Below are 115,343 nucleotides of genomic sequence, written 5' to 3'. Positions count from 1 at the left end.
TAGAGTTCCAGGCGGTCAGAAACGCCGTTGCGCTGGGCATTGTCGCGGCTGGCCTGAATGGCCTGCGGATCGATATCAATACCAATGGCTTTTGCCGCCCCCAGCTTGAGTGCCGCGATGGCGAGGATGCCGGAACCGCAACCAAAGTCGATCACCGTCTTACCCGCGAGATCCAGGCCGTCGAGCCATTGCAGGCAGAGCGAGGTTGTCGGGTGTGTCCCGGTGCCGAACGCCAGGCCCGGATCGAGCATGACGTTAACCGCGTTCTCATCAGGAACCTCGCGCCAGCTCGGGCAAATCCACAGGCGTTCGCCGAAACGCATTGGGTGGAAGTTATCCATCCACTCGCGCTCCCAGTCTTTATCTTCTAACTGCTCGATTTTGTGATGGAACCCTGCGCCTAACAGCGGCTGATTTTCCAGTATCGCCACCACCTCTTTCATATTGGTTTCGGCGTCAAACAGGCCGATGATGTCGGTATCGCCCCACAGGCGCGTTTCCCCCGGCAGCGGCTCGAACACCGGCGTATCGTGGGTATCCTGAAAGGTGACGGACACCGCACCGCTTTCCATCAGCGCGTCGCCGAGCTCCTCCGCATGCGTACCGGTGGTGTTAATTTTCAGTTGGATCCATGGCATAGCGTCACTCTTTATTTATTAGCGGATGAAACAACAGCGGCTTCGGCTACCGGGCGACCAAACAGGTTGCCCAACAGGAAAGCCAGCAAACTTATCAATAACGATGGAACGATGGGGTGGAACCCCAGGTAGTGCACGTTGAACGTGGCGAGTACGGCATACAGCACGCCACCGCAAATCATTGCGCTCAACGCGCCCGCGGCGTTAGCTTTCTCCCAGTACAGCCCCAGCACCAGCGGCCACAGGAAAACGGCTTCCAGCCCACCAAACGCCAGCAGATTCAGCCAGATGATCATTTCAGGCGGACGCCATGCCGCCAGCAGCAGCAGTACGCTGAGTATCAGCGTGATCGCCGAGGACATACGCTTCAGTCCCTTTTCATTATGGATCTGATCGGGGCGAAGGTTGAGCCAAAGATCTTTAACGATCGTGGCGGATGACTGCAACAGTTGGGCGTTGATGGTCGACATAATCGCCGCCATCGGGGCGGCTAAAAAGATGCCTGCCGCGACCGGCGGCAGTACGGTCACCATCAGGGTAGGAATAACCAGATCCGGGACTTTCAGATCGGGCAACACAGCGCGGCCCAGGGCTCCGGCAAGATGCATACCGAACATCAGGATCGCCACCACAATGGTGCCAATAATCATGCCCCGATGGACGGCTTTACTGTCTTTATAGGAAATGCAGCGTACTGCGGTATGGGGCAGGCCGATCACCCCGAAGCAGACCAGTACCCAGAATGAGGTCATAAAGGCAGGAGAAAGGATGTCGCCCGCGCCTTCCGGCGCGATCAGTTTCGGGTCGATTTGCTGGAGCTTTTCCACCGCGCTCGGCAGCCCGCCAGCGGCATGCACCACGCCAACCAGCAGCAGGATGGTGCCAATCAGCATCACCATGCCCTGCATGGTGTCGTTCAGCACACTGGCGCGAAAGCCGCCAAATGCCGTATACAGTGCGATACTGACGCCGAAAATCAGCAGCCCGGTTTCGTAGGGAATGCCTGCGGCCGTTTCAAGCAGCCGTGCGCCACCGATAAACTGTACCGTCATCGCGCCGACAAACGCCACCAGCAGGCTCAGGCTCGCCAGCCACACCAGTAAGCGGCTCTGATAGCGGGCATACAGCATGTCGTTCAGCGTAACGGCGTTGTAGCGGCGCGCCAGGATAGCGAATTTTTTGCCTAAAATACCCAGCGACAGCCAAATCGCCGGCAATTGAATCATCGCCAGCAATACCCAGCCCAGCCCGTATTTATAGGCTGCGCCAGGCCCACCGATAAATGAACTGGCGCTAATATACGTGGCGGTGAGGGTCATCGCCAGCACGAAGCCGCCCATGGAACGGCTGCCGAGAAAATATTCGTTTAAAAAGCTGCCGGTAGCACGACGGCGAATCGCATAAATCGACAGTGCCATAACGACCAGCAAATACGCCACCAGCGGCAGGATCACTTCATGCTGCATTGTCGTCCTCCAGCGAAATATCCCGGTAAATCACTTTCACCATCAGCCAACACAACACGATAAAAATGAGCGGCACCAGCAGGCAGGCCATTTCAAACCAGTGAGGAAGCCCGGTGAATCCGAGGGTGGAATCAGGTAAGTAAGCAGCCACTAACCAGGCGGCGAGATAGAGAAGGGTCAGCCACAGCGCCCAGCGGGCTTCTCTGTGTGCCTGAACAAAGCGTTTGTCCATTGTCATCCCAGGTTAATCAGAAAAGCCGGGATTGTAACCTATGGGACGCAGGCGGGCATAAAAAAAGGCCGGAAGACCGGCCTTTTTTACTGATGAGCGATTACTTCTCGGCGAGGCCGAGTTTTTTCTCCAGATAGTGGATGTTAGTACCACCTTGCTGGAAGTGTTCATCGTTCATAATGCGCGTCTGCAGATCAACGTTGGTTTTGATGCCGTCGATGATCAGTTCCTGCAGAGCGTTCTTCATGCGGGCAATCGCCACATCACGGGTTTCGCCGTAGCAGATCAGTTTGCCAATCATCGAGTCATAGTATGGCGGTACGGTGTAACCGGCATAGATATGAGATTCCCAACGCACACCAAAACCGCCTGGCGCGTGGAAACGGGTGATTTTACCCGGGCTCGGCAGGAAAGTGTTCGGATCTTCGGCGTTAATACGGCATTCCACCGCATGGCCTTTCACCACCACTTCTTCTTGCTTGATTGACAGCGGCTGGCCGGCAGCAATACGCAACTGCTCTTTAATCAGGTCAACGCCGGTGATCATTTCGGTAACCGGGTGTTCAACCTGAATACGGGTGTTCATTTCAATGAAGTAGAACTCGCCGTTTTCGAACAGGAACTCAAAAGTACCCGCGCCGCGATAGCCGATATCCACACAGGCTTTCGCGCAACGCTCGCCGATGAAGCGGCGCAGTTCCGGGGTGATGCCCGGTGCTGGCGCTTCTTCAACCACTTTCTGGTGACGACGCTGCATGGAGCAGTCGCGTTCCGCCAGATAGATGGCGTTGCCCTGGCCATCCGCTAACACCTGAATTTCGATGTGGCGCGGATTTTCCAGGTATTTCTCCATGTAAACCATGTCGTTGTTGAAAGCGGCTTTCGCTTCCGCTTTGGTCATGGAGATAGACTGCGCCAGCTCGGCATCGCTACGCACTACGCGCATACCGCGACCGCCGCCGCCGCCGGAGGCTTTGATGATCACCGGGTAGCCGATGCGTTTCGCATGGGCGCGGTTCGCGTCCATATCTTCGCCCAGCGGGCCGTCAGAGCCCGGCACCGTCGGCACGCCTGCTTTCTTCATGGCGGTGATCGCGGACACTTTATCGCCCATCAGGCGGATGGTGTCGGCTTTCGGGCCGATGAAGATAAAGCCTGAGCGTTCTACCTGCTCGGCAAAGTTGGCGTTCTCAGAGAGGAAACCGTACCCCGGGTGAATCGCCACCGCGCCCGTGATTTCAGCGGCGCTGATGATAGCCGGGATATTCAGATAGCTTTTTACGGACGGAGCCGGACCGATACAGACCGTCTCATCCGCCAACAATACGTGTTTTAAATCGCGGTCCGCGCTTGAGTGCACAGCGACGGTCTTGATGCCCAGTTCTTTACAGGCACGAAGAATACGCAATGCGATCTCGCCGCGGTTGGCGATAACAATTTTATCCAGCATGTTCGCCTCGTTACTCGATGACGACCAGCGGCTCGTCAAATTCTACCGGTTGACCGTTTTCGACCAGGATAGCTTTCACTACGCCTGATTTGTCGGCTTCGATCTGGTTCATCATTTTCATTGCTTCAACGATGCACAGCGTGTCGCCAACATTCACTTTCTGGCCCACTTCCACAAACGCTTTCGCATCCGGGCTCGGGGTACGGTAGAAGGTACCAACCATTGGGGAACGTACGATGTGACCACTGATTTCAGCGACGGCTGGCGCTTCCATTGCCGGCGCGGCTGCTGGTGCGATAGCGTTAGACAGCGCAGGTTGCGGCTGTTGCATCATCGGTGCGGCATACGCTTGCTGCATCATTGGGAAACCGGTATTCGCCGGGGCGCGGCTGATACGTACCGACTCTTCGCCCTCAGAAATTTCCAGTTCAGCAATGCCTGATTCTTCAACCAGCTCGATCAGTTTTTTAATCTTACGAATATCCATGAGTGGGTTCCGTACTCTTGTTTAGTTTGAGTGTGACAGGCGTTTTACCGCCGTCTGTAGTGCATAGGAATAGCCGTCAGCGCCGAATCCGCAGATGACGCCGGCAGCGATATCCGAGAGATATGAGTGATGCCGGAAAGGCTCACGGGCATGGACGTTGCTCAGGTGGATCTCGATAAACGGAATGCTCACCGCCAACAGCGCATCACGAATGGCAACACTGGTGTGGGTGAACGCAGCCGGATTTATCAGAATGTAATCCACCTTGTCCTTTGCCTGATGAATGCGGTCAATCAACACATACTCCGCATTGGATTGCAGGTGATCCAAGGTGACGTTCAACGAGGCTGCCTGGGCTTTCAAATCGGTAACAATTTCTGCCAGCGTTTGGCTGCCGTACTTCTCAGGCTCACGCGTGCCGAGCATGTTCAGATTTGGGCCGTTTAAAAGCAGTATGTTGAATCTATCCGTCATCGTGCCAGTATCTCCTGCCAATTTCGGTGATATTACAAAATATACCTGGATTGCCTGATTGTCATCACTTGGCGGTCCGAAAACAGCCAGCTGAAAAACCAAAGTCGCACATTATAACGATTTCGTAGCAATTGGCAGCTAAATACTGGTCTTATCAGGGAAGATTATCAACCGATATCTGCGAGACCGCAGCGGAAGTGGGTAGAATTGAGCACAACTGCACAGAACCTCGCCTTATCGCCGCCATTGGCGGAACTTCTTGTAACGAAGCGCTAAAAGCACTGCCGCCAGAGCCGCATAGATGAGAGGCTGCGGGGAAAGCGTCTTCACCGACCACATATAATGAATCGGCGCGAGGATCGCCACCAGATACACGAAGTTATGCAGTTTTTGCCAGTTACGCCCCAGTTTACGCTGCATCGCTTGCGGCGACGTCAGGGCGAGCGCCAACAGGATCAGCCAGCTTATAATGCCCAATGTGAGATAAGGACGGCTCACCAGTTCCTTACCCAACAGCGCCACATTATTAATGCCCAGTTCCAGCAAGGCATAGCTGGTGAGATGCAGGCTCGCCCAGGCGAAGCACCACAAACCCAACAGCCGCCGGGTGCGGATCAGCAAGGGCTGTTTAGCGTAACGCGCCAGCGGGGAGACCAACAAGGTGGCGAGCAGTAATTTCAGAGCCATCCTACCCGTGAAGTGTTGAATATCCTTTGCCGGATCGGCGCTGAAATACCCCTGATTCGCCGCCCAGAACAGCCATACCAGCGGCAAAAACGCCGCCAGATGAAGAATGACTTTCAGCCAGACAATCTGCTTTACATTCAGACGCACTCAAAAATTCTCCCGTAAATCGAGGCCGCGATACAGCGAGGCCACTTGCTCTGCGTAACCGTTAAAAAGCAGCGTAGGCTGGCGTTTCACATCCAGAATCCCACCCGAGCCAATAAAGCGTTCACTGGCCTGCGACCAGCGTGGATGATCCACATGAGGATTAACGTTGGCGTAGAAACCGTACTCATTCGAGGCGGCAAGGTTCCAGGTGGTGGGCGGTCGTTGCTCGGTCAACGTGATGCTGACGATCGATTTAATCCCCTTAAAACCATATTTCCAGGGCACGGTTAACCTGACCGGCGCACCGTTTTGCGGCGGCAGCGCTTTCCCGTAAACTCCGACGGTCAGCATAGTCAGCGGATGCATCGCCTCATCAATGCGCAATCCTTCCACATACGGGTAGTCCAGCCCACCGCCGATAAAACGATCCTTCTGGCCCGGCATAATCTCTGGCGCGTACAGGGTTTTGAACGCGACATAACGCGCCCGGCTGGTGGGTTCAACCTGCGCCAGCAGTTTGGCCAGCGGGAATCCAATCCACGGCACCACCATGGACCAGGCCTCCACGCAGCGCATCCGGTAAATACGCTCTTCCAGCGGGAAGCGATGATGTAAATCGTCATACTCCAGGGTCAGCGGTTTGGCGACTTCACCATTGATTTTTAATTGCCAGGGATTAACAGGCAAACTACCGGCATTGGCGGCCGGATCGGCTTTATCGAGGCCAAATTCATAGAAGTTGTTATAGCCGGTGACTTTATCTTCCGGGGTGAGCGCCAGCGTGCTTTGCCACTGCTGCGGCTTGCTGAATTCCAGCGGTTTTCCGGCGGGGGCGGGTGGGCGATCGTTACCCTTAAACCACGACAGTATATCCGCCTGCGCGGCACCGGGCAGGGATAACGCGGCGGCGCCAAGACCCAACGCCTGAAGAACCTGGCGGCGCTTCATCATAAATACCGATTCGGGAGTAATATCGGCTTCGGTCAGCCGGGTGGGCTTTTTCATGGCATGCTCCTTGACGTAGTCATTAAGCATGACGAAAAAATGGGGTTACGGCGAATTTGTCACAAAAAATTGAACAGAGGGGCGCGTAGCCCCTCACGAACTTAACGGATTTTAACGAGGGTACGGCCCTGAATGGCATTATTCATAATGTCGTTAGCCAGACGCGGCGCTTCCGCCAGCGGGATTTCGCTGGTGGCTTGTTCATAGAATGAAGCAGGCAAATCGCGAACCAGACGCTGCCAGGCTTCGGCGCGGCGTTCGGCAGGCGTCATCACGGAATCGACCCCCTGGAGGCGGACATTGCGCAGGATAAACGGCATCACGGTGGTCGGTAACCCGAAACCACCCGCCAGACCGCACGCCGCGACGCAGCCGCCGTAGTTCATCTGCGCCAGCACTTTGGCCAGCACTTTATCGCCAACGGTATCGACCGCGCCTGCCCACACCTGTTTTTCCAGCGGACGGGTTTCGGCAAACTCGTCGCGGCCCAGAATGCGGTTTGCGCCCAGTTTACGCAGATAGTCATGGGTGCTTTCCCGACCGGACACGGCGGCAACCTGGTAACCCAACTTATGCAGCAACGCGACCGCCGTACTGCCTACGCCGCCGCTGGCCCCGGTCACTACCACTTCACCGCTTTGCGGCGTGATACCGGCCTCTTCCAGCGCCATCACGCACAGCATCGCGGTGAAACCGGCCGTACCGATAATCATCGCTTTACGGCCATCCAGCCCTTCGGGCATTGCCACCAGCCAGTCGCCGTTGACCCGGGCCATCTGCGACAGGCCGCCCCAATGGTTTTCACCCACGCCCCAGCCGGTCAACAGCACGGCCTGGCCTGCATGAAAGCGCGGGTCTTCGCTGTGGCGCACCCGGCCTGCGAAATCGATGCCCGGCACCATGGGGAAGTTACGAATAATTTTACCTTTTCCGGTAATGGCGAGCGCATCTTTATAATTGAGGCTGGACCAGTCAATATCGACGGTGACGTTTCCTTCGGGGAGCTGGTTTTCATCAATTGTTTTTACAGCGGAAATCGTTTTTCCATCTTGCTGATCGAGAATCAAAGCTTGCATGTCTACTACTCCTTACCGGGTCGTTAGCATTGGAAAATAATTGTTGAAGACTATACTCGCTTATTGAAACGCAATGCCGATTTAACGCAATAAATCCTGTTAAACCTGACGTCGTTTGCTACTATGCGCGGCTCTGGCTAATTAGTTAGCACTCACTTTACTGTCGCGAGGACAACCCTCAAAGGTTGCTGGTATCACCCCACTACGGAGTTAACTCAAGGATGCGATTAACGACGAAATTCTCTGCCTTTGTTACCTTGCTGACCAGCCTGGCGATTCTGGTCACGCTCTTCGGCTGCGCCGCCAGTTTCTATAACTCTGTTCATTATAAGCTGGAGAAACGCATCTCCGCCGTGGTGACGGTGATTGACCATGAGCTACTTATCAATACGCCGGAAGCACTGGCTCCTCGCCTGACGGGCATGATGGCGCCCGTTGATATCTCGCAGATCGAATTTATTAAAGATGGGCATACGCTGGTTGAGGTGAAAGCGCCGCATACCTACCGCCAACTGGGCGGCGCAGAGCGGTGGCGCAGCGAATCCTTTAACCTACTCAAAAACCCTGGCATGACGGTGCGCGTCACCTGGAGCGATCCGGTAGTCAACTACTTCCGCTCTGTGTTCACGACCGCGCCGCTGAGCATCGCGATTATCTTTATGGTCGTCATGATATTTCTGGGCGGACGCTGGATTAAGCGCCAGCTTTCCGGTCTGGAGCTGCTGGAAACGCGGGCCAGCCGGATCCTCAACGGCGAGCGCGGCAACCGGGTGCGCGGCTCGATGCATGAGTGGCCGACACGCGCCAGCAGCGCGATGGATATTTTGCTGCTGGATATTCAGCATGCCAGCGAACAGCGCAACCGTATGGATACGTTGATCCGCGCTTTTGCGGCGCAGGATTCGAAAACCGGCCTGAGCAACCGGCTGTTTTTCGATAACCAGCTCGCGACGCTGCTGGAAGATCAGGAGAGTGCGGGCGCGCATGGCGTGGTGATGATGATGCGCCTGCCGGATTTCGATACCCTGCGCGAAACCTGGGGCAAGTCGGCGGTGGAAGAGTACCTCTTCAATCTGATTAATATGTTTTCTACCTTTATTATGCGCTACCCCGGCGCGCTGCTGGCTCGCTACTTTCGCAGCGATTTTGCCGTGCTGCTGCCTCATCGCACACTCAAAGAAGCGGAAGGCATTGCCAGCCAGTTGCTGAACGCCGTGGATGCTCTGCCGCCCACGCGGATGCTGGACAGCGCCGACATGCTGCATATCGGCATTTGCGCGTTTCGGGGCGGCCAGACCATCGAAAGCGTCATTGAAAGCGCCCAGGTCGCGACGCGCAACGCCGTATTACAGGGCGGAAACGGCTGGTCGGTGTATGACGAATCGTTGCCGGAGAAAGGGCGCGGCAACGTACGCTGGCGCACGCTGATCGAAAACGCCCTGCAGCGCGGCGGCCCGCGGTTCTATCAAAAACCCGCCGTGACGCGCGAGGGCTGGGTGCATCACCGGGAACTAATGTGCCGTATTTTCGATGGCAAAGAAGAGGTGCTGGCGGCGGAATTTATGCCGATGGTGATCCAGTTTGGCCTTGCCGAGCAGTACGATCGACAGATTATTACCCGCGTCATCCCTTTTTTACGCTTCTGGCCGGAAGAAACCCTGGCGGTTCCCGTGTCTGTGGAGTCGCTGATCCGGCCGCCATTCCAGCGCTGGCTGCGCGATACGCTGATGCAGTGTGAAAAATCGCAAAGAAAACGCATTCTTTTTGAACTTGCAGAGGCGGATGTTTGTCAACACATCAACCGTTTACAACCGGTTGTACGATTAATCCAGGCGCTGGGTGCGCGTATCGGCGTGGTGCAGGCCGGATTAACCGTGGTCAGCACCGCGTACATTAACGATCTCAATGTCGAGGTGGTGAAGCTCCATCCGGGGCTGGTGCGCAATATTGAAAAGCGTACAGAAAATCAACTGTTTGTGAAGAGTCTGGTAGAGGCTTGCAGCGGTACGCAAGCCCAGTTATTTGCGGCGGGCATTCGGAGCCGAAGTGAATGGCAGACCCTGGTGGAATACGGCGTGACGGGCGGTCAGGGCGATTTCTTCTCGGCCTCGCAACCCCTGGATACCAGCGTGAAAAAATATTCTCAAAGATTCTCGGTTTGACCTGCCGTTTAGCCAGATTTCACGTAGAATAACGCGCGCTGCATCTTAAGGGGGCGAGTGCGCCTGCCGGCCAGATTCACGCAGCAAATATACAGCCAGTTTATAACCTCTTTGAGTTATGAATACCCCGTCGTGATCGATGCGTTTAGCCGGATGATGAGGGGCGAGCCATACGCTTCCCAAAGAGGAAAGAAACGGCACTTTTTTCACCGTCGCAGAACATTTTTTGCGCCTTGTCGCTGCGTCGTGTGGTTGGTAAAGTAAGCGGATTTTGTTTTCCGCCCCAGCTTTCAGGATTATCCCTTAGTATGTTGAAAAAATTTCGTGGCATGTTTTCCAATGACCTGTCCATTGACCTGGGTACCGCGAATACCCTCATTTATGTAAAAGGACAAGGCATCGTACTGAATGAGCCTTCCGTTGTGGCCATTCGTCAGGACCGCGCAGGCTCGCCGAAAAGCGTTGCCGCCGTCGGTCATGATGCGAAACAAATGCTGGGCCGTACGCCTGGCAACATCGCGGCGATTCGCCCGATGAAAGACGGCGTTATCGCCGACTTCTTTGTCACGGAAAAAATGCTGCAACACTTTATTAAACAAGTGCACAGCAACAGTTTTATGCGTCCTAGCCCGCGTGTGCTGGTGTGTGTGCCGGTTGGCGCGACCCAGGTAGAACGCCGCGCTATCCGCGAATCCGCGCAGGGCGCGGGTGCACGTGAAGTGTTCCTGATTGAAGAACCCATGGCGGCCGCCATCGGTGCCGGGTTGCCGGTTTCCGAAGCCACCGGTTCTATGGTGGTGGATATCGGTGGCGGTACCACCGAAGTCGCGGTTATTTCCCTGAACGGCGTGGTGTATTCCTCCTCCGTACGTATCGGCGGCGACCGCTTTGACGAAGCCATCATCAACTATGTGCGTCGTAACTATGGCTCGCTGATCGGCGAAGCCACCGCAGAGCGTATCAAGCATGAAATCGGTTCCGCCTATCCGGGTGATGAAGTGCGTGAAATCGAAGTGCGCGGTCGTAACCTGGCAGAAGGCGTGCCGCGCGGCTTTACGCTCAACTCCAACGAAATTCTCGAAGCGCTGCAAGAGCCGTTGACCGGCATCGTGAGCGCCGTGATGGTTGCGCTTGAACAGTGCCCGCCGGAGCTGGCGTCTGATATCTCCGAGCGCGGAATGGTGCTCACCGGCGGTGGCGCACTGCTGCGTAACCTTGACCGTCTACTGATGGAAGAAACAGGCATTCCGGTAGTGGTCGCGGAAGATCCATTGACCTGCGTAGCCCGCGGCGGCGGCAAGGCACTGGAAATGATCGATATGCACGGCGGCGACTTGTTCAGCGAAGAGTAATCAGCCGCAGGTAAGGGCAGCCGCAAGGTCTGCCCTTTTCTTGCAGCCGAGGAATACGCATAGCCTATGAAGCCAATTTTTAGCCGTGGCCCGTCGCTACAGTTTCGCCTGATCCTGGCGGTTCTGGTGGCGCTTGGTGTCATTATCGCCGACAGCCGCCTCGGTACGTTCAGCCAGATTCGAACGTACATGGATACCGCCGTCAGTCCCTTCTACTTTGTTTCAAACGGTCCACGTCAATTACTGGACAACGTGTCTCAAACTCTGGCGTCACGCGATCAACTTGAGTTAGAAAACCGGGCGTTGCGCCAGGAATTATTGTTAAAGAACAGCGAAATTTTGTTGCTGGGCCAGTATCGCCAGGAAAACGCCCGTTTGCGCGAACTGCTGGGCTCTCCGCTGCGTCAGGACGAGCAGAAAATGGTGACCCAGGTGATTTCCACCGTTAACGATCCCTATAGCGATCAGGTGGTTATCGACAAAGGCAGCGTCAATGGCGTGTATGAAGGCCAACCGGTGATCAGCGACAAAGGCGTCGTGGGCCAGGTGGTCGCGGTGGCGAAACTTACCAGCCGCGTACTGCTGATTTGTGATGCGACCCATGCGCTGCCGATCCAGGTGTTGCGTAACGATATCCGCGTGATTGCCGCAGGCAATGGTTGCACCGACGATTTACAGCTTGAACATCTCCCGGCGAACACCGACATTCGCGTCGGCGATGTACTGGTTACCTCCGGCCTGGGCGGCCGTTTCCCGGAGGGTTATCCGGTTGCGGTGGTTTCTTCGGTGAAACTGGATACCCAGCGGGCCTATACCGTGATTCAGGCGCGTCCGACTGCGGGTCTCCAGCGTTTACGCTATTTACTGCTGCTGTGGGGGGCCGACCGCAACGGCGCCAATCCGATGACGCCGGAAGAGGTACATCGCGTGGCGAATGAGCGTCTGATGCAGATGATGCCGCAAGTGCTGCCGTCGCCGGATGCGATGGGGCCGCCTGCGCCGGTGCCTGCGCCAGCTACCGGGATCACCCAGCCCGCGCCTGCTGCGCCTGGCGCTGCGGGAGGGCAATAGTGGCGAGTTATCGAAGTCAGGGACGTTGGGTTATTTGGCTCTCTTTCCTTATCGCCTTGTTATTGCAAATAATGCCCTGGCCGGATGACATCCTCGCTTTCCGGCCTGACTGGGTATTATTGATCCTGCTTTACTGGATCCTGGCGCTGCCGCACCGCGTAAATGTCGGTACAGGATTCGTGATGGGTGCCATACTGGATCTCATTAGTGGCTCTACGTTGGGCGTTCGCGCCCTGTCGCTGTGCATCATTGCCTATCTGGTGGCGCTTAAATATCAGCTCTTCAGGAATCTGGCGCTCTGGCAACAGGCACTGGTGGTGATCTTACTTTCACTGGCGTCGGATATTATTGTTTTCTGGGCTGAATTTTTAGTGATCAACGTCTCTTTCAAGCCGGAAGTGTTCTGGAGTAGTGTAGTGAACGGCATACTCTGGCCATGGCTTTTCCTGTTGATGCGTAAAATTCGCCAGCAGTTTGCAGTGCAATAAGAGGGAATATGTCAGCGATTTATCTCGCCTCAGGCTCGCCGCGTCGGCAGGAACTGTTAACCCAGTTGGGCGTTGAGTTTGAACGCATCGTCACAAACGTGGAAGAACGCCGCCAGCCGCAGGAAAGCGCGCAGCATTACGTGGTACGTCTGGCGCGCGATAAAGCCCAGGCGGGCGTGGCGCAGGCACCGCGCGATTTGCCGGTGCTGGGCGCGGATACGATTGTGATCCTCAATGGCGATGTGCTGGAAAAACCGCACTCGCCGGACGAAGCCTGCGCGATGCTGCACCGGCTCTCTGGCCAGACGCATCAGGTGATGACGGCGGTGGCCATCGCCGATCGCCAACATATCATGGATTGCCTGGTCGTCACGGAAGTGACATTCAGAGTCCTGTCGCAACAGGATATCGCCGGTTATGTCGCCAGCGGTGAACCTATGGATAAAGCAGGTGCATACGGTATTCAGGGGCTGGGTGGCTGTTTCGTCAGGAAGATTAATGGCAGCTATCACGCCGTAGTCGGCTTACCGCTGGTGGAAACGTATGAGTTGCTGAGTAACTTTAACTCACTGCGTGAAGGATAGAAGAGAACATGACGGCTGAACTGTTAGTAAACGTGACCCCTTCAGAAACCCGGGTGGCGTATATCGATGGCGGGATCCTTCAGGAAATTCACATCGAACGGGAAGCGCGCCGCGGGCTCGTAGGGAATATCTACAAAGGTCGCGTCAGCCGGGTTCTGCCGGGTATGCAGGCGGCATTTGTCGATATTGGTCTGGAGAAGGCCGCGTTTCTGCACGCGTCGGACATCATGCCGCACACCGAATGCGTAGCGGGTGAAGAGCAGAAAAACTTCACCGTCCGCGATATTTCCGAACTGGTCCGCCAGGGCCAGGACTTAATGGTGCAGGTAGTGAAAGATCCGCTCGGCACCAAAGGCGCTCGCCTGACCACCGACATCACCTTGCCGTCCCGCTATCTGGTGTTTATGCCAGGTGCGTCGCACGTGGGCGTCTCCCAGCGTATCGAAAGTGAATCCGAGCGCGACCGCTTGAAAAAGGTGGTGGCGGAGTATTGTGATGAGCAGGGCGGTTTTATTATTCGCACTGCGGCGGAAGGCGTTTGTACCGAGGATTTGGCTTCTGACGCGGCGTACCTGAAACGCGTCTGGACCAAGGTGATGGAGCGTAAAAAGCGCCACCAGACACGCTATCAGCTATACGGAGAACTGGCGCTGGCCCAGCGCGTGCTGCGCGATTTCGCCGACACCTCGCTGGATAAAATCCGCGTCGATTCCCGTCTGACTTATGACATGCTGCTGGAGTTTACGGCGGAATACATCCCTGAGATGACCAGCAAGCTGGAGCACTACACGGGCCGCCAGCCGATTTTCGATCTCTATGATGTCGAGAATGAAATCCAGCGCGCGCTGGAGCGCAAAGTCGAGCTGAAGTCCGGTGGCTATCTGATCATCGATCAGACCGAAGCCATGACCACTGTGGATATCAATACCGGCGCTTTTGTCGGGCATCGTAATCTCGACGATACTATCTTTAATACCAACATCGAAGCGACGCAGGCGATTGCCCGTCAGCTGCGGTTGCGTAATCTGGGTGGCATTATCATTATTGATTTTATCGATATGAATAATGAAGACCACCGCCGCCGGGTGTTGCACTCGCTGGAGCAGGCGCTGAGCAAAGACCGGGTGAAAACCAGCATCAACGGGTTCTCTCAACTGGGGCTGGTGGAGATGACTCGCAAGCGTACCCGTGAAAGCGTCGAGCATGTACTGTGTAACGAATGCCCGACCTGCCATGGTCGCGGCACGGTAAAAACCGTTGAAACTGTGTGCTACGAAATCATGCGCGAAATTGTGCGCGTGCATCATGCGTATGAGTCCGATCGCTTCCTGGTGTACGCTGCGCCGGCAGTGGCGGAAGCGCTAAAAAGCGAAGAGTCCCATGCGCTGGCCGAGGTGGAGATTTTTGTGGGCAAGCAGGTCAAAGTGCAAATTGAACCGCTCTATAACCAAGAGCAATTTGACGTCGTTATGATGTAACCCGGTGCAGGTAACCTACGCTCCGCGGTGGCGGATGACAAGGAGAGGAATGTGAGGCGACTGCCGGGCATACTGTTACTCACAGGCGCAACGCTGGTCGTGATTGTCGCCCTGCTGGTGAGCGGGTTGCGTCTGGCTCTGCCGCATCTTAATAACTGGCGTCCCGCGCTGCTTGCGAAAATCAGCGCCGCCACCGGCGCGCCGGTTGACGCCAGCTATCTTCAGGCCTCCTGGCAAAATTTTGGTCCGACCCTGGAAGTCCGCGATATTAAAGCGGGCCTGAAAGAGGACGGCGAACTCACGGTGAAGCGCGTCACCCTGGCGCTGGACGTGTGGCAGAGCCTGCTGCATGCGCGCTGGCAGTTTCGCGATCTGACGTTTTATCAGCTGAATATCCGCACCAATACCCCTTTTACCCAGAGTGAAAGCGGTGAGCCGATCCCGGCCAACAAAATCAGCGATCTGTTTCTGCGCCAGTTCGATCAGTTTGATCTGCGCGACAGCAATATCAGCTTTATCACCCTGTCCGGCCAACGCGCCGAACTGGCTATCCCCAAACTGACCTGGCTTAACGGCCGCGATCGCCACCGCGCGGAGGGCTTAATCAGCCTTTCCAGCCTGACCGGCCAGCACGGCACCATGCAGTTGCGTATGGATCTGCGCGATGATGACGGGCTGCTGAGCACCGGCACCATCTGGCTACAGGCTGATGATGTGGACGTGAAACCCTGGCTGGGCCGGTGGATGACCGATAACGTCTTGCTCTCCAGCGCGCAGTTCAGCCTTGCCGCCTGGATGAACATTCGCAAAGGCGTTATTGCCGACGGCGACGTCTGGCTGAAGCGCGGCGGCGCATCCTGGCAAGGCGACAGCCAGCCACATCATTTGCAGGTGGATAATCTGACCGCGCATCTGCGCAAAGAGGGCGCGGGCTGGCAGCTGGATATTCCGCGCACCAATATTTCCATTGACGATACGCCCTGGCCCGCCGGCGCGTTAACCCTGGCGTGGCTGCCGGCCCAGGACGTTGGCGGCGTGGACCGCCAATCCAGCGACGAGCTGCGCATCCGGGCAAATAATCTTGAACTCCAGGGACTGAATGGCCTGATCCCGATAACGACCAAACTCTCTCCTTCTTTTGGCGACGTGTGGAAGACGTTGCGTCCCAAAGGGCATATCAATACCCTGGCGCTGGATATCCCGTTGCAGGCGACCGAGAAAACGCGTTTTCAGGGCAAGTGGGATAACCTCTCCTGGAACCAGTGGAAACTGATGCCTGGCGCGGAGAATTTCTCCGGTACCCTTTCCGGCAGCGTGGAAAATGGCCGCGTCACCGCCAGCATGAAACAGGCGAAGATGCCCTATGAAGGAGTGTTCCGCGCGCCGCTGGAGATTGCCGATGGCAAAGCAACGCTGGAATGGCACAAAGACGCTGAAGGGCTGACGCTGGACGGCAAAGATATTGATGTCAAAGCGACGGCGGTTCATGCGCGGGGCGACTTCCGCTACCAGCAACCGGTCGGCGACGAGCCATGGCTGGCGATCCTCGCGGGCATAAGCACTGACGACGCATCTCAGGCGTGGCGCTACTTCCCGGAAAACCTGATGGGCAAACATCTGGTGGATTACCTGAGCGGCGCGATTCAGGGCGGACAGGCTGACAACGCCACGCTGGTGTACGGCGGTAATCCCAGGCTGTTCCCGTACTATAAAAACGAAGGCCAGTTTGAAGTGCTGGTGCCGGTACGTAACGCCACCTACGCGTTCCAGCCCGACTGGCCGGCGTTAAAAGGCATTGATGTCGAACTCGACTTTATCAATGACGGTCTGTGGATGAAGTCTCCTGAGGCCATGCTGGGTGGCGTGAAAGGGCGCAACATTACCGTCAATATCCCCGATTACGCCAAAGAAAAGCTGCTGATCGACGCGGACATTTCCGGGCCTGGCAAGGCGGTAGGGCCCTATTTTAACCAGACCCCGTTGGATGATTCACTGGGCGCCGCGCTGGATGAGCTCCAGCTTGATGGCGATGTGAATGCTCGCTTACATCTTGATATCCCCTTTACTGGCGAGCAGGTAACGGCGAAAGGCGATGTGGTGCTGGACAACAACACGCTGTTTATCAAACCTCTCGACAGCACGGTCCACAACCTGAGCGGAAAATTCAGTTTCGTGAACGGCGATCTGCAAAGTGAACCGATGCGCGCCACCTGGTTTAATCAGCCGCTGAATCTGGATTTCAACACCAAACAGGGCGATAAGGCCTATCAGGTCGGTATCAATCTGGATGCCAACTGGCAGCCGACGCGTACCGGGCTGTTACCGAAACCGATCAACGACGCGCTGGCGGGCCGCCTGCCCTGGCAGGGCAAAGTCGGCATTACGCTACCGTATAAAGGCAGCGCGCAGTATGACGTGGCGGTGAAAAGCGATTTAAAGGAAGTGAGCAGTCGCTTACCTTCTCCTGTTAATAAAAACGCCGGCGAGCCGTTACCGCTGGCGGTTAACGTCAAAGGCGATTTGCGTGGGTTCACCCTCACGGGCAATGCAGGCGAGGGGCATCGATTTAACAGCCGCTGGCTACTGGGCAATAAACTTGCCCTCGATCGCGGCATTTGGGTGTCGGACAGCAAAACCCTTCCGCCATTGCCGGACCAGGCCGGTGTTGAACTCAACCTCCCGGCGCTGGATGGCGCAGAGTGGCTGGGGCTGTTTCAGAAAGGGGCGGCGGATGACGTTAGCAACGCCACGCAATTCCCGGATAATGTCACGTTACGCACCCCGGCGCTGACGCTGGGCGGGCAGCAGTGGAATAACGTCAGCATCATTTCCCGCAGCGGGTTCCGGGGTAATGACGTTTCGATACAGGGCCGGGAAATCAACGGCTCGCTGGCGATGAACAAAACCGGTCCGTGGCTGGCCGACATTAAATATCTCTATTTCAATCCGGTCTGGAGCGCGGTCACCGACGCCAAAGCGCCCGCCAGCCCGATCCCTGACCAGCGTATCAATTTCAGCGGCTGGCCTGATGTGCAGTTGCGCTGCGCGGAGTGCTGGCTATGGGGCCAGAAATATGGCCGCATCGACGGCGACGTCGCGATTGCAGGCGACACGCTGACATTAACGAATGGCCTGGTCGACACGGGTTTCGCGAAACTCACCGCCCAGGGCGAATGGGTAAACCGCGCCAGCGAGCCGCGCACCTCGTTAAAAGGCACCCTGAAAGGCAAAAAGATCGACGCCGCGACCAATTTCTTTGGCGTCTCCACGCCGATTCAGGGCTCTTCTTTCGATCTGGATTACGATCTCCACTGGCGGGATATGCCCTGGAAACCGGATGAAGCGTCGCTCAACGGCATCCTGCATACTCGTCTGGGCAGAGGGCAAATCGAGGAGCTGGGCACCGGCCACGCCGGGCAACTGCTGCGCCTGATGAGTTTCGACGCCCTGCTGCGTAAGCTGCGTTTTGATTTTAGCGATACATTTGGCGATGGCTTCTATTTCGATTCCATTCGCGGTACCGCCTGGATTAAAGATGGCGTATTACATACCGACGATACGCTGGTGGACGGCCTGGAAGCGGACATCGCGATGAAAGGTTCGGTTGACCTGGCGCGCCGTCGGCTGGACATGGAGGCGATCGTCGCCCCGGAAATTTCCGCCACCGTGGGCGTAGCCACTGCTTTTGTGGTCAATCCGATTGTTGGCGCGGCGGTGTTTGCGGCCAGCAAAGTGCTTGGCCCGTTGTGGAGTAAAATCTCCGTCCTGCGTTACCGAATCTCCGGCCCGATTGATAAGCCGCAGATTAATGAAGTGCTGCGTGAGCCGCGCGCTGAGAAAGCGCAATGATTTGACGGCATCAATGAATTGCCGCAAGCTCGATATTATGAATCCCCAGAAGAGTAGCGTACCGATGAGTCTGAACCTGGTAACTGAGCAGTTATTGTCTGCGAATGGCCTGAACCATCAAGATCTGTTTTCCATCCTCGGTCAACTGGCCGAACGCCGGGTGGATTACGGGGATCTGTATTTCCAGTCGAGCTATCACGAATCCTGGGTGCTGGAAGACCGCATCATCAAAGATGGTTCTTACAATATTGACCAGGGCGTAGGCGTGCGCGCCGTGAGCGGCGAAAAAACCGGTTTTGCCTACGCGGACCAGGTCAGCCTGCTGGCGCTGGAGCAAAGCGCCCATGCGGCGCGCAGCATCGTGCGCGAGCAGGGCGATGGCCGGGTGCGAACCCTGGGCGCGGTAGAGCATAAAGCGCTGTACACCTCGCTGGATCCGCTGCAAAGCATGACCCGCGAAGAGAAGCTCGACATCCTCAAACGCGTCGATGGCGTAGCCCGTGCGGCAGATGCCCGCGTGCAGGAAGTGAACGCCAGCCTGACCGGCGTCTATGAACTGATTTTAGTGGCCGCTACCGACGGCACCCTGGCGGCGGATGTGCGCCCGCTGGTGCGTCTGTCGGTCAGCGTACAGGTTGAAGAGGACGGCAAGCGCGAGCGCGGTTCCGCCGGCGGCGGTGGCCGTTTCGGCTACGAGTGGTTCCTTGAGGCGTCTGACGGCGAAGTGCGCGCCGATGCCTGGGCAAAAGAAGCGGTGCGCATGGCGCTGGTGAATCTTTCTGCGGTTGCCGCTCCGGCGGGCGCGCTGCCGGTGGTGTTAGGCGCAGGCTGGCCGGGCGTCCTGCTGCATGAAGCGGTGGGTCACGGTCTGGAAGGCGACTTTAACCGTCGCGGCACCTCGGTATTCAGCGGCCAGATGGGCCAACTGGTGGCGTCGGAACTCTGCACCGTGGTGGACGACGGCACCATGGCCTCGCGCCGTGGTTCGGTGGCGATTGACGACGAAGGCGTGCCGGGCCAGTACAACGTGCTGATCGAAAATGGCATTCTCAAAGGCTACATGCAGGATAAACTCAACGCGCGCCTGATGGGCGTTGCGCCGACCGGCAACGGTCGCCGGGAATCCTATGCGCATCTGCCGATGCCGCGTATGACCAACACTTATATGCTGGCGGGGAAATCCACACCGCAGGAAATTATTGAGTCAGTGGAATACGGGATTTATGCGCCAAACTTTGGCGGCGGCCAGGTGGATATCACCTCCGGCAAGTTCGTGTTCTCCACCTCTGAAGCGTACCTGATCGAGAAAGGTAAAGTGACCACGCCGGTGAAAGGCGCGACCCTGATCGGCTCCGGTATCGAAGCCATGCAGCAGATTTCCATGGTCGGCAACGATTTGAAACTGGATAACGGTGTCGGCGTGTGCGGTAAAGAGGGCCAGAGCCTGCCGGTTGGCGTCGGCCAGCCAACCCTGAAACTCGACAGCCTGACCGTGGGCGGTACCGCGTAATTTCTTCTGCCACCCCTCTCATCACAGAGAGGGGTTGATTACCGCATCTCTTTACTCCCGAAACGTCTCTCCTGATACAGCGTCGCCACTCCGGCGAAATACTCCGTCAGATAGTTAATGCACACCTGCACCTTCAGCGGCAGTTTATCCCGTTCGGTATACAGCGCGTAAACCGGGCGCGGATCGGACTGGTAGCGCGGGAACAGGATCTCCAGTTCGCCCCGGTTGATCTCGTCGATCACCCACATCAGCGGCACATAAGCGATCCCGGCGCCTTCAATCAGCCAGCGCGACAGCGTCATCGGATCGTTGGTGACAAAACGCCCCTGCGGGATCAGCCGTGTGGAGATCCCCTCTGGCGCGATCAGCTCAAACTCATTGTCGGGGCGCACGCTATATTCAAGCCATGAATGATTGCCCAGATCCGAAGGCTTCTCCGGCGTGCCGTAGCGGGCGAGGTAAGATTTGGCGGCACACACCACCATCGGCATCGCGCCAAGCCGTTTGGAAAACAGGCTCGAGTCCTGAAGCGCACCGACGCGGATCACCACATCCAGACCGTCGGCAATCAGATCCGGCGCGGGGATGCCGGTTACCAGATTGACGGTCAGGCCCGGGTATTCGCGTAACATTTGCGCCGTCATTCCCGCCAGGACATTTTGTGCCATAGTTGAAGAACACCCAATGCGCAGGGTGCCAATCGGCGTGTTGTTGAAGGCGTAGAGCTGCTCATGCACCGATTGCACTTCATGGAGCATTTTACGGCAGCCCTGGTAATAGATTTTTCCCGCCTCGGTCAGCCCAATGCTGCGCGTACTGCGGTTTAACAGTTTGACCTGCAACTCATCCTCCAGCTTCGACACGGTCTGGCTGATAGACGAGACGCTCATATCCAACTGTTTAGCGGCGCGGGTAAAAGAGCCTTGTTCAACAACCCGCGCAAAAATCGACATTCGTTTCAGGCGTTCCATTATTCACTCTGAGTGAAAAGTGATTTAGATCACATATGATAGATGACATATTATAAATTACGTTAATATATTATTAACGGGGTAACTAAATCGTACTTATCCGTCGTTGTTCCTGACCGGGTAGTCATGGTTACTCATCACCTATTCGCCCGCTCGTTTATCAAGGTTCGTATGAGTTTATTTCCAGTTATCGTGGTTTTCGGTCTCTCTTTCCCGCCGATATTCTTCGAGCTGCTTTTGTCACTGGCGATTTTCTGGCTGGTGCGCCGTTTGCTGACTCCGACAGGGATCTATGACTTTGTCTGGCATCCGGCATTGTTTAATACCGCGCTGTATTGCTGTCTTTTTTATCTGATATCGCGCTTATTTGTCTGAGGTTGATGTGAAAGGATTAACAAGAAAAATATCCCGAACCGCCATCACGCTGGCACTGGTGATCTTCGCTTTTATCGCCATTTTTAAGGTGTGGGTTTACTACACCGAATCACCATGGACGCGCGACGCGCGTTTTAGCGCCGATGTGGTCGCCATCGCGCCTGACGTCGCCGGGATCATTATGCAGGTGAAGGTGCAGGATAACCAACTGGTCAAAAAAGATCAGGTGCTGTTTACCATTGATCAACCGCGCTATCAAAAAGCGCTCGAAGAAGCCGAGGCGGACGTTGCCTATTATGATGCGCTGGCGAGTGAAAAACGGCGTGAGGCCGGACGACGTAACCGGCTTGGCATTCAGGCGATGTCGCGCGAAGAAATCGAACAGTCCAACAATGAATTACAAACCGTTTTGCATCAATTAGCCAAAGCCCTGGCCACGCGCGATCTGGCGAAAATCGATTTAGATCGCACCGTCATCCGCGCACCCGCTGATGGCTGGATAACCAATCTGAATGTCTATGCGGGCGAATTTATTACCCGCGGCTCGACTGCCGTAGCGCTCGTTAAACAGCACTCATTCTATGTGCTGGCTTATATGGAAGAGACCAAGCTTGAGGGCGTGCGGCCAGGTTTTCGCGCGGAAATCACGCCGCTTGGCAGCCATCGCGTTCTGCACGGCACCGTTGACAGCGTGGCGGCAGGTGTCACCAATGCCAGCAGCAGCAACGACGGCAAAGGCATGGCGTCGATAGATTCCAATCTGGAATGGGTTCGCCTGGCCCAGCGTGTGCCGGTGAGAATTAAGCTTGATGAACAGACCGGCAATCTTTATCCGGCGGGCACGACCGCAACGGTGGTGATAACCGGCGAGAAAGATGTCAACAGACCAAATAATTCGTTTATCAGCCAGTTGATGCATCGCTTACGCGAATTTGGATAAGGCCATGGGTATTTTCTCGATTGCGCCGCAGCATATCCGCTTTGCGCTAAAGCTGGCGGCAGCGATTGTGTTGTCGCTGTTCGTCGGGTTTCACTTTCAACTGGAAACACCGCGCTGGGCGGCGCTGACCGCCGCGCTGGTCGCCGCAGGCCCGGCATTTGCCGCCGGCGGCGAACCCTGGTCGGGCGCGATCCGTTATCGTGGCATGTTGCGTATCGTGGGGACGTTCATTGGCTGCGCGGCGGCGCTGGTAATTATTATTTCACTGATACGCGCGCCCGTTGTGATGCTGCTCGTGTGTTGTATCTGGGCGGGTTTTTGCACCTGGATCTCGTCGCTGGTCAAAGTTGAAAACTCCTATGCCTGGGGGCTGGCAGGGTACACCACACTGATCATCATGGTGACGGTGCATACCGATCCGGTACTGACGCCGCAATTTGCGCTGGAAAGGTGTAGTGAAATCGTGGTCGGCATTTGCTGTGCCATCGCCGCGGATCTGCTGTTTTCACCCCGTTCGGTTAAATATGATATCGATCGAGAATTAGACAGTCTGCTGGTCGCCCATTATCAATTAATGCAGCTGTGTATCGCCCATGGCGACAGTACGGAAGTGGATAAAGCCTGGGGCGCGTTAGTGCGCCGCACCACGGCTCTGGAGGGAATGCGCAGCAACCTGCATATTGAATCCTCCCGCTGGGGCCGGGCCAACCGTCGGCTGAAAGCCATTAATACCTTATCGCTGACATTAATTACTCAGGCCTGCGAATCCTGGCTGATACAGAATTCGCGCCCGGATGCCATCCCCTCTGAATATCATGAATTTTTTAGTGAGCCGGTAGAAACCGCGGCGGACGTGCATAAACGTTTGAAATTTATGCGGCGGATGCTGGTCTGGAGCGGCGAGCGGGATACGCCCGTCACGATCTATAGCTGGATGGGCGCGGCGACTCGTTTTATGCTGCTTAAACGCGGCGTTGTCAGTAATACCAAAATCAGCGCTATCGAAGAAGAGATTCTGGAAAGCGAAGTGGTGGTGAATGCGACATCCGCAGAACGCCATCACGCCATGATTAATTTCTGGCGCACCACAGTATCGTGTTTGCTGGGAACGTTGTTTTGGCTCTGGACCGGCTGGACGTCTGGCACCGGCGCGATCATTATGATTGGCGTCGTCACTGCGCTTGCTATGCGCTTACCCAATCCGCGTATGGTCGCGATAGATTTTCTGCTCGGGGCGCTGGCCGCATTGCCGCTGGGCGCGCTTTATTTCCTGGTTATTCTGCCGTCGACCCAGCAAAGTATGTTACTGCTGTGCATTAGCCTGGCATTACTGGGTTTCTTCGTCGGCATTGAAGTGCAAAAACGGCGGCTGGGTTCCATGGGCGCGCTGGCCAGCACCATCAATATCATCGTGCTGGATAATCCGATGAAATTTGAATTTAACCAGTTTCTGGATAGCGCCCTGGGCCAGATTGTCGGCTGTATTCTGGCGATGGCGGTCATCTTATTGATCCGCGATAACTCCCAGGTGCAAACCGGGCGGACCTTGCTTAACCGGTTTATGCTGGCGGCGGTGTCATCCATGACCACTAACAAAGCGCGGCGCAAAGAGAACCATCTCCCGGCGCTGTATCAGCAACTGTTTTTGCTGCTCAGCAAATTCCCTGGCGATGTTGCCAAGTTTCGTATGGCGCTGAACCTTATCATCGCCCACCAGCGACTGCGCGATGCGCCGATCCCGGTGAATGACGATCTGTCGGCGTTTCACCGCCAGCTACGCCGCACCGCTGACCGGGTGGTATCGGCCTCCAGCGACGATAAGCGCTACCAGACGTTCCTGCAACTGCTGGATGAACTCGATATCTACCAGCAAAAATTGCAGGTCTGGGAAGCGCCGTTGTCGGTCACCGAGTCGGTGAAGCGCTTGACCGCGATGCTGCGTAAATATCAGCATGCCCTGACTGATAATTGATGGCTGCCGCACGGCCTGAAAAACCGACGCCCGGGCGTCGGTTTTTTTGTAGCTATACTTAGCCGAGGTTGCAAAAAAGCACCATCCATCAGGAGGAAACGATGACAACACAAGCACTCCAGGACAGTGAACTCTTTAAGACGGGCTATCTGGTTAATGGCGAATGGCATCAGGCCGACGAGACCTTTGACGTGCTGAATCCGGCGACGGGTGAAGTCATTGCCAAAGTGGCAAAAGCGGGTAAGAAAGAGACTCAGGCCGCTATCGCGGCAGCCAGCAAGGCGTTCCCGGCCTGGCGGGAAAAGACGGCGAAAGAGCGCTCCACCTTACTGTACCGCTGGTTTGAACTGATTAATGAAAACAAAAGCTGGCTGGCGCGGTTAATGACCCTCGAACAGGGTAAGCCGCTGAAAGAGGCGGAAGGCGAAGTGGACTATGCGGCCAGTTTTATCCAGTGGTTCGCCGAAGAAGCGAAACGTGCTAACGGCGAGATTATCCCGCCAGCCAAGCCCGGCTCGCGCATCCTGGCGACCCGCGAACCGGTGGGCGTCGTGGCGGCCATCACGCCGTGGAACTTTCCGATGGCGATGCTGACCCGCAAGCTCGGTCCGGCGCTGGCAGCAGGCTGTACCGGCGTGATTAAACCCGCCAATAACACCCCGCTGTGCGCGTTCGCGCTGCTGGCGCTGGCGAAAAAGGCGGGTATACCGGATGGCGTGCTTAATGCCGTCGCCGGTAAGACGCCAGAAATCAGCGACGCGATTATGGAAAGCCACGAGGTGCGCAAAATTTCGTTCACCGGTTCCACGGCGGTGGGCAAAACTCTGGTGCGCAACGCGGCGGAAACCATGAAAAAGGTCTCTATGGAGCTGGGCGGCAACGCGCCGTATATCGTATTTGACGACGCGGATATCGATGCGGCAGTGAAAGGCGCGATCGCCAATAAATTCCGTAATGCCGGACAGGTGTGCGTCAGCGTCAACCGCTTCTTTATTCAGGACGGGGTTTATGACCGTTTCGTGAATCAACTGGCCGAGGCGGTGAATAAGCTGAAAGTCGGCAATGGCCTGGAAGAGGGCGTGATTGTCGGACCGCTGATTGAGAAAGCGGGCGTGGATAAAGTGCGCGAGCACGTGGAAGATGCCATCGCCAAAGGCGCGAAAGTGCTGGCGGGCGGTAAAGCCCACGAGCTCGGCGGCAATTTCTGGCAGCCGACGGTGCTGATTGACGCCACGGACGACATGAAACTCGCCCAGGAAGAGACCTTTGGGCCGCTGGCCGCCTGTTTCCGCTTCAGCAGCGAAGAAGAGGTCATTGCGCGCGCCAACAATACGCCATACGGGCTGGCCGCCTATTTTTACACCCAGAATCTCCAGCGGGCCTTCCGCGTCTCTTCGCAGCTGGAAAGCGGGATGATCGGCGTCAACGACTGTGCGGTCTCTACCGAGCTGGGGCCGTTCGGCGGGGTAAAAGAGTCGGGGCTGGGGCGTGAAGGATCGGTGCTGGGGCTGGAAGAGTATCTGGAAGTGAAAACCCTGCATATCGGCGGACTGTAACCGGTGAACACACTGATGGGTGAAGAACAATGCAAATCTATACTTTTGACTTTGATGAAATCACCGATCAGGCGGATTTTTATCGCGACTTTACCCGAATGTTTGGGCTGACAAAGCAGCAGGTGAATAATCTCGATGGGTTGTGGGAGGTGGTGACGGAGGGGTATTTGCCGTTGCCGCTGGAGATCGAGTTCGTTCACTTATCGGAAGAGAACCGGCGGCGGTTTGGGGCGCTGATTTTGCTGTTTGATGAAGCGGAAGAGGAGTTGGAAGGCCAACTCCGCTTCAATATTCGCCATTCTTCATGACCGAAAAAAGCCCCAGGCGAACTGGGGCAAGTCGTCGGACACGACGACGAGGTCTTACTTATACAGTTCTGCCGTGGCGTGCCAGGTATCACCGGTACGCGCTTCGATGACGCGGTAAGCCGACGCGCCTTGCTTATCGGCTTTTTCAGCCAGCGCTTCACGCATATCCATCGGCGAGCTGCCGTGCTGGGTTACGGAGATGGTGCCCAGAGATTGCAGGTTTTGAGCATCCTGCGCGTTGACTTGATGTACAGCGGCGTTAGCGCCAAAAGTCATCAGGGAAGCCAGAGTAACTGCTGCAAGGGTAAATGTAGTTTTCATCATCTTTTCCTCAATTTAACGCCTGTGGTCGGCAGGTGAACGCACTGTACGGACCACAGGTTATTTCATTTATGCAGGTGAACAGGGTTTGCGCTTATTTGTACAGCTCGGCAGTGGCGTGCCATTCGTCGCCGGTGTGCGCTTCAATCACGCGGTAGGCGGATGCGCCTTTTTCCTGTGCTTTCTGATCGATCATTTCACGCATGTCCATCGGTGAGCTGGTCACGGAAGAAACCGTTACGGTGCCCAGTGACTGACGACCCTGCGCTTGCTGCGCGTCGATAGACGTTGCGGCAAAAGCGCCAAAGGAGAGCATGGAGAGCAGGCTTAATGTGGCTACGGTTGATTTGATTTTCATGATCGTTACCTCGTCGTATTTTTTATCTTTATCTTTGGGGTCTCATTTCGTGACCCTCATCACAAAATCAAGTATACACTAATAACTCTAAAAATTAATACCACGCTAATTATTTACAATGAAACTTTGTTTCCAGAAACGGATTTTTTATACTCTGAGGTTATAAAAAATTAACTTTTAGTGCGTTTAAGAAATGCAAAATCAATAAAATCATATGGATAGATGATTTTGATGATTTGTGCTTTTTTGACGGGATGTAATCACAATGTAAATTTAGAGGGGAAAGGGGGAGCACTGTCGGGTAATGAGAAGAGAAATATTCATTTTTACCGCCGCAGGCGCGGCGGTAAAAGGAAAGGCTTAAAGCTCTTGTTCGAACAGCACCAGAATCGCTTCGTAGAGTTCTTTAACCGAAAAATCCTTCGCAGGAGTAGTAAAGATGGTGTCATCCCCGGCGATAGTGCCCAGAATACCTTCCGCTTTACCTAACGAGTCGAGCAGACGCGCAATCAGCTGCGCAGCGCCCGGGCTGGTATGAATAACGACCACTGCATTGTTGTAATCGATATCCAGCACCAGGTTTTTAAGCGGGCTGGAGGTCGTCGGGACGCCCAGTTCTGCTGGCAGGCAGTACACCATCTCCATTTTGGCATTGCGGGTACGTACTGCGCCAAATTTGGTCAGCATGCGGGAAACTTTGGACTGGTTAATGTTCTCGTAACCTTCATCCTGCAACGCCTGGACAATCTCCCCCTGAGAACTGAATTTCTCTTCCTTTAATAACGCTTTGAAAGCTTTAACTAATTCTTCTTGTTTTGCCGAGCCGCGCATAGGTCACCTACAATCTGGCGAAAGAAACAACATTATTATGCATTTATCTGAATTTTTATGCAAATGCCAGGCCAAAAAAGTGGCTGAAATAATGTTATGAAAGCGGCGGATTTTATCAAATTTTGTTATTGGAGAACATGCCTGTGTCACGACTCGAAAATAAGCCATTAAGTAAATCAAATGTTATGAAATTGATGTTGTTTTGATGATTGAAGAGGGTGTAATGTAACCGCCTGTTGATATGTTGCTTCGGTAGCGATCCGGCTATTTTCCTGACGTGCGTGAAGGCTGTGCCAATTAGAGCCGGTATGACTTCTCAATCTTAAGGTGAAAAGATTGTAATGACTTCCGCCCTGGATCATCATGGTCGCCATCCAAGGAGTAACGGCACTTTAATTGCAAATCATAATAAGGAGTTTAGGATGAAAGTTGCAGTCCTCGGCGCGGCCGGTGGTATTGGCCAGGCGCTTGCCCTTCTACTCAAGACCCAACTGCCTTCAGGTTCAGAACTCTCCCTCTACGACATCGCACCGGTTACCCCGGGCGTCGCGGTTGATTTAAGCCACATCCCTACCGCTGTGAAGATCAAAGGCTTCTCCGGCGAAGACGCGACTCCGGCGCTGGAAGGCGCGGACGTGGTGCTGATTTCCGCAGGCGTGGCGCGTAAACCGGGTATGGATCGCTCTGACCTGTTTAACGTCAACGCAGGTATCGTTAAAAACCTGGTGCAGCAGATTGCCACCACCTGCCCGAAAGCGTGCATCGGCATCATCACCAACCCGGTTAACACCACCGTCGCCATCGCTGCGGAAGTGCTGAAAAAAGCCGGCGTTTACGATAAGAACAAACTGTTCGGCGTGACCACGCTGGATATCATCCGCTCCAACACCTTTGTAGCGGAACTGAAAGGCAAACAGCCAACCGACATCGACGTTCCGGTTATTGGCGGCCACTCTGGCGTGACCATTCTGCCGCTGCTGTCGCAGATCCCGGGCGTGAGCTTCTCCGAGCAGGAAGTGGCTGATCTGACCAAACGTATTCAGAACGCCGGTACCGAAGTGGTTGAAGCCAAAGCGGGTGGCGGATCGGCAACATTGTCGATGGGCCAGGCGGCGGCACGTTTCGGTCTGTCGCTGGTTCGCGCTCTGCAGGGTGAAAAAGGCGTGGTGGAATGCGCTTATGTTGAAGGCGACGGCGAGCACGCGCGCTTCTTCTCTCAGCCGCTGCTGCTGGGCAAAAACGGTATCGAAGAGCGCCAGAGCATCGGCACCCTGAGCGCGTTTGAACAGCAAGCGCTGGAAGGTATGCTGGATACCCTGAAAAAAGACATCACCCTGGGCGAAGAGTTCGTTAACAAATAATCGTTGCGGGTGCAGAACGCAAAACCGGAACTTTCGTTCCGGTTTTTTTTCGCCTGTCAGTTGGTTGCCGGATATTCCTGAACGGTGACCTGGAGCGTGAGTTTTTTATCATCACGCATTACCACGACCGGGATCACCGAGCCTGGGCGAATTTCTGCCACCTGGTCCATGGTTTCCAGCGCCGAAATGGCGGGTTTGTTGTTGACCGAGACGATCACGTCGTTGACCTGGATACCGGCATGGGCCGCCGGGCCATCCGGCGTCACTTCGTTGACGATAATTCCCTGGATCTGATCGATGCCAGCCGCCGGGGCGTGCATCGGCGCGATTTCCCGCCCGCCAATGCCGATATAGCCGCGGATCACCCGGCCATCGCGGATCAGCTTATCCATAATTTTGGTCGCCAGTTGGGTAGGAATAGCGAAGCCGATCCCTTCTGGCGTTTCGCCGTCGTTGCTTTTATCAAACGACAGGGTATTGATGCCCATTAACTCGCCCAGCGAGTTCACCAGCGCGCCGCCGGAGTTGCCGTGGTTAATCGAGGCATCGGTTTGCAGGAAGCTTTGCCGGCCGGATGGGTTCAGGCCGATACGCCCGGTGGCGCTGATAATCCCCTGGGTAATGGTCTGCCCGAGGTTATAGGGGTTGCCGATCGCCATCACCACATCGCCGATATGCGGAGTGCGTTTACCATTAATGGGAATAATCGGCAGCGTGGTGGCGTTGATTTTTAATACCGCCAGGTCGGTCAGGCTGTCGGAGCCGACCAGCAGCGCTTCAAATACCCGTCCATCCTGTAACGCGACGATGATCTGGTCGGCATCGTTAATCACGTGTTTATTGGTGAGGATATAGCCGCGCTGATCCATGATCACGCCAGAACCCAGGGTGCGGATTTCAAGCTGATTACGCCCACCGTTGCTGACGCCACGGTTATAGACGTTCACCACCGCAGGCGCGGCGCGGCGCACCGCCGAATTATAGCTCAGCGGCGTGTCATCTGCGCTGTTATACGCAGGCGTCGATTCGGCGTCGTTTTTGCGTAATGACGGCATCAGCGCCAGCAAAAGCGCAGCGACAATGAGTCCAAGAAAGACGGGCCGTAAAAGCTTCAGAAACATGGGTAAAGGTTAGTTAACAGGAAGACTGGGGCAGCATACCATGAGATCAGCGGACATCACACGCGCCGGTGTGATGTCCGTGAGCAAACCCTTAACGTAACAGCAGATAGATGCTGTCGTTGCCACGCACGATATGCAGCGCGATAACCGACGGTTTGGATTCCATCAGTTTACGCATCTCGGCAATGGTGCTGACGCGATCGCTGTTGACGCCAATAATCACATCATCTTTATGCAATCCGGCCTGCGCCGCCGCGCTGCCTTTCTCGACATTTTCGATGGTGACGCCTTTAGTGCCGTCTTTCAGTTGACCGTCGCTCAGCGTCGCGCCCTGTAGCGCCGGGATAATCATATCCGCGCTGGCGGATGACGAAGTGCTTTTATCCAGCGTCACTTCCACATCAAGCGGCTTGCCTTCGCGCAGCAATCCGAGTTTAACTTTGGTGCCCGGCGCGGTGGTGGCGATGCGCGAGCGCAGCTCAGCAAAGCTGTTCAGGGTTTTACCGTTGAGGCTGACGATCACGTCGCCGGATTTAATCCCGGCCTTCGCCGAGCCAGAGTTCGGCAACACTTCGCTGACGAAGGCGCCGCGCTGGACATTGAGATTAAAGGCTTTTGCCAGATCCGCGCTCATCTCGGTGCCTTTAATGCCTAACAGGCCGCGTTTGATTTCGCCGGACTGAATCAACTGGGTCGCCAGGGTTTGCGCCATATTGCTTGGAATGGCGAAGCCGATGCCGACGCTGCCGCCGCCCGGCGCGAGGATCGCGGTGTTAATGCCGATTAGCTCGCCGTTAAGATTCAGCAGCGCGCCGCCGGAATTGCCGCGGTTAATCGAGGCATCGGTCTGAATGAAGTTTTCCAGACCTTCCAGATTGAGCCCGCTACGGCCCAGCGCGGAAATAATGCCCGAAGTGGCGGTTTGCCCCAGGCCAAACGGGTTGCCGACCGCCACGGCGAAATCGCCGACGCGCAGGGCATCGGAATCCGCGACTTTAATCTGCGTCAGGTTGGTGGCGTTCTGAAGTTGCAGCAGCGCGATATCGCTCTGGTCGTCGCCGCCGATCAGTTTGGCGTCGAATTCGCGGCCATCATTAAGCTGAACGCTAATTTTTTGCGCCTGATTAATGACGTGATTGTTGGTCAGCACATAGCCTTTGGCCGCGTCGATGATGACGCCGGAGCCCAGGCCTTCAAACGGCTGCGCAGGCTGATCGGGCAGATCCTCGCCGAAGAATTTCTTCAACTCTTCCGGGACTTTCTGGCTTTGGGTGGCGGTGCCTTCAACCTGCACGCTGACCACCGCCGGCAGCACTTTTTCCAGCATCGGCGCAAGACTTGGGATCGCCGCCTGGCCCGGCACCTGGGACGGAATAGCCGCCGCTACCTGACTCGGTGTCGAGAGAGATAACCCGACACTTAACGCTAACGCACTCAACAACAGGGTTTGTTTTTTCATGAATGCTCGCTCTCGCAACCTGGAATAAGAAATGTCACCCAAAACGTGTCGATGTTATTGAATTCCCGAACGGGTAACAATGGAGACATTGTTTCGATAGATATCCTTTACTATACGTCAGGCACAAAAAAACAGGGCGCGAATATCGCGCCCTGTAGAAAAAATGCTGCGTAGCGATTAACCGCGTTTCGCGCCATTGCGCAGTAGGCCGGATGCGCCGTCGGAATAATCGCGCGGCATCTGCACCGGAGCCTGATCGTTACCGGCTTCGGACTCTGCCAGACGGTTGCGGAACGGGTTGGACTCCGCCGACATTTCCGGCAGCAGGCTGCTGGAGCTTTTCGCCATATGCTGATAAAGCTGGCGATAGTCGTGGGCCATATTATCCAGCAGTTCGGCGCTGCGGGCGAAATGGCTCACCAGTTCTTCACGGTACTCTTCCAGTTCCGCCTTGTTTTTTTCCAGCTCATACTGGAGGGCCTGTTGTTGACGTAATTTACGATTACCAAAGCGCATTGCGACGGCACCGATGATGATACCGACCACTAACCCAATTAGCGCGTATTCCCAGGTCATGAACATCTCCCGTTGTATTGTGTTTCCGTAGGGTAAGCATAGCGAGGCCTGCCTCACCTTCGCCCAATAATGCCACTATAACCGCTAACGGTGCAGAAGTGGAATCCTGGAGGCGCATCGCGTAGTGTAGTACGGCCTTTTTTTCGCCAGCCGTGATCGACGGCAAACCGATTTTCAAGGAATAACAACAACATCATGCAAAACCTTTCCCCCACATCGCGTTATCTTCAGGCACTTAAGGATAAATCCCATCAACCTGACGATGTCCAGCGCGAGGCGGTCAGCCGCCTCGACGCCATCTGGCAGGAGCTGACGGTGAAGCGCGCTGAACCGCCGCAGGAACAGGGGCTTAAAGCCGCGTTCAGCAAACTGCTGGGTAAACGGCCGAGCGCGCCGCCAGCGCCGGTACGCGGCTTATATATGTGGGGCGGCGTCGGGCGCGGCAAAACCTGGCTGATGGACATGTTTTACCAAAGCCTGCCGGGTGAGCGAAAGCAGCGTCTCCACTTCCACCGCTTTATGCTGCACGTGCATGAGGAACTGGGGCAGTTGCAGGGGCAAACCGACCCGCTGGAAATCATCGCCGATCGGTTTAAAGCCAAAACCGATGTGCTGTGTTTTGACGAGTTTTTTGTTTCCGACATCACCGATGCCATGTTGCTGGGCGGCTTAATGAAAGCGCTGTTCAGCAGGGGCATCACCCTGGTGGCGACCTCTAACATTCCGCCGGATGAGCTGTATCGCAACGGTTTGCAGCGCGCCCGCTTTTTACCGGCGATAGAGGCCATCAAACAGCATTGCGATGTGATGAACGTTGACGCGGGTATTGATTACCGCCTGCGCACCCTGACTCAGGCGCACCTGTGGCTGACGCCGCTTAACGACGAGACGCGCCAGCAGATGGATACCCTGTGGCGGGCACTGGCGGGCGGCACGCGGGCAAATGCCCCAACGCTGGAAATCAATCATCGTCCGTTAGCGACCCTGGGTGTCGAAAACCAAACCCTGGCGGTGAGTTTTGAGACGCTCTGCGTCGAGGCGCGCAGCCAGCACGATTACATCGAGCTGTCCCGCCAGTTCCATACCGTGATGCTGCATGATGTCGCGGTGATGACGCCGCTGATGGAAAGCGAAGCCCGGCGGTTTATCGCGCTGGTTGATGAATTTTACGAACGCCACGTTAAGCTGGTGGTTTCCGCCGCCGCGCCGATGTTTGAAATCTATCGCGGTGAGCGGCTGAAATTTGAGTTCCAGCGCTGCCTGTCGCGGCTTCAGGAAATGCAGAGCGAGGAGTACCTCAAACGCGAGCATATGCCGTAACCATGCCGGGCGCGCGGGGCGGAAATCCTGCTTTTGTTCACAAAAAGTGGTCGATCTTTGAGGGCGACTTCTCTATAATCCTGCGACCCCACGTTACAAGAAGGTTTTTTTCCCAAAACTTTCTCTGTGCTGGCATAGGCTATTCGAAGGGGTAGGTTTGCCGGACTCTGTCGTGTGAACCTCAACTGACTAAACGTTTGGGTGTTCACCAACGTGTAACTTATTTATTTGGGTAAGCTTTTAATGAAAACTTTTACAGCTAAACCAGAAACCGTAAAACGCGACTGGTATGTTGTTGACGCGACCGGTAAAACTCTGGGCCGTCTGGCTACTGAACTGGCTCGTCGCCTGCGCGGTAAGCATAAAGCGGAATACACTCCGCACGTTGATACCGGTGACTACATCATCGTTCTGAATGCAGAAAAAGTTGCTGTAACCGGCAACAAGCGTTCTGACAAAATGTACTACCACCACACCGGCCACATCGGTGGTATCAAAGAAGCGACCTTTGAAGAGATGATTGCCCGCCGTCCTGAGCGTGTGATTGAAATCGCGGTTAAAGGCATGCTGCCAAAAGGCCCGCTGGGTCGTGCTATGTACCGTAAACTGAAAGTTTACGCGGGTAACGAGCACAACCACGCGGCACAGCAACCGCAAGTTCTGGACATCTAATCGGGATTATAGGCAATGGCTGAAAATCAATACTACGGCACTGGTCGCCGCAAAAGTTCCGCTGCTCGTGTTTTCATCAAACCGGGTAACGGTAAAATCGTTATCAACCAACGTTCTCTGGAACAGTACTTTGGCCGTGAAACTGCCCGCATGGTAGTTCGCCAGCCGCTGGAACTGGTCGACATGGTTGAGAAACTGGATCTGTACATCACTGTTAAAGGTGGTGGTATCTCTGGTCAGGCTGGTGCGATCCGTCACGGTATCACCCGCGCTCTGATGGAGTACGATGAGTCTCTGCGTTCTGAACTGCGTAAAGCTGGCTTCGTTACTCGTGACGCTCGTCAGGTTGAACGTAAGAAAGTCGGTCTGCGTAAAGCACGTCGTCGTCCGCAGTACTCCAAACGTTAATTCTTTTCTGCTCTGCAGAATCGAATGGCGAAAAAACCCGGTCCTGTACCGGGTTTTTTTATGGATATACACCTGGAATAAGCCTAAATCACTGGTGTGACATTACTTTTAAGGCAAATCCCGCATCCCCTCACCACAAAGCCCTCAAAATCTGGTAAACTATCATCCAATTTTCTGCCCAAATGCTGGTAACTGTTCACATTTTGGTCTGAGCACGGGCTGCGGTGTCAGTTCGGCAGGGAAGGGTAACCCATAAAGGCTGGCCGCCGTTGCGGCTGGTAGCAGTATTTTTCTGAATATACCTGGAGGTTTTCATGGCTGTCGCTGCCAACAAACGTTCGGTAATGACGCTGTTTTCTGGTCCTACTGATATCTATAGCCATCAGGTTCGTATCGTCCTGGCAGAGAAAGGTGTCAGTTTTGAAATCGAGCATGTGGACGCCGATAACGTTCCGCAGGATCTGATCGACCTCAACCCGAATCAAAGCGTTCCGACCCTGGTAGACCGTGAACTGACGTTGTGGGAATCCCGCATCATCATGGAATACCTTGATGAGCGTTTCCCTCATCCTCCGCTGATGCCGGTTTACCCGGTGGCGCGCGGTGAAAGCCGTCTCTATATGCACCGTATCGAAAAAGACTGGTACAGCCTGATGGAGGTGGTGGTCAACGGTTCCGCACAGGAAGCTGACAACGCGCGTAAACAGCTGCGTGAAGAGCTGCTGGCGATTGCCCCGGTATTTGGTCAAAAACCTTATTTCCTGAGCGATGAATTCAGCCTGGTGGACTGCTACCTGGCGCCGCTGCTGTGGCGTTTACCGCAGTTGGGCATCGAACTGGCGGGCGCAGGCTCTAAAGAGCTGAAGGGCTACATGACCCGCGTATTTGAGCGCGACTCCTTCCTCGCTTCCCTGACGGAAGCCGAGCGCGAAATGCGTCTGCAAACCCGGGGCTAAACCGAATGGATATGTCGCAACTTTCTCCACGTCGTCCGTATCTGCTGCGAGCCTTCTATGAATGGCTGCTGGATAACCAGCTTACGCCGCACCTGGTCGTGGATGTGACGTTGCCGGGCGTTAACGTGCCGATGGAATATGCGCGTGACGGTCAAATCGTGCTAAACATCGCGCCGCGCGCGGTGGGCAATCTGGAGCTGGCCAACGACGAAGTGCGTTTCAACGCGCGTTTCGGCGGCGTGCCGCGCCAGGTGTATGTCCCGCTGGCGGCGGTGCTGGCGATTTATGCCCGTGAAAACGGCGCAGGCACCATGTTTGAGCCGGAATCCGCTTATGATGAAGAAGCGTCCAGCTTAAACGATGACGATTCAGGCATGGCGGAAAATGAAACCGTGATGTCGGTTATCGACGGCGACAAACCCGATCATGAAGACGATTCGCCGGATGACGATCCGCCGCCGCGCGGTGGCCGTCCGTCGCTCCGCGTCGTGAAATAAAAAAAAGCCAGGGCGAAAACCCTGGCTTTTTTATCTCTGAGAAACACGCCGCGTTTACGGCTGCTCTTCAGCCAGTTCGCGCAGGTACTGGAAAATCAGGCGCGCAGATTTCGGCGGCTTGTTGCCCTCTTTTTCTTTCTTCGCGTTGCGGATCAGCGATCGCAACTGCTGGCGATCGGCCTGCGGCCACAGTTTCAGCACTTCCGGCACCGCGTCATCACCTTCTTCGATCAGACGATCGCGCAGCATCTCCAGCTTATGGAACAACGCTACCTGCTGGTTATGGCGGTTTTTGAGCTTATCAAGCGCCTGACGAATAGGTTCGACATCGCGGTTACGCAACATTTTACCGATAAGCTGAAGCTGGCGGCGGCGACCCTCTTTTTTGATTTTCTGCGCCAGCTCAATGGCGGCACGCAGTTCCTCATCCAACGGGATTTTATCCAGCGCGTTTTTACCCAGCTCAACCATCTCAAGGCCGAGGCGCTTTAACTCTTCGGCGTCGCGTTTAATCTCGCTTTTACTGACCCAGATAATTTCATCATCGTCATCTTCGTTTTCATTATCGGGCACGTCGTCGAGCCAGTCTTCGGGCTGCTTTGTCATTTCAGGCTCCTTAAAAAAAGAGGCTAATACTATCAGTAATGGCGCGCACTGCGAAATGGTTCTCTGTTAGACTCACTTAAGACGTTTCGAATTATCACCTTACATTATGGCACTCGCGATGAAAGTAATCACACAAGTTGAAGCGCAGCGCAAAACGCTGGAACAGGCTGTCTCTCAGGCGCTGGAGCTCGCTGCCGGTAAAGCCGACGGTGCGGAAGTGGCGGTCAGTAAAACCACCGGCATCAGCGTCAGTACCCGCTACGGTGAAGTGGAAAACGTAGAATTTAACAGCGATGGCGCGCTGGGCATTACGGTTTATCACCAGAACCGCAAGGGCAGCGCCTCGTCCACCGATTTAAGCCCCGACGCCATTGCCCGCACCGTGCAGGCGGCGCTGGATATTGCCCGCTATACCTCGCCGGACCCGTGCGCGGGCGTAGCCGATAAAGAACTGCTGGCGTTTGACGCCCCGGATCTGGATCTGTTCCATCCGGCGGAAGTCGACGCCGATCGCGCCATCGAACTGGCGGCGCGCGCCGAAGAAGTGGCGCTTAAAGCCGATAAACGTATCACCAATACCGAAGGCGGCAGCTTTAACAGCCACTACGGCATCAAGGTATTCGGCAACAGCCACGGCATGCTGCAAAGCTACTGTTCAACGCGCCACTCGCTCTCCAGTTGCGTGATTGCCGAGCAGGACGGCGATATGGAGCGCGATTACGCCTATACCATTGGCCGCGCCATTGAAGATTTGCGTTCCCCGGAGTGGGTGGGCGAAGAGTGCGCCCAGCGCGTGTTATCACGCCTGGCGCCGCGTAAGCTCTCCACCATGAAGGCGCCGGTGATTTTCGCCCGCGAAGTGGCCACCGGCCTGTTTGGTCACCTGGTTGGCGCGATTGCGGGCGGCGCGGTGTACCGCAAATCCACCTTCCTGCTGGATTCGCTGGGTAAACAAATTCTGCCGGACTGGCTGACCATTGAAGAGCATCCGCATCTGCTGAAAGGGCTGGCCTCTACGCCGTTTGACAGCGAAGGGGTCCGCACTGAACGTCGCGATATCATTAAAGACGGCGTGCTCCAGCAGTGGCTGCTGACCAATTACTCCGCGCGCAAACTGGGCTTAACCAGCACCGGCCATGCGGGCGGCATCCACAACTGGCGCATCAACGGTCGCGGCTTAGGCTTTGACGATCTGCTAAAAGAGATGGGCACCGGGCTGGTGGTCACGGAACTGATGGGCCAGGGCGTCAGCGGTATTACCGGGGATTATTCCCGCGGTGCCGCCGGTTTCTGGGTGGAAAATGGCGTGATCCAGTACCCGGTGAGTGAAATCACCATCGCCGGGAACCTAAAAGACATGTGGCGCAACATCGTCACTATTGGCGACGATATCGAAACGCGCAGCAATATTCAGTGTGGTTCGGTGTTACTGCCGGAGATGAAAATCGCCGGGCAGTAATATCAAAATGGGCGCGAGGCATCGCGCCTTTTTTATAACTAAAAAAAGGTAACCTCATGCGTAAGCAACTGATTGCAATGTTAGCCGTGTCGTCCGTGTTATTCAGTGGCGCCAGTCTGGCGAGGGATCTTGAAGATGATATGGATATCCTCAACGACAATCTCAAAATCGTTCAAAAAACCGAGGATGCCGGTGAGATGAAAACCGCGCTGACCGCAATGCGCGCCGCCGCGCTGGACGCGCAAAAAGGCACGCCGCCGAAGCTGGAAGACAAAGCGCCGGACAGCCCGGAAATGAAGGATTTCCGTCATGGCTTACAGACGCTGGTCGGGCAAATCGACGGCGCGCTGAAGCTGGCGAATGAAGGGAAAATCAAACAAGCGCAGGCGGCAGCCGAAGAGTTTAAAACCACCCGCAACACCTACCATAAGAAGTACCGTTAATCGCTTTCCCGCTGGCGGGAGACGTTTGGCTCCCGCTTTCCCTGCGCGTTACGCCATAAGTAAATCCAATCCCTGTCACATTTCTCGCTTTCCAGTCCCAGCCTGATTGTTGGTTTCCGGGACGGTTTTTCTGATTTTCCCGCGATACCTGTCACACATTTCCAGCGATAAATCGGCGATCGCGCCTTTTCTGTGGAACAGATCACTATCGCCCTCCGCCTTTCCACTTCGAAGTGGAAAACAACTCGCTACAAACTCATAACCCTGGCCGTTACTTTTACCCCAGAGCCATTAACGGGGTAACGCGAGTGAATAACGGAGCAGTAATCAACGACGGGGGAGCGCAGGCGGCGCAGATCGGCGATCTGGCCGAGCGCATGCTGGCGCAGGTATATGCCTTACTCCGCCATCACCACATCATTCCTAATGCGGTCCAGGAACAGATGCTGACGTCGCACGTTCGCGCCATGGCGCACCGGTCGGTGACCGGCGAGCCGTTGCCGGAAGTGGATGTCAGTTTGTTTGACGAAATTTCTGCCGAATCTATGGCGCTTGCCCGTGAGGTAGTCGCCGCGTTTGGCAACCTTCCCGATGAAGAGGCCTGGCTGCTTTCAGTGCATTTCGAAGTCGCGAAAGACAACCTTTAAGGAGCAAAAAATGGAACAGATTACCGTCGTGATTGGCGATCGTTTGGGTAAAGGCCAGAAAGTGGCGGCCGGGGTAGAAAAAGCCGGTGGACGCGCAGTGGTCGTGCCGGGCGTGGCCGCGGACATGAAACTCGGCGATGTGATGAAAGCGGAAAACGCCACCTTTGGCATTTCGTTTTGCGGCAGCGGCGGCGCGGGTGCCATCACCGCGCAGACCAAATACGGCTACAAAGCCAAATACGGTATGCGCTCGGTGGATGAAGGCGTTACCGCCATCAATGAAGGCTGCAACGTGCTGGGGTTCGGCTTTATGGATAAAGAAGAGCTGGGCGAGCGTCTGGTACAGGCGTGGCAGAAGAAACACGGCGTCTGAGTATGAAAGAGCAATTCACCACCACGGTGAGAGTCTCCGGCAAAGGCGATGCCAAAGCGCGCGCCTTTGCTGACGCCCTGAACCACGTTCAGGGTGCGGTGATGAAAGCCTCGCCGCATATCTTACTGCGTATTGAGCCACAGGATGTGCAGGTTGTTCAAGCGCGTGAAACGGTGCGTAAAGAAGCCTTTTTGTTCTTCTTTTTGCGCCGGGAACGACGCACATACAGCGTGGAGCTGGATGTGACCGTCAACGTGACAGCCATCAATCTGGACAAGGTGGATTTCGTCGCGCAACGCTGATTCTGACTAAAAAGGGCAGACTAATGTTCCTGATAATATTAATAAAATCGCTCATTATCGGCGGCCTGGTTGGCGTCGGCGTGGGCGCTGGGGCTGCACGCATGTTTCATGCGCCTACCACACAGGGTATGGGCGCGTTTCGTACTTTAGGGGAACTCAACTCCTGTGAAGGGGACCCGGCTTCTCACTTCTCTTTCGGTCTGGGCTTCTTCTTCAACGCCTGGGCATCGTCGGTAGCGGCGGGCTCATTCACTCAGGATGTCGATCACCGCATTATCCCAAACTGGGGGGCGGCGGCGCTGATGGTTAAAAACCGCAACGTCGGCGAAACCCTGCACGATCCGAAGAAAATGGCCATCGCCTGCGGCGTTATCGGCATGATCGTGGTGACGTTCCTCAACCTCACCGCCTCTTCTGTGCCGGAAGCGTTGCAGGTTACCGCCGTGAAGGTGCTGGTGCCTGCGGCCAACCTGCTGGTCAATACCGTGATGCCGGTGATCTTCTGGCTGGCGGCCATCGACGCCGGTAAGAAATCCGGTTTCTGGGCCACTGTGTTCGGCGGCGCGGCGCAGCTGATCATGGGTAACGCCGTTCCGGGCCTGGTGTTAGGCATCCTGATCGGTAAAGGCGTTGAAGAGAGCGGCTGGAACCACGTCACCCGAGTGATGATGGTCGCCATCGTGCTGCTGTTCGTGCTGAGCGGCTTCTTCCGTGGCTTCGACATGAAGATGATCGAATCCTTCCATCTGACCGTGCCGAACTGGCTCGAACTGATCCACAACTCGCTGAGCGGCAAATAACGGAGGCCACAATGGAACAGAATAAAGGTTTTTGGTTTGCCGACTGGTCGTTCCCGATCTTCGTTGGCCTGCTCTCCTCCGGCGTGTTTGCCGGGACGCACATGTACTACCTGTACGGCATCGGCGCGTTTAACGAAGTGGCGTTCGTGGCGATGCTGAAAGCGGGTATCGATACCGGTTCGTATGGCGCGGTAGCGGCGTTTGGCGCGAGCTTCCTGTTTGCCCGCATTATCGAAGGCTCCCTGGTGGGGATCCTGGATATCGGTGGCGCGATCCAGACCGGCGTGGGCCTCGGCGTACCGGCACTGCTGCTGGGCGCGGGCATTGTCTTCCCGGTGGAGAACTTTATCGCCTCGCTGGCAACCGGTCTGGCGATTGGCCTGGTGATTGGTTACGTCATCATTCTGGCGCGTAAGTTCACTATCAACCAGAGCGATTCCACCTACGGAGCAGACGTGATGATGGGAGCCGGTAACGCCTCGGGCCGCTTCCTTGGGCCGCTGATCATCCTCAGCGCCATGACCGCGTCGATCCCTATCGGCATCGGTTCGCTGGTTGGCGCGCTGCTGTTTTACATCTGGCAGAAGCCGATCACCGGCGGGGCGATCCTCGGCGCGATGATTCTGGGTTCGATCTTCCCGATTGCCATCAGTTAAAACGTTAGCGGGCGTGTCAGCGCCCGCTTTTACAGGAGAGAGACATGTTTGATTTACTCCTGCGCCGTGCGCGTCTGGTCGACGATACGGTCTGTGATATCGCCGTCAAGGACGGCAAAATCGCCGCCCTCGGTGAGATAAACGGTCCGGCGGCGAAAACCGTTGATCTGCAGGGGGAGTGTTACGTCAGCGCCGGCTGGATTGACTCGCACGTTCACTGTTACCCGAAATCGCCGATTTATCACGACCAGCCGGACAGCATCGGCATCGCCACCGGCGTCACCACCGTGATTGATGCCGGTAGCACCGGGGCGGATGATATCGACGATTTTTATACTCTGACTCGCGAGGCCGCCACCGAGGTTTACGCCCTGCTGAATATCTCCCGCGTCGGCCTGATCGCCCAGAACGAGCTGGCGAACATGGCAAACATTGATGGCGAGGCGGTGAAGCAGGCGGTTAAACGCCACCCCGATTTTATCGTTGGCCTGAAAGCGCGCATGAGCAGCAGCGTGGTGGGCGAAAACGGCATTACGCCGCTGGAATGCGCCAAAGCGATGCAGCAGGAAAACGGCGATTTGCCATTGATGGTACACATCGGCAACAACCCGCCGGATCTGGATGAAATCACCGAGCGCCTGACGGCGGGCGACATCATTACCCACTGCTACAACGGCAAACCGAACCGTATTTTGACGCCGGGGGGTGAGCTGCGCGCGTCGGTCACCCGGGCAATCCAGCGCGGGGTGCGCCTTGACGTCGGCCATGGCACCGCCAGCCTGAGCTTTGCGGTGGCGAAGCGCGCCATCAGCCTGGGCATTCTGCCGCACACCATCAGCTCGGATATCTACTGCCGCAACCGCATCAACGGGCCGGTGTATTCACTGGCTAACGTGATGTCGAAATTTCTCGCCATCGGCATGTCGCTGCCGCAGGTCATCGACTGCGTGACCGCCAACGCCGCTGACGGCCTGAACCTGAAAACCAAAGGGCGGCTCCAGCCGGGTCTGGATGCCGACTTCACCCTCTTTACACTCAAGCGCCAGCCGACGCTGCTGGTGGATGCAGAAAACGACAGCTTACAGGCTGAGAAACTGCTGGTGCCGCTTGCCGCCGTGCGTGCGGGTAAGGGCTATATGACCGAACAAGGGAGCGCGGAACATGCCTTCGATTTTTGAGAAGTACCAGTTAAAACAGGTAATTAATACGTCAGGCCGTATGACCGCGCTGGGCGTGTCTACGCCGCGCCCGGAAGTGGTGGATGTGGCGATGGCGGGCATGAACCAGTACTTCGAAATGAAAGATCTGGTGAACAAGACCGGCGAGTACATCGCAAAACTGCTGGATGTGGAAGGCGCGACCGTGGTCTCCTGCGCCTCGGCGGGGATCGCACAGTCGGTGGCGGCAGTGCTGGTTCAAGACAGCGACTGGTTGCTGGAAAACCTGCACGTCACGCCCATCGAGAATAACGAAATCGTGCTGCCGAAGGGCCATAACGTCAACTTCGGCGCGCCGGTCGGCACCATGGTGGCGCTGGGTGGCGGCAAACTGGTGGAAGCGGGCTATGCCAACGAATGCTCCGCCGCGCAACTGGCCGCGGCGATCACGCCACGCACCGCCGCCATTCTTTACATCAAATCCCACCACTGCGTGCAAAAAAGCATGCTCAGCGTGGAGCAGGCGGTGGTCGTGGCCCGCAAACATAACCTGCCGCTGATCGTCGACGCGGCGGCGGAAGAAGATCTGCAATGCTACTACCGCGCGGGCGCGGACCTGGTGATCTACAGCGGCGCAAAAGCCATCGAAGGGCCGACCAGCGGGCTGGTGATCGGCAAAACCCAGTACGTTGAGTGGGTGAAGCGCCAGACGGCGGGCATTGGCCGGGCGATGAAAGTCGGCAAAGAGGGCATTCTTGGCCTGACCTGCGCCATCGAGCTTTATCTGCATGCGCAGAAAGAGAGTGGGGCGGAGATGGTGGAAAAAATGACGCCGTTTATCGACGCGCTGAATACGCTTAACGGCGTGAGCGCCCGCGTGGTGTGGGACAGCGCCGGACGCGATATCGCCCGTACCGAAATCAAGTTTGATGAAGCCGTGACCGGCGTCGCTACCGGCGAGCTGGTGGAAGCCCTGAAGCAGGGCGAGTACGCCATTTACTTCCGCGGCTACAAAGCGAACGAAGGGATTATCGAAGCCGACGTGCGCAGCGTGGACCGCGCGCAACTGGAGATTGTGGCCCGCCGTATCGCCGAAGTGATTAATCAGGAGAAAACCGCATGAAACTGACCCCGAACTTTTACCGCGATCGCGTCTGCCTGAACGTGCTGGCGGGCTCAAAGGACAATGCCCGCGAAATCTATGAAGCGGCGCAAGGACATGTGCTGGTAGGCGTACTCTCCAAAAACTACCCGGACGTCGCCAGCGCGGTAGCGGATATGCGGGAATACGCGGCGCTTATCGACAATGCGCTGTCGGTTGGTCTCGGCGCGGGCGATCCGAACCAGTCGGCGATGGTCAGCGAAATCTCCCGCCAGGTGCAGCCGCAGCACGTCAACCAGGTGTTTACCGGCGTCGCCACCAGCCGCGCGCTGCTGGGGCAAAACGACACGGTAGTCAACGGCCTGGTATCGCCAACCGGTACGCCGGGCAAAGTGAAAATCTCCACCGGCCCGCTCAGCAGTAAAGCGGCGGACGGCATTGTGCCTGTCGATACCGCTATCGCCTTGTTGAAAGACATGGGCGGCAGCTCGATTAAATATTTCCCGATGGGCGGCCTGGCCTGCCGCGACGAGTACCAGGCGGTGGCGGAAGCCTGCGCCCGTAACGACTTCTGGCTGGAGCCTACCGGCGGCATCGATTTAGAAAACTTCGGCGAGATTTTGCAGATTGCTCTGGATGCAGGCGTCTCAAGAATCATTCCTCACATCTATAGTTCGATTATTGATAAGGTGAGCGGAAACACCCGCCCGGACGATGTGCGCCAGTTGTTGGCCATTACCCGGGCGTGCGTAGGCTAAGAGCGAGGAGAGTGACGTGCGATTCCCCAACCAACGTTTAGCGCAACTGTTTGATATGTTGCAAAACGAAACGCTGCCGCAAGATGAACTGGCGCAGCGGTTGTCGGTGTCCACACGTACCGTTCGCGCCGATATCACGGCGCTGAATGCGTTGCTGACGCAGCATGGCGCGCAGTTCGTGCTGAGCCGGGGTAACGGTTATCAGCTGAGAATCGATGACTCGGCGAGTTATCAGATCCTGCAAACCCAGCAGCCGACCGCGCTGCGTATTCCGCGTACCAGCCAGGAGCGGGTGCACTATCTGATGGTGCGTTTCCTGACCTCGGCGTTCTCGATAAAGCTGGAAGATTTGGCTGATGAATGGTTCGTCAGCCGCGCCACGCTGCAAAATGATATGGCGGAAGTGCGCGAGTGGCTGCGGCGTTATCAGCTGACGCTGGAAACCCGGCCCCGTCACGGCATGAAGCTGTTTGGCAGTGAAATGGCGATCCGCGCCTGTCTGACCGATCTGCTGTGGACGCTGGCCCAGCAGGATCCGGCTCATCCGCTGGTGACCGAAGAGGCGCTTAACGCGGGCATGCCGGAACGGTTACAGCCGATCCTGCGGGACATTTTTAGCCGCTTTCGTATTCGTCTTACCGATGAAGGCGAGCTGTTTTTACGCCTGTATTGCGCGGTGGCGGTGCGGCGCATCAGCGAAGGCTATCCGCTGTCGGAGTTTGTTGGCGAAGAGGTGGCAGAACCGGTAGGCCATGCGGCGCGCGAACTGGCAGGCGTGCTGCAACGGCTGGCGGAAAAACCGCTGTCGGCTTTTGAAGAGAACTGGTTAAAAGTGCATATCGCCGCGCGCCAGGTGCAGGAGATCGCGCCCAGCACCATCAACGCCGATGATGAAGAAGCGCTGGTTAACTACATCCTCAATTTCATCAACACCCAGTACAACTACAACCTGCTGAACGACCAGCAACTGCATGCCGATATGCTCACCCACGTCAAAACCATGATCACCCGGGTGCGCTATCAAATCATGATCCCCAATCCGCTGCTGGATAACATCAAGCAGCATTACCCGATGGCGTGGGATATGACGCTGGCGGCGGTGTCGGGCTGGGTGAAATACACGCCCTACACCATCAGCGAAAACGAAATCGGCTTTCTGGTGCTGCATGTCGGCGTTGGGCTGGAGCGCAGCTACAACATTGATTACCAGCGCCAGCCGCGCGTGCTGCTGGTGTGCGATGCCGGTAACGCCATGGTGCGGATGATCGAAGCGGTGATGGCGCGCAAATATCCGCAGATCGACATCACCCGCACCCTGACGCTGCGCGACTATGAGCAGCGGGAAAGCATCAGTGAAGACTTCGTGATCGCCACCGCGCGCATCAGCGAGAAAGACAAACCGGTGGTGCAGATTGCGCCATTCCCTACCGACTATCAGCTGGAGCAAATCGGCAAGCTGGTGCTGGTGGATCGCACCCGTCCGTGGATGCTGAACAAGTATTTCGACGCCGCCCATTTCCGCATTATCGACGGCGCGATGGACCAGCAGACGCTGTTTAAAACCCTGTGCGATCAGTTGCAGGACGAAGGCTTTGTCGATGGGGAGTTTCTCGACTCGGTGGTTGAGCGCGAGGCCATCGTGAGTACGATGCTGGGAGACAGCATCGCGCTGCCCCACGCCCTGGGTCTGTTAGCAAAAAAAACCGTGGTCTATACCGTACTGGCCCCGCAGGGGATTGCCTGGGGCGACGAAACGGCGCACGTGATCTTTTTACTCGCCATCAGTAAAAGCGAGTATGAAGAGGCAATGGCGATTTACGATATTTTTGTCACTTTCCTGCGGGAGCGCGCCATGGCGCGGCTGTGCGGATGCCGGAGTTTTGCGGAGTTTAAGGCGGTGGCGATGGAGTGCGTCAGCCGGTTTTAAACGGCTGACGTGATGCGCGGTTATCTCAAATGATGAACCACCTGATTGCTACTGCCGCGCCAGATCAGCGCCGGGTCTTTCAGATCCTGGACAAACTTGCCGTCCACCAACACGTTGATCAGATCAACCACCTGCATCTGGTCGGCGTTCAGTTCATCCAGTTTATAACCGGTCCATAGCCAGATATCTTTGCCCGCACACTCGGCGCGAATGCGCTGCACCAGCGCCAGAATATCCGGCACATTTTGCGGATGCAGCGGATCGCCGCCGGACAGGGAGATCCCCTGGCGGGGGATGCGCGTATCGTTGAGATCGCTGATGATCCGGTCTTCCATCTCTCGGGTGAACGGCTGGCCTGAATTCAGCCGCCAGGTGCTTTTGTTGTAACACCCGGGGCATTCATGGACGCACCCTGACACAAACAGGGTGCAGCGCGTGCCGGGCCCGTTGACGATGTCGACGGGGTAATACTGATGGAAATTCATTACCCTAACTGCCCATTCCCTAAATGCTTGACGCGGCGCTTCACTTCTTCCTGCTTGCCGGCGTTGAACGGACGCGCATCCGGGCTGCCCAGATAACCACAAACGCGACGGGTCACTGACACGCGGGCCGCATCGTGGTTGCCGCATTTCGGGCAGGTAAAGCCTTTGCTGGTGCACTCGAATTCACCGGTGTAGCCGCACTCGTAGCACTCGTCGATCGGAGTATTGGTGCCGTAATACGGCACGTGCTGATAGCTGTAATCCCAGACGTCTTCCAGCGCTTTCAGGTTGTGCTGAATATTCGGGTATTCCCCGTAGCAGATGAACCCGCCGCTGGCTAACGGAGGATAGGGCGCTTCAAAGTCGATCTTGTCGTACGGGTTAACTTTCTTCTCCACGTCGAGGTGGAAGCTGTTGGTGTAGTAGCCTTTATCGGTCACGCCCGGCACCACGCCGAAATCGGCGGTATCGAGACGGCAGAAGCGATCGCACAGGTTTTCGCTCGGGGTGCTGTAGAGGCTGAAACCGTAGCCGGTCTCTTCTTTCCAGCGATCTACCGCGCGACGCAGGTGCTCAACGATCTCCACCGCTTTCTGGCGCAGCGCGGCGCTATCATACACGTGCTCATTGCCAAACAGCGCGTTGATGGTTTCATGGATGCCGATATAGCCCAGCGAGATCGACGCGCGGCCATTTTTGAAAATTTCCGATACGTCATCATCGGCTTTCAAACGCACGCCGCAGGCGCCTTCCATATACAGGATCGGCGCGACGCGGGCTTTTACGCCTTCCAGACGGGCGATACGGGTCATCAGCGCTTTACGCGCCAGCACCAGCCGTTCATCCAGCAGCGCCCAGAACGCGGCTTCATCGCCTTTGGCTTCCAGCGCGATACGCGGCAGGTTAAGACTGATCACGCCGAGGTTGTTGCGTCCATCGTGGATCTGTTCGCCGTTTTCGTTCTCATACACGCCCAGGAAGCTGCGGCAGCCCATCGGGGTTTTGAACGAGCCGGTGACTTTTACTACCTGGTCGTAGTTGAGAATGTCCGGGTACATGCGCTTGCTGGCGCATTCAAGGGCCAGTTGTTTGATGTCATAGTTAGCGTCGCCAAATTTGTGGTTCAGCCCGTCGCGGATAGCGAACACCAGTTTCGGGAACACGGCGGTTTTGCGGTTTTTACCCAGCCCGGCGATACGGTTACGCAGGATGGAGGTCTGGATCAGGCGTGATTCCCAGCTGGTGCCGAGGCCAAAACCGAACGTCACGAACGGCGTCTGGCCGTTGGCGGTATGCAGCGTATTCACCTCGTATTCCAGCGACTGGAACGCGTCGTAGCACTCTTTTTCGGTGCGGGAACGGGCATAGCCGTCCGCATCCGGGATCTGCCACTCCTCAGCCACCTTACGGTGTTTTTCCAGGCTGGCGGTGACAAACGGGGCCAGCACTTCGTCGATACGGTTAATGGTGGTGCCGCCGTAAATATGGCTGGCGACCTGGGCGATAATCTGCGCGGTCACAGCGGTGGCGGTGGAGATGGATTTCGGCGGCTCGATTTCCGCGTTGCCCATCTTAAAGCCCTGGGTCAGCATGCCTTTCAGATCGATCAGCATACAGTTGAACATCGGGAAGAACGGCGAGTAGTCCAGATCGTGGTAGTGGATATCTCCACGTTCGTGTGCCTGTACCACATCGCGCGGCAGCAGGTGCTGGCGGGCATAGTGTTTGGCGACAATCCCGGCCAGCAGATCGCGCTGGGTCGGGATCACTTTGCTGTCTTTGTTGGCGTTTTCGTTAAGCAAAGCGGAGTTGGTTTGTTCCACCAGACCGCGAATTTCCTGGTTCAGGCGGCCGCGCTTTTCGCGAGAAATATCGCGGTCGTGGCGATATTCAATGTAGGCGCGCGCCAGCTGCTTATAGTTGCCGGCCATCAGCTGGTTTTCAACGGCGGTCTGGATTTCACCGATATCCACCTGGCTGCGCCCTTGCATCTGGGCACTGACAATTTCTGCGACGGTGGCGCAGTAATCTGCGTCATCGACTCCCGCAGCTTTAGCGGCACGAAGAATCGCTTCTCTGATGCGCTCTGACTTGAAAGGTACTTTGCACCCATCGCGTTTCATCACATGCGGTGTCATGATCACTCCATATTAAAGAACAGGTTATCCACAGAGGCACAGAGACAGACAGGGCGCATTTTCGTTATTGCGTTCATAGACATCCCTGAATCTGGCCGTTTTTATCCACAGCGTAGCGCTGAACCCGTCAGCTGGATACGCTGTAATAGTAGTCGATTAATACAATATATAGCGGCAGGTCGCATTTTAAATACTATATGTAGTGATTTGCATCAAAGATGTTTGAGATTTCTTTGATGTAGAACAAGGTAAAATTTTGGTGGCTGCAATGATGGGCAACGTGCGCAGAGGAAATTTTAATTTAAGATAAATCGAGGAAATTCATGATGAAAAAATAACCGGCGGCGGGTTTGCCCCCGGTTCAGGATTACTGCTGGAGCCAGTAAACGGCTTCAAACGGGCGTAGGGTGGTTTCCGTCGGCGTGAGACTGGCGTCCGGGTAGTTGCTCATCAGCACTTGCCAACTGCCGTCGATTTTTTCCGGCATCCACCACTGATTTTCCCGGCTCAGGTTCGCTATCACTATTAACTGCTGGCCCTGCCATTCACGGCGATAGCACCATAAAAATGGATGATCCGGCAGTAAATCGTGGTAGTTGCCCCAGGTGAATATCGGCCATGCTTTGCGCAGGCGTATTAACTCGCGATAGGCATGGAACACAGAATCCGGGTCCGCCTGGGCGCTTTCGGCGTTGATGGTGTCAAAGTTATCGCACAGGCCAATCCACGGTTTGCCGCGGGTGAAGCCGGCATTTTCACTGGCGTCCCACTGCATCGGCGTGCGGCTGTTATCGCGCGACTTTGCCGCGAGGATCGCCAGCAGCTCTTCGGCATTCCGCCCCTGGGCGCGCAATTCAGCGAACATATTGTGGCTTTCCACATCGCGATAATCGGTGATGCGCGCAAAATGCGGGTTGGTCATCCCCAGCTCTTCACCCTGGTAGATATAGGGCGTGCCCTGCATTCCGTGCAACACCATCGCCAGCATTTTCGCCGCCGGAACGCGCAGCTCGCCTTCATCGCCGAAGCGCGACACGATACGCGGCTGATCGTGGTTACACCAGAACAGCGCGTTCCATGCGATGTTATGCATCCCCTGCTGCCAGTGGCGGAAAATGGCCTTCAGCGCCACATAGTCCGGAGCCGCCAGCGTCCACTTTAGCCCGCCGGGGTAATCCACCTTCAGGTGATGGAAGTTAAAGGTCATAGACAGCTCGCCGCCATCCAGCGCGGCGTATTGCTGGCAGTGCGCCAGAGTGGTGGAGGACATCTCGCCCACGGTCATCAGGCCGCGCGGCTTAAAGACATCCCGGCTGAACTCCTGCAAAAATTCGTGGATGCGCGGGCCGTCGGTATAAAAGCAACGCCCGTCGCCGCCGTCGACATCGTCGGTGAAATCCTGGGATTTGGAGACCAGGTTAATCACATCGAGCCGCAAACCATCCACGCCGCGATCGGCCCAGAACTCGCAGACTTTTTTTAGTTCCGCCCGCACCTGCGGGTTTTCCCAGTTGAGATCCGCCTGCTCTGGCGCAAACAGGTGCAGATAGTACTGGCCGCTCTCGGCATGCCAGCGCCAGGCGCTGCCGCCGAACTTCGAGCGCCAGTTGGTAGGGCACACATCCGGCGTGCCGTCGCGCCAGATGTAAAACTGGCGATACGGGCTTTGCGGCTTCACCGCCTGGTGAAACCAGTCATGTTGGGTCGAGGTGTGGTTAAACACCATATCGAGGATAACGCGAATGCCCCGATCGTGGGCTTCGGCCACCAGCCGGTCAAAATCATCCAGCGTGCCGTAGGTGGGATCGATGGCGGTGTAGTTCGCCACGTCATACCCGTTATCCACCTGGGGCGAGATATAGAACGGCGTCAGCCAGATGGCGTCCACCCCGAGGGTTTTCAGATAGTCGAGCCGCCGGGTGACACCGGCTAAATCGCCGGTGCCGCTGCCCGTGGTGTCCTGAAAGCTCTTTGGATAAATTTGATAGATAACCCCGTGTTGCCACCAGGGAGGCGTCGCTGTCATAACCTTACCTGCTTAAGTTGAAAGAACCCGGAACCTGAATTACACAACTAACAAAGTGCCCTGACGAAATTTACGACGGTAAAGCACCGTGGTCAGAACAATAGGGATCACGATGGCAATCAGCATTGCCAGGCCAAACACTTCCCAGTAGCGCGGTTGAATCGACAGGATGCCCGGCAGGCCGCCGACGCCGATACCGTTGGCCATGACGCCACTCAGCCCACACAGCAGCCCGGCGAGGCCGGAACCGATCATGGCGCACAGCATCGGGAAGCGGTATTTCAGGTTAATCCCGTACATGGCAGGTTCGGTCACGCCGAGATAGGCGGAAATCGCCGCCGGGACCGAGATCTCCCGCTCGTTGTGTTTACGGCTGACGATAATAATGCCCACCACCGCAGACGCCTGGGCGATGTTGGACAGCGCAATCAGCGGCCAGACCGGCGTACCGCCGAGGCTCTGGATCATCTGCATATCAATAGCCAGCGTGGTCTGGTGCACCCCGGTGATCACCAGCGGCGCGTACAGGAAACCAAACAGCGCCGCGCCAATCGGGGCGAAACTGCCGGTCATCAGGTGACGCACCGCCCAGGCGACGCCGTCGCCAATCAGGCGGCCAAACGGGCCGATGAACGCGTGGGCGAGGAATACCGCCAGAATCAGCGAACACACCGGTACGACAACCAAGTATAGATAATCAGGTACGATGCGTTTCAGGCGGGTTTCGATAAACCCGAGCGCCAGGCCCGCCAGCAGAGCCGGGATCACCTGGGCCTGATAGCCTACTTTGGCGATGGTAAACAGCCCGAAGTTCCACACCTCCGGCACTTGCGTGCCCAACAAATAGGCATTCATCAATTGCGGAGAGACCAGGGTCACGCCGAGCACAATCCCGAGGATCGGCGTCCCGCCCATTTTGCGCACCGCCGACCAGCAGATCCCCACCGGCAGATAGAAGAAGATGGCTTCGCCGATCAGCCACAGAAAGTCATAGATGGCTTGCAGCGACGGATGCATTTGCGCCAGGGTCTGGCCGTTGCTCATCGGCACATCGCCAATCACATTCCGAAAGCCGAGGATCAAGCCGCCGCTGATCAGCGCGGGCAGCAGCGGGAAGAAGATCTCCGCAAAGTGCGAAATCAACTGCTCGTGCCATTTCATATTGGCGCGCGCCGCCTGTTTGGCCTGCTCTTTATTTGCCGAACTGTGGCCGGTGGTAGCGATCAGCGCCTGGTAATAATCCCCAACGTTGGTGCCGATCACTACCTGGAACTGCCCGGCGTTGGTGAAACAGCCTTTCACCATCGGCAGGGTTTCAATGGCTTTGGGATCAGCTTTGGCCGGGTGGTTCAACACAAAGCGCAGGCGGGTAATGCAGTGGGTCACCGTGGCGATATTGTCGCGGCCACCTACTAATTCGATCAGCCGATCGATTTCCTGTTGTTTAACTTTGCTCATCGTGAAGCCTCATGGCAGAGAGACGGAAGCGTGAAGAAGGAACGGAAAACAAGGGTAAACATTCTTGCGTTTCGGGAAAATGGGAACGTTCCCGAAACGAAGCCGCGATCACACAAATCGTTTTTTCGCCGGGTTAGATCAACGATGAGGGGATAATGATCTGCCGGGGATCGCTGCTTTGGGTGATCTGGGCGATCAGCTGCAACGCCGCCTGGCGACCCGCTTCGGCATAACCGGGATCAACGGTGATAATCTCCGGGTGCAGGAACTTCAGCAGCGGCGTGTTGCCGACGCTGGCAAGCTGAATGGGCTTTGCGTGATGCTGCTGTAGAAACTTGCTTGCGCCGATAGCCAGCGTATCCGTGGCGCACACCAGCGCGGAGGTGTCGTCATGCAGCACGTCGGCCACGCGCTCGTAGCCCTGTTTCATCGCCAGGCCCGGCAGTACGGCGTGGGGCATAAGATGATGGGCGTCGCAAAAAGCCAGATAGGCGTGATGGCGGCGCATCCCGGTGGTGACATCGCTGTGCGGCACGCCGAGATAGCTGATATGGCGGTGGCCCTGCTGATATAAACGCTGCATCAACATCTGGATCGCGCCTTCATCGTCGTAACACACCGAGGTAAATCCCGCCGCGTCCCGCGCCATCAGCACCAGCATTGAACGCCACGGCGCCAGTTGCGCCTCATCAATGCCGGTAAATCCAAACAGGATCACCCCATCGATATTGCGCTGGCGCAGAATGCGCAGATGCTCTTCGACCCGCGCCGGGGAGAACTGGCTTTCCATCATGATCGGGTCGTAACCCTGCTCATACAGGCAGGGGAGCATGGTCTGGACGGCAAGGTTTTCAGACAGAGAATCCAGACGGGTGACGATGATCGCTACCACTTTGTCGCTCTGGCCGCGCATGGCGCGCGCGGAACGGGAAGGGGAAAACCCCTGCTGGCGCATCACCGCCTCGACGCGCTCGCGGGTGCGTTCGCTGACGCCGCTCTCATTATTCAGCACGCGCGATACGGTGGATTTGCCCACGCCGCTTAAGCGCGCAATGTCTTTAATGGTCAGCCGGTTTTGCATCCCTGTCGCCTGTTGTGGTTAGAGAAAGTAGATAAAAGAACATAATGCTAACCAACCGCGGCACAATGAGCAAAATCTGGTTTACGTTTGGTTTATGTCACAGGCGCTATAGTGACGGCGCTCAATATTCATCGTGTGGAGTAAACACGCACGTCCTTTTTGATTTTACCGGAGGCTCTATGGATCCCGATCCCACCCCGCTTCCCTTAACGGGAACTCTGTTCCGGTAAAGCGCGCCTTTTAGCCGCTGCTTTACCGGATGCGTAAAGCAGTGGCGCAACGTCGTCCCTGCAAAAATTTGTGCCTGCCAGGCGGCTTTGTCCTGCCGGCAGCCCAGCAGCGCCTCAGGATTGAGGCGTAGAGGGACTTTTTATGCTGTTGAAAAACATTACCCGGTTGCTCGCGCAACTGAACCGTCATCTTCCTCGCCGTCTGATGCAGCGCGACCCGCTGCCGGAAGGCAAAGTGTGGCCTCAGGAAACCCCGCCCACGACCTTAACCACGCAGTGCCTTGCGGTATCGCGCATGAGCGAAACCGAGCTATGGCGCATTTATTCCACTCATCCGGAAGGGTTAAACCCTCGGGAAGTAGAGGATGCGCGTGAGCAATTTGGGCCCAACCAGATCCCGGCGCAGCGCCCTGCGCCCTGGTATTTACATCTGTGGAACTGCTATCGCAACCCGTTCAACCTGCTGCTGACGGCGCTGGGTATTCTCTCCTACGCCACCGAAGACGATCTGTTTGGCGCGGGGATTATCGCGCTGATGGTGGGGATCTCGACGCTGCTGAATTTCATCCAGGAAGCGCGCTCTACCAAAGCGGCGGACGCGTTAAAAGCCATGGTCAGCAACACCGCCACGGTATTGCGGGTGGTGAATGACAAAGGCGAATGCCAGTGGATGGAATTGCCCATCGACCAGTTGGTGCCGGGAGATATCATCAAGCTGGCGGCGGGCGACATGATCCCCGCCGATCTGCGGGTCATCAAAGCGCGGGATCTGTTTATTGCCCAGGCATCGTTAACCGGTGAATCTCTGCCGGTGGAAAAACAGGCTCAGACCCGCGATCCTGATCAGCAAAACCCGCTTGAGTGCGACAACCTGTGCTTTATGGGCACCACCGTGGTCAGCGGTACTGCCCAGGCGATGGTGATCGCCACCGGCGGTAGCACCTGGTTCGGGCAGCTGGCCGGGCGCGTGAACGAGCAGGAGAGCGAGCCGAACGCCTTCCAGCAGGGTATCAGCCGCGTCAGTATGCTGCTGATCCGCTTTATGCTGGTGATGGTGCCGGTAGTGTTGATGATTAATGGCTTCACCAAAGGCGACTGGTGGGAGGCGGCGCTGTTCGCGCTGTCGGTGGCGGTGGGCTTAACCCCGGAAATGCTGCCGATGATCGTGACTTCTACGCTGGCGCGCGGCGCGGTTAAGTTGTCGAAGCAAAAAGTGATCGTTAAGCATCTGGACGCGATCCAGAACTTTGGCGCTATGGATATCCTGTGTACCGATAAAACCGGGACGCTCACCCAGGACAAAATCGCTCTCGAGAATCATACCGACGTGTTTGGCCGCGTCAGCCAGCGGGTGCTGCATAACGCATGGCTCAACAGCCATTATCAGACCGGATTGAAGAACCTGCTGGACACCGCGGTGCTGGAAGGCGTGGATGCGCCGGAAGCGCTGGAGCTGTCGGCGCGCTGGCGTAAAGTGGATGAGATCCCGTTTGATTTTGAACGCCGTCGTATGTCGGTGGTGGTGGCGGAAAATGACGACGCTCATCTTTTGATCTGCAAAGGCGCGCTCCAGGAGATCCTCAATGTCTGCACGCGGGTGCGCCATGGCGAGGAGATCGTGACGCTGTGCGACACCATGCTGCAACGCATCCGCAAAGTCACCGATAACCTGAACCGCCAGGGGCTGCGTGTCGTGGCGGTCGCCAGCAAAGCGCTGCCCGCCAGAAGTGAAGATTATGGCCGGGTGGATGAATCGGATCTGATCCTCGAAGGCTACATCGCGTTTCTCGATCCGCCGAAAGAGACGACCGCACCGGCGTTAAAAGCGCTGAAAGAGAGCGGGATCACCGTGAAGATCCTGACCGGCGACAGCGAGCTGGTGGCCGCTAAAGTGTGTCATGAAGTGGGGCTGAATCCGGGCCGACCGGTGGTGGGGAGCGAAATCGAACCGTTAAGCGACAGGGAGCTGGCGCAGCTGGCGTTACGCACCACGCTGTTTGCCCGTCTGACGCCGCTGCATAAAGAGCGCATCGTGCGGCTGTTGCGTGGGGAAGGGCACGTGGTGGGCTTTATGGGCGACGGCATCAACGACGCGCCCGCGCTGCGGGCGGCGGACATTGGCATCTCCGTGGATGGCGCCGTGGATATTGCGCGAGAAGCGGCGGATATCATCCTGCTGGAAAAGAGCCTGATGGTGCTGGAAGAGGGCGTGATCGAAGGGCGTCGAACCTTCGCCAATATGCTCAAGTACATCAAGATGACCGCCAGTTCGAACTTTGGTAACGTGTTCAGCGTGCTGGTAGCGAGCGCCTTCCTGCCGTTCCTGCCGATGCTGCCGATCCACTTACTGATCCAGAACCTGCTGTACGATGTGTCCCAGGTGGCGATCCCGTTTGATAACGTCGATGATGATCAGATCGAGAAGCCGCAGCGCTGGAACCCGGCAGATCTTGGCCGCTTTATGATCTTCTTTGGGCCAATCAGTTCTATCTTCGACATCCTGACGTTCTGCGTGATGTGGTGGGTATTCAAGGCCAACGTGCCGGAAGCGCAAACCTTGTTCCAGTCCGGCTGGTTTGTGGTGGGTCTGCTGTCCCAGACCTTAATCGTGCATATGATCCGTACCCGGCGGGTGCCGTTTATCCAGAGCCGCGCCGCCTGGCCGCTACTGGTGATGACGCTGATTATCATGGTGGTGGGTATCGTGCTGCCGTTCTCGCCGCTGGCGCCGTATCTGCAACTTCAGGCACTGCCGCTGAGCTACTTTCCATGGTTAGCGGGGATCCTGCTGGGATATATGACGCTGACGCAACTGGTGAAAGGGTTTTATGTGCGCCGGTATGGGTGGCAGTAACGACAAAAAAGCCAGTCGAGAGACTGGCTTTTCCATGTCAACCTGCTGAAAAATCAGCGACGAACCGCAATCGCTTCAATCTCAATCTTCACGTCTTTTGGCAGACGGGCGACTTCCACACAGGAACGCGCCGGGAAGGTCGCGTTATGCTCGGTGAAGAAGGCTTCATAGGTGGCGTTAACCGTAGCGAAATCATTGAGATCTTTCACGAAAACGGTGGTTTTCACGATATCGCCCACTTTAAGGCCAGCGGCTTCAACGATGGCTTTCACGTTTTCCAGAGACTGACGCGCTTGCGCAGAGACATCATCGGAAACCGCGCCGGTTTTCGGGTCCACCGGGATCTGACCGGAGGTGATGATCATACTGCCAAGGTCTACACCCTGAACATAAGGGCCGATAGCTGCGGGTGCATTTTCCGTCGCGATAGTGCGGGACATACTCTCTCCTGAAGTTAACAGCGCTGAAACGCATTTTCGTTAAGGTTCTTCTTCCTCAGCAAGTCCAGTAAATAACTATTACTGGCGAAAGCCGGGGGCGAACGCAATCTACTATAACACTCTGCGCCTCGCCCTACGATACGGAAACCTGCAAACCCGCGTGGGCAAGAATGGGTTGGCGTAAAGTTTCCGTGTCCATAAAGCTTTACGATTCAAATGTTTTTCAGCATTGTCGCTTCGGGGTTAAAACTGTTGATCACCTGCACGTAATGTTTTCGCTGAAACTCCGTAAATTCAGTTTCCGTGCTTAAGGTAAACATAATGATTGCACGATTCGCCGGATTGCGAATCGCGTGCCACGGCAATTTTATAAGCGACTGGACCTGTTTAAACTTTTTGCCATCCTGTAAAAAACGGTTCGAGACCTGGACGACGGGCAGCCTGGCGGGACCAATTTCATGAGTCAGTAACTTCCCATCCATTTCAAACGCGGGCAAAGAATTACGCATGGTATTGATTTGCTGCTCGCAAAACTGCTCCAGCGTCTGGTCTTCGTCAAGCCATGTACGGTTTACAAGGATATTGTATTCCATGCCCTCAGGACCCCTGAACATTAATATATTTACGCTCCTGTCCAGCACCGGTGCCAACGTCACAATACTGCCTTCATACAGCCAATAATTAACCGTATTCTTTTCCATGAACAAACAACCTCAATTGATAAGATGATTTTGAATCAAGGGAATGATTTCAATGCGCCGATTTTTCAAATGGGCCGCATCGCTATCTTCTCTTGTCATCGGTTGGGTATCGCCAACGCCCTGGGTAATAAAAATGTCTTTAGGCAAACCCGATTGCGCTACTAAAAAATCGCGCACGGTATCCGCCCTGCGTTTAGAGAGCTGCATATTATTTTGATGAGAACCGGTATTGTCGGCATGCCCAATAATTAAAAAGCGCGTATTGGTGCTTCGCTTAAACACAGGAATTAGCGCTTTAAGATCGCTTTGCGTGGAGGGGATGATATCCGCTTCGCCTGGCGCGAAAAGTGAAAGCGACTGTGTTGCGTTATAGAGCGCAAGGCGATGAAACTCTTCGGTCGCGCTATCAATCTGTGAGATAAGTTGAGCACAGCGGCTAAAACCCCAGTTCAGAAAGATCAAACGGTTCTGACAGGCTAGTAGCTCTTGCCGGTCATATTCGAGCGCATCCAAAGCATCAAATTTATCTTGCCAGGCGGCAGTGTCAATCTGACTAAACTGTTGGAGCTTAAGCTGAACCTGTTTGCTTCGATACATTTCCGTCCAGGCCGCTACCCCCATGCTCAGCGCGATAATCAGGACGGTTCCCCATAATCTGACCGGCCATTTTTTTATGGGTTTCTCATAAACGACTTTCCCACCAGTGGGATTATATTGTGTTAGTGTGTACTCACTATTGTGGATTTGCGGGAAAGGTAGCGTAGTGCCCGATCCAGATAATACGGGTAACAGGCCAAATCTTTCTTGTAACCATCGCGACCATGCGCCATGGCGAACAAAACCCGTACCGTAATCAGCAACAAGCAAACTGTTTAGCTTTATACCAGGCAATAAAAAGATTTTATTCAGTGCATTCATTATCCCGGTCTTATCCATCCAGTGAAACAGATTCTCGCTAAGTGCGTAGCGTTGGAGCGCGAAAAGAGAATCACTGGCGTATCCCTGGCGTAACTGCTCAAACAGCGCTTTGCGCGCATCCTCCAGAGAAAGCGTATGGCTAAATGATATATTTGCGTCGCCAGACCAGATCGCGCTATCGGGATCCCAGGAGAGTCGTTCCTGACTCAGTTGCGCGTAAATGGCTAATAAACAAGGAAGCGGGTGCTGCGATGTTAATAAACCCAGTGCGTGCCGCCATTGTTCAAGCTGAGAGATCAGCGCATCGGCGGTAATATGTCCATCGGGTAACAAAGGAAAATAGGCCATAAAGCGAGCATTCTTATAGCGCTGCCTGGCAAGACTTAATCTGCTCGCTAAATTCTGCGCTTCTGGCTCGGTTATCCAGACAGCCTGAGAGTGAGGATCATCGTCAGTTGCCGTCTCGCCATCAATAAACCATCGTGAGGCATAAGGGCCAATGATAAAAAAAACCAGATAACGCTTTTCAGGCGAGAGTACGGGTTCATCGCTGGCCTTAACGTTACGCGGTTTACATTTAAGCGCAGCAAAAAAAAACAACACGCTACCCAACAGAAATAACAGATTCCAGCCAATATGCGAATAAAAACCGCAACCTGCCAGCAAGAGTACTATCCCTGCACCGGCGAAAATTTCAGACTTAAAAATCAGAAAAAACGATTTCATTTTATGTTATCTCAGGCTGTGAAACAGAAAAAACCATAAACCAACCAGCAATGCGCCAGCCGAAATGAGCTGGATACAAAATAAAACCGTTTGGCGCCATGAGATTTGAGTTTCCTGCGCGAGCGTCTGCTGTGTATCTTCCGGATGGATATCGTGGTTTATCTCAGCGATGTTGCTACTGTTCATTGTTGAAAAATTCGCGGTATTGACACGAGTTTGCCCTGTCAGGAATACGGTGAATGCTTTAAAGAGAGTATCGCGTGGCCCACTGTCATTAAGTAGTCGAGCGGTCAAGATTTTTGAATCTGTATCATCGTTGCCATAGCCATAAAAAAAGGCTTCCAGCGAATACCCTTGCCAGGAAAGGCCACTTTGACGGCAATTCTCATGTGCGCTGCTATCGATATGACGGCAAAAAAGCCGCAGCAACAGATCGACGGTTTCTTCTTCATATCCTTGCTCGGTTAACTGATGAGTCAACAGTTCAAGTAAATTGATTGTCTTCAGCTGAATATCCGCAAGCGAGGGGATAACAGCATTAAATTTAAGCGACGTATCAATAGCCGCAATTTGATTAAAAATAGCTTCTGTTTTCACCACATTCTCTCTATGGTTTCTCCCCAGCCTTGGGTGTTTATATAAGGGCAAATCCTTACCGCATGGGGTTTTAAGAGCTTGAGAGATGAAAACTCAATATCAATTTTAAGATCATCACCCTCTTGCTTAAACAAAGAAGCCACATCATTTTTATCTACTTCGATTTTCTCTAATAAAGTATTTTGTTTATCGTAAATACCGATGTGCCACCATGCGATATCTTCTCTGGAAATATCCAGTTGGCCTGCCGGGATAACAATTTTTTTTTGGTTAGGGTAAATAACACTCGTAAAAAGGTCATTTTCCACCTGGGATTGATCGCTAAAAAAACCAATCCGATCCTTGCCGATGACTGCCGGTAACACAGCACGCCGCTGAAAAAATACGCCTGCATGTAATTCAAGTTCTTTGAGTGTGCGCTGCGTCCCGAGCGTAAATCTTCCTAAATCAGCGGGTTGCGACTCAAGGCCGAACAGAGAGCGAACCCGATATTTGGAAAGCTTGTCTTTTTCCCACCAGGCGGTTTCGATCAGGCCAGCTGCTTTTGCTTCGCTGTTATGGTCACTCCATACTTTATTGTGCTGCCGGCGACCATAATAATGCCAGATTAATAAAATGTGTGGGTAGTACACATCATATCCATGAGTAAATGCGCGGGCTGACATAGCGATTTCTTCCCCCGCAAAGAATATTTGTGGATCGTTTGGCACCTCTTTCACAAAAGCCCCATCCGCAAAAATAAACCCACCCGCCAGGTAGCATCCTCTGACAGGTGAGTCCCCCTCAAACGGCATAGCCTTTAACATGACGATGTTATGCGCGTTAAACTCCCTGAAGATCAGGCGGTTGACTTTTTGCGCTTTTTTTTGCTCATTGCCCGGCTCGTAAGCGGGTGGATAGCCAGATAAAACAGGCTTTGGGCTTTGCGAACGAAGCGATTCCAGTAACGTTGCCATACTGGTGTCCCAGCCAGTATTGAAGCGACAATGTGAATCGATTTGCATAAAATAACGTTCGTTAGCATAGAAAGTTTCCGAGCAATGCCTCGCCCAACAGGCACCCTGGCTTAGATAATAATGAATGCTAAGTACGTCAATAAGCGCGTTGTGGAACTGAAAGCGCCACCTCTCCTGTTCTCCGGATACCTCGCTATCAAGCAGCGTCATGCCTGCATTTACAAAATAATCAATGCCTTCATTATCATGTTGCCAGCAAATAGCGATATGAAGATGTTCAGTGTTATCCGCTTGCTTCACCATGTCCTGCAAAGTTGGCAGCAGTTCAGGATCGCGATAACTGGCTATGCTAATAAAGATTTTTTTATTGTCTGACATTCCGTTGTCACCCAATTTAATATTTACTTAACCTGTAACAGGATTTCAGCTTGAGCGGTAAAAGCACCATTTTCAGGGAGCTTGCCATTACCCGTAGGGTATAATGTTGCATGCCATTTAAATTCTGCAGCAACATCATTAGCGACACTTGTTAAAATTTCATTGGTACTGCCATCAACCATCATGTCGTTGTTTTTACTATCCGTTATTTATATTGCCAACCGGTCCATGTTGCCTGCAGCATCTTTAACTTTGATGTATTTTAAGTCTGAAGTGGCAGTTTGAGTGCTAATCGCTGCGCTGGCCGAATAATTACCATAGTCAGTTTTGCAGATCAGGCTGAAATCTAGATCCCGTGCTATACCTGAGGCCGTTAAGGTATTCGTTGTGACTGTACCAAAATCAACTGTTTTTGCGTTATCATATGTGCAAGATGGGGTGCTGATAATCATCAGTTGACCAATGTTTAATCGACGGGTGTATTTTGCCGGATTATCAGCAGTAACCCAGGTATACGCAATTTCTTCTGCCGGAAGCACTACGTCACCACCTTTATTGGTCAATGTCAATGTTGGTTGCGTTTTAAAAAGTTGAATAGTGAAATATGATTCAGCAGGGCAAACAAAACGCCCCTGTGCACTTCCATCCTCGAACTGCATCGGCCCACTGGCAGGAAAATTTAAAGGGTTGCCGCCGTTATTGTTACGCATAAGAACTTTAATACCAATACCAGGAACGTTTGTCTGGAATATCTTGGTCGAGCTATCCTGTCCGGAAAGATGCATAACATTCCTTCCGTACATTTCTCCATTGTCACAGTTAATATATGAAAGTTCTGCACCTTGAGGCCCAGAGTCATCCTCATAAATCGGTACACTGGTATCCTGCCTTGCAGAAGCGTCTATAGTAATAGTTGCTGATTTAATGTTAAAGATATGCGGAGTGCCCTGGTCTAGTTGACAGGTAGCAAAGACGTTACCTGATATAACAAGGATCAGTAGAGACAGAAACTTATTCTTTAGCATGTTAATACTCCTGCCCGGTATTGAGTTGAGAAACGATTTCTGGAGGAAGAATTTTTAATAGTTCTGCAAAAGTTTTACCAAAAATTTGATCGGCGAAATGTAACAGCAAAATCACTGGATTACTGGGTTCGGCAACGGTCAGCCAGGCCCTGACTTCTCTTAAATGTGCCTGTGCATCTGCGCGGGACTCAATTTTTTTGAAGATGACGACAGTGTCAGGTTTATTTTCTGACGTCACTTCACTGGAAATAATGGTTGGGGTTTCCTTGTTGATATTGTCAGCCGTATGATTCAGGTGCGTTGGCATTGCAGGTGTGGTATCTGCGAAATCTGTAGCACCGCTAATACTAAAAAGGCTGAGGATGTGGCTAAGTTTTAAGAAGTCAGGGCCTTCAGAACGTAGCTGTTCATCAAGCACAGCTTTAATGCTGTTGAGAACCAGGGATGCTTGTTTCAAAGAATGAATGAGCGCACTTTCGTTAACGCTCCATTCTCGCATGAATGAAATCAAGGTGATTTCCGCTAATGCACCTTCTTCACGCGGAAATGCGTGACCCTTCTCAAACTCTTTAACGGTGATTTGTTGCCCGGCGGCTTTCGGTAATAATTGCTGACGCAAATCGCCGAGAAAGCCATTGACATTCTCAAGTTCCGAAAATGCATTGCTGCGCATCAAAGGTTCAAATTCCCCTTCGTCTTCCAGTTGAGGGTAGAGATATTGCGGAAATAGTTTTAGCAGATGATGTAAAACGTCTAACCCTTCATGTAAGGCGAATAGCCCAATTTTACGCATCCGACAACGGATAAGCGTGATGATAAGACGAATATCAATGCTTTTGCTAAGTAATGTGCGACATTCCCGTTCAATCTCCGCCCAATTAATTGGCGCGGCAGCTTCGACAAAACTACCGTATTCAGCTTCGAGTTTTGGCTCAAGATGAGAAAGCAGCATAATAAATGCCGGATCGTATTCTAGACTTGAGCCGCACGGATTTTCACCGGGAACGGGTTGAATAATTTCCCGGTAATATTCTGAATGTAGTGAGAGTGTGCTGTTATTCATATCCATTTCTTTTTAAGTAGCATCAAGCGAAAACGATTCACACCAACAATTTACGATTGCCAGGTTTCCGGTTCGAAACTCATTCCTGAGACGGGGGTAGTGGTGTCTTCTCTTTCCAGCCAGGTGGCATAACCTAACTGATGTGCGCCATTAAGCTGTGCCTGCGGCACTTCTTCTGCAGCTAGCACTAACTGAACGTCCCACGCATATTCAAAGCCAATGAAATTTCTGATCCACTCGCGCAGTACGGGTAAATCCTTGCCCCATGGGCTGAACTGCATATATTGGCTTAAGGTGAGCGGCCCGAGTAGCAGACGAAATTTATGCTGCCGATCCTGAACGGTATCGCCAAGGATTGCACCGTCGCCGAGAAGCATGGCTGAATCGGCGTTGCCAAGCATGCTTTGATCGCTTTTAGTCAGAAAAATCCACTGACGAGCATACTCTTCAATATTAACTGCAATATCAAAGTAGTAACGTAAAGCGCCGACGACGCCTTCAGGATTACGAGATTCCCGAATCAGATGCGCAGCAGAGGCAAGCCTCGCATGCACGGGCAGGGTAACGCCATCAAGTTCTTGCGGGTCAATACCAATCAGGCTTCCGATATAAAAGGAGAAGCGTTCATCATCTTTCCGGTCTAATGACGCGGTATCTTGTGCAACCAACCAGGCTCGATAAAGTTGCGTTATCGCACGGTGATGAAAAATATCGACAAAATCGGTTAACGTATGGTCATGTAATTCAGAGCGTGAAAAAGCCTGTTCAGTTAAATGTAAGGGCATTGCGCCTTGCGCACCCCATATCCCCAAACTGAATAGTTGAATCTTGAGTTTGTCATCCTCAGCGGTGATTTGTGCTATTTCGCGCGGCGAAAAGGCCATATGCGCCGCCTGACCTAAACGAAAAATTTCGTGGGTTGGACGTAACGCTTTTCCCGGTGCGGGTAACATGGGGGTACGCGCGCCAATAGCGCGCATTATGCTAATAAAACCCGATTCCCACGGATGGCCAGCCCGATACCATGCGGCTAGTAATGACGTTGCGTTTTTGAGAGGCGTCGTGTTTTCTATCATAATGCGCCTCGTTTCCCCGGGCGGGGTTTCCATTGCCCGATTCGCCCACGCTGCATGGAATGTAATTCCATTTCGGTAAATACATTAATCGCAGCATGGCGGGCAATGTAGTTTTCCATGATTAACCCAAACAAATAGGGGCTAATACCTGAAAAATTTTCTTCGTCAACGGTAAGGGTGCAACGTACTCCGCGACCGTAAACAAGTAAGCCATCTCCCGGCAAACGGCGTATTACCGGCTCAGTCTGGCAACTCACAAGGCCGCTGATTTGTGCCAGCGATTCACGATCGGCGGTAGTGACGTAGAGGCGCAACATATTGCGTAGTGCCTCGCCTCCTGGCGCATGATTCATATTTGAAAGCGGTAAATAGTTAAAATTTAACTGTCGTATAAGCCGCCAGGCAGACTCCCCTGAAGCAAAGGCAGGGCGTGGAGCACTGGGTTGGCAAACGAAATGCGCACCATGCACGGGTGCTGAGTCCACCATGGTTAAGTCCATGGCGGCAGTTTGTGAGATCAATCGCGGTAAATCGCGGTTAGTGACCAGTGCTTCGATTGATAAGTAACGGATGTCATCGCCATAAGGCGCTTCCTGTTGATCGACAAGAGAAATGAAGACTTCCGTGCCAGCATAAGGAGTGCGGGTATCATATTTTCTTCGGTTATGGTTCAGATTCCTTGGCCTGCGCGTTACCGAGTAGTAGCGCCCAAAATTGCCGTTATCGCAATGGCGTGTCTGGTAAAGCGGGTTAAACACAATCTCTTTTGCCGTTTCGGCCTGCTGTCCGAGCACATTGCGTATTGAGAAAAGTTCAAAATCCAGAGGTCGGCTGCGGTCAGGAACAATTTGGAAGTCGTTTTGAGCCCGGTTTAGCTCAATTTTGTCCATCCGTTTGGGGAAAAGGTTAATCGCAGGGGTGCAAAATAGTAAGAAACACGCTGGGTCGATATGGCCAATAAGGTTCTGTTCCAGTCGGTCAAGCAGGATAATAATCTCTGCTTCCTGGGTATGGTTATGCTTTAAACCCTGCGCGAGCTGCGTCGGAGTAAAGAAGTAGAAGCGCTGCCTGCAGGAGAAGTATTCCTGCATAAGATTATGACCATGAAAGATATTCCATGATACTGGCAACAAGCTTTGATCAGGCTGTAACCCTTCGAAAGACAAAGGCGAATTGCTGACAACGTGATTGTACGAGGCATTCTCATTGCCACCACGAAGTATCACCGCAACGTGACTGGCATGGACAAGCTCAAAAATATGTGAGGCGATCCTCTCGTCACCATTGATGTAAATAGGTAGGCGGTCGAGACCAGCGAGTTGAGAGAAAAGCACCTCACCTTTCAAATGTAATTTGATACGCAATGCGCCCTTCAGCTTGTGATGTGATATCCGATACGGCTCAAGATTAGGGATATCAGGTGGTACGGACGTCAATCGCGCCTCGACGATTTCCAGTGGCCATAGCGTGACTTCCTGACTGGTGCGAAATTCACAACGCGTCTTCTCGCCAGCAGGAATACAGGTGTGAAGCGCGCTTTGGGGCTTCACATGATACCCCTGAGTTAAATCGCCCTCTTTCAGATTGGGTTTTAACTGAACAACACCCATGGACGGCGTAGGGGAGTTATAGTTGGGGTAAATCACATCCAGCAGCCGCTGAGTGAAATGCGGAAACTCAGCATCTAACTTAAGCTGCGTCCTTGCTGACAGAAAACAAAACGCCTCAATTAATCGTTCAACATACGGATCTGCAACATTAATGCCTTGCATGCCGAGACGACTGGCAATTTTAGGATGCTTTTGGGCAAATTCACTCGCCAACTCTCTGACAAAAGTGAGCTCTTGGTTATAGTAATTAAGAAACTTAAGATCCATAGATAGATGGCTCGAATTTTCCCTTAGCGAAAATTAATGGCTTCAATTAGGGCAAAATTAAATATTAATTTCTTCCACCATCAAAGCTCTGTTTTTTAAGAGTCTGCAGCAGTCGAAAATTATGGCTTCGTGATTTTTGTTATTCAAATGCATTGGGTGTTTATATTGAGACTTTCAAAATTTTTTAATTAAAAATTAGTTGCTTATGAATATACGTTTTCGGAGTTGGTTATTTTTCTTGGGTCATTTTCTTAGAATTCCTGTTATTACAGGTTGTCGACTACTTTTGACTTAAATTGTGTTGTTTAATCTGTGCGCTCAGTTTGATTATTATGTTTGCACAGATTTATCTGAGCGCTTTTTTGCATTGATTGTCATTGTGTTTCATTTGGTAACCAATTTTCATTGGATTTTGAATACTTATTTCTATTGGACAATGATTCAGGGATCGCATTGTGTCTATTACTCGTAAAAGCTTATTTGGCAAGCTCAATGAGACGTTGTATCGCTCTATTGAAAGCGCGACAACGTTGTGCAAGTTAAAGGGAAATCCCTATGTAGAATTAGTGCACTGGTTAAATCAACTTTGGCATCAGAGCTCCGATAGCGATCTCAGAAGAGTCGTTCACCATTTTGCCGCTGACGTTAATACACTAGAGCGAAGCTTAAAACACGCTTTGTTGCAGTTACCCACTGGCGCAACGAGTATTACTGATTTTTCATATCATATTGAATTAGCGATTGAGCGTGCGTGGATTTACGCGAGCCGCATCCGTAGCGGCCATTTACTGATGGCGATGCTGACGACCATAGAATTACGTCGGGCTTTGAATTCTATTGCTCCAGAACTGGCTGCCCTCCCGCTGGAAATACTGAGTCAGGATCTCGCTTTTATTACGCAAACTTCGCATGAAGCGCAGGATGCATCACTTGAAAATGATTATTGTGATAACAACGCTATCCCAGGCGAAGCCAGTCGTGCCATCAAACCTGTTTCAGGTGGTTCGCTGGAACAATACTCAACCGATCTTACCGCGCTTGCGCGCGAAGCTAAAATCGATCCGGTATTAGGACGCGACAGTGAAATCAACAGCATGATTGATATCTTGCTGCGTCGTCGCCAGAACAATCCGTTATTGACTGGCGAGGCGGGCGTGGGCAAAACCGCGGTAGTCGAAGGTCTTGCGTTAGCCATTGTTGCAGGGAATGTGCCGCCTGCACTGTCTCGAGTGCGATTGTTAATGTTGGATGTCGTGGCGCTCTCTGCAGGAGCCAGCATGAAAGGGGAATTTGAGGCGCGTCTGAAGGCAGTACTTGATGAAGCGATGCGCTCGCCCATTCCCATTATTTTGTTCATTGACGAAGTGCACACGCTGGTAGGCGCGGGCGGTGCGGCGGGTACTGGCGATGCAGCAAACCTTCTTAAACCAGCACTGGCCCGCGGTCAATTACGCACCATCGGGGCGACGACATGGAGCGAATTTAAACGCCATATTGAAAAAGATCCTGCTTTAACTCGTCGTTTCCAGGTATTGCAGATAGCAGAGCCGGACGAAGAAAATGCCATTGCAATGTTGCGTGGTTTGGTTCCGATGCTTGAGCAGCACCATGGCGTATGGATTATGGATGAGGCAGTTCAGGCGGCGGTTAAATTTTCGCACCGTTACATTCCAGCGCGCCAACTACCCGATAAGGCCATTAGCCTGTTGGATACTGCTTGCGCGCGAGTCGCTGTGGCGCAGCATGCGCTACCTGTCTCACTGCAATTGATGAAATATCGCGAGCAAACCGCGTTAACTGAAATGACCCTGGTCGAAAAGGCGCTCAATTATGGTAAGGACGATGCGGTGCGTACCGAAGTATTACGCCAGCGTATCACTCAGGAAAGCCATAATGCGCGTGCTCTGGAAGAACGCTGGGAAAAAGAAAAAGCGTTGGTTACCGAACTCATTGATGCACGTAATGCTTTAGATCAAAAAAGTCATCCTGAAAACAATAAAGACCAACTTGCTGATTGCTATTTAAAAATGGCAGGTCTTGAAGACCAGCTCGAAAACATACGCCGCGATCAGACGCTGGTTCCGTCTGAAGTGAATATGAGCGTCATCGCTAATATTGTTTCTGACTGGACCGGTATTCCAGTGGGTCAAATAGTCAAAGATGAAGCACGCTCAATCATTGAGCTACCTCAGCGACTGGAAGAACGTGTCGTAGGGCAGGCGCATGCGCTGGCACAAATCTCGGAAAGTATTTTAACTTCCCGGGCTGGTCTTGCCGATCCAAACAAGCCTATTGGTGTTTTTATGCTGGTTGGCCCTTCGGGGATTGGCAAGACAGAAACAGCACTGGCCATCGCTGAAAATCTATATGGCAGTGAACGTCACCTTATTACTATCAATATGAGTGAGTACCAGGAGCCGCATACGGTTTCATCACTAAAAGGTTCACCGCCAGGCTATGTCGGTTATGGTGAAGGTGGCGTCCTGACCGAGGCGGTAAGGCGTAAACCTTATAGCGTTATATTGCTCGATGAGATAGAAAAAGCCCATCCGGATATCCATGAACTCTTTTTCCAGGTGTTTGATAAAGGCTGGATGGAAGATGGAGAAGGCCGTTACATTGATTTCAAAAATACCGTATTGCTGTTAACCAGCAATGTGGGGAGTGAATTAACAAGCCAATTGTATAGCGATGCTGAAACAGCACCAGATGCAGAAGGATTACTTAAAGCGCTACAATCGGAATTGTTAAAAGTTTTTCCGGCAGCGTTCTTAGGACGTATCAAAATAATACCCTATATTCCGCTTGATTCCGCATCGCTGAAAAACATTGTGAGAATGCATCTTTTACGTATTGCTTCGCGCATGAATGTACAGCATAACATTCAACTGGCATTTACAGATGAAGTTGTTTCATGGATTACTGAACAATGTCCGGTTGTTGAGACGGGAGCGAGAGCCTTAATACATTTCATTGAGAAGAAAATAGTTCCTGAATTAAGTCGACGTATTCTGAATAATGTTGAAAAGCTTTCGCGTATCTCGTTAAACATTGGGGAAGGTCAATGTGAAAAACGTTTCATAGTATTTGAGCAGGAGGGAGAGGAAACCACATATTAAGGAAAAGCGAAGGACTGTATGTATAGATGAGCATTATTAATGACAAATTCTATTAAGGAATATAAAATGTTTAAATCAAAAATTTCTGCCTGCCTCTTGGCTATGGGATTTATTGCATTCGGCGCTAACGCTGTCGATCCTGTGACCCAGGGTACCGTAACCTTTAACGGCAAACTGATTGTTGAAACTTGCTCTATTGTGAGTGGTGACGAAAATCTCACAGTAACGCTGCCGACGCTTTCTACCGCATCACTGAAAACACCGGGTGATGAAGCGGGCTCAACATCTTTCGACATTCATGCTGAGAATTGTGACCCCTCTTTGACTAAAGTAGGTGCTCACTTCGAAGCGATTGGCAGCACAGGCGCAGATATGGCTACCGGTAACCTTATTAACGCTGCGCCAGCTGCGAACAAAGCAGCTGAAGTTGAGGTTCGTCTTTATGACGCAGATGGTACGCCAATGACTATCGGTACTACTGGTCAAATGTTTGATATTGATTCCACCACACATAAAGCCACTATGCGTTATATCGGTGGTTACTATGCGACAGGTGTAACCACAGCAGGGGATGTTACTGCAAAAGTTAACTACACCCTGGCTTATCCTTAATCGCCAGTCATTTTCTTAAATTACTAATAAAGCGTCTGGCTTAGCTAAGTTGGACGCTTAGTGAAAATAAAAGCGAGCATCATTTATTAATGACAGCTGGCTTTTATTCTTATTAACTTTTTTAGGATGCTACCATGTTTATCAGAGCTTTGTATTTAATGCTGATTGCTCTTTTAATTCCCTTTTATTTGCAAGCTGCGATGACTATTAGCGGTACGCGGATCATTTTTCCTGCGTCAGAAAAAGAAGTTAACATTAGAACCAATAATCGGGGGGATAAGCCTGCACTAGTGCAGGTCTGGACAGATGATGGTAAAGTTAATGGCGATGTTAATAGTGTAAAAACGCCATTTATACTTACGCCGCCTGTGTATCGTGTTGAACCCGGGCGTGGTCAAAGCGTACGTCTAATTTATAACGGTACCGCATTACCTAAGGATCGGGAGTCGGTTTTTTGGTTCAATATGTTAGAGATTCCCCCTAAGGAACAAGGTGTTGCGAATAATAAAAATAAGCTCGAACTGGCTTTTCGTACGCGTATAAAAATATTTTACCGCCCAGAGAGTTTGACTGAAAGCAGCGAAGAGCAGGTTGAAAAACTGAAGTGGAGTGTCAAAAGCGCTTCTAATGGCAGCAAATTGGTTTCTATTGAGAACCCTACCCCTTATTTCTTTTCGTTTGATAGCGCTGCTGTAAAAAATGGGAGCATCGGAGCGGATATTAATATTGATATGGTTCCACCATTTACACGGCTGGAATTCCCGGTAAAAAATAGTCCGTCGGTTACCAATAATATTACCGCCATTGATTTTCGCTCAATTAATGATTACGGCGCAGCGCATCAGCATCATCTCATCTGGCAAAATCAGTCATTCATATTGAAAGATCAAACACCTCAAAGTTAAAGAGCTTCAAGCGGAGCGCGTATTACTAATATAAAAGTATCCAAACAGAATTCCAGGGAAGCGATATGAAAAACAAACATAAAGTGACTTCGCTGACGGCCATTGCATCGGTCATTATTACTATTTTTTCAACCAAAGGGGGGGCGGCGCAGTCAGAAATGTCCAATCCTGAGCAGCCTGATGCGAACAGTGCGGCAGTGATGGAATATAACCCTGATTTTATTCGTGGTGGTGGGGTTGACGTAGCGCGTTTTAAAGAGGGTAACCCTGTTACCGCTGGCGTATACAATGTACTCGTTACTGTAAATGGTGAACGGCGCGGTAAATATGACGTTCACTTTAATGAATTAAGTACGGCTGATAATGCGCTTGCCGCATTTACCCTGCAAGAATTACAGGCTATTGGGATTAAAATAGATGAGACTACTAAGCCAGGGCTGAAAAAGCAGGCTATGGTTATTGCTGATAAACGCTTTACTATTCAGGAGCTCATTGATAAAAGCCATGTTTATTATAACCAGAGCGATTTCGAATTAGATATTACCGTACCCCAGGCGAACCAAATTGTATTTCCGAGAGGTTATACCGATCCAAGCCGTTGGGATAGCGGGGAGACAGTTGGTTATCTCGACTATAACGCTAATATATACAGCACTTATAATGCCAGTTCTCATTATAGTGACCCCAATAATGACTACACCAGTACCGTCAGTTTTCTCGGAGGATTGAATTTATTGGACTGGCGCCTTCGTAAGCGCACCAATCTTAATTGGGCCAAAAATGACGGTGGGATGAAAACGGATAATCTTTATACCTATGCCGCAAAAGATATAACCGCATTTAAGAGTCAATTTTTAATAGGTGACAGCAATACCAATGGCGAGGTTTTTGATAGTTTTAATCTTCGTGGGGCACAGCTAACTTCGGATGATCGAATGTTGCCAGAGGGGCTTCGTAACTATTCCCCTATTGTTCGTGGCGTAGCGGATACCAATGCGAAGGTCACTATCATGCAGCATGGTCAAAAAATTTATGAAACAGTCGTCCCTCCCGGGCAATTCGAATTAAGTGATATCGGTGCGATGGGTTACGGTGGTGATTTGCAAATGACAATCACCGAAGCGGATGGTCGACAAAAATTTACTACCATCCCTTTTTCTGCTCCTCCAATGTTACTGCATCAAGGGGTAACGCGCTTTAGCATTGCGTTGGGTGAGTTGCGAGATGACGTTCTGCGTGACTTGCCAAAAATTTTGCAGGGTACGGTGCGCTACGGGCTAAAAAACCGACTCACTGTTTATGGTGGGGCGCAGTTTGGCGAGTTTTATCAGTCTCTGGCTATTGGTAATGCGATTAATACTATCATTGGTGGTTTTTCGATCGATATGACCCGTGCGCGCAGCAAATTGGGTGATGAAGGCACCAAGTGGGGAAACAGTTATAAAATTGCTTATTCTAAGTACCTGGATCAAACAAATACTAACATGACGATAGCGGCTTATCGTTATTCCTCTGAAGGGTATTACTCACTGCGTGACGCTAGTATTGAGCGTGAAGGATATCGCCATGATGATTATTTAGGCTCATCATATCGTGCTAAGCAAAGTTTTAGCGTTACGGTGTCTCAGGCATTATGGTCTAATAGTTCTCTAGATATATCAGGCACTTACTATAACTATTGGGACGATAGAGGGACAGCTAAACAATATTCCATTACTTATAATCAGGCGTTAGATAATTTCTCTTATTCGCTTTCAGCACTACGTAATAGTGATGAAGACGGGAATTATGAAAATACGGTGTTGGTATCAGTCAACGTACCTTTTGGGAGAAGTTCTGCCGATCGTCCACTGTTTGATTCTCTCTATACTAGTTATAGCAATAGTAATAAGGGCAACGAACAATTTAGTACCAACCTTTCTGGCAGTCGCGGTCCACAGGATGAGGTGAATTATGGAATGGGTACCTCATTCGCGAATGCTGATTCAGAAGGCTCACACGATGCCTTCAGTGGATATGTGAATTATCGTTCACCGATTGGCCAATATGGCTTGACGGGTTCGGTAGATAATCGTGAATCAAGCCAGGTCTCCTTTTCAGCGAGTGGGAGCGTGGTGGCTCATAAAGGCGGCGTAACCCTAGGGCCTCAGTTGGGAGAATATCCCTTCGCAATTATCGGGGCAAAAGGGGCTAAGGGAGCCACAATCATAAACGGGAACGGCGCAAAAATAGATGGGCGTGGTTATGCAATTATGCCTTCACTGACACCGTATCGTGAAAACCAAATAAACGTCAGTACTAAAGGCTTACCGGATACCGTTGATGTGCTGGAAAACGAAAAAATTGTTGTCCCCAGAATGGGCGCAGCCATCGGTGTGGATATGAAAACACTGGTTGGGGTGCCAGTGGTACTCATTTTACGTGATCAAAACAATGAATTTTTGCCTATCGGTACAGAAATTGTTGATGACAACAATGTAAGCCAGAGTGTGATTGGGCAGGGTGGTATGGCATTTGTCCGGGGCTGGGACCCACTGACTCAGAATCTTTATGCACATATTAATAAAGATAAATGCAAGATTAGTCCTCAACAAGGGCAGCCGCTTTCTACTGCAGTCGCTAGTAATTCTATTACGCAACTGGAGGCCATATGCGTTCGTTAAACATCTATTCTGAAATAATGACGTTAGGGTATCGAATATTTTTCCTTAATGTAATTTTTATAATGTCCATGTGTTCTTCCTGGGCACAAAGTTGCGCTGGTGTCGATTGTAAGGTGCAAGTGCAATTTAAAGGCACTTATGTTCAGGATACCTGTGATATTAGTATCAATAACGGCACTTCGTCAGAAACGGTAACTTTACCGACATTATCCTCTGCAACTTTACAACAGGATGGTGCCGAAGGGGGAAGCGGGGTATTTAACGTTACACTAAAGAATTGCCCTGCCGGAAAAACGATCATGTTACAGTTTGTTAGTGGGATGAGTGCATCAGATACCCAGACGGGTAATTTAGTAAATACTGCCGGATCAAACTATAGCAGTAATGTGCAGGTACGAATTCGGAAAAGCGACAATACGCAAATAAAAATAGATGACAGTAATACTATGCAGGATTATGTTATAGACACAGCAGGTAATGACGTCACACACGCATTTGTATCCAGTTATTATGCTAAGGGAAATCATGCGGTTACTGCTGGTGATGTTAAAGCCATTGCAGGAATTGAGCTGTACTATAAATGAGCTTTATATTCATATTAAATATGCAATTGATAGAATGAATAACGAATTCAGTCTGGACAATTGCTTGTTAAACTGAGATAAAATATTAAAGGACTATCATGGCTGTCAGTAAAAGTAGCTCGCAAAAGTTTATTGCGCGAAATCGTGCACCTCGCGTGCAAATTGAATATGATGTGGAAATCTATGGTAGTGAAAAGAAAATTGAACTGCCGTTTGTTATGGGGGTATTAGCGGATCTTTCTGGTAGATCTTTAGAACCGCTTCCACCTGTATCTGATCGTAAATTTCTGGCTATTGATATTGATAATTTCGATGAGCGTATGAAAGCAATGAAGCCCAGGGTTGCTTTTGCGGTGCCGAATACATTGACAGGCGAAGGCCAGTTAATGGTGGATATTACATTTGAATGTATGGATGACTTTTCTCCTGATGCTATCGCAACAAAAGTCGATTCACTTTCACAATTGCTCGAAGCCAGAACTCAGCTCGCCAATCTACAAACATATATGGATGACAAAGCGGGAGCTGAAGAACTGGTTATGAAATTACTGAAGGATAAAGCGCTACTCAATGCGCTGGCTTCTGCACCGAAAGTAGAACAGACGACTGCTGATCTGTCTCAGGATGAATGATTTAGAGGGAAACTATATGTCTGTAAGTGAAGCCCAAAAACAAGGGCATGCAAAAACTCCTGAAGCTGCGACGTTTAGCGACTTTAACGCTTTGTTATCAAGAGAGTTTAAAGCTAAGACCGATCAAACTAAAGCAGCGGTTGAAGACGCGGTTAAAACATTAGCAGTGCAAGCGCTCGCGAATTCAGCAACTATTTCGGATGATGCTTATAAAAGTATCGCTTCTATTATTGCCGAAATCGATCGCAAACTTTCTGAGCAGATTAATCTGATACTGCATCACACCGAATTTCAGTCTCTGGAAAGTGCATGGCGTGGTTTGCAATATCTGGTTTACAACACAGAAACTGATGAAAAGTTGAAATTGCGATTCATGGACATTTCTAAAAATGAACTTCGTCGCAATATGAAACGCTATAAGGGCATCGCCTGGGATCAGAGCCCGCTATTTAAAAAAAATCTATGAAGAAGAATATGGCCAGCTAGGCGGTGAGCCTTATGGCTGTCTGGTTGCGGACTATTTCTTTGATCATACTGCTCCGGATGTCGATCTCCTGGCTTCAATTGGTAAAGTCGCTGCCTCTGCGCATGTCCCTTTTATTACAGGCGCATCACCCGCTGTATTACAGATGGAATCCTGGCAGGAGCTTTCGAACCCACGCGATCTGACCAAAATTTTTACTCAAAACTTGGAATATGCCGCATGGAATTCTCTGCGTCAGGCAGAAGATTCCCGTTATATCGGCCTGGCAATGCCGCGTTTTCTGGCGCGCCTCCCGTATGGGATCCGTACAAATCCGGTGGATGCGTTTCATTTTGAAGAAACCACTGATGGCGCCGATCACAGTAAATATATTTGGGCAAATGCTGCTTATGCGATGGCCGTCAATATCAACCGCTCGTTCAAAGAATATGGCTGGTGCACGCTGATCCGTGGTGTTGAAAGTGGCGGCGTGGTCGAAGGTTTACCGTGCCATACTTTCCCGACAGATGATGGCGGGATTGATATGAAGTGCCCAACCGAAATTGCTATTTCCGATCGCCGTGAAGCTGAGCTAGCGAAAAATGGATTTATTCCACTGGTTCATCGTAAAAATACCGATTACGCCGCTTTTATCGGCGCGCAGTCATTGCAAAAACCTGCTGAATATTACGATCCAGATGCAACGGCAAATGCTAATCTCTCGGCTCGCTTGCCATATTTGTTCGCGTGTTCACGTTTTGCTCATTACCTGAAATGTATTGTTCGCGACAAAATTGGTTCGTTTAAAGAACGCGACGAGATGCAGCGTTGGTTGAATGACTGGATAATGAACTATGTAGATGGTGATCCAGCAAACTCTACTATCGATACGAAAGCTCGACGTCCTTTGGCGGCGGCTGAAGTTGTTGTGGAAGACGTTGAAGGGAATCCGGGCTATTACCAGACGAAATTCTTCCTGCGTCCTCATTTCCAACTTGAAGGTTTAACTGTTTCATTACGTATGGTTGCAAAGCTGCCTTCATTAAAAGACGTAGCTTAATTGAAAGCTATTAACAAAAACATGGCTGATTTTGGAAGGCTATTTTTTTTGTTATCAAACCTGTAACAGGTAGTTGTAACAGCATAAGAAAGCAATGCATTGATTGTGTTGTAAACATATTTTGTGAAGGGTGGAATCACCGCCTTGCGTGGATCATGTTGAATATATAATCTGAAAAATTGCTTAATCTTATTGTTTCTTATCGATTAAACGTGCTTAAGAGGATAATTATGGCACAGGATATGTTTATCAAAATTGACGGCATCGAAGGGGAGTCTTTAGATGCTACTCATAAAAATGAAATCCAGGTATTAAACTGGGATTGGGTCGTTTCTCAGCATTCAAATATGCACAGTGGTTCAGGTGGCGGTTCCGGTAAAGCGACTGTTAACGATTTCAGCTTTACACATTATGTAGATAAGGCGAGCCCGAATCTGCTTAATCACTGTTTGACCGGTAAGCATATCAAGAATATCCAGTTTGTTGTGCGTAAAGCTGGCGGCGATCCGCTGGAATACCTGATTATGAAATTCACCGACACTATTATCACCCGAGTGGATCTGCATGGGTCTTTGGAAGATGAATCGCGTCCGCGTGAACTTGTTCATTTCTCATTTACGAAAATGACGCAAGATTACGTGATGCAGAATGCTGAAGGTCATAAGTCTGGCGTTATTTCAGCAAGTTATGATGTTAAAGCAAACCTGCATGGTTGATTTTTAGCCTGATGTTAAACCTGTCACATTTGTGGCAGGTTTTTAAGTTTTTTGCGGTTCAATAAAAGATAGAGTAAATAGGTTTCCTGAATATATGAGCTTCTATTTATTACGTTTTAGCCCATTCGCCGTTGCGCTATGCGTATTAACGCTTTTCGGATGCAGCATGCCGGAAAGGAATAGTGCGTCTGGGGCTTTGCCGGTGACTATTTCAGCATCAAAATCAATTAATCCTAACGCTGCGGGCAAGGCTACGTCGGTAAGTATGACGCTTTATGAACTTCGGGATACAGACAACTTCAACAGTAGTGATTTTTTTACATTTTTAGACGCTTCCGATCCGTCTTTAACAAATGATATTAGCAAAATTCATGAGTATATTTTAAGGCCCGGCGAAACGAGAACCTTTACATTAAAACCTGCCGCAGATGTTAACGCCATAGGTGTGATAGCAGCTTTTCGTGAAATCGATAAAGCGGAATGGCGCGATATTTATCAAATTACGCCGCCAAAGTCGAGGGCGTGGTACCACCTTTCACTCTTTGACTCTGAGAAAAAGATTAACATTCAGCTTGATAAAACATCCATTATTATTGATGAAGTGAATTGACCCGTGAGAACGAATAAAGTTATATGGAGCGAAGGGCTATTTTTACGCCCGCAATTATTTCAGCAGCAGGAGCGCTATCTGGAGTATTACGCGCATAAACGCGCGGTCACGATAACGCCATTCTTCTGGGGATTTGCGCAATATGAAATTGATAAAGAGGCGCTTTCCTACGGCAAATTGGTTTTACGTTCTGGTAAAGGCGTATTGCCTGACGGTACGCCGTTTGATATTCCCGGGCATGCTGAGTTACCCGAGCCGTTAACTATTATGCCAGAGCATGTTGGTAAACTGATTTACCTGGCGGTTCCGCTACGTCTGGATAACAGCGATGAAACCATTTTCGATGAGTTTGATGGCGGTTCTCTTGCGCGTTTTTACGCCTTTGAAGAAGAGATGTGCGATACCAATTCGATCCGTCAGGGGCCAAAGCCTGTTCAACTGGCACGCCTGCGTCTGAAATTAATGCCTGAAATGGAAATGACGGAGTCATGGATCGGTTTACCACTCACCAAAGTCAAAGCGATCCAACCAGATGGCAGCGTGTTGCTGCATCTGGATGATTATATTCCTCCAGTGACGGGCTATGCGGCAAATACGCTATTAACAGAATGGCTGACCCATTTGAACGGTCTGGTTCGCATGCGTGCGGAAATGCTCGCTAAACGCCTTGCCAATAGTGATGGCAAAGCCAGCGCCAGTGCGGAAATCGTGGATTATCTTTTGCTGCAAATTTTTAATGCCTATGAGCCGGTGTTCGATATGCTGCGCGATATACCTGAACTCCCGCCAGTCAGGCTCTATGAAGAGTTAGCAAAATTTGCAGGCGAGCTTTCCACTTTTGTCAGAGTAAAAACACGTCGTCCTAAACCAGCGCCCAAATACGACCATGCGCGGCTTTATCCCTCAATTCGTCCTCTGGTTGAAGATGTTCATGATCTGCTTAATCAGATTCTGGTGCGTGCCGGTCAGATGATAGAACTGCACCATAAGGGCAATGGGATTTGGTCGGCAGCAATATTGCCGAATGAATTGCGAAGCTTTACCGGCCTGGTGTTAGCGGTCCATGCACAATTGCCGATGGATGTACTGCAGCAGCAATTCTCTGCGCAGGCAAAAATCAGCGCACCGCAACAATTGTTGGAACTCGTCAGATCGCACTTGCCAGGGTTGGTTATGCAAAACTTACCCGTGCCGCCACGTCAAATTCCTTATAGCTCGGGCTACGTCTATTTTGAACTCGTTAAATCAGGGACATTCTGGGAAACCATTGCTCAGAATGGTGCATTGGCAATGCATATCGCGGGTGACTTTCCGGGCCTCAAAATGGAACTATGGGGGATCCGAGAGTAATGGACGAAACCATGGATCCGGTAGCGGCTAACAAACCGGACTTAAAGGATGATGAGAGCCTACAGGCACTGGGTAAGTTCTTGCTTGACGATCAGGTTTCCCTGTATTCGATTGCTGAAGGCAACGCTAATGGCGATGCGTACAGAGAAGCCCGAGAACGCAAAACACGTTTTAACGATGCGTTACTTAAAGGCGAGAGCGTGCAGCAAAGGCTTTTGAAAGTGAAAGCCGCAACGATTCCGTTACTGGAAGCGGCGGCACCGCTTTTGCGGGCGCTTAGCGAAATGCCATCCGAGGTTACCGATTCTGATGAGGTCGAGGTACTGAAGGATACGCTAAAAAAAGAGATTACTTTATTTGGGGTGGTTTGTGACGAAGCGGATATTTCGTGGAAAAAGATGACGATTGTTCGCTATTGCCTTTGCACTGCATTGGATGAGGCCGCACATGCGACATCCTGGGGTATCCGTTCCGGCTGGTCCCAAAGCAACTTATTGAATCATTTTGAAGGCGATAATGATGGGGGGAATAAATTCTTCTTGTTAGTTGGCCGCCTTTCAATGAGCGCTTTCGAATATGCTGATGTGCTTGAAATTATGCTGCGCATATTAGGCTTAGGGTTTGAAGGCCGTTACAGCATCATTGAAGGCGGTGAACGGCATCTGACAAAAATCCGTCAGCGACTCATTACACTCATTCAAAGTACAAGAGAAGTATTGCCTGCGCAACTTTCTCCCCATGCACTGTATACGCATAAAATTAAGCGCAAGCTGCGATTTTATATTCCTTATCGCCTGACGTTGTGGCTGGCCATTCTTTTGTTAAGCACAAGTTTTATCTGGTGTAAATATCATCTCGTGATGAGAGAAGCGGATCTCGAACAGCGTTTGGCAGCTATGCACCGTGGTACGTTAATTAAACCTACTGAAAAAGTTCGCTTACGTCTGGCCGTGCTGTTAAAGAATGAAATTGAAAAGCAATTGGTTACCGTTGATGAAACCCAGGCGCTGAGTAAAGTGGTATTTAAAGGTGATTTTATGTTTGCCGTAGGTTCAGCGCAGGTTAGGCCAGAAATGCAAGATATTTTGCGTCGCGTTGCTCAGGAAATTAAACGCGTCAATGGCAAAGTATTAATCGTTGGCCATACCGACGCTACGCCGATTAAGAAACCAGAATTTGCTAATAACCAGGTTCTTTCGGAAAAGCGGGCGGAGGATGTCGCCAGGTATCTGCGTAAGGAAGGCATAATGGCGGACGATATTAAGACGCAGGGCGCAGGGCGCAGGCGAAACTCAACCTGTGGCCGATAATGCCGATCCCGCAGGACGCGCGAAGAATCGCCGCGTAGAAATTTTTGTCAATTATTAACAGGGTGCCGAATGTTTTTTTTAACCAGATTATTTTCCGGGCAGTCGCTTAGAACGCTATTAATTATAAGTGCGTTTACTGTACTGGCAGCCGGAATTTGGTTTTTAGGGCCGTTTTGGGGATTTGGTAAAGTACGGCCAATGGAACCCGTGGAAGCGCGAGTCCTGTGTATTTCTATGGCATTCTTTATTTGTTTTAGTCTCTTCTGGTGGCGGCTCCCGTTCTTTATAATGATGGGCGTTACCCTCTGTTTTGCTGTATGGATAATGGGTCCCTACGTTCTGCTTAACAAGGGCTATCCACTACTGGTCGTATCACATCGGCTTATGCTGATTTTTGCTATTATTTTTATAATGATGCTTTACAGTTTGTGGAAATTGCTAATAGCACTATCCCACAATCCTGCACTCTTTGATAAATTGCTAAAATTCAGAGCAACGTCACCCGTACCTGATGCTGATTTTTATGAAATAAACCAGATAATTAAAAAAGCTGCGCTTTGGGCTCGTAAAGCACGTAGGAAAATACCTACCTGGAAACTCTTTTTTTTACCCGAGTCTTCTCGTGATCAATTGCCATGGTTTATGTTCATGGGAATAACTGGATCCGGTAAAACAGCCCTGATTACCTCCTCCGGACAGGAATTCCCTGTTTTTGAACAGCTCAACAGAGTGGGTAAAGAAAGCGAACCTACTGCACATTGCGAATGTTGGTATTCCAATGATGCGTTATTTATTGATACTTCAGGTAAGTATGTTACCGATAATGACAGTAGCCGCAAAGAATGGTCAGGTATCATTCAAGCCATTCGTAAGTATCGACCCGTTAAGGCGATTAATGGCACCATCGTTACGCTCTCCTGCGAGGATATTCTGGCCAAAGATAAAGGGGAGTTATTTACCTTTGGGGCATTATTGCGTTCGCGCCTGGATGATGTGAGGACAGAATTAGGTATCCAGTTTCCGGTTTATGTCGTCCTGACTAAAATGGACTGCCTGACGGGATTTGATGAATATTTTCGTAGCCTGACCGCGCAGGAAAGGGAGCAAATATGGGGGGTATCTTTTCCCTATGGCGATAAAGATACCCACGCGTCAGGGAGTAGCCTCAAGGAACAGATAGCGTGTGAGCTTAAATTGCTTGAGCAACGTATCGATGGCTATATCGCCATTCGCCAGCAGGAAGAGTATGCCAGTGCCGATCGCAAAACGATGTATGCGCTGGCACACGACTTTGGTGTGTTATGTGAAACCCTGACAGAACTGCTCCAGGGTGTTTTCTTTGCCTCTCGCTACGATCATAACCAGGCTGGCAATATTCTTCGCGGTATCTATTTCACCAGTAGCAACCAATCCGGTAATAAGGTATTGAATAATAATTATACTATTATTCACCGCTGGCAGAATTTTATCGAAGGTAAGAGCCCCATAGCCCCTTCAAGTCAGATAGCAAAAAAATCAACTGAAGACTTATCTCTGGTGGAGACGAGTTGGAATAAGCATTACTTTATTAAACAACTTTTTTCACAGGTGATTATTGCCGATGCCGGTCTGGTTTCTTATAACCTGAAAGCAGAATCTAAATATCGATTCCAGAACGTATTTGGTCATGTGTTAACACTTATCGTCGCCTTTTTTCTCTATACCGGCATTACCACGAGCTTTCAGAACAACACACAGTATTTGGACGCTTTCGATCTCAAACTTGGCAAACTTGAAACCGCTTTTGCCGGTTTTATAAAAAATGCCCAGCAAGCCACTGTGCTACCGCTATTAAACCAGGTGCGTACCCTACCCGACTACGAAGGTCTGGAACTCTTTCAGCCGCCATGGAGTTGGCGTTATGGAATGTACGTCGGCAAAGCCAGCACCCGCAATAGTAATGGTTTGTACCAGTATATGCTGTGCAAATTTTTATACCCAGTGCTGGTTGAACACGCTCACGATGCGTTAGAAGAGGCTGTGGGTTCGAAAGAAAATACGCGTATCTACGAGGCGCTTAAGCTTTATTTGATACTGACCGGCGAGGGCCATTTTGATCAAAAGACCTCGATTTCAGCGATAAAACGTCAGTGGGAAGCATCCGGGAAAACGCTCCCATTTGAAGAGGACGTGTTGTTTATCGCTCATTTGAATCAACTTTTCAGTAATGAAGAATGGCGCCAGTCACTGGCGCCAGCTGACAACGCGCTGATTATGCTTGCTCGTTCGCTACTGTCGCAAACGACATCCGCTAACCGTCTTTATGATCGTGTTAAATCAGAACTGTTAAATGATGCGCCGGAAAATTTGACGCTCGAAAAAATGACAGGCAATCAGAGCGTTCAAGTTCTGGCGCTGAATGATGAAAATCTGGTGGAGCAGGAAATCCCAGGTTTATACACCTGGGAGGGTTATCACGACGTTGTTAAAAAAAAACTCGCCCTTTTGCTCACCGCTTATCAGCAAGAGGATAGTTGGGTAATGGGAAAAAGCGCTAATCTGACGCTGAACCCCCTGGCATTAAAAAGTGACGTATTAACCCTTTATCTAAAGGAGTATCGGGAAATATGGAAGCAATTTCTGGCCAATATTCGGCTTGTTTCTGCTGGCCCTGATTTTAAAGACAGCGCGTCCGGTCTCTCCGGCGATATTTATTTATTAAGGACTTTAGCTTCATCCGACACGCCACTGGTCGCACTGGGCCGGGAGGCGGTCAGGCAAACGTCGCTTGCTGTTGAGCCCGCTAAATTACCCAATCTAATGGGAACGCCGGGAAGTAGCAATCCTGTGGTTAGCAAAGCCTGGCAAATGAACATGGCGCTTGAGCAGCGCGAAAGAAAACTGGTCGCGAACAATGTCGATGATTACTTCTCATCATTACGCGATTTTGTTGGTACGGGCCCAACCTCACAGGCAGGGCCTTTTAGCAAAATGATGAGCATGCTTAATGAGCAATACACGCTGTTAGTTATTTCCAGTAATGCGTTACGCGATGGCGATGTCCCAAAAATGTCTGACTCTGGTAAACAGCTGGCGGCGGAGTCGCAGACATGGCCCGATCCTTTTCAAAAGATCGTCGAACCGCTGCTGAACGGCGTTTATGAAAAGATGGACTATGCAGTGGTTAATAAGAGTAAGGAAACCATTGAAAGCGGCCTTGGTGAAGTATGCCGAAGCACGTTACAAGGGCGCTATCCCTTTGCTGACAGTGAACAGTCCGTCAACATTAGCGATTTTGAGCGATTTTTTGCGGCAAATGGGTTGGTCGACGACTATTTTGCGAAACATCTCGCCGATAAGGTCGATACGTCTGCGATGCCATGGCGTTATAAAGGATCAAGCAGCAGTGAGGGGTTAGCTATTTTTCAACAAGCAGCAGAAATCCGTAACGCCTTTTTCCAGGGGCAAGATGGAAAAAAGCTGATGCTTAATCTCTCGGCAACAGTGCCCTATATGGATCCTTCCATTACTCAACTTAAATTGAGCATTGACGGTGTAAGTTTACGCTACGCTCATGGCCCTGTGATGGCGACGTCATTTAAATGGCCCTCTGCATCCGGCGAATCAGCAATTATTTTCACGGTTCAGCCACGAATTTATACCAAAAATGCGGGCTTAAAGCTTGAAGATGCCTGGGCTTTACTACGTTGGGTTGAAAGCGCGCAGGAGGTCAGTAAAAGCGCCTCCGGGAATGATATCTTGACCTGGTATCTCGATAAACGCCGCGTTGATGTCGAAGTATCAGGGCTGCGCTATGGCCATCGGCCCATTATCGAACTATTACGCCGCTTCAACTGCCCCACGGGTTTATGAAGATGATAACGCGTTTTTTCAGCAGCAAACCGGCCGTACGATTTGCATTTTATCAGCCAGACGGTACACCGCGCGTCGGCAGATGGCAGCCTGGGCGCGCGCTGCACCTGCGCACGCTTTCGGCGCTGCTACTCAATTATTTACCAGGCGCGGGGCACGGCGAGCTCGCTTCGCCTGCGAATACCGACGTTGCAGTCTGGTGTTTTGTTTTCCCTGCAACCGTGTTGGGGCGCAAGGGGTATTACTACGGCGCTTTCAGAGTAGTTAATCAACACATCACCGGCGTGTTGTACGTCCAGGCCCCCCTCAGTTGGCTGGGCGTTTATCTTAAGTCAACGCCTTCGCTGGCATTCTGGATGGCGCGTATTCTGATTTTATTCGGTCAGGATATATACACAAACGCCGGGATGAAACAACTCAAAAGCTGGGTGCAGTCGCTACAGCGCTCCTACTCCCCTTTTTTTGAGAGCGTTGCAATAAAAACGCGTTGGCGCTTCGCGGAGCGAGCCGCTCTGTTGATTGAGGAAAGCGGGGCGGCGGATTATCTCTATACAGAAGCGAGCGGGTTAGACGTTTTGCCATGGCTGAACTGGCCGGCATGTATCGAATATCAGCACTGTATATGGTTCTGGAAACTAAGCCGATTTGGAAAAGTAGTGGATTCCAGAAAAGTGTTTATGACCAGTGAATTAATCACAAAGGCGAAGTAATCAGGTGGCATTATTAACTAAGGATCAGATAATTTGATGGCACGGACATTTACTTTAAACAGTTCTGCAATGCCGTATTTATTAGGCGAACCAGCGCTGGTACTTGCTAAGCTGGAAGGAGAGGAAACTTTTTCCAGACTCTATTCCTATACTATTACGGCGAAAACCCCGGCAAACCCTGCTATTCCATGGCAGGCTGCATCTAATATCGATCTCAAGGCCCTTATCGGTAAAGAAATGACGGTTTCTATTGAGCTGGATGGTAATGGACTCGATGATGTAACCAGTCAGGGAAAAGGGACCAGGGAGATATCCGGAATAGTTCAGCAGTCACGTTACATAGGACGCGACGCCGATCAGGCCATGTTTGAGATTATCATTCGGCCGTGGCTTTATCTGACGGAACTGACATCAGACTTCAAGATTTTTCAGAAGAAAAGTGTTGTTGATATTATTGATGAAGTCCTGGCGGATTACCCCTTTCCTTTTGAAAAGCGGCTGTCTGGCTCTTATCCTGAGCTCGACTTCCAGGTTCAATATGGAGAAACCGATTACAACTTTATCCAACGTTTGATGGAAGAGTGGGGTATTTATTGGTTTTTTGAGCATAAAGGCGGGAAACATAAACTTATTCTGGTAGACCACGTTGGCGCTCATAAAAAAAGTGATAGCGCAGCCTACCATGTCATCCATTATTTGCCGGAAAATCCTAAAGCGGGTGAAGAGTATATTAATTCATTTCATCATCAGGAAACGATCACGACCGGGCAATGGGTTACTAACGATTACGATTTCACAAAGTCGCGAGCGGATATCCTTGCGATAGATAATAAACCACGTAAAACCAGTTTCAACAGTATGGAGATGTATCACTGGCCTGGTGACTACGAACAGCCCTCTATCGGCGAGCAGTTAGCCCGCATTCGTATGGAAGAGCGCGGAGCGTTGGGATCGCGTGCCCAGGGCGTCGGCGAGGTCAGGGGGATCGCCTGTGGGATGAATTTCGATTTGGCGAGCTTCCCGCTGGAGAAAGCTAACCGGGAATATATGGTGATTTCAAGCTACCTGAAAGCGGTGGAAACCCCGCAAACTCATGGTGCTGAAATTTTCCAGTTTGAATGTCGTTTCACCGTTCAGCCAACGACAAAAATATTTCGTGCGCCGTTTATCACACCCAAACCTAAAACCAGTGGCCCGCAAACGGCGATTATTGTGGGGCCACCCGGCGAAGACGTCTGGACCGATGAATATGGCCGGGTCAAAGTTCGTTTTGTCTGGGATCGTTACGGTAAAAATATCGAATCTGACTCCTGCTGGTTACGTGTCAGCCAGTCCTGGGCAGGGAATAATTTTGGCGGGATCTATATTCCACGCGTCGGTCATGAGGTGATTGTCGATTTTATTAACGGCGACCCGGACAGGCCGCTGATTATTGGCAGTCTGTATAACAATATCACTATGCCCCCCTGGGATTTGCCAGCGAACAGCACGCAGAGTGGTCTGATTAGCCGCACGATAGGGGGCGGCCGTACTAATTACAACGGTATTCGGTTCGAGGATAAACCCGGTCTGGAACAATATTGGGAGCAGGCCGAGCGCGATATGGATCGCGTTACCAAGCGTAATGAAACCCAGACCATTGGGGTCAATTCCGACATTAAAGTGGGTGAAAACCGCAAAATGTACGTCGGCGCGGATTATTCCAAGGATGTTTGCGGCGGCTACACCAAGTTAGTTGGGCTTAATTACACGCTTAATGTAGGCGTCGCGCGGGAAATTGTCGTAGGGGCCGAGAGTTCGTTAACCGTCGCCGCAGCTAACGCATTGAATGTTGGCGGATCGAATTATACCAATGTTGGTGATGCGAATATGACCACCATCGGTAGTGACAATTCGCTCACAGTGGGTGGGTCTAACATGATTAACGTTAGCTCCGCAAATATGACCACTATCGGAGCCGCAAATTCGCTCACAGTAGGTGCTACGAATTCGACCAATGTTGGTGCCGCGAATTCGCTCACAGTAGGTGCTGCGAATTCGACCAATGTTGGTGGTGCGAATATGACCAATGTTGGCGGTGTGAATATGACCAGCGTTGGTGGCGCAAATATGACTAACGTTGGGGGAGTTAACACACTAGCAGTTGGCGGTGCGCATGCGGTGGCGGTAGGCGGCGCAGCGTCATTGGTTGCGGGAGGCGCCATCGCGATGAGTGCCGGCGGCGTACTAACGATCAGCGCGACCGTTATAAAACTTATTGGTGCCAGCAAAGTCGTGATTCAGGGCGGTCAGGTTCACCTTAACCCAGGCGATGGCGGTGGTGGCGGTGGCGGTGGCGGTGGCGGCGGCGGTTTTGGCGGCGGCTTTGGCGGTTGCTGTAGTGGCGGCTTTGGCGGCGCGTTAAACCTTCCTGATCATCTTTCTTTGGTCTTTGGTTTGATGGCGCTGCCGATCCCTCTGCCGCCATTACCTACCTATGACCCGACGGAACCGCCGACGGAACCGCCGACTGAGGCGCCGACGGATACGCCGACGGATACGCCGACGGATACGCCGACAGATACGCCGACGGATACGCCGACGGATACACCGACAGATACACCGACAGATACACCGACGGAATCGCCAACCATTACAGAAACTTAAGAACCAACCTAATTACCGGCGATACACGTAATTACGACTGATAAGCGCAGGGAGGGCTAGGCCTTCTCTGCATAGTTAATCGATTTTGTCACGGAGGCGATATATGCAAAACGCAGGACGCATCGGCGATTCAATAAGTCATGGCGGCGCTGTCACCAGCGGCTCAGGGAATGTCTTTATCAATAATATTAACGCGGCGGTGGTTGGGATTAGCTCAGTTAGCTGTTCAATACACGGCAGTAGTACGATGGCTGCGGGCTCGGGAACCGTGTTCATCAACAATAACCCGGCTGCGCGTATTGGCGATCCCGCTGGTTGCGGCGCGACAATCACGAGTGGTTCCGGCGACGTGTTAATAGGTTAAAGCTATGCGTTTGTCCATAACGTGGCCTCTGGCGCGCCAGGGATTTTTGCTGCATGAAGAATACAACGATCAGGCGTGTATTCGTCTGGATCCGTTAACCGGCAATTTTGAACCGGCTAGCGTCGAAAGTGACAGCGAAGGCGCATTATTTTACTGGAGTACCAGCGGTCCCGTTATTCTCAACCACTGTGCGGAATATGTTTGTATCCTGGACGGCAGACCGCTATCCCTGGGGGAAACGCGTCATTTACTTTCCGGCAGCAAGCTGCAAATTGGTCATGTCAGTATTGTCATTCAACTCGACAGAGAACAATTAGCCGATGCGCTTTACGTGCAACCGCATTCTGACGTCCACCCCCCGGAACCCGGCGATATAGAGGATTTACTCTCTTATGGTGGGCATCATATTGCCTGGCAGGAATCCGCAGCTGCGCAATCTTATCTGCAAGAGCAACAGGATGATGTTTTACAGAAATTGCAGATTGAATATAAAAAACGTCTTATCTGGGGAGAGCAAGAGCTTGAGGCTATTGATAAAAACAGTTCATCCCTGCGCAATAAACCCTTAACAGAAGATGGTCAGTTTGAACAAACAAAAGAAAAAATGAAAAACAGGACGTTAACAGAATGCATATTTGAATCTATTACTCTTTTCGATAAAGCATTTGACGAAGTGATGATACTCGGAACAGAGCAAGATGAATTGTTTGAGGAAAACAAATACGACATTTTGCATCTGGTTGCTCCCGATAACATTCCGGTCAGAAAGACCAGGACGATTCCCGATCTTATTGCCAGGGAATTTCATAAACGCGATTTAGATAGCTTGCTATAAAGGATTATGCTATGTCTGATACCAATTCATTAAAAGCGTTATTAACCCATACGTCGTTAGATACACTGTTACAAGAGACACTTAGCCGCGTTAAATCACAGCCCGATAATGTTATTGAGCGGGAACTTTTATTTAAACTCTATTGCATTTCCGGATTATGGGAGAAAGCGTTACTTCAACTGGAAACGATCCCGTTGCTCGATAATGAATATCAAAAACAATGTGAGCTCTATAAGAATTTAGTATTTAGTGAGCTGATGCGGGAAAAAGTGCTTGCGGGCGAACGGGAAGCGGGTGTAACAGAAATCTCCCCGGATGCTGACGCCTGGATGGCAATGCTTCATCAAGCTAATCAACTGGTTACACAAGGTAAAACAGAGGAAGCCGATCGAGTTCGTAACGACGCCTTCGATCTGGCGCCAGCCAAAGGCGGCACTGGCGAGCAAATCGGTGATTTCCAGTGGATCGCTGACGGTGACGGTAGACTGGGGCCCGTATGCGAATTCATTCACGCCGGGGGATATCGCTGGATCGCGTTCTCTGATATTGAATCGATTATCCTGACAGAACCCAAAGGAATACTGGATGTTGTCTGGAAGTCTGCGGAGGTTAAGGTAAACGGGAAAACCTGGTTTGGTTATATGCCCGCGCGTTATCCAGTTAGCAACTCATGCGAGCAGTCGCTTCAGTTGGGTTTTGAGACCCACTGGCGTCAGGTATCCGACTCATTTTTCATTGGCAGCGGGCAGAAAATGTTTATCACTGATGCCGGCGAGTTTTCGTTACTGAAGACAGGCAGCCTGAAATTACGCTGAGTCAAACGGCAATGGAAAAGAAAAGACCTTATTTACCCACATTATTTGATCGCTTGTTAGATGATGAACCTAAACAGCTTCAGGAGGCCTACGACGTTTGTTTTTACGATGCCAGAACGATGCGCAGGTTAGTGCAACGCGATATTGCTGCCATCCTTAATAACACCAATATCGAAGATCGGTTAGAGGAAAAAAGAGATGCGCCAGCGCTGGAATCGGTAGTGAATTATGGCGTAGCCGCCATGACCGGTAAATTTGGTAGTTCTGATAACTGGGCATTAATGGAAAAGCGTATCAGAAGCGCATTGCTGCGTTTTGAGCCAAGACTTATCCCGGAATCACTGCTGGTTCGTTTGCTTACCGGAAAAGATGAACCCTCCCGGGGAGGGCTTATTCTTTTCGAAATCCGCGCGCTGATTTACTGGGATCCAAACCCTATCGATCTGTGCGTGAACGGTGTGTATGACCGGGAAACGGAACATATTGCGCTCAGCGCTTCATAATACGCCCCACCCCCGGCCCGCGCCGGGGTCACCCGTCCGCCAACACCACGTGATGGGAAAACTCTTTCTCACAGTATTTGCACTTCAGCGCGATATCCTCAACACGTTTTTTGACGCTAAAGCTGGACGCCACCGGCTCGACGCGGCTGATGCAGTTACTGTTCGGGCAGATCAGCACTTTCTCAATACGCTCCGGCAGGCTTGGGCGGCTTTTGCCCACGACTTCGTAATTATCGATACGGTTAACGGTAGCCTCAGGTGCATACAGCGCCAGCTGATTGACCTGCTCGTCGGTCAGGAAGGTATTTTCAATTTTGATCAGATCTTTACGGCCCATTTCGCCGGACGGCAGGTTCAGGCCGATAGTGATGCGCTGATCGGTCTCGGTCAGTTTGAACAGCGTAAGAAGCTTAAAGCCCACCTGTGCCGGGATATGGTCGATGACGGTGCCACGGCTGATGGCTTCTACCTGGAGTTTATTATCGTGAGTCATGTTCATCTCCTTCTTACAGCGGGAAATCGCGATTAAGAACCAGCGCCAGCAGAGCCTGGCGAGCAAAAATGCCGTTACCGGCCTGCTGGAAATACCAGGCGTGCGGCGTTTTATCCACGTCGGTGATGATCTCATCAATACGCGGCAGCGGGTGCAGCACTTTCATATTGCTGCGTGCGCCGTTGAGGTCGGCGGCGCGCAGGACAAACTGCGCTTTCACGTTGGCGTATTCTGATGGGTCGAGACGCTCTTTCTGCACGCGGGTCATATAGAGAATGTCCACTTCGCGCACCACGTCGTCGATGGAATCATGCAGGCTCCAGGCGATACCTTTCTCATCCAGCATATCGAGGATGTACTGCGGCATGGCCAGCGCCTCCGGGGCGATAAAGTAAAAATGGTTGCCGTTGAATTTCGCCAGCGCCTGGGCCAGCGAGTGCACTGTGCGGCCATATTTGAGATCGCCCACCATAGCGATGTTTAAGTTTTCCAACCGCCCCTGGGTTTCCTGGATGGTAAACAGATCGAGCAGCGTTTGGGTCGGATGCTGGTTCGCGCCGTCACCGGCATTCAACACCGGGATGCCGCCGGAAAATTCGGTGGCGAGGCGCGCCGCGCCTTCCTGCGGATGGCGCATGACAATCGCATCCACATAGGTGCTGATCACGGAAATGGTGTCCGCCAGAGTTTCGCCTTTTTTGCCCAACGAGGTGTTGCTGCTGTCCGAAAAACCGACCACCGACGCGCCCAGGCGGTGAATCGACGTTTCAAACGAGAGACGGGTGCGGGTTGAGGCTTCAAAAAAGCAACTGGCGACCACTTTATGCTTCAACAGCTCCGGCTGTGGATTCGCCTTCAGGCGCGCAGCGGTCGCCAGCACCAGCTCCAGCTCTTCACGGTCCAGATCGTTGATGGAAATAATATGTTTTTGATAGAGCGGATTAGCCATGTCTCTCTCCTTTTTCGAACGGCGGGCAAACGCCGGGCAAAAAAAAACCCCTCATTGAGGGGTTTTTTCATTGGATAACGGAAAGAAAAACGGGACTGCGACGCCAGCGTTAAGGCGTTGTGTCAGGACATATTGTCGAACTCGCAGAACCATGCTTCCTCCCGGCAAATTGTCCCGGATTATACTCAGCCGCAATCGCATAGCAAGCGGAGAATGCACATATTTACATTAGGAAGCGGTTGCGCTGCATAAGCACTCAAAAATAGTGAATAATATGCAGGGGCTGCTTTAACCAAAACTGACCGGGCGGCACAAACGGATCGTGAAAATCTGCAAGCTTATGCGCCAATAAATATGCGCTAAAGCAGATTTTTGCCACAAAGCGGTGGTAGGGCAGGGCATTTCCTCATATAACTCATAAAAATGAAACGATGTTTTATACCTGTCATACTTCAAGTTGCAGGTGCGTTGGCTTGACTCGGCCTTGCGGCCTCGCCCTAAAGGGCCGCCGCAAGCGGCGTTCAAATCGGCTTGCCGATTTGTCCTCGCTCACCCCAGTCACTTACTTATGTAAGCTCCTGGGGATTCGCTGCGTCGCCGCCTTCCTGCAACTCGAATTATTTAGGGTAAATATAAGGAGCTTCCCGTGATCATTGGCAACATCCACCATCTGCAGTCATGGCTGCCCGCTGAACTGCGCCAGGCAATTGAACATATCAAACAGCACGTTACCCCAGAAACGCCGCTGGGCAAGCACGATATCGACGGCAACAACCTGTTCTTCCTGGTTTCCGAAGATGAAACCCAGCCGCTGGCCGAGCGCCGCGCGGAGTATCATGCGCGCTACCTGGATATCCAGATTGTGATGCGCGGCGTGGAAGGCATGACCTTCAGCTGTCTGCCTGCGGGTGAGCCGGATACCGACTGGCTGGCGGATAAAGACATCGCGTTCCTGCCGGAAGGCGGCCAGGAAAAAACTGTGGTAATGCAGGAAGGGGATTTCGTGGTGTTCTATCCGGGCGAAGTTCACAAGCCGCTGTGCGCCGTGGGCGAGAATACTAAAGTGCGTAAAGTTGTGGTGAAAATGCTGGTTGCGTAATCTGCCTTGCAAACAACAGCGGCCCTGAAGCGGGCCGCTTTTTTATTGGGCTAACGTCGCCACCATCACCGCTTTGATGGTGTGCATGCGGTTTTCCGCCTGGTCGAACACAATGCTGTTCGGCGATTCAAACACCTCATTGGTGACTTCAATGCCGCCGTGCATCCCGTACTGCTCCGCCATCTGCTTGCCGACCGTGGTTTCTTCATCGTGGAAAGCCGGTAAACAGTGCAGGAATTTGACCTGAGGATTGCCGGTCAGCGCCATCATCTGGCTATTCACCTGGTAATCACGCAGCAGCGCGATGCGCTCGGCCCATTTCTCTTTGGCTTCACCCATCGACACCCACACGTCGGTATAGATAAAGTCTGCGCCTTTCACGCCAGCCGCTATGTCTTCGGTAAGCGTGATTTTGCCGCCGGTTTGCGCCGCCATGGCTTTGCACTCCTCCACCAGCGCCGCGTCCGGCCAGCAGGCTTTAGGGGCCACCAGTCGCAGATCCAGCCCGGTGAGCGCGGCGGCTTCCAGCATTGAGTTGCCCATGTTGTTGCGCGCGTCGCCGGCATAGACCAGCGTCATCTCGTTAAAAGCTTTGCCAGGCAGGTGCTCGCGCATAGTCAGTAAATCCGCCAGCAACTGCGTCGGGTGGAATTCGTTGGTCAGACCGTTCCACACCGGTACGCCGGCGTACTGCGCCAGGGTTTCTACCACTTCCTGGCCGTGGCCGCGATACTGGATCCCGTCATACATCCGGCCCAGCACCCGGGCGGTATCTTTAATTGATTCTTTATGCCCAATCTGACTGCCGCTCGGGCCGAGGTAAGTCACGCGAGCGCCCTGGTCGTAAGCGGCAACTTCGAAAGAGCATCGTGTACGGGTTGAGTCTTTTTCGAAGATGAGCGCGATGTTTTTACCAGTAAGCTTTTGAACTTCTTTGCCATTCTTTTTATCGCTTTTCAGCGTTGCGGCAAGATCGAGCAATGCGTTTATCTGTGCAGGGGTAAAATCTAATAATTTCAGAAAGTGTTTTTGATAGAAAGCCGACATAGTTCCCTCACCTGGCTGATGCCACTTGTTGAATTAAAATTCAATTTATATGTATGAATATGCATTTGCAACCCCGAAAAATAAAACTTTTACCGGAAAGGTGGAGGCAATCACTGGGGTATGTGAAAATAGTAAGTATCTGCCAACACATTGAGGAACGAGCCATGGCAAACCCGGAACACCTGGAAGAACAACGCGAAGAAACGCGTCTTATCATTGAAGAGTTGCTTGAGGACGGCAGCGATCCGGATGCGCTGTACACCATCGAACACCACCTCTCGGCAGATGATTTTGAAACCCTCGAAAAAGCCGCGGTAGAAGCCTTCAAAATGGGTTATGAAGTCACCGACCCGGAAGAGCTTGAACTGGACGAAGGCGAAACCGTGATCTGCTGCGATGTGCTGAGCGAATGCGCGCTCAACGCCGAGCTGATTGACGCGCAGGTCGCGCAACTGCTGGACCTGGCTGAAAAATTCGATGTCGAGTATGACGGTTGGGGTACCTACTTCGAAGATCCGAACGGTGAAGAAGGTGAAGACGGCGACGATGACGAATACATGGATGATGACGACGACGGCGTGCGTCACTAATATCGCGCGGCGGCAGCATCGGGCTGCCGCCCTCAAGGATAGCGAATGAACACCTCCGCACTGCTCGAACCGGTCCATCAATTTCTCCACTGCACCACCCCGGATGCCTGGCTGCAACAAGCCCGACAACCGGATAATCTTCCGCTGCTGTTAACCGACCATATGATTTGCGAACTCAAAGCCGCGCAGACCGCGATGCTGCTGATCCGTAAATACGTGGCGGACAAATCCGGCTCCGACATGCTGCTGGAATGGCTCAGACCTTATGAAACTTTCGCGTTCTATAACGGCCCGGAAGTGGATTTCGTGGCGCTGCAAAAGCGCGTCAGCAAAAGCGAGATGCCGAAAACCGACGATCCCTGGGGCCAGGCGCTGATCGACAGCATGGTGCTGTTGATCAAAGAGGAGCTGCATCATTTCTGGCAGGTGCGGGAGGTAATGACGGCGCGAAACATCCCGTATGTGAAAATCACCGCCAGCCGCTATGCCAAAGGGCTACTGCGCGCCATTCGCACCCATGAACCCGCGATGCTGATCGACAAACTGATCTGCGGAGCCTACATCGAAGCGCGTTCCTGCGAACGTTTTGCCGCCCTGGCACCGTATCTCGACGACGAGTTACAAAAATTTTATCTCTCCCTGCTGCGCTCCGAAGCGCGCCATTACCAGGATTATCTGGCTCTGGCGCAGCAAATCTCGCCGGACGATATCACGCCCCGTGTGCGTTATTTAGGCGAAGTGGAAGCCGGGCTTATTCAGTCGCCTGATCCAGAGTTTCGTTTCCATAGCGGAGTGCCGGTTTAACTCTCCTAAAATTGGCAGGTATCCGCCTGAGAGGGTGACAAATCCGCTCAGCCTGGTAAAAAGAAGCCTTTGCATATATCAGAGAAAATTATGAACTGGACACATGTCATTCTCGCAGGCTATGTCGGTGCGGTTATCGCCATCGTGGTTGGCGTATTTCGTAAAAAGGGCTGGATCGGCAAAACCAGCGCCGTGATTATCGCGCTGCTCGCTATCGTGGTGTGGAACATCATCGACGTGAAGTATCTGATCCCGCGCGATAACGTGACGCAGCAGATGACAGAAAGCGAGAAGTTTGATACCGCCATGGAGCGGCTGCCGCTGTACCAAATCATTCGTGAACAGGAGCCGCAAGCCTGGAGCCGCATTCGCGAGCAGGCGCTGGCGATGCAGAAAGCGGGCGAGTCGGAGCAGAATGTGATTGACGCGATCCAGCCGCAGATCCTCGCTATTCAGATGGCGCGTCTGCAAACCGCGCCGGACGCCAACGTGGTGGCGTTTATGCAGGCCAATATGCAGCAGACCGCCCTGATCCAAAAACAGAGTGACGACGCCTGCTTCCGCTTCCTGTTCCCGGCGGTCAAAGGGGGCATCAACGCCGCCAGAATGTTGCCGGCTGACGTTACGCAGCATCGTCTGGATGTGGATGCCGAGATGATGCGCGCCGCGTTCGGCCCGAATAAGCATCAGGTGACGCCGCAGGAGCGCCAGCAGGCGATGCAGGATGTCCAGCCCATCGTTCAGAAACTGGTGCAACAGTATGGCCAGGACATCACCTTGATGAACGAACCGCAGAAAGCGACGGGCAAAGAGGGCGTGGTGTGTAACATCACCCAGGATCTGTGGCGCAACGTTCTGCAACTGCCGGTAAATAAAGCGGCAGGGATTATTCGCTATTCGGTGAGCACCGATTAAAAAACCACACGCGGCAGGCGCTGCGTGTGGTTATCGTTTGTCAGAGTGTGCAGGGGAAGGGCGGTCAGAGATTTTTCAGCATTCGCACTTCGCAATCCACATGGCCGGTACAGCCGAGCGGCTCGCTGATATGGGTGAAACCCAGATGCTCATACAACGCGATAGCCTCTTTCAAAAAGGCGGTGGTTTCCAGATAGCAGCGGGTAAAGCCCTGCTGTTTAGCGAAACCCATCGCCATCAACGCCAGCTTTTTGGCCTGGCCCTGACCGCGTGCTTCGGGCAAAAAGTACATCTTTTGCAGCTCGCAAATATCCGGCTCGCTGCATGACAGCGGCGCGACGCCGCCGCCGCCCACCACTTTTCCGTCTCGCTCGACGACCCAGTAGGCGTGGCCCGGTTGGCTGTAAAGTTCGTACAGGCTGTCCAGATTCGGATCGGCCACGGTGTAGCCTTTGTCGGCGGTAAGGCCGTACTCAGCGGAAACGGTGCGGATGACGCTCGCAATAGCGGCATTATCGTGAGATGCGATCGGGCGTAACGAGAGTTCAACCCGGGTGGCTATGGTCATGACAGCACTCAGAAAAATTAAAAACGTATCGCCTTTAATACCACTGTTAATTTCCATTCGCAAGATTCTGAAAAAATGACTCTTCAACGGTTACGCATTTAACTCAGGCATGACCTGTGTTGCAATGTTAAATGGAAACATCAGTAAATTATTTTATGGCTAAGGGAATGCAACGAAATGGAACTGGAAAAAAATGCCGACAGGCGACATGCGTTTATTTTTCATGGCAAAGGAAGTGAGTATTTTCGTATCTGGATTGTGAACATTGTTTTAACAGTAATTACATTAGGGATCTATCTTCCCTGGGCGATGGTAAGGACCAGGAAGTATATATGTTCGAAAACGGAGTTATCAGGCGCTTTTTTTAGCTATCATGCAAAGGGCAGCGTAATCTTTGCCAGTTGGTTGCTTTTGTTGGTGGCCTATGTCCTGTTTGCTGTGGCTCTGGCAAATAAAAGTGTAGTTGTCGGCAGTACCATGGCTCTCTTGTTAGTGCTATTTTTGCCCTGGCTCATCGTGTTAAGTTTGCGCTATCAGGCGCTAATGACCCGGATAAATGATGTCCGCTTCTCTTTTAACTGCGCTCCGCTACGTGCATGGTGGGTAATGCTGGGTTGCCCGTTGCTGCTCATTTTCGTATGCGTTTTAATTTTGTTTGGATGTTTAAAGGCAATGCCTTCTCCTGATAGTCTCAACAGCCTGATCGCCAGTGTCATTATAGGGGGCCTGGCGGCGTTAATTCTCTTTGGTATTATCAACGGTATATGCCTGGCAATGTGGATGAGAATGTTCGCCGATTCATCTTCGTTGGGGAACTTACGGTTTTCTGCACTTATCAACACTAAACAGTGCGTAAAGATGAGCGTGTTAAGTAATTTGATATTATTACCATTTATTGCGGTGATAGTAAAAATTAACGCGCCGATATTTTCAGAGGTTACGCTTTCAATTATGTCAGGATTAAGCCAGCCGGAAATTGAAGCGAATATCTATGCCAACTATTCAGGAGTTATCCTGACAAGCTATTTAGTTTATTTTATGGCAATACTGGTCAGTATCGGATATGTCTTTACTGCCCTACGTAATTATTTTTGGTCCGCATTAAAGCTGGGTGATCATATTCGCTTTTCATCAACGCTGAATTTCCCTCAAATGGTATGGATCCTGATTAGCAACTTTGTATTAGTCATGGTGACATGCGGTCTGGCTTATCCCTGGGCCAGAGTGCGTTTCCTGCGATATACGGCTTCCCATAGTGAGGTGATTGGATCGCTGGATGATATACAGGACTCCGATGAGGCAATGAAATCGGGTGTGCTGACGGTGCTGTCACGTGGGCTAATCGTTAATATTCCTTTTATTTGAGTCTGTTGTTATAGCTCGTCCTCCAAAAACCAATAAAAAAGCCGGGTTAACAAACCCGGCTTTTTCGTCAGCGTAACTCTTACAGCGCGGCAATCACGCCCTGCTGCTCAATCAACGTTGCTTTGGCATCGTGGAACGCCTGCAGGCGCTCGCGCTCTTTAGCCACTACTGCTTCCGGCGCGCGGGCCACAAAGCCTTCATTACCCAGCTTGTTTTCGATCTTGCCGATTTCGATCTCCACTTTTTCCACTTCTTTGGCCAGACGCGCCAGCTCAGCGGATTTATCGATCAGACCCGCCATCGGGATCAGCAATTCCGCGCCGTCGATGATTTTGGTCACCGACACCGGGCCTTTGTCGCCGTCATCCAGCAGGGTAATGCTTTGCAGACGCGCCAGGTTCAGCAGGAAGCTGCGGTTATCGTTCACGCGACGCTGAGCATCGGCGCTGGCGCCGCGTAGCAGCACCTCCAGCGGTTTGCTCGGCGCAATGTTCATTTCCGCGCGGATATTACGCACCGCCACAATCGCCTGCTTCAGCCATTCGGTATCGGTGCGCGCCGCTTCGTCATCCAGCGCCACGTCGTAAGCCGGGAACGGCTGTAGCATGATGGTGTCGGCGTCGATGCCTTTAAGCACTTTCACGCGCTGCCAGATGGTTTCGGTGATAAACGGAATAATCGGGTGCGCCAGGCGCAGCAGACCTTCCAGCACGTTGACCAGCGTATTGCGGGTGCCGCGCAGTTCGGCTTCAGAACCGCCGTTCATCACCGGCTTGGTGAGCTCCAGGTACCAGTCGCAGAACTGGTTCCAGGTGAACTCATACAGGATGCCCGCTGCGATATCGAAACGGTAGCTGTCCAGCGCTTCACGGTAGGCTTTCACGGTGCGGTTGAATTCCGCCAGAATCCAGCGGTCCGCCAGAGAAAGCACTTTCTCGCCGCCGTTGAAGCCGCAATCCTGATCTTCAGTATTCATCAGCACAAAGCGGCTGGCATTCCACAGCTTGTTACAGAAGTTGCGGTAGCCTTCAAGACGCTTCATATCCCAGTTGATATCGCGGCCGGTAGAGGCCAGCGCCGCCAGCGTGAAGCGCAGCGCATCGGTGCCGTGCGGCTCAATGCCGTTCGGGAACTGCTTCTCGGTGCGCTTGCGGATCTTCTCAGCCAGCTGCGGCTGCATCATGTTGCCGGTGCGTTTTTCCAGCAGCTCTTCCAGCGAGATACCGTCCACCATATCCAGCGGGTCGATCACGTTGCCCTTGGATTTGGACATCTTCTGGCCTTCGTCATCGCGGATCAGTCCAGTCATGTACACGGTGTGGAACGGCACCTGCGGCTTGCCGTTTTCATCTTTGATGAAGTGCATGGTCATCATGATCATGCGGGCAATCCAGAAGAAAATGATGTCGAAGCCGGAAACCATCACGCTGGTTGGGTGGAACTGACGCAGCGCGTCGGTGTTTTCCGGCCAGCCGAGGGTAGAGAACGTCCACAGCGCGGAGGAGAACCAGGTGTCGAGTACGTCTTCGTCCTGGCGCAGCGCCACGTCCGCGCCCAGGTTATTCTCCTGGCGCACTTCGTCTTCGCTACGGCCCACGTAGACGTTGCCCTGGTTGTCGTACCAGGCCGGAATACGGTGGCCCCACCACAACTGGCGGGAGATGCACCAGTCCTGAATGTCGCGCATCCAGGAGAAATACATATTCTCGTACTGCTTCGGCACGAACTGGATATCGCCGTTTTCTACCGCTTCCACCGCCGGTTTCGCCAGCACGTCTGCGCGCACATACCACTGGTCGGTCAGCATCGGTTCGATCACCACGCCGCCGCGGTCACCGTAAGGGACGGTGAGATCGTGGGGTTTGATCTCTTCCAGCAGGCCGAGTTCATCAACGGCAGCCACAACGGCTTTACGCGCGGCAAAGCGTTCCATCTTCTGGAACTGCGCCGGGATCTCGCTGGAGTAAACGTCAGATTCGTTGCCTTTGGTGTCGTACACTTCCGCGCTTTCACGGATATCGCCGTCAAAGGTCAGGATGTTGATCATCGGCAGGGCGTGACGACGGCCCACTTCGTAGTCGTTGAAGTCGTGCGCCGGGGTAATTTTCACGCAGCCGGTGCCTTTCTCCATATCCGCGTGTTCATCGCCAACAATCGGAATACGGCGATTCACCAGCGGCAGCACCACGAATTTGCCAATCAGATCTTTATAACGCGGATCTTCCGGGTTGACGGCCACGCCGGTATCGCCCAGCAGGGTTTCCGGACGGGTGGTGGCAACAACCAGATAATCTTTGCCGTCAGCGGTTTTCGCGCCATCGGCCAGCGGATAGCGTATGTGCCACATTGAGCCTTTAGACTCGCGGTTTTCCACTTCCAGATCGGAGATCGCCGTGCGCAGTTTCGGATCCCAGTTTACCAGGCGTTTACCACGGTAAATCAGGTCTTCTTGATACAGGCGCACGAACACTTCTTTCACCGCATTGGACAGGCCTTCATCCATGGTGAAGCGCTCGCGCTCCCAGTCCACAGAATTGCCCAGACGGCGCATCTGGCGGGTAATGGTGCCGCCGGATTCTGCTTTCCACTGCCAGATTTTGTCGATGAACGCATCGCGGCCATAGTCGTGACGGGTTTTGCCCTCTTCGGCGGCAATTTTGCGCTCAACCACCATCTGGGTGGCGATACCGGCGTGGTCGGTGCCCGCCTGCCACAGGGTGTTTTTGCCCTGCATGCGCTGATAGCGGATCATGGTGTCCATGATGGTTTGCTGGAAGGCGTGACCCATATGCAAACTGCCGGTGACGTTCGGCGGCGGGATCATGATGCAGAAGCTTTCCTGGCTTTCGTCGCCATTGGGTTTAAAGTAGCCCTGCTGTTCCCAGTGCTCGTATAGCGGCTGTTCGATATCTTGTGGGTTATATGTCTTTTCCATTTCTGCTATGTCTTTGCGGCGCCGTAGGTGGCCGTGGTCAAGTGGAAACCAGCCACGCGATAGGCTTTATAGCGTTCGCGAGCCAGTTGTTTCTGGGTTTCTTCGTAAGGAACGAAGTCTATCACTTCCGGGAAAGCGGTGGCAAAATCTGCAAACCCCGGCAGCAGGCTTATCAGCACATCGCGCGCGCTGCTGCCACGCTTCTGCGGCCAGGCTAACTCGACCGGCGCCCCGGCGCGCGGCCCTTCACCCGCCAGGTTATGCGGCACAAAACTGTCCGGATCGCGCGCCCACAGCGCCTCATCAAGGCGTATCGCCTGGGCTTCGTTTTCACAGGCAATCAGAAGACGTTTACCCGCCCGCCAGCGTTCTGCGGCGATCTCGCACACCAGTTGTTCAACGGCGCTCAGGCCATCCTGATGGGTATCGTTATCCAGCAGATAGAAGGTTGCACTCTTCATAATATGGGGCTTCTTGTGATGACATTAAACGCACAGCCCGGTGAGTACCGGGCTGTGACAGGACGATGATTTTCGCCGTTACTCTTCGCCGTTAAACCCGGCGCGGTTCAACAGGAACTGCGCCAGCATCGCCACCGGACGCCCGGTTGCGCCTTTGGCTTTACCGGAGCGCCAGGCGGTGCCGGCAATATCCAGGTGCGCCCAGTTGTATTTGCGGGTAAAGCGCGACAGGAAGCAGCCTGCGGTGATCGCGCCGCCAGGACGGCCGCCGATGTTAGCCATATCCGCAAAGTTGGAATCGAGCTGCTCATAATACTCGTCGCTGAGCGGTAAACGCCATGCGCGGTCGCCCGCCTGTTCGGAAGCGCCAATCAGCTCGTGGGCCAGCGGATTGTGATTCGACATCAACCCGGTAATGTGATGGCCCAGGGCAATCACGCAGGCGCCGGTCAGGGTCGCTACGTCAATTACCACTTCCGGCTCGAAGCGCTCGACGTAGGTCAGCACATCGCACAGCACCAGGCGGCCTTCGGCGTCGGTGTTCAGCACTTCCACGGTTTGCCCGGACATGGTGGTCAGCACATCGCCCGGACGATAGGCGCGCCCGCCCGGCATGTTTTCACAGCCCGCCAGCACGCCAATTACGTTCAGCGGCAGTTGCAGTTCCGCTACCATGCGCATCACGCCGTAGACCGCCGCCGCGCCGCACATGTCGTATTTCATCTCATCCATGCCTTCGGATGGTTTGATGGAAATACCGCCGGAGTCAAACGTCAGGCCTTTGCCAACCAGCACGATCGGACGGGCGTCCGGCGCGCTGCTGCCTTTATATTCCATCACCGACATCAGGGATTCGTTCTGCGAGCCTGCCCCTACCGCCAGGTAGGAGTGCATGCCGAGATCTTTCATCTGCTGCTCGCCAATCACGCGGGTCACCACGTTTTTGCTGAACGAGTCAGCCAACTGACGCGCCTGGGAGGCGAGGTACGCGGCGTTGCAAATATTCGGCGGCATATTGCCTAAATCTTTCGCGGCCTTGATACCGGAGGCAATTGCCAGCCCGTGCTGGATAGCGCGTTCGCCGCTGGTCAGCTCACGGCGCGTCGGCACGTTGAACACCATCTTACGCAGCGGACGGCGCGGTTCGCTTTTATTGGTTTTAAGTTGATCGAAGCAGTAAAGCGACTCTTTTGCGGTTTCCACCGCCTGGCGCACTTTCCAGTAGGTATTGCGGCCTTTAACGTGCAACTCGGTCAGAAAGCACACCGCTTCCATCGAACCGGTATCATTAAGGGTATTAATGGTTTTCTGGATCACCTGCTTGTACTGGCGCTCATCCAGTTCGCGTTCTTTACCGCAGCCAATCAGCAAAATACGTTCAGAGAGCACGTTCGGAACGTGGTGAAGCAGAAGGGTTTGGCCAGGCTTGCCTTCCAGTTCACCGCGACGCAGCAGTGCGCTGATGTAGCCATCGCTGATTTTATCCAGCTGCTCGGCTATCGGGGAGAGGCGGCGCGGCTCGAAAACACCGACAACAATGCAGGCACTCCGCTGCTTTTCGGGGCTACCGCTTTTTACACTGAACTCCATGCACTACGCTCCTGAATCTTAAAGACAACGACGGCGGCTACGGATAGAATTGAACGCTTTCGTAACGCTTTGCTCCGTTGTTGCGATGACTTTCGTGTTAATCTTAACGAATGTTGTTACGGTTTCGGCGCGTCAACATCTTAAGTACTTACCGCTGAGTTTACATATCTTAGCGATCTTTTCGACGACTCAAGAGAATAAATGACGTTTAAGCCATGAAACAAGCGATTTTCCTGCAAAAAGACTCGTATTCACAGGCGTATTTAATGTGATAATCATAAGATATCTGGTCCGGGAGACGCTCAAAAGCCAACTGGCGATACTGTTCATCCTGCTGCTGATCTTCTTTTGCCAGAAGCTCGTCAGGATTTTGGGTGCGGCAGTCGACGGCGAGATCCCGACAAATCTGGTCCTTTCCTTATTAGGTTTAGGCGTGCCTGCCATGGCGCAACTGATCCTTCCGTTAAGCCTGTTCCTCGCGCTGCTGATGACGCTGGGCAAACTGTATACCGAGAGTGAAATCACGGTGATGCATGCCTGTGGCCTGAGTAAAGCGGTGCTGGTCAAAGCCGCGATGATCCTGGCGCTGTTTACCGGGATTGTGGCGACCGTCAACGTGATGTGGGCCAGCCCCTGGTCGTCCCGCCATCAGGATGAAGTGCTGGCGGAAGCTAAAGCCAACCCCGGCATGGCGGCGCTGGCCCAGGGCCAGTTCCAGCAGGCCACCGACGGCAACGCCGTGTTGTTTATTGAAAGCGTTGATGGCAGCAAATTTAACGACGTATTCCTGGCGCAGCTGCGACCGCGCGGTAATGCGCGGCCCTCCGTGGTGGTAGCCGATTCCGGCGAACTGTCGCAGCGTAAAGATGGCGCGCAGGTGGTCACCCTGAATCAGGGAACCCGTTTTGAGGGTACCGCAATGCTGCGTGATTTCCGCATCACGGACTTCAAAGATTACAAAGCGGTGATTGGTCACCAGACGGTGGCGCTCGATCCTGAAGATTCTGAGCAGATGGGCATGAAAGCGCTGTGGGAATCGGACAAGCAACAGGCGCGCGCCGAGTTCCACTGGCGTCTGACGCTGGTTGTCGCCGTGATCGTGATGGCGTTGATGGTGGTGCCGTTAAGCGTGGTGAACCCGCGCCAGGGGCGCGTGCTGTCTATGCTACCCGCGATGCTGCTGTATCTGATTTTCTTCCTGCTGCAGACGTCGCTGCGTTCCAACGGTGCGAAGGGCAAGCTCGACCCGATGATTTGGATGTGGGCGGTAAACCTGGCGTATCTGGCTCTGGCGATTGCCCTGAACCTGTGGGATACGGTGCCGATGCGTAAGCTGCGCAGCCGTTTTTCGCGCCGAGGAGTGGTAAATGCCGGGATTTAGCGTACTTGACCGATACATCGGCAAAACGATTTTCAACACCATCATGATGACGCTGTTCATGCTGGTGTCGCTTTCTGGCGTTATCAAGTTTGTCGATCAGCTGAAAAAAACCGGTGAAGGGAGTTATTCCGCTGTCGGCGCCGGGATGTATACCCTGCTGAGCGTGCCGAAAGACGTGCAGATTTTCTTCCCGATGGCGGCATTGCTCGGCGCACTGCTGGGGCTTGGTATGCTGGCTCAGCGTAGCGAGCTGGTGGTCATGCAGGCATCCGGCTATACCCGTATGCAGGTGGCGCTGTCGGTAATGAAAACCGCGATCCCGCTGGTGTTGCTGACCATGGCGATTGGCGAATGGGTTGCGCCGCAGGGCGAGCAGATGGCGCGTAACTACCGCGCGCAGATGATGTATGGCGGTTCGCTGCTCTCCACCCAACAAGGCCTGTGGGCGAAAGACGGCAATAACTTCGTCTATATCGAACGTGTGAAAGGCGACAACGAGCTGGGCGGCATCAGCATCTATTCGTTTAACGATAAGCGCCGTTTACAGACGGTTCGCTACGCCGCCACCGCGACCTTCAACCCGGAAACGCGCGTCTGGCAGCTTTCACAGGTGGATGAATCCAACCTGACCAACGATAAGCAGATAACCGGTACCCAGACCGTAACCGGCACGTGGAAGACCAACCTTACGCCGGACAAACTGGGCGTAGTGGCGCTGGACCCGGATGCGCTGTCTATCACCGGCCTACGCGATTATGTGCGCTATCTGAAATCCAGCGGCCAGGATGCCAGCCGCTACCAGCTCAACATGTGGAGTAAACTCTTCCAGCCGCTTTCCGTGGCGGTGATGATGCTGATGGCGCTGTCATTTATCTTCGGCCCGCTGCGTAGCGTACCGATGGGCGTGCGTGTAGTGACGGGGATTAGCTTTGGTTTCCTGTTCTACGTGCTTGACCAGATCTTCGGCCCGCTGAGCCTGGTGTACAACATCCCGCCGATTATGGGCGCGCTGTTGCCAAGCGCCAGCTTCTTCCTGATCAGCCTCTGGCTATTGGTCCGTAAGTCGTAAATTGAGGGGTGCAGATTGCACCCCTCTGTTTTATTGACTGCGTTAGCCTGCTGTTATCGCCGCCTGCCACCCAGAATACTTCCCAGCATCCCGCGCACAATCTGATTGGTGACCTGGCGCACCGCGCTTTTCGCCATAGTCTGCACCACGCCGTCGCGCTTGCCGCCTCGCGGCCCGGTGCTGCCAAACAAAATATCTTTTAACCCGCCGATAAGGCCGTCGTCTTCTGTTGCCTGAGCGCCTTTCGCGGGCGGCGCGTTGCCCTGTTCCGGCGCATCCGCCACGCGGTTTTGCAGCATTTCATATGCGGATTCGCGGTCGACCGCGTCCTCATATTTGCCATACAGCGAAGAGTGATTGAGCAGTCCGTTGCGCTCATCCTCATTCACCGGCCCCATCCGCGAGTAGGGAGCGATCACCATGGCGCGCTCCACCATGCCTGGGCTGCCTTTGGCATCCAGAAACGAGATTAGCGCCTCGCCGGTGCCCAGCGCCTGGATCGCCTCTTCGGTATCGAAGGCCGGGTTAGCGCGCATGGTTTGCGCCGCAGCTTTCACCGCTTTTTGGTCTTTCGGCGTAAAGGCGCGTAGCGCGTGCTGCACCCGGTTGCCCAACTGGCCCAACACCATATCCGGGACATCCGACGGGTTCTGGGAGACAAACCACACGCCGACGCCCTTCGAGCGGATAAGGCGGATCACCTGCTCGATTTTATCCAGCAACACCTGTGGAGCATCGTTAAACAGCAGATGCGCCTCGTCGAAGAAGAACACCAGTTTAGGTTTATCGAGATCGCCCGCCTCCGGCAGTTGCTCATAGAGTTCGGAGAGCATCCACAGCAGGCTGGCGGCGTAAAGCTTCGGCATCTGGTACAGCTTTTCCGCCGACAGGATATTCACGATGCCTTTGCCGTTGGCATCGGTGCGCATCCAGTCTCTGATATCCAGCATCGGCTCGCCGAAAAACGCGTTGGCCCCTTGCTGCTCAAGGGTCAGCAGCCCGCGCTGGATAGCGCCTACCGATGCGCTGCTGATATTACCGTACTGGTTCTGGAATGATTTGGCGTTATCACCGACGTACTGGGTAATGGCGCGCAGATCTTTAAAATCGAGCAGCAGCAGTCCTTGCTCATCCGCGATGCGGAAAATGATATTCAGTACACCGGATTGCACCTCGTTCAGGTTCAGCAACCGGGCGAGCAGCAATGGCCCAAGGTCCGATACCGTGGCCCGCACCGGATGGCCTTTTTCACCGAAGATATCCCATAGCGTGACCGGGTTGCCATGTGGCTGCCAGTCAGTGACGCCGATACCGTTCAGCCGCGCCAGCAGTTTTTCCGATGCCGCGCCTTCCTGCGCAATCCCGGTTAAATCGCCTTTCACATCCGCCATAAATACCGGTACGCCGATACCGGATAACGATTCCGCCAGCTTTTGCAGCGTGACGGTTTTACCGGTGCCTGTCGCCCCGGTGATCAGCCCGTGGCGGTTGGCCATTTGCGGCAACAGATTTAACGTCACTTCCGGCGTACGGGCGATAAGCAGCGGTTCGGTCATGATGAATTCTCTTGTGATGGTTTCGCTTAAATCATAGGTAATTCACCACGAAACAACATCGGTAAAATGCTGACTTTGCGGCATATCCCGCATCACCGACTATGCTTTGCATACGGTTTACTTATTTTTTGGAAAACATGTCCAGATTCTTTTTTAACGAACGCAAACAGCTGGTCAACGACGCGATTGAGGGTGTTATTCTCTCCGCGCAGCATCGCAACCTGACGCGCCTGGATATCGACCCGGCAATCCGCGTCGTGGTGCGTAGCGACTGGGATAAAAGCAAAGTGGCGGTGATTTCCGGCGGCGGCGCGGGCCATGAACCGGCGCATGTCGGGTTTGTGGGGAAAGGGATGTTAACCGCAGCGGTGTGCGGCGACCTGTTCGCCTCGCCGAGCGTGGATGCGGTACTGAACGCGATTGTTGCCGTAACGGGCGATCGCGGCTGCCTGTTAATTGTCAAAAACTACACCGGCGACCGGCTGAACTTTGGCCTGGCGGCGGAGAAAGCCAAACGTCACGGCCTGAAGGTCGAGATGGTGATTGTGGCGGATGACATCGCGCTACCGGATAACAAACAGCCACGCGGCATCGCGGGTACGGCGCTGGTGCATAAAATCGCCGGATTCGCGGCGGAGCAGGGGAAGACGCTGAGCGAAGTGCGCGACCTGGCCCATACCGCCAGCCAGCGCGTCTGGAGCCTGGGCGTGGCGATGCAGACCTGCAACCTGCCGGGTAGCGAAGAAGAGAACCGCATCCAGCCGGGAAAAATCGAGCTGGGGCTGGGTATCCACGGAGAGCCGGGTGCCAGCATCGTCGAGACGCATAACAGCCAGCAAATTGTGGCGCAGCTGGTGGACGCGCTGCAGCAAAAAACCGGGCCGGATGCCCGTCTGGCAGTGATGATCAACAACCTGGGCGGGGTTTCCGCGCTTGAGATGGCGCTGCTGACTAAGGAGCTGGCGCACTCACGATTGAGCGAGCAGATTGATTACCTGATTGGCCCGGCGGCGCTGGTGAGCGCACTGGATATGAAAGGCTTCTCGCTTTCAGCCATCACGCTGGATGATACCTTTGAGAAGGCGTTAAAGGCCCACGTTGAGACGGCGGGCTGGCAGCCGCCCGTGCCGTTCCGCACGGTAAAAGCCCAGCAGCATAACCCGATTTACAATCGCATGGACGTTACGCCCAGCGAGAACGCCGCGACCAGGCAGATTGTCGCCACGGCAACCGACACGTTAATCAGCCTGGAGAACCGACTGAACGCGCTGGATGCCAAAGTGGGCGATGGCGACACCGGCTCAACGTTTGCGGAAGGCGCGCGCGACATCAAAAGCCAGCTCGATGCCGGGCAACTGCCGCTTAACGATACCGGCGCGCTGCTGCTTCTTATTGGCGAACGGCTGGCTACCGTCATGGGCGGTTCAAGTGGCGTGCTGATGTCGATATTCTTTACCGCCGCCGGGCAAAAGGTCGCTGAAGGGGAGGCGTTGTCTCAGGCGCTACAAGTAGGTTTACAGCAGATGAAACGCTACGGCGGCGCGGACCTGGGCGACAGAACGCTTATCGATGCATTGCAACCTGCGCTGGAGGCGCTGGCGGGTGAGGGGCTTGATGCCGTAGCGAAAGCCGCGAAGCAGGGTGCGGAAGCGACAGCGCAGATTCAGAAGGCCAACGCCGGACGGTCATCATACGTTAACAGCGAGAACCTGAACGGCGTGCCGGATCCGGGAGCCGTTGCGGTTGCCGAGGTGTTTGGAGCGCTGGTTAAGCGGTAAGAGCGGGGAAACGGATGCTGGTTTTTTCAGCATCCGAATTGCAGGGTAAGGGATAACTGTTGCGCGTGAGGGAGTTGCAGGTATAATCCACAACGTTTTCCGCATACCTCTTCAGTGCCGAAGTGGCGAAATCGGTAGACGCAGTTGATTCAAAATCAACCGTAGAAATACGTGCCGGTTCGAGTCCGGCCTTCGGCACCAAAAACGATTGTGATAATCGGAAAACCTACAACAATCAATACGTTGTACAATGAAGCTGGACGTTGACGGCAACTACAAAATGGCCGCATATCCGGCTTTTTTTGTTTATAAAGCCTCGGGCCGGATCTTTTCACTCACACCCTGTTTTGTCAATCTCTCTCCACGCAACTTCTGAGCATTTCGACATTGTGTTCAATATAGCTGAGCGTCACCTTAATATCGCGGTGGCCGAGTAGTTTCTGCGTGACATACAAATTTTGCTCCGGTTTCTGCATTAATTCTGTGGCAACGGTATGACGGTAGCGATGTGATGAAAAACGGCTGTGGCAGGCATCGCTGAGTTTGGCAAAGAAATAGCTCACCTGATTTTCTGTCATCGGTTTACCCTGGCGCAGCGTCCTCCGACTGAAACGATTGATGTTGAACAACTGATCGTCAGCCCGTATTCCCTTTGTTTTCGCTTCTTCAAGCAGATGCTCCAGATAGGGCCGCAGCCGGGAGGCAATGGGAACAATATGTTCATCATGGCTTTTACTGCCTTCGATCTGAATAAACAGCGTGTCATGGACCAAATCGATATCCCTTACTCGCAGGTGAATAAGCTGATTCAGCCGGATAGCGGTGTAGTTGAAGGTTTCAACCACGGTCAGCCAAAACCATGCCGGATATAAAGGCGAACAATAGCCGCGCTGCATTTTCTCCCGTTCGATAAATTGATTCAGCACTTTTCGGGAAGCGAGGATTTGCTCGCGGGTCAGGGTTTTCTTTTTCTTACGGGATTCCCGCAGCGATGTTTTCTGGAATGGATTGATGAACTGTTCCAGTAGCCCCTGCTCAATTGCGAAGTTATACAAGACCCGCATATGGCGCATATAGTGATTCCAGCTCACGGATTTGATGCATCGCACATTTAACAGGTAATGACGCCACTCCAGTACCATATGCGGTGTGACTTCGGCGGGCAGTACGTTGCGCCAGTGAGTAAACTGGTTTACCGCCGTGCAATAGCAACTCTGGGTGTCAGGTCGCAATAAGCGGGCAAAAAAATACTCTTCCAGGATCTGTTCAAAGGTCATTTGAGTGACTTCCTTCATTGAGCAAGAGATGAGGGTTATTAAAGGGAACGTCATCTCCAAAAAGCGGCGTGGGATCGTCGAGCAGATATCCCTTCAGACGTGAACAACGGCGTGGGCCGACAACGGCGCAGTGCCAGATGTTGAGGCCATTTTTTTGTTTTCGGTGAAGATTCAGGTTCTGGAACTTCTTCTGTACCTCCCGCCAGTATTCTTCAGGGACATTCTGACCGCAGGTGCTAAGCCAGAGTTTGAAAATACCGGGCGTCACCAGAAACACCGACCCGGCGACGGTATGGATCCGGGCGTTAGGTTCATTGACTTCCAGATGTTGAGCCTGAACATTACGCACCAGCCACTGCCAGAAGGCTTCGCCTGATAGTGGGGTATCGTCCTGTTCGGGTTGGAGGGATGGTTGTTCTACTTCGGTGTTTGTTTCAATTACTGCTTCTGTCTCATTTCGGATTCCCGTTATCGGTGTGATGGTTCCACTGAAGGTTGCGGGCCGCTGCTGTGGATCTTCCCAAATCAGTGAAGGGGAAAAGCGTAACAGCGTGAGTTCACTACTCCAGCCGCCGCTGGCCTCAATCCGGCAATGCCAGATGGCTTTATCCTCACAGGGAATGAGCAACTGGTGTGCCTGCATCTCATCGAACAGTCGCACGTTATGCTGCGGTACGGCGTCAATACCCTGGCGCAGCAACCAGCCACGGACAGCATCGGCAGCGTTCTTGCTGACCAGCCACAGCGCTTCTTCCGTCAGCCAGCCGTCAGAGCCTCCGTTCGGGTTGTTGAGCCGAAACTCATGCGCCAGCAGGTCGCGCAGACTGGTGATAATTTGCTGCGGCAGCGAGGTTTGCGGACGATGGATAGCCTTGACCGGATCGCCGCCGAGATTAAACGCTACCGACGCCCGGTCGGCTTTCTGCACCAGTTCACCCGCCAGTCCGGCATACTGATACTGTCCGTTCAGGCAGTGCAGCAGTGTGGATAAGGCAGCAGAATCAGCGGCGAGCCAGTCGAGGCTTTCCGGAGGGAGCAGTTGGGTAAGCAGAAGAACTGCCGCAGCCGGATGGCGCAGGTAATCACGTTGCGGCAGATAGCGGAATCGATAAGGTTGGGTCAGTGGACCATGCCATGGAAACCAGCGTTGCCCGCTGGTATCTTCCACCTCAATATCGGTGATGAGTTTGCCCAGATCGTGCAGTAACGCGGCGTAGATGATAACCGTCGTCCAGCGTTCGGACTGGGCAGCCTGATCTTCCGGTACTGCATCAGGCGGAAAAAGATAACTCTGCCGCAGTCGTGCGGCATAACAGGCGGCTTCGAGGCTGTGATCGAGCAGACCGCCTGCATGGGAATGGTGGTGGTTTTCTGAGGCTGGAAACGACTGCGCCAGTTCTGCGAAACGATGAAGTGGTGTCAGCCAGAAACGTTCAAACAGTGAGGCAGGGAGTGCGGTGCTCTGGCGAATAAACTGGATCAGCTGTGGGCGGGTAGTTTCAGCCAGTAACGTTTGTGCGGATTCGGGATGCAGCCATCCCTCCGTGGCGCTCGGCTTGCCGTCGGATGGTGTGGTTTCTGGTTTTTTGCGCGTCAGCCATATCCGCATAATGGCCTTTTTCCCCTTTTCCGGGTAAGCCCGTTACCCCTTCACTCTCTTCCCCTTAACCTTTTGCATTTTGCCTTTTGGTGCCGTCAGATTTAGGGCGAAACTGTTTATTGGGTTGCGCAAATTTATTGGAGTGGAGAAAAACGGCAGAGCAGGATGCTCCGCCGTTGATATGAGTGTCATGCGCTCAGCGCTAACGGTTGCTGCGCCCGTTCAAGCAGATATTCACAGGCATTACGCGCTAAACCGCTGGCGCGGAAAATCGTTTTTTTGTCCTGCTGCAATACCTTCAGCCACGATGCGATGTAGCTGTCATGCTGTAGCTTCGCCTGAATGCCGACATGGGCGCAGAGAAATGCAGATCCCATTTCGGCAACGAGTTCTTCGAAACTATACGTCGGATCACCAAAGGTATGGTTTCCAACGGTGATGCCGTCCCGACTCAGCCGCGAAGCATGTCCGGTAGCGTGCGTCAGTTCATGCAGTAGCGTGCCGTAATAATCCTCACGTGAAGCGAACTGCTCAGGATGCGGCATGATGATGCAGTCGCGCCCCGGCGAGTAATACGCCCGGTTCTGGCGCCGGTGAGTGATCGTCACCGCGCTTTGTCGGGCAACCTGTTCAGCGGCGGCGATGGGATCATCGACCATCACGACAGGCTGTGAAAACGCCTCCGGCAGTCCTTCACATTGCTGAATGTTGAACAGCCGGAACTCGCGTACCACGGCATAAGACGTCATTTTAGGGTTGCCGTCAGCATTAAGAACCGTGTTCCCGTTGCTGTCCACAACCTCGCGCTGCTGGTGCAGATAGAACACGGCCAGTGTAGATTTTTCGCCTTTACGAACGTTACCGCCCGCATTGCGAATCTGAGTGAAGGTCAGCCATCGATCGCTTTCATATCCCTGTCGCTCAGCGCTGTTCCAGAGCAGAGGAATATTGATACCGTGATACAACCGCCCGGATAAGGCATTCATCGGCACCACCGGTTCCCCTTCCCGCCACGGGCGAACCCAGGGGATCACGTCTTTCTCCAGCGCGGCGATAATTTCATCAGTGACTTTCTGGTAAAGATCGTTGCTTCTGTTCATAAGCGTAACCTCATGATAAAGAAGCCGGGTACAGCGCTCCCGGTCGGGAGTCGCCCGGCACGGGGAGTGAAGGATGCTGAGGGAATCAGCTGGTATGAAGGGCAGTAACCAATAGGTGATTGTCTTCAAGCGTTAAGCGCAGCGGCGTCATCAGCGGTACGTTGCTGCTGCCGTCAGCGGGCAAACAGTACAGACCGAAATTAATGCTCTTACGGTCCGGGCCTGCGCTTTTGAATGTCAGCATAGTGGCGACAATCAGGTTTTCGAGACGGTCGTCTTCCTGAGAGGGATCGGGTGGAAAACTGACTACCTTTTCCCAGGCTTCAGATGAGACAGACAGCGATAAGGATTTTGCTTCAGGGCAAGATGAAGTAGGCATCGTGTTTCTCCAGTGATGAAAGCAGAGAAACACCGCCCGGCAGGGAGGGATTCCCTGCATGGTGGGGTAGAGGATGTATCAGGCGCTAAGCGCTGTCCGCGCGGATGATACGGAGCGGACGAAAAGGCGAGCCTCACCGGGTAAGGTGGCAACCTGAAGGCTCTGGTTGCGGGTCAAACTTCGTACAGATTAATACGGTATCAATAATAATCAAGAGATTGGTTCTTCAGTGAGATAGTTCGGGGCTCGTTATTCTGGACGCTAGTTTGGTGCGCAGGATTTATCCGCTAGAGAGGTTAAAGGCAATTTATCCTCTGTAGGGGATAAAGCATATTGGGCAATCGATGATACCTGCGAAGCTCACGGTCTCAGGCTTTGAAAATCTGCTTACGGTGCCAGCCAACGTATTGTTCAGTGGGCCACAGAGATGTGTCGTGAGGAAGATGCAACGACTGGCCGTTCCGTTGCCAGAACAGGTTATCCACTACCGGGCTACGGCTGACGCCGCCGGAGATGCGGATGGTAAGGTTTTCATCCAGCCCGAATGCGCCCATATCAAAAGCATCGTGGTGCAGCGAACATAGCGCCAGACCGTTGTTTACCACACACGGCCCGCCATAGGTTTTCCAGTGAATATGGGCGGCTTCAATACCAACCAGCGCACCATCGAGTCGTAGATCGTAACCGCAGAAAGCACATCGCGAATGGTAAGCCCGAAGCACGATATCCCTGAAACGCGGATCGCGGTTCTTTGAACGGTCGATAAAATCCAGACCCAGTTGGTTGGCGAGGATCCGCTGAATACTCTCGGGGAAACGATCCATTAGGATCTGCTGGGCCAGTTGGTCAATTACTTCAGGGTGTGCAAGCAGTTGCTGGTAAGCTGTTTCATCAAAACCCCCCGCTACCTGGTTATCAATCAGCTCTTTCTTTGTCGGCTGGGTGTTGCCTCTACGGGGTTTGCAGCCTTCTGCATTGGCAATTTCCCAGAAGCCGTCAGTTCTGAGCCGCCAGAAAGGCATATTGGGATAGTCAGTGCGTCGCTTGGGGCCAAACTCTTTGAGCAGACGAGTGAGCGGTTCGTGGATCTCTAGGCCGTAGTTAAACAGGCGCGAGTGACCTGCTTTGTACTGCGACAATACATACAACAGCAGCAACGGCTTATGCGGAGCACATACATCCCCCTGACGCCATACAGAAACGTTGGAGATGGCCGATTGCAGCGTTTCGAGAGATATCATAGGAATAAACCGGGTAACAGGCTGATATTATTGCGATCATGCTCGCAAAAGCGGTGAAATTCAATTGTTGCTCGTCACGTTGATGAGAGAGAAATCGACGCGTTGTGTTTGTAACTCTGAAAGATTGTTTTCGCTTACCTACAGGGAGGGGAATCATTTATCACAGAGAGCAAAGCTTATCGTGTGAAGTATATTCCTTGCATTCTGAGCTATTCCTGAGCAGAGAAATGTTAATGCTATTAAGCCCGGAGCATTGTCTCTGCCAGAAGGAGCCTGTCACAGAGAGTTAAGAATGAGCCAGCAATCATCGGTGTGAAGAGTTGCACTTGGCGCTGTCCGTGTGCAGGTACAAAGCAGACGGAAAGGTAAGCCTCACCGGCAAGATGACAATTTGAAGGCCTTGGCTGTAGTGATGCTGCACGAATTATGCGCCATTGCCCGAGGGAAACAGTTCCGTTGAGTTGATAATATGGGATCTTGTAAGAGATTTTAGAAAAATGATTGCTAACAAATTGATTTTTTTGGCAATTATACATCTTTTAAAATGGGCGGCATTGTCCATTCTTGAGGATGATGTAAACCTCATTGACAAAGTGATTTTGTGTCTTAAACCTGATAGCCTAACATAAAGAATTTGTAGCTGCACTGACTGACGTGAGCTTGCAAAACCTATACACCATAACTCAGACCTGAGAGACAAATGAAACAAGATACTGTCATCCAAAAAATCTGGAGCCTTTGTAACATCCTACGTGGTGACGGGATTACTTATTATCAGTATGTATCCGAGCTTAGTTATCTACTGTTTCTTAAGATTGCCCAAGAAAATGGTGCAGAGAAGCAACTGCCCGAGGGTTGTAGATGGGCTGATCTTACTGCACATAGCTGACCTGCTCCCCGTTGATTAACACACCGCGATGCTAGTAATGTCTTCATAAGCCACATGAGGACATCCCCATGAAGAAGCGTTTTTCCGACGA

The 115,343-nt window shown here is 52.9% G+C and carries 100 protein-coding genes, 1 tRNA gene and 3 pseudogenes (1 of these 104 running past the window's edge); 59 read left to right on the top strand and 45 right to left on the bottom strand.

Going from position 1 to position 115,343, the window contains the following annotated elements; all coding sequences use genetic code 11:
- The 9 genes from prmA to FHW74_RS21215 form a co-directional block, all read right to left on the bottom strand.
- Positions 1-638, bottom strand: partial view of a 50S ribosomal protein L11 methyltransferase gene (prmA, locus tag FHW74_RS21255; RefSeq protein WP_183172300.1) — the 5' portion only. 244 nt of this gene lie to the left of the window's left edge; 638 of the gene's 882 nt are visible here — the first part of the coding sequence; its start codon is at positions 636-638; the stop codon falls past the left edge of the window.
- Positions 639-649: 11 nt separating this feature from the next.
- A complete protein-coding gene (gene panF, locus FHW74_RS21250) occupies positions 650-2,104 on the bottom strand; it encodes a sodium/pantothenate symporter (protein WP_183172299.1) in 1,455 nt (484 codons plus the stop codon).
- Positions 2,094-2,336, bottom strand: a complete 243-nt coding sequence (locus FHW74_RS21245; RefSeq protein WP_125292979.1) for a YhdT family protein — start codon at positions 2,334-2,336, stop codon at positions 2,094-2,096. The genes panF and FHW74_RS21245 overlap by 11 nt, the downstream gene beginning before the upstream one ends.
- A gap of 100 nt (positions 2,337-2,436) precedes the next feature.
- The gene (gene accC, locus FHW74_RS21240; protein ID WP_183172298.1) at positions 2,437-3,786 is read right to left on the bottom strand and encodes an acetyl-CoA carboxylase biotin carboxylase subunit; all 1,350 of its coding nucleotides are present in this window, start codon (positions 3,784-3,786) and stop codon (positions 2,437-2,439) included.
- Between the two features lie 10 nt (positions 3,787-3,796).
- Complete coding sequence (gene accB / locus FHW74_RS21235) at positions 3,797-4,273, bottom strand: acetyl-CoA carboxylase biotin carboxyl carrier protein (RefSeq protein WP_183172297.1); 477 nt, start codon at positions 4,271-4,273, stop codon at positions 3,797-3,799.
- A 21-nt stretch (positions 4,274-4,294) separates the two neighbouring features.
- The gene (gene aroQ / locus FHW74_RS21230; RefSeq protein ID WP_183172296.1) at positions 4,295-4,747 is read right to left on the bottom strand and encodes a type II 3-dehydroquinate dehydratase; all 453 of its coding nucleotides are present in this window, start codon (positions 4,745-4,747) and stop codon (positions 4,295-4,297) included.
- A gap of 234 nt (positions 4,748-4,981) precedes the next feature.
- On the bottom strand, positions 4,982-5,581 hold the full coding sequence (gene msrQ / locus FHW74_RS21225) for a protein-methionine-sulfoxide reductase heme-binding subunit MsrQ (protein WP_183172295.1): 600 nt from the start codon (positions 5,579-5,581) through the stop codon (positions 4,982-4,984).
- On the bottom strand, positions 5,582-6,586 hold the full coding sequence (gene msrP, locus FHW74_RS21220) for a protein-methionine-sulfoxide reductase catalytic subunit MsrP (RefSeq protein WP_183172294.1): 1,005 nt from the start codon (positions 6,584-6,586) through the stop codon (positions 5,582-5,584).
- 101 nt (positions 6,587-6,687) lie between these two features.
- The gene (locus FHW74_RS21215; RefSeq protein WP_183172293.1) at positions 6,688-7,662 is read right to left on the bottom strand and encodes an MDR family oxidoreductase; all 975 of its coding nucleotides are present in this window, start codon (positions 7,660-7,662) and stop codon (positions 6,688-6,690) included.
- A 221-nt stretch (positions 7,663-7,883) separates the two neighbouring features.
- Here FHW74_RS21215 and csrD point away from each other — a divergent pair, with 221 nt between their 5' ends.
- The 8 genes and pseudogenes from csrD to tldD all read left to right on the top strand — a co-directional run bounded on the left by csrD (position 7,884) and on the right by tldD (position 20,156).
- Positions 7,884-9,824, top strand: a complete 1,941-nt coding sequence (csrD, locus tag FHW74_RS21210; RefSeq protein ID WP_183172292.1) for an RNase E specificity factor CsrD — start codon at positions 7,884-7,886, stop codon at positions 9,822-9,824.
- 308 nt (positions 9,825-10,132) lie between these two features.
- Positions 10,133-11,176 carry a rod shape-determining protein MreB gene (gene mreB, locus FHW74_RS21205; RefSeq protein ID WP_000913396.1) on the top strand — a complete coding sequence of 348 codons (1,044 nt, stop codon included), beginning with the start codon at positions 10,133-10,135 and terminating at the stop codon, positions 11,174-11,176.
- Positions 11,177-11,242: 66 nt separating this feature from the next.
- Positions 11,243-12,247: a rod shape-determining protein MreC gene (gene mreC / locus FHW74_RS21200; protein ID WP_183172291.1), complete on the top strand. Its 1,005-nt coding sequence runs from the start codon at positions 11,243-11,245 to the stop codon at positions 12,245-12,247.
- On the top strand, positions 12,247-12,735 hold the full coding sequence (gene mreD / locus FHW74_RS21195) for a rod shape-determining protein MreD (protein ID WP_183172290.1): 489 nt from the start codon (positions 12,247-12,249) through the stop codon (positions 12,733-12,735). The genes mreC and mreD overlap by 1 nt, the downstream gene beginning before the upstream one ends.
- 8 nt (positions 12,736-12,743) lie before the next feature.
- A pseudogene (locus FHW74_RS21190) lies at positions 12,744-13,338 on the top strand (nucleoside triphosphate pyrophosphatase).
- The gene (rng, locus tag FHW74_RS21185; RefSeq protein ID WP_183172288.1) at positions 13,328-14,797 is read left to right on the top strand and encodes a ribonuclease G; all 1,470 of its coding nucleotides are present in this window, start codon (positions 13,328-13,330) and stop codon (positions 14,795-14,797) included. The pseudogene FHW74_RS21190 and the gene rng overlap by 11 nt, the downstream one beginning before the upstream one ends.
- Positions 14,798-14,848: 51 nt before the next feature.
- The gene (gene yhdP / locus FHW74_RS21180) at positions 14,849-18,646 is read left to right on the top strand and encodes an AsmA2 domain-containing protein YhdP (RefSeq protein WP_183172287.1); all 3,798 of its coding nucleotides are present in this window, start codon (positions 14,849-14,851) and stop codon (positions 18,644-18,646) included.
- A gap of 64 nt (positions 18,647-18,710) precedes the next feature.
- The gene (gene tldD, locus FHW74_RS21175; protein WP_183172286.1) at positions 18,711-20,156 is read left to right on the top strand and encodes a metalloprotease TldD; all 1,446 of its coding nucleotides are present in this window, start codon (positions 18,711-18,713) and stop codon (positions 20,154-20,156) included.
- Between the two features lie 38 nt (positions 20,157-20,194).
- Here tldD and aaeR read toward each other — a convergent pair whose 3' ends face one another.
- A complete protein-coding gene (aaeR, locus tag FHW74_RS21170; RefSeq protein ID WP_183172285.1) occupies positions 20,195-21,127 on the bottom strand; it encodes an HTH-type transcriptional activator AaeR in 933 nt (310 codons plus the stop codon).
- Between the two features lie 171 nt (positions 21,128-21,298).
- On the opposite strand from aaeR, the gene aaeX reads away from it, so the two are divergent.
- From aaeX to FHW74_RS21145, 5 genes are all read left to right on the top strand, one after another.
- Positions 21,299-21,502, top strand: a complete 204-nt coding sequence (aaeX, locus tag FHW74_RS21165) for a p-hydroxybenzoic acid efflux pump operon protein AaeX (protein WP_002437480.1) — start codon at positions 21,299-21,301, stop codon at positions 21,500-21,502.
- A 7-nt stretch (positions 21,503-21,509) separates the two neighbouring features.
- The gene (aaeA, locus tag FHW74_RS21160) at positions 21,510-22,442 is read left to right on the top strand and encodes a p-hydroxybenzoic acid efflux pump subunit AaeA (protein WP_183172284.1); all 933 of its coding nucleotides are present in this window, start codon (positions 21,510-21,512) and stop codon (positions 22,440-22,442) included.
- Positions 22,443-22,446: 4 nt separating this feature from the next.
- A complete protein-coding gene (gene aaeB, locus FHW74_RS21155) occupies positions 22,447-24,414 on the top strand; it encodes a p-hydroxybenzoic acid efflux pump subunit AaeB (RefSeq protein ID WP_183172283.1) in 1,968 nt (655 codons plus the stop codon).
- Positions 24,415-24,515: 101 nt separating this feature from the next.
- On the top strand, positions 24,516-25,970 hold the full coding sequence (locus FHW74_RS21150) for an NAD-dependent succinate-semialdehyde dehydrogenase (protein WP_183172282.1): 1,455 nt from the start codon (positions 24,516-24,518) through the stop codon (positions 25,968-25,970).
- 29 nt (positions 25,971-25,999) lie between these two features.
- A complete protein-coding gene (locus FHW74_RS21145) occupies positions 26,000-26,278 on the top strand; it encodes a barstar family protein (RefSeq protein WP_183172281.1) in 279 nt (92 codons plus the stop codon).
- A 54-nt stretch (positions 26,279-26,332) separates the two neighbouring features.
- Here the strand turns inward: FHW74_RS21145 and yhcN (FHW74_RS21140) are convergent, their stop codons facing one another.
- The 3 genes from yhcN (FHW74_RS21140) to argR all read right to left on the bottom strand — a co-directional run bounded on the left by yhcN (FHW74_RS21140) (position 26,333) and on the right by argR (position 27,788).
- Positions 26,333-26,599, bottom strand: coding sequence for a peroxide/acid stress response protein YhcN (gene yhcN, locus FHW74_RS21140; protein WP_183172280.1), 267 nt, complete (start codon positions 26,597-26,599; stop codon positions 26,333-26,335).
- Positions 26,600-26,693: 94 nt separating this feature from the next.
- Positions 26,694-26,957, bottom strand: a complete 264-nt coding sequence (yhcN, locus tag FHW74_RS21135) for a peroxide/acid stress response protein YhcN (RefSeq protein ID WP_183172279.1) — start codon at positions 26,955-26,957, stop codon at positions 26,694-26,696.
- A gap of 360 nt (positions 26,958-27,317) precedes the next feature.
- Positions 27,318-27,788 (bottom strand): transcriptional regulator ArgR, encoded by a 471-nt coding sequence (gene argR / locus FHW74_RS21130; protein ID WP_125293000.1) that lies wholly within the window; start codon positions 27,786-27,788, stop codon positions 27,318-27,320.
- Between the two features lie 422 nt (positions 27,789-28,210).
- On the opposite strand from argR, the gene mdh reads away from it, so the two are divergent.
- Positions 28,211-29,149 carry a malate dehydrogenase gene (gene mdh, locus FHW74_RS21125; protein ID WP_183172278.1) on the top strand — a complete coding sequence of 313 codons (939 nt, stop codon included), beginning with the start codon at positions 28,211-28,213 and terminating at the stop codon, positions 29,147-29,149.
- Positions 29,150-29,205: 56 nt separating this feature from the next.
- Here mdh and degS read toward each other — a convergent pair whose 3' ends face one another.
- The 3 genes from degS to zapG form a co-directional block, all read right to left on the bottom strand.
- Complete coding sequence (gene degS / locus FHW74_RS21120) at positions 29,206-30,270, bottom strand: outer membrane-stress sensor serine endopeptidase DegS (RefSeq protein ID WP_183172277.1); 1,065 nt, start codon at positions 30,268-30,270, stop codon at positions 29,206-29,208.
- A gap of 91 nt (positions 30,271-30,361) precedes the next feature.
- On the bottom strand, positions 30,362-31,729 hold the full coding sequence (gene degQ, locus FHW74_RS21115; RefSeq protein ID WP_183172276.1) for a serine endoprotease DegQ: 1,368 nt from the start codon (positions 31,727-31,729) through the stop codon (positions 30,362-30,364).
- A 177-nt stretch (positions 31,730-31,906) separates the two neighbouring features.
- Positions 31,907-32,305 (bottom strand): Z-ring associated protein ZapG, encoded by a 399-nt coding sequence (gene zapG / locus FHW74_RS21110; RefSeq protein WP_183172275.1) that lies wholly within the window; start codon positions 32,303-32,305, stop codon positions 31,907-31,909.
- A gap of 195 nt (positions 32,306-32,500) precedes the next feature.
- Between zapG and zapE the strand changes: the two genes are divergently transcribed.
- From zapE to sspB, 5 genes are all read left to right on the top strand, one after another.
- Positions 32,501-33,625: a cell division protein ZapE gene (gene zapE, locus FHW74_RS21105; RefSeq protein WP_183172274.1), complete on the top strand. Its 1,125-nt coding sequence runs from the start codon at positions 32,501-32,503 to the stop codon at positions 33,623-33,625.
- Positions 33,626-33,868: 243 nt separating this feature from the next.
- Entirely contained in the window at positions 33,869-34,297 is a 429-nt protein-coding gene (gene rplM / locus FHW74_RS21100) for a 50S ribosomal protein L13 (RefSeq protein ID WP_002437467.1), read from the top strand.
- 15 nt (positions 34,298-34,312) lie between these two features.
- Positions 34,313-34,705 carry a 30S ribosomal protein S9 gene (rpsI, locus tag FHW74_RS21095; RefSeq protein ID WP_002437466.1) on the top strand — a complete coding sequence of 131 codons (393 nt, stop codon included), beginning with the start codon at positions 34,313-34,315 and terminating at the stop codon, positions 34,703-34,705.
- Between the two features lie 314 nt (positions 34,706-35,019).
- Positions 35,020-35,661 carry a stringent starvation protein SspA gene (sspA, locus tag FHW74_RS21090; protein ID WP_125293005.1) on the top strand — a complete coding sequence of 214 codons (642 nt, stop codon included), beginning with the start codon at positions 35,020-35,022 and terminating at the stop codon, positions 35,659-35,661.
- A gap of 5 nt (positions 35,662-35,666) precedes the next feature.
- On the top strand, positions 35,667-36,158 hold the full coding sequence (sspB, locus tag FHW74_RS21085) for a ClpXP protease specificity-enhancing factor (RefSeq protein WP_125293006.1): 492 nt from the start codon (positions 35,667-35,669) through the stop codon (positions 36,156-36,158).
- 54 nt (positions 36,159-36,212) lie between these two features.
- On the opposite strand, the gene yjgA is transcribed toward sspB, so the two are convergent.
- Positions 36,213-36,764, bottom strand: a complete 552-nt coding sequence (yjgA, locus tag FHW74_RS21080; RefSeq protein ID WP_183172273.1) for a ribosome biogenesis factor YjgA — start codon at positions 36,762-36,764, stop codon at positions 36,213-36,215.
- A gap of 106 nt (positions 36,765-36,870) precedes the next feature.
- Between yjgA and pmbA the strand changes: the two genes are divergently transcribed.
- The 11 genes from pmbA (at position 36,871) to FHW74_RS21025 (ending at position 46,388) form a co-directional block, all read left to right on the top strand.
- The gene (gene pmbA / locus FHW74_RS21075; protein WP_183172272.1) at positions 36,871-38,223 is read left to right on the top strand and encodes a metalloprotease PmbA; all 1,353 of its coding nucleotides are present in this window, start codon (positions 36,871-36,873) and stop codon (positions 38,221-38,223) included.
- A gap of 56 nt (positions 38,224-38,279) precedes the next feature.
- Positions 38,280-38,666, top strand: coding sequence for a cytochrome b562 (gene cybC / locus FHW74_RS21070; RefSeq protein ID WP_183172270.1), 387 nt, complete (start codon positions 38,280-38,282; stop codon positions 38,664-38,666).
- A gap of 308 nt (positions 38,667-38,974) precedes the next feature.
- A complete protein-coding gene (locus FHW74_RS21065; RefSeq protein WP_183172268.1) occupies positions 38,975-39,313 on the top strand; it encodes a glycine dehydrogenase in 339 nt (112 codons plus the stop codon).
- A 10-nt stretch (positions 39,314-39,323) separates the two neighbouring features.
- The gene (locus FHW74_RS21060; protein ID WP_125293013.1) at positions 39,324-39,686 is read left to right on the top strand and encodes an SFCGS family glycine-rich protein; all 363 of its coding nucleotides are present in this window, start codon (positions 39,324-39,326) and stop codon (positions 39,684-39,686) included.
- A 2-nt stretch (positions 39,687-39,688) separates the two neighbouring features.
- Complete coding sequence (locus FHW74_RS21055) at positions 39,689-39,988, top strand: DUF4312 family protein (RefSeq protein ID WP_183172266.1); 300 nt, start codon at positions 39,689-39,691, stop codon at positions 39,986-39,988.
- Positions 39,989-40,011: 23 nt separating this feature from the next.
- On the top strand, positions 40,012-40,788 hold the full coding sequence (locus tag FHW74_RS21050) for a DUF4311 domain-containing protein (protein WP_183172265.1): 777 nt from the start codon (positions 40,012-40,014) through the stop codon (positions 40,786-40,788).
- A gap of 11 nt (positions 40,789-40,799) precedes the next feature.
- Positions 40,800-41,444, top strand: a complete 645-nt coding sequence (locus tag FHW74_RS21045; protein WP_183172263.1) for a DUF4310 family protein — start codon at positions 40,800-40,802, stop codon at positions 41,442-41,444.
- Between the two features lie 44 nt (positions 41,445-41,488).
- Positions 41,489-42,622 carry an amidohydrolase/deacetylase family metallohydrolase gene (locus FHW74_RS21040; RefSeq protein WP_183172262.1) on the top strand — a complete coding sequence of 378 codons (1,134 nt, stop codon included), beginning with the start codon at positions 41,489-41,491 and terminating at the stop codon, positions 42,620-42,622.
- A complete protein-coding gene (locus FHW74_RS21035) occupies positions 42,606-43,724 on the top strand; it encodes a DgaE family pyridoxal phosphate-dependent ammonia lyase (RefSeq protein WP_183172260.1) in 1,119 nt (372 codons plus the stop codon). Before FHW74_RS21040 ends, FHW74_RS21035 begins: the two co-directional genes overlap by 17 nt.
- Entirely contained in the window at positions 43,721-44,461 is a 741-nt protein-coding gene (locus FHW74_RS21030; RefSeq protein ID WP_183172258.1) for a KDGP aldolase family protein, read from the top strand. The genes FHW74_RS21035 and FHW74_RS21030 overlap by 4 nt, the downstream gene beginning before the upstream one ends.
- A 16-nt stretch (positions 44,462-44,477) precedes the next feature.
- Positions 44,478-46,388, top strand: coding sequence for a BglG family transcription antiterminator (locus tag FHW74_RS21025; RefSeq protein ID WP_183172257.1), 1,911 nt, complete (start codon positions 44,478-44,480; stop codon positions 46,386-46,388).
- A 20-nt stretch (positions 46,389-46,408) separates the two neighbouring features.
- On the opposite strand, the gene nrdG is transcribed toward FHW74_RS21025, so the two are convergent.
- From nrdG to treR, 5 genes are all read right to left on the bottom strand, one after another.
- On the bottom strand, positions 46,409-46,873 hold the full coding sequence (gene nrdG, locus FHW74_RS21020) for an anaerobic ribonucleoside-triphosphate reductase-activating protein (RefSeq protein ID WP_183172256.1): 465 nt from the start codon (positions 46,871-46,873) through the stop codon (positions 46,409-46,411).
- On the bottom strand, positions 46,873-49,011 hold the full coding sequence (nrdD, locus tag FHW74_RS21015) for an anaerobic ribonucleoside-triphosphate reductase (protein ID WP_183172255.1): 2,139 nt from the start codon (positions 49,009-49,011) through the stop codon (positions 46,873-46,875). Before nrdD ends, nrdG begins: the two co-directional genes overlap by 1 nt.
- 367 nt (positions 49,012-49,378) lie before the next feature.
- Complete coding sequence (treC, locus tag FHW74_RS21010) at positions 49,379-51,037, bottom strand: alpha,alpha-phosphotrehalase (protein WP_183172254.1); 1,659 nt, start codon at positions 51,035-51,037, stop codon at positions 49,379-49,381.
- Positions 51,038-51,076: 39 nt separating this feature from the next.
- Positions 51,077-52,495 (bottom strand): PTS trehalose transporter subunit IIBC, encoded by a 1,419-nt coding sequence (gene treB, locus FHW74_RS21005; RefSeq protein WP_183172252.1) that lies wholly within the window; start codon positions 52,493-52,495, stop codon positions 51,077-51,079.
- 133 nt (positions 52,496-52,628) lie between these two features.
- Positions 52,629-53,576: a trehalose operon repressor TreR gene (gene treR / locus FHW74_RS21000; protein WP_183172250.1), complete on the bottom strand. Its 948-nt coding sequence runs from the start codon at positions 53,574-53,576 to the stop codon at positions 52,629-52,631.
- A gap of 375 nt (positions 53,577-53,951) precedes the next feature.
- Between treR and mgtA the strand changes: the two genes are divergently transcribed.
- Positions 53,952-56,660, top strand: coding sequence for a magnesium-translocating P-type ATPase (gene mgtA, locus FHW74_RS20995; RefSeq protein WP_370528060.1), 2,709 nt, complete (start codon positions 53,952-53,954; stop codon positions 56,658-56,660).
- Positions 56,661-56,713: 53 nt separating this feature from the next.
- Here mgtA and ridA read toward each other — a convergent pair whose 3' ends face one another.
- From ridA to tssF, 10 genes are all read right to left on the bottom strand, one after another.
- Entirely contained in the window at positions 56,714-57,100 is a 387-nt protein-coding gene (gene ridA / locus FHW74_RS20990; RefSeq protein WP_125293032.1) for a 2-iminobutanoate/2-iminopropanoate deaminase, read from the bottom strand.
- Positions 57,101-57,312: 212 nt separating this feature from the next.
- Positions 57,313-57,801: a DcrB-related protein gene (locus FHW74_RS20985; RefSeq protein WP_183172248.1), complete on the bottom strand. Its 489-nt coding sequence runs from the start codon at positions 57,799-57,801 to the stop codon at positions 57,313-57,315.
- Positions 57,802-57,813: 12 nt separating this feature from the next.
- Positions 57,814-59,445, bottom strand: a complete 1,632-nt coding sequence (locus FHW74_RS20980) for an OmpA family protein (protein WP_183172247.1) — start codon at positions 59,443-59,445, stop codon at positions 57,814-57,816.
- 6 nt (positions 59,446-59,451) lie between these two features.
- Positions 59,452-60,042, bottom strand: coding sequence for a hypothetical protein (locus tag FHW74_RS20975; RefSeq protein WP_183172246.1), 591 nt, complete (start codon positions 60,040-60,042; stop codon positions 59,452-59,454).
- Entirely contained in the window at positions 60,039-61,376 is a 1,338-nt protein-coding gene (locus tag FHW74_RS20970) for a GlcNAc-transferase family protein (protein WP_183172244.1), read from the bottom strand. The genes FHW74_RS20975 and FHW74_RS20970 overlap by 4 nt, the downstream gene beginning before the upstream one ends.
- A gap of 23 nt (positions 61,377-61,399) precedes the next feature.
- The gene (locus tag FHW74_RS22945) at positions 61,400-61,561 is read right to left on the bottom strand and encodes a hypothetical protein (RefSeq protein ID WP_255459964.1); all 162 of its coding nucleotides are present in this window, start codon (positions 61,559-61,561) and stop codon (positions 61,400-61,402) included.
- A 24-nt stretch (positions 61,562-61,585) separates the two neighbouring features.
- Positions 61,586-62,401 (bottom strand): fimbrial protein, encoded by an 816-nt coding sequence (locus FHW74_RS20965; RefSeq protein WP_255459963.1) that lies wholly within the window; start codon positions 62,399-62,401, stop codon positions 61,586-61,588.
- Between the two features lies 1 nt (position 62,402).
- Positions 62,403-63,464 carry an ImpA family type VI secretion system protein gene (locus FHW74_RS20960; RefSeq protein WP_183172243.1) on the bottom strand — a complete coding sequence of 354 codons (1,062 nt, stop codon included), beginning with the start codon at positions 63,462-63,464 and terminating at the stop codon, positions 62,403-62,405.
- Between the two features lie 50 nt (positions 63,465-63,514).
- Positions 63,515-64,540 (bottom strand): type VI secretion system baseplate subunit TssG, encoded by a 1,026-nt coding sequence (gene tssG / locus FHW74_RS20955; RefSeq protein WP_183172241.1) that lies wholly within the window; start codon positions 64,538-64,540, stop codon positions 63,515-63,517.
- Entirely contained in the window at positions 64,537-66,417 is a 1,881-nt protein-coding gene (gene tssF, locus FHW74_RS20950; RefSeq protein ID WP_183172240.1) for a type VI secretion system baseplate subunit TssF, read from the bottom strand. The genes tssG and tssF overlap by 4 nt, the downstream gene beginning before the upstream one ends.
- Positions 66,418-66,872: 455 nt before the next feature.
- Here tssF and tssH point away from each other — a divergent pair, with 455 nt between their 5' ends.
- The 18 genes and pseudogenes from tssH to FHW74_RS20860 all read left to right on the top strand — a co-directional run bounded on the left by tssH (position 66,873) and on the right by FHW74_RS20860 (position 90,166).
- A complete protein-coding gene (tssH, locus tag FHW74_RS20945) occupies positions 66,873-69,536 on the top strand; it encodes a type VI secretion system ATPase TssH (protein ID WP_183172239.1) in 2,664 nt (887 codons plus the stop codon).
- 66 nt (positions 69,537-69,602) lie between these two features.
- The gene (locus tag FHW74_RS20940; protein ID WP_183172313.1) at positions 69,603-70,148 is read left to right on the top strand and encodes a fimbrial protein; all 546 of its coding nucleotides are present in this window, start codon (positions 69,603-69,605) and stop codon (positions 70,146-70,148) included.
- A 134-nt stretch (positions 70,149-70,282) separates the two neighbouring features.
- Positions 70,283-71,053: a fimbria/pilus periplasmic chaperone gene (locus tag FHW74_RS20935; RefSeq protein WP_183172237.1), complete on the top strand. Its 771-nt coding sequence runs from the start codon at positions 70,283-70,285 to the stop codon at positions 71,051-71,053.
- Positions 71,054-71,118: 65 nt separating this feature from the next.
- A complete protein-coding gene (locus FHW74_RS20930; RefSeq protein WP_238406880.1) occupies positions 71,119-73,716 on the top strand; it encodes a fimbria/pilus outer membrane usher protein in 2,598 nt (865 codons plus the stop codon).
- Complete coding sequence (locus FHW74_RS20925) at positions 73,704-74,300, top strand: fimbrial protein (protein WP_238406879.1); 597 nt, start codon at positions 73,704-73,706, stop codon at positions 74,298-74,300. Before FHW74_RS20930 ends, FHW74_RS20925 begins: the two co-directional genes overlap by 13 nt.
- Before the next feature lie 98 nt (positions 74,301-74,398).
- The gene (gene tssB, locus FHW74_RS20920; protein WP_183172236.1) at positions 74,399-74,932 is read left to right on the top strand and encodes a type VI secretion system contractile sheath small subunit; all 534 of its coding nucleotides are present in this window, start codon (positions 74,399-74,401) and stop codon (positions 74,930-74,932) included.
- 16 nt (positions 74,933-74,948) lie between these two features.
- A pseudogene (tssC, locus tag FHW74_RS20915) lies at positions 74,949-76,455 on the top strand (type VI secretion system contractile sheath large subunit).
- A gap of 230 nt (positions 76,456-76,685) precedes the next feature.
- A complete protein-coding gene (locus FHW74_RS20910) occupies positions 76,686-77,171 on the top strand; it encodes an Hcp family type VI secretion system effector (RefSeq protein ID WP_183172235.1) in 486 nt (161 codons plus the stop codon).
- 94 nt (positions 77,172-77,265) lie between these two features.
- Positions 77,266-77,781, top strand: a complete 516-nt coding sequence (gene tssJ / locus FHW74_RS20905; protein ID WP_183172234.1) for a type VI secretion system lipoprotein TssJ — start codon at positions 77,266-77,268, stop codon at positions 77,779-77,781.
- A gap of 3 nt (positions 77,782-77,784) precedes the next feature.
- Positions 77,785-79,131: a type VI secretion system baseplate subunit TssK gene (gene tssK, locus FHW74_RS20900; RefSeq protein WP_183172233.1), complete on the top strand. Its 1,347-nt coding sequence runs from the start codon at positions 77,785-77,787 to the stop codon at positions 79,129-79,131.
- Positions 79,131-80,499: pseudogene (gene tssL, locus FHW74_RS20895) on the top strand (type VI secretion system protein TssL, long form). The gene tssK and the pseudogene tssL overlap by 1 nt, the downstream one beginning before the upstream one ends.
- Positions 80,500-80,510: 11 nt before the next feature.
- On the top strand, positions 80,511-84,293 hold the full coding sequence (gene tssM / locus FHW74_RS20890) for a type VI secretion system membrane subunit TssM (RefSeq protein WP_183172232.1): 3,783 nt from the start codon (positions 80,511-80,513) through the stop codon (positions 84,291-84,293).
- A gap of 2 nt (positions 84,294-84,295) precedes the next feature.
- Positions 84,296-85,003 (top strand): hypothetical protein, encoded by a 708-nt coding sequence (locus FHW74_RS20885; RefSeq protein ID WP_183172231.1) that lies wholly within the window; start codon positions 84,296-84,298, stop codon positions 85,001-85,003.
- 36 nt (positions 85,004-85,039) lie between these two features.
- The gene (locus tag FHW74_RS20880) at positions 85,040-87,649 is read left to right on the top strand and encodes a type VI secretion system Vgr family protein (protein ID WP_255459961.1); all 2,610 of its coding nucleotides are present in this window, start codon (positions 85,040-85,042) and stop codon (positions 87,647-87,649) included.
- 103 nt (positions 87,650-87,752) lie between these two features.
- A complete protein-coding gene (locus tag FHW74_RS20875) occupies positions 87,753-88,013 on the top strand; it encodes a PAAR domain-containing protein (RefSeq protein ID WP_183172230.1) in 261 nt (86 codons plus the stop codon).
- Positions 88,014-88,017: 4 nt separating this feature from the next.
- Positions 88,018-88,848, top strand: a complete 831-nt coding sequence (locus tag FHW74_RS20870) for a TagK domain-containing protein (protein ID WP_183172228.1) — start codon at positions 88,018-88,020, stop codon at positions 88,846-88,848.
- Positions 88,849-88,859: 11 nt separating this feature from the next.
- Positions 88,860-89,663: a type VI secretion system accessory protein TagJ gene (locus tag FHW74_RS20865; RefSeq protein ID WP_183172227.1), complete on the top strand. Its 804-nt coding sequence runs from the start codon at positions 88,860-88,862 to the stop codon at positions 89,661-89,663.
- An 11-nt stretch (positions 89,664-89,674) separates the two neighbouring features.
- Complete coding sequence (locus tag FHW74_RS20860; protein WP_183172226.1) at positions 89,675-90,166, top strand: type VI secretion system baseplate subunit TssE; 492 nt, start codon at positions 89,675-89,677, stop codon at positions 90,164-90,166.
- 28 nt (positions 90,167-90,194) lie between these two features.
- Here the strand turns inward: FHW74_RS20860 and pyrI are convergent, their stop codons facing one another.
- Together pyrI and pyrB are read right to left on the bottom strand one after the other, a co-directional pair.
- Positions 90,195-90,659: an aspartate carbamoyltransferase regulatory subunit gene (pyrI, locus tag FHW74_RS20855; RefSeq protein WP_183172224.1), complete on the bottom strand. Its 465-nt coding sequence runs from the start codon at positions 90,657-90,659 to the stop codon at positions 90,195-90,197.
- A 13-nt stretch (positions 90,660-90,672) separates the two neighbouring features.
- Complete coding sequence (gene pyrB / locus FHW74_RS20850) at positions 90,673-91,608, bottom strand: aspartate carbamoyltransferase (RefSeq protein ID WP_183172223.1); 936 nt, start codon at positions 91,606-91,608, stop codon at positions 90,673-90,675.
- A gap of 646 nt (positions 91,609-92,254) precedes the next feature.
- On the opposite strand from pyrB, the gene FHW74_RS20845 reads away from it, so the two are divergent.
- Positions 92,255-92,707 (top strand): YhcH/YjgK/YiaL family protein, encoded by a 453-nt coding sequence (locus tag FHW74_RS20845; protein WP_183172222.1) that lies wholly within the window; start codon positions 92,255-92,257, stop codon positions 92,705-92,707.
- Between the two features lie 42 nt (positions 92,708-92,749).
- Here the strand turns inward: FHW74_RS20845 and argF are convergent, their stop codons facing one another.
- Entirely contained in the window at positions 92,750-93,754 is a 1,005-nt protein-coding gene (argF, locus tag FHW74_RS20840; protein WP_183172221.1) for an ornithine carbamoyltransferase, read from the bottom strand.
- Positions 93,755-93,918: 164 nt separating this feature from the next.
- Here argF and rraB point away from each other — a divergent pair, with 164 nt between their 5' ends.
- The 3 genes from rraB (at position 93,919) to FHW74_RS20825 (ending at position 96,063) form a co-directional block, all read left to right on the top strand.
- Entirely contained in the window at positions 93,919-94,344 is a 426-nt protein-coding gene (gene rraB, locus FHW74_RS20835; RefSeq protein WP_183172220.1) for a ribonuclease E inhibitor RraB, read from the top strand.
- A 45-nt stretch (positions 94,345-94,389) separates the two neighbouring features.
- The gene (miaE, locus tag FHW74_RS20830) at positions 94,390-95,148 is read left to right on the top strand and encodes a tRNA isopentenyl-2-thiomethyl-A-37 hydroxylase MiaE (RefSeq protein WP_183172219.1); all 759 of its coding nucleotides are present in this window, start codon (positions 94,390-94,392) and stop codon (positions 95,146-95,148) included.
- Between the two features lie 90 nt (positions 95,149-95,238).
- On the top strand, positions 95,239-96,063 hold the full coding sequence (locus FHW74_RS20825) for a topoisomerase II (RefSeq protein WP_183172218.1): 825 nt from the start codon (positions 95,239-95,241) through the stop codon (positions 96,061-96,063).
- Positions 96,064-96,127: 64 nt separating this feature from the next.
- On the opposite strand, the gene FHW74_RS20820 is transcribed toward FHW74_RS20825, so the two are convergent.
- Positions 96,128-96,631 carry a GNAT family N-acetyltransferase gene (locus tag FHW74_RS20820; protein WP_183172217.1) on the bottom strand — a complete coding sequence of 168 codons (504 nt, stop codon included), beginning with the start codon at positions 96,629-96,631 and terminating at the stop codon, positions 96,128-96,130.
- 177 nt (positions 96,632-96,808) lie between these two features.
- Here FHW74_RS20820 and FHW74_RS20815 point away from each other — a divergent pair, with 177 nt between their 5' ends.
- Positions 96,809-97,996, top strand: coding sequence for a YjgN family protein (locus tag FHW74_RS20815; protein ID WP_183172216.1), 1,188 nt, complete (start codon positions 96,809-96,811; stop codon positions 97,994-97,996).
- A gap of 79 nt (positions 97,997-98,075) precedes the next feature.
- On the opposite strand, the gene FHW74_RS20810 is transcribed toward FHW74_RS20815, so the two are convergent.
- The 3 genes from FHW74_RS20810 to pepA all read right to left on the bottom strand — a co-directional run bounded on the left by FHW74_RS20810 (position 98,076) and on the right by pepA (position 102,982).
- Positions 98,076-100,931, bottom strand: a complete 2,856-nt coding sequence (locus FHW74_RS20810) for a valine--tRNA ligase (protein WP_183172215.1) — start codon at positions 100,929-100,931, stop codon at positions 98,076-98,078.
- A gap of 5 nt (positions 100,932-100,936) precedes the next feature.
- The gene (gene holC, locus FHW74_RS20805) at positions 100,937-101,392 is read right to left on the bottom strand and encodes a DNA polymerase III subunit chi (protein ID WP_183172214.1); all 456 of its coding nucleotides are present in this window, start codon (positions 101,390-101,392) and stop codon (positions 100,937-100,939) included.
- A gap of 78 nt (positions 101,393-101,470) precedes the next feature.
- On the bottom strand, positions 101,471-102,982 hold the full coding sequence (gene pepA / locus FHW74_RS20800) for a leucyl aminopeptidase (RefSeq protein ID WP_125293044.1): 1,512 nt from the start codon (positions 102,980-102,982) through the stop codon (positions 101,471-101,473).
- 268 nt (positions 102,983-103,250) lie between these two features.
- On the opposite strand from pepA, the gene lptF reads away from it, so the two are divergent.
- Together lptF and lptG are read left to right on the top strand one after the other, a co-directional pair.
- Positions 103,251-104,363: an LPS export ABC transporter permease LptF gene (lptF, locus tag FHW74_RS20795; RefSeq protein WP_183172213.1), complete on the top strand. Its 1,113-nt coding sequence runs from the start codon at positions 103,251-103,253 to the stop codon at positions 104,361-104,363.
- Complete coding sequence (gene lptG / locus FHW74_RS20790; protein ID WP_183172212.1) at positions 104,350-105,432, top strand: LPS export ABC transporter permease LptG; 1,083 nt, start codon at positions 104,350-104,352, stop codon at positions 105,430-105,432. Before lptF ends, lptG begins: the two co-directional genes overlap by 14 nt.
- Before the next feature lie 53 nt (positions 105,433-105,485).
- Here lptG and FHW74_RS20785 read toward each other — a convergent pair whose 3' ends face one another.
- On the bottom strand, positions 105,486-106,988 hold the full coding sequence (locus tag FHW74_RS20785; RefSeq protein WP_183172211.1) for a helicase HerA-like C-terminal domain-containing protein: 1,503 nt from the start codon (positions 106,986-106,988) through the stop codon (positions 105,486-105,488).
- Positions 106,989-107,125: 137 nt separating this feature from the next.
- On the opposite strand from FHW74_RS20785, the gene FHW74_RS20780 reads away from it, so the two are divergent.
- Both FHW74_RS20780 and FHW74_RS20775 read left to right on the top strand, forming a co-directional pair.
- Positions 107,126-108,766 (top strand): dihydroxyacetone kinase subunit DhaK, encoded by a 1,641-nt coding sequence (locus FHW74_RS20780; RefSeq protein WP_183172210.1) that lies wholly within the window; start codon positions 107,126-107,128, stop codon positions 108,764-108,766.
- A 116-nt stretch (positions 108,767-108,882) separates the two neighbouring features.
- Positions 108,883-108,967, top strand: a tRNA-Leu gene (locus tag FHW74_RS20775).
- Positions 108,968-109,116: 149 nt separating this feature from the next.
- Here the strand turns inward: FHW74_RS20775 and FHW74_RS20770 are convergent.
- From FHW74_RS20770 to FHW74_RS20750, 5 genes are all read right to left on the bottom strand, one after another.
- A complete protein-coding gene (locus FHW74_RS20770; protein ID WP_183172209.1) occupies positions 109,117-110,043 on the bottom strand; it encodes a site-specific integrase in 927 nt (308 codons plus the stop codon).
- Positions 110,033-111,652 carry a MobH family relaxase gene (gene mobH / locus FHW74_RS20765; protein ID WP_183172208.1) on the bottom strand — a complete coding sequence of 540 codons (1,620 nt, stop codon included), beginning with the start codon at positions 111,650-111,652 and terminating at the stop codon, positions 110,033-110,035. The genes FHW74_RS20770 and mobH overlap by 11 nt, the downstream gene beginning before the upstream one ends.
- Before the next feature lie 179 nt (positions 111,653-111,831).
- Positions 111,832-112,743 carry an ArdC family protein gene (locus FHW74_RS20760; RefSeq protein ID WP_183172207.1) on the bottom strand — a complete coding sequence of 304 codons (912 nt, stop codon included), beginning with the start codon at positions 112,741-112,743 and terminating at the stop codon, positions 111,832-111,834.
- Between the two features lie 85 nt (positions 112,744-112,828).
- On the bottom strand, positions 112,829-113,122 hold the full coding sequence (locus FHW74_RS20755) for a hypothetical protein (protein ID WP_183172206.1): 294 nt from the start codon (positions 113,120-113,122) through the stop codon (positions 112,829-112,831).
- A 368-nt stretch (positions 113,123-113,490) separates the two neighbouring features.
- On the bottom strand, positions 113,491-114,363 hold the full coding sequence (locus FHW74_RS20750; protein ID WP_183172205.1) for a phosphorothioated DNA-binding restriction endonuclease: 873 nt from the start codon (positions 114,361-114,363) through the stop codon (positions 113,491-113,493).
- Positions 114,364-115,063: 700 nt separating this feature from the next.
- On the opposite strand from FHW74_RS20750, the gene FHW74_RS22775 reads away from it, so the two are divergent.
- Positions 115,064-115,252, top strand: a complete 189-nt coding sequence (locus FHW74_RS22775; RefSeq protein WP_255459960.1) for a type I restriction-modification system subunit M N-terminal domain-containing protein — start codon at positions 115,064-115,066, stop codon at positions 115,250-115,252.
- The last annotated feature ends 91 nt before the right edge of the window (positions 115,253-115,343 follow it).

It is taken from the genome of Atlantibacter sp. RC6, from assembly GCF_014193285.1.
Classification (GTDB): domain Bacteria; phylum Pseudomonadota; class Gammaproteobacteria; order Enterobacterales; family Enterobacteriaceae; genus Atlantibacter.
This window is presented reverse-complemented; position numbering and strand designations above follow the sequence as displayed.

Bases quoted from the DNA above. Each gene is read 5' to 3' on its own strand.
- panF (WP_183172299.1), bottom strand. From the start codon at position 2,104: ATGCAGCATGAAGTGATCCTGCCGCTGGTGGCGTATTTGCTGGTCGTT.
- FHW74_RS21245 (WP_125292979.1), bottom strand. From the start codon at position 2,336: ATGGACAAACGCTTTGTTCAGGCACACAGAGAAGCCCGCTGGGCGCTG.
- accC (WP_183172298.1), bottom strand. From the start codon at position 3,786: ATGCTGGATAAAATTGTTATCGCCAACCGCGGCGAGATCGCATTGCGT.
- accB (WP_183172297.1), bottom strand. From the start codon at position 4,273: ATGGATATTCGTAAGATTAAAAAACTGATCGAGCTGGTTGAAGAATCA.
- aroQ (WP_183172296.1), bottom strand. From the start codon at position 4,747: ATGACGGATAGATTCAACATACTGCTTTTAAACGGCCCAAATCTGAAC.
- msrP (WP_183172294.1), bottom strand. From the start codon at position 6,586: ATGAAAAAGCCCACCCGGCTGACCGAAGCCGATATTACTCCCGAATCG.
- FHW74_RS21215 (WP_183172293.1), bottom strand. From the start codon at position 7,662: ATGCAAGCTTTGATTCTCGATCAGCAAGATGGAAAAACGATTTCCGCT.
- csrD (WP_183172292.1), top strand. From the start codon at position 7,884: ATGCGATTAACGACGAAATTCTCTGCCTTTGTTACCTTGCTGACCAGC.
- mreB (WP_000913396.1), top strand. From the start codon at position 10,133: ATGTTGAAAAAATTTCGTGGCATGTTTTCCAATGACCTGTCCATTGAC.
- mreC (WP_183172291.1), top strand. From the start codon at position 11,243: ATGAAGCCAATTTTTAGCCGTGGCCCGTCGCTACAGTTTCGCCTGATC.
- rng (WP_183172288.1), top strand. From the start codon at position 13,328: ATGACGGCTGAACTGTTAGTAAACGTGACCCCTTCAGAAACCCGGGTG.
- tldD (WP_183172286.1), top strand. From the start codon at position 18,711: ATGAGTCTGAACCTGGTAACTGAGCAGTTATTGTCTGCGAATGGCCTG.
- aaeR (WP_183172285.1), bottom strand. From the start codon at position 21,127: ATGGAACGCCTGAAACGAATGTCGATTTTTGCGCGGGTTGTTGAACAA.
- aaeX (WP_002437480.1), top strand. From the start codon at position 21,299: ATGAGTTTATTTCCAGTTATCGTGGTTTTCGGTCTCTCTTTCCCGCCG.
- aaeB (WP_183172283.1), top strand. From the start codon at position 22,447: ATGGGTATTTTCTCGATTGCGCCGCAGCATATCCGCTTTGCGCTAAAG.
- FHW74_RS21150 (WP_183172282.1), top strand. From the start codon at position 24,516: ATGACAACACAAGCACTCCAGGACAGTGAACTCTTTAAGACGGGCTAT.
- FHW74_RS21145 (WP_183172281.1), top strand. From the start codon at position 26,000: ATGCAAATCTATACTTTTGACTTTGATGAAATCACCGATCAGGCGGAT.
- yhcN (WP_183172280.1), bottom strand. From the start codon at position 26,599: ATGAAAACTACATTTACCCTTGCAGCAGTTACTCTGGCTTCCCTGATG.
- yhcN (WP_183172279.1), bottom strand. From the start codon at position 26,957: ATGAAAATCAAATCAACCGTAGCCACATTAAGCCTGCTCTCCATGCTC.
- argR (WP_125293000.1), bottom strand. From the start codon at position 27,788: ATGCGCGGCTCGGCAAAACAAGAAGAATTAGTTAAAGCTTTCAAAGCG.
- mdh (WP_183172278.1), top strand. From the start codon at position 28,211: ATGAAAGTTGCAGTCCTCGGCGCGGCCGGTGGTATTGGCCAGGCGCTT.
- degS (WP_183172277.1), bottom strand. From the start codon at position 30,270: ATGTTTCTGAAGCTTTTACGGCCCGTCTTTCTTGGACTCATTGTCGCT.
- degQ (WP_183172276.1), bottom strand. From the start codon at position 31,729: ATGAAAAAACAAACCCTGTTGTTGAGTGCGTTAGCGTTAAGTGTCGGG.
- zapG (WP_183172275.1), bottom strand. From the start codon at position 32,305: ATGACCTGGGAATACGCGCTAATTGGGTTAGTGGTCGGTATCATCATC.
- zapE (WP_183172274.1), top strand. From the start codon at position 32,501: ATGCAAAACCTTTCCCCCACATCGCGTTATCTTCAGGCACTTAAGGAT.
- rplM (WP_002437467.1), top strand. From the start codon at position 33,869: ATGAAAACTTTTACAGCTAAACCAGAAACCGTAAAACGCGACTGGTAT.
- rpsI (WP_002437466.1), top strand. From the start codon at position 34,313: ATGGCTGAAAATCAATACTACGGCACTGGTCGCCGCAAAAGTTCCGCT.
- sspA (WP_125293005.1), top strand. From the start codon at position 35,020: ATGGCTGTCGCTGCCAACAAACGTTCGGTAATGACGCTGTTTTCTGGT.
- sspB (WP_125293006.1), top strand. From the start codon at position 35,667: ATGGATATGTCGCAACTTTCTCCACGTCGTCCGTATCTGCTGCGAGCC.
- yjgA (WP_183172273.1), bottom strand. From the start codon at position 36,764: ATGACAAAGCAGCCCGAAGACTGGCTCGACGACGTGCCCGATAATGAA.
- pmbA (WP_183172272.1), top strand. From the start codon at position 36,871: ATGGCACTCGCGATGAAAGTAATCACACAAGTTGAAGCGCAGCGCAAA.
- cybC (WP_183172270.1), top strand. From the start codon at position 38,280: ATGCGTAAGCAACTGATTGCAATGTTAGCCGTGTCGTCCGTGTTATTC.
- FHW74_RS21060 (WP_125293013.1), top strand. From the start codon at position 39,324: ATGGAACAGATTACCGTCGTGATTGGCGATCGTTTGGGTAAAGGCCAG.
- FHW74_RS21055 (WP_183172266.1), top strand. From the start codon at position 39,689: ATGAAAGAGCAATTCACCACCACGGTGAGAGTCTCCGGCAAAGGCGAT.
- FHW74_RS21050 (WP_183172265.1), top strand. From the start codon at position 40,012: ATGTTCCTGATAATATTAATAAAATCGCTCATTATCGGCGGCCTGGTT.
- FHW74_RS21045 (WP_183172263.1), top strand. From the start codon at position 40,800: ATGGAACAGAATAAAGGTTTTTGGTTTGCCGACTGGTCGTTCCCGATC.
- FHW74_RS21040 (WP_183172262.1), top strand. From the start codon at position 41,489: ATGTTTGATTTACTCCTGCGCCGTGCGCGTCTGGTCGACGATACGGTC.
- FHW74_RS21035 (WP_183172260.1), top strand. From the start codon at position 42,606: ATGCCTTCGATTTTTGAGAAGTACCAGTTAAAACAGGTAATTAATACG.
- FHW74_RS21030 (WP_183172258.1), top strand. From the start codon at position 43,721: ATGAAACTGACCCCGAACTTTTACCGCGATCGCGTCTGCCTGAACGTG.
- nrdG (WP_183172256.1), bottom strand. From the start codon at position 46,873: ATGAATTTCCATCAGTATTACCCCGTCGACATCGTCAACGGGCCCGGC.
- nrdD (WP_183172255.1), bottom strand. From the start codon at position 49,011: ATGACACCGCATGTGATGAAACGCGATGGGTGCAAAGTACCTTTCAAG.
- treC (WP_183172254.1), bottom strand. From the start codon at position 51,037: ATGACAGCGACGCCTCCCTGGTGGCAACACGGGGTTATCTATCAAATT.
- treB (WP_183172252.1), bottom strand. From the start codon at position 52,495: ATGAGCAAAGTTAAACAACAGGAAATCGATCGGCTGATCGAATTAGTA.
- treR (WP_183172250.1), bottom strand. From the start codon at position 53,576: ATGCAAAACCGGCTGACCATTAAAGACATTGCGCGCTTAAGCGGCGTG.
- ridA (WP_125293032.1), bottom strand. From the start codon at position 57,100: ATGTCCCGCACTATCGCGACGGAAAATGCACCCGCAGCTATCGGCCCT.
- FHW74_RS20985 (WP_183172248.1), bottom strand. From the start codon at position 57,801: ATGGAAAAGAATACGGTTAATTATTGGCTGTATGAAGGCAGTATTGTG.
- FHW74_RS20980 (WP_183172247.1), bottom strand. From the start codon at position 59,445: ATGAAATCGTTTTTTCTGATTTTTAAGTCTGAAATTTTCGCCGGTGCA.
- FHW74_RS20970 (WP_183172244.1), bottom strand. From the start codon at position 61,376: ATGTCAGACAATAAAAAAATCTTTATTAGCATAGCCAGTTATCGCGAT.
- FHW74_RS22945 (WP_255459964.1), bottom strand. From the start codon at position 61,561: ATGATGGTTGATGGCAGTACCAATGAAATTTTAACAAGTGTCGCTAAT.
- FHW74_RS20965 (WP_255459963.1), bottom strand. From the start codon at position 62,401: ATGCTAAAGAATAAGTTTCTGTCTCTACTGATCCTTGTTATATCAGGT.
- FHW74_RS20960 (WP_183172243.1), bottom strand. From the start codon at position 63,464: ATGAATAACAGCACACTCTCACTACATTCAGAATATTACCGGGAAATT.
- tssG (WP_183172241.1), bottom strand. From the start codon at position 64,540: ATGATAGAAAACACGACGCCTCTCAAAAACGCAACGTCATTACTAGCC.
- tssF (WP_183172240.1), bottom strand. From the start codon at position 66,417: ATGGATCTTAAGTTTCTTAATTACTATAACCAAGAGCTCACTTTTGTC.
- FHW74_RS20940 (WP_183172313.1), top strand. From the start codon at position 69,603: ATGTTTAAATCAAAAATTTCTGCCTGCCTCTTGGCTATGGGATTTATT.
- FHW74_RS20935 (WP_183172237.1), top strand. From the start codon at position 70,283: ATGTTTATCAGAGCTTTGTATTTAATGCTGATTGCTCTTTTAATTCCC.
- FHW74_RS20930 (WP_238406880.1), top strand. From the start codon at position 71,119: ATGAAAAACAAACATAAAGTGACTTCGCTGACGGCCATTGCATCGGTC.
- FHW74_RS20925 (WP_238406879.1), top strand. From the start codon at position 73,704: ATGCGTTCGTTAAACATCTATTCTGAAATAATGACGTTAGGGTATCGA.
- tssB (WP_183172236.1), top strand. From the start codon at position 74,399: ATGGCTGTCAGTAAAAGTAGCTCGCAAAAGTTTATTGCGCGAAATCGT.
- FHW74_RS20910 (WP_183172235.1), top strand. From the start codon at position 76,686: ATGGCACAGGATATGTTTATCAAAATTGACGGCATCGAAGGGGAGTCT.
- tssJ (WP_183172234.1), top strand. From the start codon at position 77,266: ATGAGCTTCTATTTATTACGTTTTAGCCCATTCGCCGTTGCGCTATGC.
- tssM (WP_183172232.1), top strand. From the start codon at position 80,511: ATGTTTTTTTTAACCAGATTATTTTCCGGGCAGTCGCTTAGAACGCTA.
- FHW74_RS20885 (WP_183172231.1), top strand. From the start codon at position 84,296: ATGATAACGCGTTTTTTCAGCAGCAAACCGGCCGTACGATTTGCATTT.
- FHW74_RS20880 (WP_255459961.1), top strand. From the start codon at position 85,040: ATGGCACGGACATTTACTTTAAACAGTTCTGCAATGCCGTATTTATTA.
- FHW74_RS20875 (WP_183172230.1), top strand. From the start codon at position 87,753: ATGCAAAACGCAGGACGCATCGGCGATTCAATAAGTCATGGCGGCGCT.
- FHW74_RS20870 (WP_183172228.1), top strand. From the start codon at position 88,018: ATGCGTTTGTCCATAACGTGGCCTCTGGCGCGCCAGGGATTTTTGCTG.
- FHW74_RS20865 (WP_183172227.1), top strand. From the start codon at position 88,860: ATGTCTGATACCAATTCATTAAAAGCGTTATTAACCCATACGTCGTTA.
- FHW74_RS20860 (WP_183172226.1), top strand. From the start codon at position 89,675: ATGGAAAAGAAAAGACCTTATTTACCCACATTATTTGATCGCTTGTTA.
- pyrI (WP_183172224.1), bottom strand. From the start codon at position 90,659: ATGACTCACGATAATAAACTCCAGGTAGAAGCCATCAGCCGTGGCACC.
- pyrB (WP_183172223.1), bottom strand. From the start codon at position 91,608: ATGGCTAATCCGCTCTATCAAAAACATATTATTTCCATCAACGATCTG.
- argF (WP_183172221.1), bottom strand. From the start codon at position 93,754: ATGTCGGCTTTCTATCAAAAACACTTTCTGAAATTATTAGATTTTACC.
- rraB (WP_183172220.1), top strand. From the start codon at position 93,919: ATGGCAAACCCGGAACACCTGGAAGAACAACGCGAAGAAACGCGTCTT.
- miaE (WP_183172219.1), top strand. From the start codon at position 94,390: ATGAACACCTCCGCACTGCTCGAACCGGTCCATCAATTTCTCCACTGC.
- FHW74_RS20825 (WP_183172218.1), top strand. From the start codon at position 95,239: ATGAACTGGACACATGTCATTCTCGCAGGCTATGTCGGTGCGGTTATC.
- FHW74_RS20820 (WP_183172217.1), bottom strand. From the start codon at position 96,631: ATGACCATAGCCACCCGGGTTGAACTCTCGTTACGCCCGATCGCATCT.
- FHW74_RS20815 (WP_183172216.1), top strand. From the start codon at position 96,809: ATGGAACTGGAAAAAAATGCCGACAGGCGACATGCGTTTATTTTTCAT.
- FHW74_RS20810 (WP_183172215.1), bottom strand. From the start codon at position 100,931: ATGGAAAAGACATATAACCCACAAGATATCGAACAGCCGCTATACGAG.
- holC (WP_183172214.1), bottom strand. From the start codon at position 101,392: ATGAAGAGTGCAACCTTCTATCTGCTGGATAACGATACCCATCAGGAT.
- pepA (WP_125293044.1), bottom strand. From the start codon at position 102,982: ATGGAGTTCAGTGTAAAAAGCGGTAGCCCCGAAAAGCAGCGGAGTGCC.
- lptG (WP_183172212.1), top strand. From the start codon at position 104,350: ATGCCGGGATTTAGCGTACTTGACCGATACATCGGCAAAACGATTTTC.
- FHW74_RS20785 (WP_183172211.1), bottom strand. From the start codon at position 106,988: ATGACCGAACCGCTGCTTATCGCCCGTACGCCGGAAGTGACGTTAAAT.
- FHW74_RS20780 (WP_183172210.1), top strand. From the start codon at position 107,126: ATGTCCAGATTCTTTTTTAACGAACGCAAACAGCTGGTCAACGACGCG.
- FHW74_RS20770 (WP_183172209.1), bottom strand. From the start codon at position 110,043: ATGACCTTTGAACAGATCCTGGAAGAGTATTTTTTTGCCCGCTTATTG.
- mobH (WP_183172208.1), bottom strand. From the start codon at position 111,652: ATGCGGATATGGCTGACGCGCAAAAAACCAGAAACCACACCATCCGAC.
- FHW74_RS20760 (WP_183172207.1), bottom strand. From the start codon at position 112,743: ATGAACAGAAGCAACGATCTTTACCAGAAAGTCACTGATGAAATTATC.
- FHW74_RS20755 (WP_183172206.1), bottom strand. From the start codon at position 113,122: ATGCCTACTTCATCTTGCCCTGAAGCAAAATCCTTATCGCTGTCTGTC.
- FHW74_RS20750 (WP_183172205.1), bottom strand. From the start codon at position 114,363: ATGATATCTCTCGAAACGCTGCAATCGGCCATCTCCAACGTTTCTGTA.
- FHW74_RS22775 (WP_255459960.1), top strand. From the start codon at position 115,064: ATGAAACAAGATACTGTCATCCAAAAAATCTGGAGCCTTTGTAACATC.